This window comes from Sulfitobacter sediminis (genome assembly GCF_040811725.1).
Taxonomy (GTDB): domain Bacteria; phylum Pseudomonadota; class Alphaproteobacteria; order Rhodobacterales; family Rhodobacteraceae; genus Sulfitobacter; species Sulfitobacter sediminis.
This window is the reverse complement of sequence record NZ_JBFNXX010000008.1, coordinates 1-115,343: the sequence shown is the minus strand read 5'-3', so window position 1 is coordinate 115,343 and position 115,343 is coordinate 1. Positions and strand designations below refer to the sequence as shown.

Below are 115,343 nucleotides of genomic sequence, written 5' to 3'. Positions count from 1 at the left end.
ACAGCGTCAGCCCATTCTCCGTCCGCGCCAGCACCAGCAACCGGTCCGCCAGCGCGCCATCAACCACGAACTGCTTACTACCATTCAGCCGAAATCCATTCCCCTCGGCCTTGGCCTCCATCTGCGTGGCCTCCGGATCGAACTTGATCCCCTCGTCCACCGCCAGTGCATAGATCGCCTCGCCGCTCGCGATCCGCCCCAAAGCCTCCTTCGCCCTCGCATCACTAACCTGCCGCAAGGTCGTCGCCGCGATCACCGCCGTCGAGATGAAGGGCGAGACAGCCAGCGTCTTCCCCATCTCCTCCGCGATCACATTGGCAGCGGCAAACCCCATGTCCGATCCGCCAGCCTCCTCCGGCACCAGCACCCCGGCCCAGCCCATATCCGCCATCTCGCGCCACAGCGCGGGATCATGGGTCACCTCGTCATCCCGCATCTGCCGCAGCTTACCGACCGGGGCCGCCCCATCCAGGAAACCCCGCGCCATATCGGCGAGCATGACTTCTTCTTCCGTCTTCACCAGTTTCGCCATGTCCCTTACCCCGGCAGCCCAAGCACACGCCGCGAGACGATGCTCAGCATCACCTCGCTCGTACCGCCCTCGATCGAATTCGCCTTGGTGCGCAGCCAGTCGCCCGCGCGGTTGCCCAGAGGTCCATCCCATTCCAAGGCATCCGAGCCACCGGCAGACATCATCAACTCATGCCGCTGCTTGTTCAGCTCGGTCCCCATGTACTTCAGCATGGCGCTGGCATCGCCAGCCCCCTGCCCCGCTTCCGCCTGATCCTTGTAGCGCTCCAGCGTCAGCCCAATTGCTAGCGTGTCGATCTCGCAGCGCATCGCATCCGCGCGCAGCGTGGCGTCCATCTCTTCCATGGTCTCCTTCAGCACGGCGCCCAAAGCACGCCCCGTCCCGGTCAGACCACCCGCGCCGCCCGAGATCATCTCGCGCTCGTGGGTCAGCAGATACTTGGCGACATCCCAGCCCTTGTTCTCTTCCCCCACGATCTGGTGCTTGGGCACCTTCACGTCGGTAAAGAACGTCTCGCAGAACGGCGAAATCCCCGAGATCATCTTGATCGGCCGCGTCTCGACGCCGGGGTCCTCCATGTCAATCAGCAAAAAGGAAATCCCCTTGTGCTTCGGCGCCTCCCGGTCCGTCCGCACCAGCGCAAAAATCCAGTCGGCCTTGTCCGCGTAAGAGGTCCAGATCTTCTGCCCGTTGACCAGCCAGTGATCGCCCTTGTCCTCGCCCCTGGTCTGCACGCTCGCCAAATCGGACCCGGCACCCGGTTCCGAATACCCCTGGCACCAGCGAATCTCACCGCGTGCAATCGGCGGCAGGTAATGCAGTTTCTGCTCATGGCTGCCGAAATGCAGCAGCGCTGGCCCCAGCATCCAGATACCGAAACTCTCCAGCGGCGAGCGCGCATTGATTCGGTTCATCTCTTCCTTGAAGATCTTTTCCTGATCGCGGTTCAGCCCCGCCCCGCCGTATTCCACCGGCCAGCGCGGCACCGTGTAGCCCTTGGCGGCGCAGCGATCGAGCCACAGCTTCTGCGCCTCGGATGTGAACACCCAGTTCTTGCCGCCCCAGCAGATACCATCCTCAGTCCGCTTGCCGTCGCGCATCTCTTCGGGACAGTTTTCCTCAAGCCACGCGCGCAGCTCCGCGCGAAAGCCCTCAAGGCTCGCCTTAGTCATCTCGGTCATCCTCCCTTGGGACGTCACGTCATTTGCGGACATCCATTCCGCTGTGCAGAATGACGGCCCGAATTGCGATTGACAAGACGCGACGCCACGTCTCAGCTTTGCGAAAGGTCAAATTCGGGGAGGACACCATGAAAGCGATGCTCAGCAAGGAAGTCGGCGGGCCGGAAACACTCGTGCTAGAGGACCTGCCGGACCCGCAACCCGGCAAGAAACAGCTCCGCATCCGCGTCCACGCGGCAGGCGTGAACTTTCCCGACACGCTGATTATCCGCGACATGTACCAGATGAAGCCCCCCCGCCCCTTCGCCCCTGGCGGCGAGATCGCGGGCGTGGTCGATGCCGTCGGCGAAGGCGTCGAAGGCTTCGAGGAAGGCGACCGCGTCCTCGGAATGTGCGGCTTCGGCGGTTTTGCGACCCATGTCGTCATCGACGCAATGAAGGTCATCAAAATCCCCGACGCCATGCCCTTCGACGAGGCGGCCTGCTTGGTGCTGACCTACGGCACCTCCCACCACGCGCTTAAGAACCGCGCCGAAATCAAGGCGGGGGAATCGCTCTTCATCCTCGGCGCCGCAGGCGGCGTCGGTGCCGCCGCCATCGAGCTTGGCAAGGCCGCCGGGGCACGCGTAATCGCAGGCGTCTCCTCCGAAGAAAAGGCTCAGTTCTGCCACGACCTCGGCGCGGACGAAGCGCTGATTTACGCCCGCGACATGTCCGACCGCGCAGTGCAAAAGGAGTTCTCCGCCCAGATCAAGAAGCTTTCAGGCGGCGAAGGCGTTGACGTGGTCTATGACGCCGTCGGCGGCGACTACGCCGAACCCGCCGTTCGCGCACTCGCATGGAAGGGCCGCTTCCTCGTCGTCGGCTTCCCGGCCGGCATCCCAAAAATTCCCCTGAACCTGACTCTCCTCAAAGGCTGCCAGATCGTTGGCGTCTTTTGGGGTGCGCATACAATGCGCGAACCGCAAAGCCACATAGAGAACATGGGCGATCTCTTTGCCATGTACGCCGAGGGCAAGATCAAGCCGCGTATCTCGGCCAGCTACCCGCTGGAGAAAGCCGGCGAAGCGCTGCAACTGCTGTCAGACCGCAAGGTGCTGGGCAAGGTCGTCGTCACAGTTGACTGACCTCGACGCCCCGGACTTGATCCGGGGCCTCAAGGCGGGCCGGGAGACCCCGGATCAAGTCCGGGGCGCGGCCCTTTGAGGATAGCTACAAATGCGACACATCATTGAACCCGCGCACGATCATCTGCTCCCCGTGCACGACCATCCGCGAAATCGATCCGTTCGCCGCCCCGTTGAAGGCAAACCCCCGCGCCCCCGTCGCCAGCGCCAGCGCCGCCCCCACGACGCCGCCATGCACCACCACCGCGACCAACTCATCCGCATGCGCCCGCGCGATCCGCATCAGCCCCGCGCGCACCCGCACCTGCAGGGCCGCCGTGGTCTCGGCGCCGGGAATATGCCCCCACTCATGCTCATCCCGCGCCCGCAGGAAGGCCGGATCGTTCCCCGCCGCCCGGAACCGGTACTCGCCCCCGTCCCACTCGCCCAAGGACACCTCGCGCAGGTCACGCTCCACCCGCGGCTCCAGCCCCAGATGCGCGGCCAAGGGGGCCGCCGTCTGATGCGTCCGCCGCATGGTCGTCACGTAAATCGCCCGGATAGGCTCTGTTTTCAGCCGCTCCGCCACCCTCAAAGCCTGCTCTTCACCCTCCGGCCGCAGGCTCGGGTCCCCCTGTCCCTCGACCATGGGAAAGCTCTCACCGCGCACCGCCGCCTGCGTCTCGCCGTGCCGGATCAGCAGCAAATCCGCCGCCCCCGGTGGGGGGCTGAACCGATGCTGTCGCGCCTCTTTCATCACCATCTCCTTCTCACGCAAACGCAATAGGACATATCCCATGCCAAACCGCCAGATCACCATCGCCGAATTGCCCACTGACACGCTCGAGCCCCGGCATTTCCAGTTGACTGAGACCGATATGCCCAAACCCGGCGAGGGCGAGGTGCTGCTGCGCGTGATCCTGATGTCCATCGACGCCGCCAACCGCTCGTGGATGCGGGGGGCGACCTACCGCGACGCGGTCAAGGCCGGGGACGGCATGCCCACCTATGCCATCTGCGAAGTGATGGAATCGAACAGCCCCCGCATCGCCAAGGGCGACATCGTCGCGGCCGAGGCCACCTGGGCCGACTACACCGTGACCAAGGCGCATAAAGTACAGAAAATGCCCAAGGTAGAGCCGCTTTCCCACCTCATGTCCGTCTACGGCATCGCGGGCAAGACGGCCTTCCACGGGCTGATGTCCATCGGCAACCCGCTGCCCGGCGAAACCGTCCTCGTCTCTGCCGCAGCAGGCTCCGTCGGCGGCTATGTCGGCCAGATCGCCAAGGCCCTCGGCTGCCGCGTCGTGGGCATCGCGGGCGGGGCCGAGAAATGCAAATGGGTCGAGGATGAACTGGGCTTCGACGCCTGCGTCGATTATCGCGAGGGCAACCTGTCGAAGAAGCTGGCAGCCGCCTGCCCCAATGGCGTCGATATCTACTTCGACAACGTCGGCGGTAAGATCCTCGAATCCGCCCTCAACTTTATGAACGAACGCGGCCGCGTCGTCTGCTGCGGTGCCATCAGCCAGTATGACACCGACACCCCCACAGGCCCCCGCAACCTGCCCGGCGTGGTGGTGGTCAAACGGCTGCGCATGGAAGGCTTCATCGTCATGGATTTCGCCCACGACGACGCCAAATGCGTCCGCGCGATGCAGCATTGGGTCAGCACTGGCCAGATCAAGGTCTTCGAGGACATCGTCGACGGGCTCGAGAACGCGCCCAAGGCGCTCATCGGCCTTCTGGCCGGGGACAACAAAGGCAAGCGACTTGTCCGCGTCGGCGCGGACCCGAAATAATTCGCAGCGGCGTCAGCCTCGACCCCAAGTACCACAACACCCCAGTCAAAAGGAAAATTCCATGTCAGCCCTAGAAGCCGCCATCGCCCACCACACCCCGCTCATTGGCACCGAAGTCGGCGTGTCAAACTGGATCACCATCGACCAAAAGATGATCGACGATTTCGCGAAAACCACTCACGATGAGCAATGGATTCACGTCGACCCAGAACGCGCCGCCCGCGAGACCCCCTTTGGCGGTGCCATCGCCCACGGTTTCCTGACCCTCTCACTCGCCAGCCGCTTTGCTTATGATTGCTTCAACCTGATGCCGGGTCAGGTCATGGGCATCAACTACGGCATGAACAAGATGCGCTTCCTCATGCCCGTCCGTGCCGGGTCCAAGGTGCGTGGCCGCTTCACCCTGCTCGACGCCAAGGCCCGCGATGCCACCAGCATGCTGCGCACCAACAATCTGACGATCGAGATTGAGGGCGAGGAAACCCCTGCCCTTGTCGCAGAATGGCTGGGCCTCGCCATCTTCAAGGACTGATGCGCCCCGGACTTGATCCGGCGTCTCTCTATCGCCGAGAGTATCACCGCCACCACCACAAAAGGACGCCCCATGCAAACCGACTACCTGATCTCCGGCGCTGGGGCGACTGCCCTTTCTTTCCTCGACGTGCTGCTTACCCAAACCGATGCCTCAGCCGTAATCGTCGACCGCCGCGATGCCCCAGGCGGCCACTGGAACGACGCCTACCCTTTCGTGCGCCTCCACCAATCGGCCAGCTTCTACGGTGTGGCCTCCCGCCCGCTCGGCAAGCCGCGCGAGGAGGGCCAGGACATTCTCGCCCCCACCTACGAGCTCTCGACCAAGTCCGAAATCCTGCACTACTTCCACGACCTGATGGAGAACACCTACCTGCCCACGGGCCGCGTAACCTACCTGCGCAACTCAGAACATCTGGGCGATGGCCGCATCCGCCACCTGATCACCGGCGAAGAAACGCAGATCACTGCAGGCAAGATCGTCAACGCCGGCAACTGGGGGGACATGGGCTCGATCCCCGCCACCCACACACCGACCTTCGACATCGCGCCCGGCGTCACCTGCGTCCCCATTAACGACATGCCCAGCCGCGCCAAAGATCATCCTCATTTCTGCGTCATCGGCGCTGGCAAGACCGGCATGGATGCCGCCGTCTGGCTGCTTGAACAAGGCGTCGCCCCCAAGCGTATCACATGGGTCCGACCCAACGACTACTGGCTCTTTAACCGCGAGGCCATCCTTAACCACCCTGCCCGCTTCACCACCACAGTCGGTTCTTTCCTCAAGGAGCTTGAGGCCCTCGGATCAGTCTCTAACGTGGCTGAATTCTGCGCTGAGATGGAGGAACTCGGCGTCTGGCACCGCATCGACCCCACGGTCACGCCCACCAAGTTTCACGCTGCCGTCTGCTCGCCGCGCGAGGTCGCGTTGCTCGCACAAATCACCAACGTCATCCGCATGGGCCATATCACCGCCCTGACCCCCGGCCACATGCAACTGGCCGACGGCATCGCCGAGATGCCCCCCGGCACGCTCTACATCGACTGCACCGCCTCCGCAGGCGTCCGCGCAGGCCCCGACGCGCCCCCGGTTTTTGACGGCAATCAGATCAACTTCAGCATGATCCGCCCCTTTCAGCCGCTCTTCAGCGCAGCGCTCATTGCCTTTCTGGAGGCCCGCGTGCCCGACGCAGCGGTGCGCGCCGCATGCACCAATCTCGTGGATTTCCACGACACCCCCCGCCAGTACATTGCCGAGATGTTGCCCGCGATCATGAATCAGGGCGCGTGGTCCAAGGTGCCCCTGGTCAAGGACTGGATCGACCGCACGCGCCTTCAGGCGATGACCCACCTTATGGTCGGTTTCGACCCCTCCGACTCCGAAAAAATGGAACTGATGGGCAAATTTGGCGCCGCCAGCAAGGCCGCCGTCCAAAACATCCCAAAAATCCTGGCAAATCCGTAGGGCGGGGTTCACCTCGCAGCCCCTTCAACCGTACCGCTTTGCAAACCGCCGCAGGATCTCCCCCGGCACCGTCACCTCCGCAGCGTGGCAAAGGTCGATTAAGCGGTCCGCATCCTCAGGCGGAAAATACCCATGGTTTCGGTAAATCCGGATCCGCCGCTCAAAATCATGCGCATCCGCCTCCGGATGAAACTGCGTGGCGTAGACGTTCTGCCCGTAGCGGATCATCTGCACGGGGCATCTTTCCGAACTTAGCAGGTGCACCGCCCCCTCCGGCAGATGCTGAACCGCTTCCTTGTGGCCCACGAACACCTCGAACTGGGCGTCCAATCCTTTCAGCAGCGGATCGCGCGCCGCATCCGGCATCGCTTCGCAAACCGTCGGCCCCACCGGCTCGCTATAGCGTGCCTTGCTGACCTCTGCGCCAAGGTGGTGCGCAAGAATACCTAGCCCATAACAACACCCCATGAACGGATGGTCACGCGCCGTGATCTGCGGCATCAGTGCCAGTATCTCCCGCTCGATCCGCGCCTCCTGCGGGCTCTTGTCCTCCGGTGCATCGCTCACACAACCCGGCCCGCCGCCAACGATGACCCCGGCGTAATCCGTGATATCTAGATCTTCAGGAATACCCTCCTGATCGACCCGGATCCGCCGCGTCTGCTCGGGCCGCAACCCACATTTTTCCAAAATCGCGCAGTACTCATCGTCCGACGCATCGGTTTCGGGCCGCAGTTGCAAGATCAGGAAAGGCTTCATGCCACTGGGCTAGCGCTAGCCCCCGGAAAACGCAAGAATGCCTATACCCGCCGAAAGGAGACCCAATGATCATCGCCCTCGTCCAAATCCCCCTCGACGGCCCCAAGCGCGACCACGACTTGGTAACCCGGCAATCGGTCGAAGCCACGAAGATCTTCCACGATGTCAAAGGACTAAAACGCAAGTACTTCCTCAACAGCGACGCAGGCGGCGGCGGCATCTACGAATTCGCGACCCTTGAAGACGCCAAGGCCTGGTTCGACGATGACTGGTCCGACTGGATGAAGGGCCGCTTCGGTGTGCGACCCACGCTGATGCTCTTCGACAACCCTGTCATCCTCGACAACGAGAAGGACGAAGTGCGCGTCGACGGCAACCCCATCGCGCCCCCGTGGCGCAGTGAAAGCTAAGCTTCCTCGAACGCCTCCGGCTCCAGCTCTTCCCAGAAAGCGCGGATCGCACCGGTGTTCAGCGCCGACATCCACCCATGCCGCTCGAAATCCGCCCGCGCATCCGCGTCCTCGATCATCGACAGGAACAGCCGCCTATCCGCATCCCGCTGTGTCGGCGTCCGCGCGGCAACCAGATCGCGCACCCGCTCCAGCACCTTCGCCCGTTCAGAGGAGACCGCAGGTGCCGCCGCCTCCCGCGTGTAATCGTCCCGCAAGGCGACCGACAGATACCCCACCGGGTTCTTCACCCCGCGCTGCGCCCCTACGTAGGCCATTTTCTCCGCAACGTGGTCTTCACCATGCTCCGCGATCCACTGCCGCGCCAGCCGGTCGCTCACCCCCAGCGCCCGCAGTCGCTCATAGACCTCAGACCGCCGCACTCCGGCCCCGTCGTCGATATTGAGGATCGCCAACTGCGGGTTCTCCTTGATCTTGAACCGGATGTCCGTGACTGCCCTGCCCTGCTTCCTGATCTCCGGCTCCACCACGATGTTCGAAGTCTTGTTCACCTCCTTCACCGCCGGTTTGATGATCTTCGCATTCAGGTGCTTGTAGACGGCGTAATACTCGCTTTCATCCACTCCCATTAGCCGCCGGAACAGATCGAGCGACCACCACCCGGTGCTGCCCGTCCGCACAAAGCGATAACAGTTCTCATAAAGCGCAAGCGCATGACCCGAGGTGAACCGTCGCTGGATGTTGAGATTGATCAGCGCAAAAACCTTCGGATCGTTCAGCTTCGCCGCCAGCGCCGGGGAATAGGCGTATTCACACACCCCTCCCTTCAGCCGCGCATAGCTCAAGAGGCTCGACACGCCCCATTCCTGCTGGCCCTGATCATCTAGCATATCCCATTCCGCGACCGTCTCCGCCAGCCCGCGCAACGACGCCTTGAGCGTATCCGTATCGTTCGAATTATACCCAATCATCAGGCACAACGTCCGCGCGTCGATCGTATGAACCTGATTGGTTATCAGCGTGTCATAAGCGTTCAGCAGCAGCACGTTACTCAGCTTGCGCTGCAACAGCGTCAGCTTGCCTGACACATGGATCGCGGCCACATGCTTTTTCACCGATCCACGACGCAGCGCGCCTGTTAGTTGATCCTTAGGGATGTCATCCATGCGCCTTCCCATGTCGCTGCCCATGCCGAAGTGTGCTTCGGTCTGTTGCCTGCGATCATGGGCGAAAAGGCACCCGCAAGCAAGAACGGCGTGGGTGCCTTTCATCTTTTCGGTTCGGAGCCGCCAAAGGTACCAATCTACGGGATGGCCCAAACACATGTTCCGGCCCATCAGGCTCTAAATTGGACAAATCAGTGTCTAATCTAGCCCCTCCCGGATTCGGGTCCCCAATTTCCCGCGAATCGGTACGTTTAATCCCGTATCCAGGTCCTTTTTCTCCTGTATTAGGGTGCCCTTCCACCCGTATACGGGCGCCAATGCCCATTTAAATGTCTGTTATTAATAAATATTTAAGCCACAAACATCCTAAAGATTCTGCAAGACTCTACACTATGTGTTGCCACTTTCCGATATTCTCAAACAAGAGATCACCCAGACACCTTACTGATTCACAAGTAGAACGCGATGTGCGATAAATTCGCGAACACAAGCACAATTCGCGCACATGCCCGAGGTTTCATGGTTTCCACACCCAAAGCACCCCCGCCCCCTTACTTCAACATCGACCCAGCCAAGGCCGCCGCAAAGTTATCCGACCCTATCGACACCGCACGATTCGCAAAAGCTGCCACTTTCGCTGCGAAAGGCCGTGACGACCTGGCCAAGCGCGGCTACGCCCCTGACGGTCAGAAACGCCTACGCCGGTTCTCAACTTGGGAGGTCTGCCGTTACTTGATCGACGTTGCCCCGGCTCACCTGCGCCGGGTGCTCAAGGCACACCCCGACCTGCCTCAGGGTACCGGCGAGTCGGGCTCTAAATGGTTCACGCTGGAGGAAGTGCTGGTGTTGCGAGAGCACTTCGCCACCGAAGGCTCCTCGAACAAACAATACAAATCCTGGCGCCCCGAAGGACTGCCTGCCAAAGTCATTTCGGTCGCCAACTTCAAGGGCGGTGTAGGCAAAACCTCGACCTGTGCGCATCTGGCGATGTCTGCCGCCCTCGATGGGTACCGGGTGCTGGTCGTCGACCTCGACAGTCAGGGCTCGCTGACCTCCATTATGGGCGGCAATATCCCCGACGAATGGTCTACCGCCTTCCCCCTGCTGGCCAAGGATTTTGCCCGCCACTTGCAATCCGAAAACGCAGTACGCCGCGCCCGCGGGACGAGCGAACTTCCGTTTGATGAAACCTTGACCGAGAGCCTCGAGGTTTCGCCGCGAAACCTTATCCAGAAAACCCACTGGCCTAACATCGACCTGATCGGCGCGCAGCTGAACCTCTACTGGGCTGAATTCCAGGTCCCCGTTTGGCGTATGCAGGTCCGTTCCTGGCCGCTCTGGGACGCGCTGACGAACGCGTTGGAAAGTGAAGGGATCCTTGATGACTATGACATCATCCTGCTCGATACGCCCCCTGCCCTCGGCTATCTGACTATAAACGCGCTCGCGGCCGCCGACATCCTGCTCGTTCCCCTCGGCGCGTCTTTCCTTGAATTCGACTCCACAGGTCGCTTCTTCGACATGCTTTATTCGACCTTCGCCAGCATCGAGGAAGGCGAAAACCGCATCCGCCGCCAGGATGGCCTGCCCGAGATGAAGTTCGAATGGGACGCAGTGCGTGCGCTAATCACCCGTTTCGACGCGGGCCAGCAGACGGACCTCGCTAACGTGATCCAGGCCTACTTCGGCGATTTCATGACCACCTACAGGCAAGAGGTCACCGCCATGGTCGGCCAGGCCGGCGAACAGGTGAACGGAATCTATGAGGCTGATTACCGCGAGTTCAACCGCGATACCTACGTTCGTGGGCGCGAGACCTTTGACCGAACCTGGGCCGAGGTGAAAGAGGTGCTCTTGGGCACTTGGTGGCGTGATATGCAGATGATGCAGGCAGAGGAGAGAGCAAATGGCGAAGAGACGTAAACTGGAGGCCCCCTCGGCCGAGGACCTTGGCCGCATTGAAGAGGAGTTTCGCCGCGAAACCCCCACGCGCGGTCGCGCCGCCCCCATCGCCGCTGTTGCCGCCGATGCCGCAGGCGCCTTGGAGCCCGGCACCCCCGAACAGCGACGGGACGAGGCACAGGCCGCAGCCTTCCGTGACGCCGAGGCCGAGGGCCGGGTGATCAGTCTGATCGCGCTGGATCAGATAGAGCCCATCTCCATACCCCGCGACCGCACCATACTGGACAAGGAGGCGCTCGCCGAGCTCGAGCACTCCATCAGCATCCACGGCATCCGCTTGCCCATTGAGGTCTATGAGATGCAGAAACCCGCGGGCGGCAAACGCTTCGGGCTTATCTCCGGTTACCGCCGCCTGATAGCCCAGGGCAACTTGCACCAGCGGACGGGCGCTGACAAATTCGCTCAAATCAAGGCGGTTGTTCGCGACCCCGACCAGATGGGTGGTGCTTTTGTCGCCATGGTAGAGGAAAACGAAATCCGGCAAGACCTCAGCCACTACGAACGCGGTCGCATCGCCGCTATAGCGGCTCAGCAGGGGGCGTTTATGGATACCGAGGAAGCAGTGAGCCAGATGTTCGCCGCCGCCTCGAAGGCCAAGCGCAGCAAGATCCGCTCCTTCGCCATGATCTTCGAGGAATTGGGCGACATGCTCCGGTTCCCAGAGGGCATGCGCGAACGGGACGGCCTGCGGCTTGCCCAAGCGCTGCGCCATGGCGCCGAGGCACGCATTCGCGAGGTGTTGGGCTCGGGGCAGGGGCGCGATCCCCGCTCAGAATGGGCGGCGATCGAGGCCGTGTTGGCCGAGCAGAGCGAACCAACCCCGGACCCAAAGCGCGGCGGTCGGCCCAAGCTAACCGCGCCCAAGGCGGGATGGGATGGAGTGGATACGCTGCACACCTCCACCGGTGTCACCATGCGCTACGAGGAGGAGCCGAACGGCTACGTCTTGCGGTTCAGCGGCAAGGGTATCTCGGCCGAGCTGGTGGAAATGCTGATGCAGGACATCAAGGAAAAGCTTGAGAAAGGGTAGGACGCTTGCCACCTGACGTCCCTTGAGGTTTCGCCGCGAAACCTTTCCCAACTGTCACCTTGCATTTTCTACCATCGCAAAGCATCAAACCACACCTCGGATTAAGTCCGGAGCGTCTCTGTGTTTTGCCGAAGTATTTAGCCATACTATGCCTTCAGTAGAGGTTTCGCGGCGAAACCTTACGATCCTTCCTGCTATGGCAACGCTGAAGCGAATGGCGAAACTCGATCCTTTCACCCCGCCAAGATTCTGTCGCTCAACCCAGCCCACCTAGAATCGTCACGCCCCGTTTCGATTGGGTGATCCAAGCGGCTTTCCGGGAGGCTGTGGCAAAGGGGCGCAACGCTTTCGCTCCTCGGAGTAGGCAGTACTAGAACCAGAGGAGTTTCCCAGCAACCGATGCTTTGGCCCAAAACCAAGTTCGGTGCGAAGCGGCCTTCTCCGATTGGCGTTAACATTAGCGAAAACAACAGAGGGGAGGTTTCGCCGCGAAACCTCCCTTCAAATCTTCAGTTGTAACTTTTCATTCCGGTGGAGGATTGAAGTCGGATTACGTTGCAATCGCCCGTGACCCCCATAGATGCCACCCTGACTTAATCGGGCGCTGCGAAACCGGTACGAAGGCGCCTTGATAGGCCTCAGGAAGGATGGGCTTCTTTCCCGTGCAGTCTGTCCCATCACCAGTCCAGAGGTTTCGCGGCGAAACCTCCCTATGTCAAAAAGCGCGCCCGTGTAGGTCCGCCAATCAGCATTCAAGCGGAGCACTTGATCACCAAATCGGCCCCCAAGCAGGTTTCGCGGCGAAACCTCCCGGCTCAATTAACCTAGCATCACTGTGACAAGGCAGGGTGGCTCTCCCCGTCGGTCATCGCTAGTCTTCGCCCGAAACACTATTACCCAAGACCCAAGAAAAGGCCCAGCAATGCACCTGGACACCGCCATGCGCGAACGCCGCTCCATCCGTGGTTTTCAGAACAAACCCGTTCCTCGCGCCCTACTCAAAGAAATCATAGCGCTGGCCAACCGCGCACCCTCTTCTATGAACACCCAGCCCTGGCACTTCCACGTGCTGACAGGAGAGCCTCTGGAGAAAGTGCGCGAGGGGAACTCGACGAGGATGCTCTCCGGCATCCCACCCGTCCGTGAGATCGTCGATCATGGTGCCTACGAGGGCCCCCACCGCGAACGGCAGGTCGAGATTGCCAAGCAGCTTTTCGCCGCGATGGGCATCGCCCGCGAGGACAAGGAGATGCGGCAAGACTGGGTGATGCGCGGCTTTCGTCAGTTCGACGCGCCGGTCTCGATCGTGGTGACCTTCGACAAGACGCTCGAGGGCGGCACGATCGCCCATTTCGACCTTGGCGCCGTGACATACGGGCTGGTTCTCGCCGCTTGGTCAAGGGGCCTCGGAGCGGTGATCAACGGGCAGGGGATCATGCAGTCCCCAGTCGTGCGGGAGCATGCCCAGATACCCGAGGACGAGGTTATTATGACCTGTGTTGCCCTTGGCTGGCCGGATGAAAGTTTCGCAGCGAACTCCGTCGTATCAAATCGCCGTCCGGTTGAGGAGGTCGCGCGGTTCGTCGGCTTTGACGAGTGAATGAGAACCAGAATCACCATAAGTATCTGTAAAATAAGTATAAAATATATACCTCTCGACTCTCCGGACGCCGTTGGGCAAATAGCGCCTGTAATTGCCGTAACGGCACGCTAATTCCCCGGCAGATACCGAAGGAGAGGTCATGCGCGATTTCCATCAGCCCAAACGTTCCCCGATCTACGCCGCCAACGGGGCACTTGCCACGTCGCATCCCATGGCGACCGAGGCCGGCCTCGCCGTGCTCAAGCGCGGCGGCAACGCGGTCGATGCGGCTGTAACCGCCGCAGCAGTTCTTGCCGTGGTGGAGCCTGCGATGACCGCTATCGGCGGGGACGGTTTTGCTCTGATCCACCAACCGGGCAGCCCGCTTTACGGGCTCAACTCCTCTGGTCGTGCGGCGGCCGCGCTTAGCACCGAGATGCTGGTGGGGCAGGGGTGGACAGAGATGGACGACCTTAGCCCCCATTCCGTGACCGTACCGGGCGTTGTGAAGTGCTGGGAGAGCCTTCTCGCCTCCCATGGCACCATCGGCATGGAAGAGGCGCTTCAGCCCGCCATAGCGGCCGCTGAGAGCGGATTTGTGGTCTATCCGAGGGTTTGGTCCGACTGGAACGATTGCGCCTCCAAGCTGGCCTCTCAGGGCCCCGGAGGGCAGCACTACCTACTGGACGGTGCAGCCCCCCGGATGGGGACCATCCATAAGCTGCCCGCGTTGGCGGCAACTCTGAAGAAGATCGCCAAGGAAGGTGCGCGCGGTTTCTACGAAGGGGAGGTGGCCGCCGACATTGTCGCCGAGCTGCAAAGGCGCGGCGGCGTGATGACCGAGGAAGACCTCGCTGGTGTCTCCGCGGACCCTTGCACCCCTATCACCTCGGGTTATCGCGACATCGACCTCGCAGAGTTGCCACCCAATGGCACGGGGATCATCGCGCAGGTGATCCTCAACTTGATGGAGCGGTTCGACCTGAAGTCTCTCGATCCACGCAGCGCCGACCGTTACCACCTCGAGATCGAGGCCGCGCGCATCGGTTATGCCATCCGGGACGCCCATATCGGTGATCCCTCCACTATGGGTGTTGCTGCCGAGGCGTTGATCGACAAGGCCTGGGCCAAAGGCCTTGCAGCGACGATTGATCCCGCCAAGCGCAATGGGGACCTTCCGTCGACCGATCCAAATTTCACCAGCGACACGATATATCTGTCCTGCGTGGACCGCGACGGTATGGCGGTCTCGCTGATCAATTCAGTTTTCAAAGGGTTTGGCTCCGGGATCGTGACCGAAAAGACCGGTATTATCCTGCAAAACCGTGGTGCCGGGTTCCGCGTGCTGCCCGGCCACCCGAACACCATTGAAGGCGGGAAGCGGCCCCTCCACACGATCATCCCGGCCATGGCTATGCAGGGTGACAAAGCCCGTTATTGCTTTGGCGTCATGGGCGGCCAGTATCAGCCAACAGGTCATACTCATGTGATCACCAATATGGTCGACTTCGGTATGGACCCGCAGGAAGCGCTCGATTCACCTCGGGCGTTCTGGCGGCCCGACGGCACGATCGAGATAGAGCCACCGCTGGGGCAGGGGGTCTTTGATGGGCTCAAGGCCAAAGGTCATCCACTGGATTGGACCAAGTCCCCCCACGGCGGCGGGCAAATCATCGAGATCGACCACGACGCAGGCGTTTTGATTGCCGGATCGGATCCGCGCAAGGACGGCTGTGCGATGGGATACTGAGCGCTACCAGATATGCAAGTTGGCCAAGAATGATGAGATTTCTGATCGAGGGTCTGGCGAGCGATGCGGGTAATCATTACTCTGGGCAGTGATTGCGCAAGTAAGCGTATAGCTTAAGCGCCAAAGTTACGGGTGGTTGTGAGCGGAGCAATCTCGCTTCGGTAGCCTAAAGACCTGCTGCCTTGGTCAAATTGATGCGGAACCGATCACGGCGTCGCTGATACCGGCGGGTCATTTCGACCGAGGCGTGCCCGAGTTGCTTCTGGACATAGCGCTCGTCGACTTCTGTCGAACTAGCTAAACCGGCACGTAGGGAATGGCCGGAAAATAGCCTCAGGCGTTCCTTCTCTGGAAGGTCCGACCGAATGCCCGCGTCGAGGACTGTTCGCTTGATCAGGCGTGCGATGTGTTTGTCATTCAGACGCGACTCGAGGGCGCGCTTCCCGTCCCGGGAGGTGCGCACAAAGACGGGTCCGAAGTCGATCTTTGCGAAGTGCAGCCACTGTTCGAGGGCGTGCACCGGGCAGGTGTTGTCAGTTGATCCTCGGCCGACCTCTACTTCACGCCATCCGGTCTTGGCATTGAGTGTCAGGACGGCGCCATTGTCCAAGACCTCGATCCAACCGCCGGCATCTGGGGTGTCGTCCTTCCCGACATCTAGGCTGACGATTTCGGAGCGGCGTAGCCCGCCAGCAAAGCCCAAGAACAGGATTGCCCTGTCCCGTAGACCTCTCAAGTCAAAGGGCAGGGTAGCGATCATGGCGAGGATATCTTCGGGGAGAATTGCTTCCTTTTGAAAGGGCGGACGTGCGTGCTTGCGTTTGATGCCCGCAAGGACAGTCGCAATATGCTGGTTCTTGCGGTCGAGAGTGAAACCGCGTTGTGCGTAGTTCCACGCGAGACCAGACAGGCGTCTTTCGATGGTAGCTGTCGACAGGGCCGGAGAGGAGTCAGTGGGAGCAGCAAGGTCGGCCAAATAGAGCCCGACCAACTCAGGCGATGGAGGTAGGGTGTCCGTGCCCTTCAGTCGGCACCAGCGCGCATAGTGCTTCCAATCTGCGGCATAGGCTCTGTTTGTGTTCTCGGCTGTCGAGGCTTTGGCGTAGTCGCGGGCGGTGTCGATCAACTGGTCGAGCGTGCCGGAGCCGACGACGTGGGAGGGTAGGGCGATTGCATTGTCATCAGAATGGACCCGCTCGCCGTGATCATGCTCATTCGCTGTATCAAAGTGCGTTGAGGTCGATTTCTCGGTTTCGGAGGGCGGGTATTGGGCTATTTTGCTCATGTATCCGAGCTTATCTCATATATGTCCGATAATGTAAACTTATTGGACATGAAATAAGCCGACACAGTGGGGCGGTTAGTGTACAATTTTCTGGCTAAAAGCGCCGCGCTTGATTAGGATTCATGCATGACATTTGCCGGACCGGATCACTCCAGCGACCTAGCGACACTACCCCGGATGCCCGCCTGGGTCACCTCCGCACGGCCAGAGAGCCCTGAAGATGTTGCGTTTTTGTCGGGGGCGGCGCTGAACCACCTGCATGTTGTGATGGTGCGTGCAGAGGTCCCCCACGCCTTGTTGCGAGACCGGCTGGCGCTGCGGGCAGCGGAGGCTTGCGTGGCGTTTTCAGGACGTCTCGAGAGGACAGGGGAGCTGCGCGACGCGGTGCATCTCTTGCGCCCCGGCGACCTGCCTGGACCGGCCGGCGAAACTTACCTGGCCTGGCGGCGCGCGGTGGAGCGACCGGTGTCGATCAAGGCGCTGTGCCGGGCCCTCCCAGATCTTCAGGCAGAGCGGATCGCGACCTGGCTCGACATGGGGCAGGGTGCGCCAGTGACCCATGCCGCAATGGTGCTGGAGGCGGTGTTGACGGAAGCACCGCGGGCCGACGTGTCGGCGCTCTTTCTCGCGGACGCGGCCCTCGCTCAGGCACTCGGCTGGGAACACCTTATGCCGCTGCTGGCCCCGGGCCTGAAACGCGCCGACTTGCGCAAGCGAGGCGATGAGCTTCGCCTGGCCTGTCATCGCGCGCTCGTCTCATCGGCAGTCGAGGCTGTGCGTCTCTCCGGAGATCTCGTGCGTCGGGCGGCGCACCTTATGGCCGTTGCGCCCAAGCTTCGGGCAAAGGGGGCGGGTGACGCCGTCGAGATGTTTCTGACCCGCGATGCTGTCGCTCCCTCTGCCTTGCCATTGCCGGCTCGCGCTGCGCGGCGGCTCTGCGACAGGCTCGTCGAACTCGGCGCGGTCCGTGAACTGACTGGCCGAGATACCTTCCGGCTCTACGGGGTGTAGCGATGGCCAAAGATCGCCCTGAGCCAGAGCTCGATCGTGAGTTGACCGACCTGCCGCCTGAGCTGCGCTGGTGCGAATGGATGCGCCGGATCGAGGCGGTGCTCTTTGCCTCGGCCAAGCCGGTGCCGCGCGAAGACCTGGCGCGCGTGGTGGGGCAGGGGGCCTCGGTCGACCTGCTGGTCGAGGATCTGGCCGCCGATCTGGACGGGCGGGCCTTCGAGATCGCCCAGGTCGCCGGTGGGTGGCTGTTCCGGACGCGGGCTACCTATGCACCTGCGATCCGCGCCGCGGCGGATATCGGGGATCAATTGCTGGATCTGAGCCAGTTCGACGTCGCGGTCCTGGCCGCCATCGCCTACCATCAGCCGATCACCCGCGACGGGCTGAAGGACATCTTCGGCAAAGAGATCAGCCGAGACCTGATCGGGCGGCTGCATGCGCGCGGTCTCATTGGGACCGGGCCAAGGTCCCCTCGACGCGGCGCGCCCTATACCTTCGTCACCACCGATCAGTTCCTTGTCGCCTTCGGATTGGAGAGCCTCCGCGATCTTCCCGATCGGGAGCAGCTGGTTGATGCGGGGGTTGTGGGCGAAGCACCACAAGTCGATTTCGGCTAACCAGTCGCCGATATTGTAGGGCCCCAAGGCTCTGTGAGAGCACTGTTTCCCCCCCATGGGTTCGAATCTTGCCGGTCTCGGTTGCCGATGATGAGCGTAAACTCCGCGCCTCCGGTTATCGTTTCACCTGCAGTGAAACGATTCATCTGGAGGCCAAGAGATATTCACAATTTCAATGTGATAATCGTTTCGTCCTTTTGACGAAGTCCGCTTTCGCGTCCTAGCGCCTTTAGGGGTCAGAAACCGCCATCAGGCTATTCCTGGAACAGGACGCACTCTTCCCTGCCAATCTCACCTGCAATGACCCTTGGCTGAACATGGTGCGGTTCCAGGGCATCGCAGTGCTGTCGGCAAGTTTTGAGTGACCACTGAACGCCGGTTGCGGACGCCTAGGAAAAACGTCCATTGGACTGGATCGAGCCCGAAGCACTCTTTCAGTACGTTACGGCTCGCACCCTCAATCGTATTCCCGGATCACGAAGTGCTTGCTCGTCGTTTCGATCACGTTCCAGTAGCCCCGAAAACCATTGGGGATCAGAAAAGCGTCTCCGGTGCGGAAATCCTGCACTTCGCCCTCAGAAGAGATCAGCTGGCAATGGCCCGAGATGATGTAGCAAAATTCGTCACGGTTGGTGAAAGCGCGCCACTTGCCGGGTGTGCTGGTCCAAGTGCCTGCCAGCAGACCATCGTTGAAATGAACGGTGGTCTCATGCTGCGGGTCGCCTTCGACCACGCGGCCGGGCATGTCTGCCAGTCGGCGCGCGCTCCGCGCGCCGTTGTTGGTGGCAAAATTGATGACAGATTTGGACATCATAGGATCTCGTCCTTCAAATAGTACCACGGGTAGAGGATCCGCTGGCCCATTCTGCGGAAAGGCGTGAGCAACCCGTGACTGGGCAGAGCGGAGGTGAAGATCGGAAGGTCGGGGATCTTCTGCCCCGCCACGATCTGTGCCAGACGCTTACCCGCCTGCGCGGAATACATTACCCCGTTACCACCGTAGCCCATCGCGTAATAGACCGTCCGGTCGGGGTCCGGCTGGAAGATGCGCGGCATCATGTCATGGCTCACATCGACCCAGCCCCACCAGGAATAATCTAGGTCGATGTCGGTGAGTGCCGGGAATTTGCGGTGAAGCCCCTTGCGTAGGAGTGCCAGATGCTTGGGATTTTCCGCGTCTCTGCCGGTGATGGCCGACCGGCTGCCGATCTGGACCCGGTTGTCGGGCAGCAGGCGATAGTAATGCCGCAAGGTCCGGGTGTCGGTGAGGGGTGATTTGGTTTGGAAGCCGCAAGCTTCGAGTTCATCATCCTCTAGCGGTCGGGTAACGATCGAGTTCGACAGGATGGGCATCAGCCGGTGTTTGGTCCGATAGTTTAGGCCCGGTGGCGTGTAACCCGCCGTGGCCAGCGCCACAGCGCGGGCACGCACGGTGCCGCCCGGTGTGGTTAAGTGATGCACGCCCTCTACAACCTTCCAGCCCATAACCGGAGAGGCGGTATGGATCTGCGCCCCCAGCTTACGGGCCAGGCGCACGTAGGAGAAGGCGAGCTTTGCCGCGTGTATCGACGTCCCGTCGGGCTCCCACATGGCGCCGTGGGCCTCCATATCCCGCGCACAGCGTTCATGTACTTCCTCGCGGTTCAGCATTTTGGCGCCATAGCCGAAAGTTTCGTTTAGCAGGGCGCATTCCTTCTCCAGCCGGGGCATGACCTTGGCGCGGTGGGCAATGTAGTAGTGACCGCCGGTCTTAGGGTCGCAGTCGATGTCGTCCGAACCAATCATTTCGTTGAACATCTCGAAGGCTTCGCAGACCTCGGCATGCATGCGCTTGGCCACGTCCACACCCCAGCGTTCGATCCACTGGGACCGCTTGAGCCGTCCTGAAGATATCTGTGCCTGTCCGCCATTGCGCGTCGAGCAGCCCCAGGCGACGGTGTTCGCTTCGAGCACAGTGGCCTTGATCCCATGCTCCTTGGCAAGGTGGATCGCGGTCGACAGGCCCGTGTAACCCGAGCCGACGACCACCACATCCACGTCCATGTCGCGCGACACGGGCCCGTCATCCTCAGGTGGCGTGCCCGCGGTGCCGACCCAGTACGTTGGCGCGTGATCCCGGTTGTGGCCGGGGCCCGCATCGACCAGCGGGTCATACTTGGGGTCATAAGAGGCGCGGGGCCAGTGGCGGGGACGAAGGGTGTTAGACATCGATTGATCCTCTGATCAGATGATGGCGAAAAGGTGGGGGGTCAGGCCTTGAAGGCCGGGCGCTGTTTGCGCAGCGCCTGTTTCACGACGATCAGGCCGTCGCGCAGGGTGAAAAGGTCAGCGCCTTCGGCCTCGATGCGCATCCCCGTATCGTCTGTGCCGGAAAAGGTCCATTCACTAACGGCGCGATCGCCATATACGAAGTGGCTGTGGTGATCCCAGTGGGCGTCCTTCATCCCAGCCCAGACGGCGGAGAACGCATCTGCGATGGCCTTAGCGCCCTCTATGCGGCTGCCGTAGACCTCGGGGCCGCCGACGGTATAGAAAACGCAATCATCGGCGAAATGTGTCATCACGCCCTCGACGTCGTGACGGTTGAACGCGTCGAAAGTGTCGGCAAGATCTTGTGCAGTCAGAGTTTTGGTCACGGGGCGGGCTCCATCAGAAAAGGGCGCCGAGGCAGCGTAATTCCGGCGCAACTGGATTAGGCGTTCATGGGGTGCATCATTTCTGATCCACTTGGGGAACAAAAGTTTGCGAGGCTGCAATAGGGCCAAAAAGGCAGGGTCGAATAGGGCCAGAATAGAGCCTGATTTAGCGCCAGTCGGTGAAGTCAGAAGGGTGGTGCCAGAGAAATCAGGACTTGAGCCGGGCAGGGAGCTTTCCTAGCGTTGGGCTCTGCTCCAACACAGCCTTTTCGCTCCTTCGTGGGTGGAAACCATTCTTGTTCTGGAGCCACATGAGATACCGGGCCGGTTCAGACCTCGTTCGCCCCCGGAGAACAACCGCTGAAATCAAACCATGTTGATCGGTTATGTGAGAGCCCTGAAAGCTGACATCGGTGCGTTCGCGACGAGGTTCTGAAAAGTCCGCGATCAAAACTCTTTATCTGACGGATAGACGTCAAAAACAGTCAGAGGAAATCAATCAATATGGATCGGATATTTCTGCAGTGATTTGAGCACTTTAGACGCTATTTTGTGGTGTTCAAATCTATCGCCCAATATCTTGCGCAACCGCGAAAGACGACCCAACAGAAAGCATCCAGGTAGCAGATACGCTGATTACGCGCCTTCTGTACTATGTTGACGGAGCGCTCAACGGAAGCCACACTACTCCAGAAAGCATCAGCGCCAGTTATTTCTCCTCAGGTTTTTGTGAGCAATTTGATCAGCCGCGAAATCCCCGGCTGAGTTCGAGATGTGTCCCGATATGGGGTACCAGAGAGGACAGGTTGGGTACTGTCGCTCGGCTGGAGCCAATGCTGCGGCTTTAACTCGATGTTTCTTCGGACCACTGTTCGGTTCGAGAAGGCGTTTTCTACGATTTCGCGTTTTTCCATGGGCGTGGCGCAGATATGAAGCGTGGTAAGGTTTTTCATCAGTTCGAGGAAATCCATGCGGTCTTGCTGAATTTGTCTTGGATCAGGTAACGCGGCGAGGTTCTCGCGGTGAGATTTGATCGACAACGCCAAAGCCTGCTTCTTTTGTTGGAATGTCTCCTGATCGATGGCACCGTCGATGAGTAAATCTGTCAATCGCTGAAAACGTGATTCCTCACTGGCAAGCTGCAGGGAAATTGTTTCACGTCGTGCGGCCTGTTCCTGCTCACAATGATCCTCAGCCCATGCGGACTTCAGTGCATCCGCTTGCTTGGGCGTGAGTTGTAGCCGAGCCAAAGCAGACAGAATTTTTGCTTCAAGGCGATCTTCGCGCACGGTCTTTGTCTCACATGGCGGGGTTTGGCAACGATAGTAGACGTTCCCTTTCTGAAGTTCGGGCGACATCGGCGCCCCACAAAGGCCACAGCGAAACAGGCCGCTGTAGAGATGGTTGTGTCGGGTAACTTTCTTTCCGCAGCGGCCAGCTTTGAGGTCTTGAACCCGTTGGAAGAGGGATGCGGGGACGATGGGTTCGTGGATGCCATCATAGCTCTGGCCGGTGCGTGAAATCACAATCAGACCAGTATAGAAGGGATTGCTCAGGATAGTTTCGACCCCACAGAGGCTAAGCGGTCGACCCGCCAGATTGCGGAGGCCCCGTCGGTTCATCTCGGCGCGCAGGGACCGCAGGGAGTACTGGCCTGTCGCATAGAGCTCAAACATCTGTCGAATGTACGGTGCCTTTTCCGGGTCCGGTGTCTTGGGCTGCCCCTTACCATTGTCGAGATACCCAATTGGCGCTCGAAACGGGTAGAGCCCTTGTTTGAGACGCCCGTTAAGCCCTTTGATCGTTTCCTCGCGTAGATTGCGGATGTAGTCGGCCGCTATCACTGCCTGAATGTCAGCGGTGAGGCGGCCGCCCCGAGAGGTAAAGTCGAGGCTTTCTGTCGCAACATACACGTCGATCCCCAGATCTGGGAGTTCGCTGAACATTGCCCAATCGCGCAAGTTGCGGGCAGACCGGTCGATCTTGTGGATGATCACACCTTGTGCCCTGCCGCGTCTGAGTTGGCCGAGCATCTGGTTGAAGATCGGTCGGCCACCCTTGGCGGCGGTCTGCTTTTCCTCAAACCATTTGATCACCGAAAGGCCTTGCCGGTCTGCATAGGCCGTGATCGCGTCTTTCTGGGCAACAAGCGAGACACCCTCACCTTGTTTCTGGGTGCTCACTCGGATGTAGCCGAAGCAGGTTTTCATATGTCATTGGGGGTTACTCTCGGAGTCTACCATATCCTCGGGTTCTGGCGACTCCGGCGCTTCAGGCCAGGGCCAGGTGCCATCGGCCAGCATGCGCAGATACATGCGGCGGCAGAGTTCGAGATGGCGCTGCAGGTGGGGATCAAGATTGTCAGGTGTCGGGGTCATAGGATGAGGCTACCAGCGGACCCGCCCACCGCGTAGACGGGGTCATTCTTGGGTGTAAGGATTGACCGGTGGCAATGTGGTCATCGTGAATGCCCGGAAGGGGGCGCCGTTGATCATCATGCGGATGAAGGCCCGGTGATTGGGTTGATGGATCAGGTCGCGTGTCTCAACGCCACCAAGCTGAGCTGACAGCCTTGGTGCATCCGCAGCCCCAATCCGGAACACGATCATTGTGCCGACATTGCCAAAGACCGCATTCAAGACGTCTGATGCGGTTTGGGTGGTGTGCTGTTGTGCCAGGACGACACCAAGGCCATATTTGCGGGTTTCTGACAGGAGATCCGCGAGCGCGTCCGTGGTGAAGTTATGGAACTCATCGACATAGAGAAAGAAGGGCAGGCGGTCTGCGCTGGGGAGATCGGTTCGGGTGAAGGCCGCATGGATCAGGTTCGAGACCAGGAGGCCGCCCAGGACATTGGCGATATCTGAGCCAAGGCGTCCGCGGGCCAGATTGATAAGCATTGGCTCACCCTGATCCATGATCCGCCGCAGACGGAGGGGCTCAGTCGGGTCGCAGACTGCCTGTCGCACCACCGGATGCGATAGGAACGCCCCCAACTTGTTGGCAATTGGGGCAATACCGTCGGCGGCGGTCTTGTAGTTCATGGCCGGAAACTCTTTCTGCCAGAACTGCAACAGATGGGGGTCTGTGACCCGGGAAAGCGCTTCCGCCCGAAAGCCCCGGTCCAGAAACAGGGTGAGAATGTCGCCGAGGTCAGCCTTTGGTTGGTCCAGCAGCACCAGTAGCGCCTGGCGGAGCAGGTGTTCCATCCGCACCCCCCAGGCCTCTGCCCATTGTTTTTTGAAAGTGTCGATCAGGCCGGATGCTACGAGGGGCCGCAGGGCTGGTTTGGTGCGAGTCAACGGATTGTAGCCATAGGGACTGCTGGGGTCCGCGACGTCCCAATAGAGGGCTCGGTCTTCCAGGTCAGCGGCCAGTTCACCGGCGAGATCGCCGTGTGGATCGATCAGGCAAAACCCTGTGCCCTGATGCGCATCCTGTCGGGCCATGTTGGCCAGCAGGGTCGATTTGCCGGTGCCAGTCTGGCCGAGGATGTAGGTATGCATCAGTCGGTCCGGCGCTCTAAGGCCAAAGCGGAAATCGCCATAGCGATTATGGGCCAGGCCAAGGGTCGTGATGTGTTTTGGATTGGGCATCTTCCTATGAGTGTCGCCGGTCACTTGGAATGCAGCTACGCCCTGCGGCCCATCCGTGGGAAACGCGCCTGACTGGGCGTAGTGACATGTAATCGACACAGGCAGACTTAGGTCGGCGTGTTCCCGTCTCCTTTCGAGGGGTGCGTCCGAAATGTTTCGGGCGGCCACCCTGCGGAAGGAGACAGAGATGTCAGAGAATATTGAGACGTATGAGATGGTTGGGGCCTTCCCCACTTGCGGGAACTGTGGCTCGACCCAGGTCGTCCGGGATGCCTGGGCAGAATGGAGTATGACCTCACGGGAGTGGATCCTGAAGACGGTGTTCGATGAGTTCATCTGTGAAAGATGCGGTGAGGCCAATGTTCCGACCTGGAAGCTTGATGAGGCGTTTCGCACGAGGCGGATCGCGCGCCTGAATGACGCAATGCGTCAGGGCGCGCGGGGCCAGGCAACGGTTGTGGTGACCATTGGGGTCCAGGCTTGCGGCGAGGCATTTGTCCGCAAAGCCGCCGCAGCTGTGATGGCGTTCGATGACTTCACCACGGACAACGATCCACATGGAGAGCATGATTTTGGCAGTATCGAGCTCGAGGGGCGGAAGCTTTTCTGGAAGATCGACCCGTTTGATTTGAAGCTTGAACGCCACTCACCGGATGCAGCCAATCCCGCTCTCACTCACCGCGTCCTGACCATCATGCTGGCCAGTGAATACTGATCCAATGGCCCGCCCTTTGTGGCGGGTCTTTTCTTGTCGCAAGCACTTCCCGGCATTGTGCCCAGCTTCGAGCAGATGTTTTCCGTCCTCTGCGGAAGCCGCGGTGTTGCCTTTGGAACAGATGTCGAGATTGGCATTGTTCAAGCCGTCCCGATCGGGCTTATCCCCAGGTCCTGCGGCTTCTAGCAAAGGAGCCATGCTAGAATAAGATCAGCTCTTCCCTGAATATTCTGGAGATATTCTGGTGCCCTGCATGCTTCATGTTGGCGCTAAGGCCATCGACGACGGCGTCCTGCGCCGGAGTGGCGCATTTGGTGCGTCCTTCGCGGCGAGCTTTTTGTATACCGGGGCAGGGCGGCCGTGAGAGGGTTCACCAGGTCTGGCACGGAGCCGTGAATTCGGAGATCATAAGGCCCGTATGGGATTGAAAACGGGTTTTGCCGACCTGTCACTTCGGGGATCGGGACCTCGGGAGAAGCGAAACGGGCTTTGCCATTTCGCTCCCCAAGGCTTCGCGCGGGGTCCTGTCCCGGTGCCTCCGGCAAAACCCGTTTTCAGGAAATCCAGATCGCTGGTGGTACGGCGAAGATGCCCCGTCCGGTACTCTGGGGCCATTATCCAATAAGCCAGACTACCATGTTTGATGAGTTTACTTTTGACCTCAAGGTCGCCCGCAAACGCGCTGGCCTGACCCAGGTCGATTGCGGTCACCTGCTCGGTGCCAGCGACAATGTTATTAGCCAGCTTGAGCGCGGTCAGCGACTGCCGACTTTGCGCGAGCTTTGTTCCTTGTCGCTGATTTATGGGCGCAGCTTTGAATGTCTGTATGCCGACCTCTTGCGCGACGTGCGCAAGGTGCTGACAGAGCAGCTCGGCAGCATGCCGGAAGCACCAAAAGGCTGGCCAGCCGAGCAGGCACGTCAACGCACCCTGGAACGGTTGGCACGGCGATTACGCGAGGAATCTGACGCAAGCCATGGCGCATAGGAACCAGCGGTCGCTGGCTGTGACAGCGCGGAGCGGGCGCCTTGGGTGCATCGTTGTTGATGATGGCGATCTGGTGATTTGGGACACGTCCGAGAAGGGCGCAGGGTCCGCAGAGGAGGCCGGGTTGAAGCTCAAAGACTGGATCGCTGAGTTTGCGCCAGATGTGTTGGTCACAGAAAACCCTGATGCGCCGGGCCGGAAACGCGGTCTGCAGATTGATATCCTGAAGCGTTTCGATGCCATCGGCCAGGAGCTTCCCATCATCAATCTCTTGGTGCGACGGCGACAATCATTCCGGAACGCCTACGAGGAAGCTGCCGACCTGGCCCGACAGTTCCCCGACCTTGCGATGATGGTGCCTGCTAAGCCCCCGATCTGGGGCAACGAGCCCTACAATCTTATTCTGTTCGAAGCGCTTGTCTTGATGCGGGAGGCTGGACTCTTGAAGGCACTTGGTGAAGGAAATGGGATACAGGACTTTTGATCCCAACCCGACCAGCATGTCGGCAAAGATGGTTTTCTCGCTCCACTGCTTCTAGTGTTTGTAACGTGTCTTTTGCGGCCCTGACTCCCCGGGCGCATCACGCCAACGCAACCCATTGCGATTAATTAGGGTTAGCCCGCTAAGAACACGCCTGCAATCAACAAGTGGCTTGCCGTGGGACTTCGGAAAGAAAGGCTTCAGCTTGGCCATCTGCAAATCGCTCAGCCAGTAAAGATCGCTCATGTCACCGCTCCGTTTTCGAAGCCGTGAATCACGCAGCGCACCGGAAATCAATGCATCCTGACCCTAAAGAATTTCGGTTTTAACCTGCGGCATATCCGGCAGCCCTGAAGTAGTTCCGGCACTCTGCGGGTTCGTAGAGATCGCAGATCGCTCCGATTGCCTGAAAGACGTCGGTGAGGCGCGGCTCCAGCGTGCCCAGTTCGCCGTATCGCAAGGCTCCATCGCGCGCCCGTCGCCGGTGAGAGCTTCAGGCGCAACGCCGCCGCGCGCCCACTTAACCCTTCTTCAACCAACTTCTGAAACCGCGCCCGCAGCGCATCCGGCAATGGTGCTGACATGATCCATCCTCCCAAATGGGATGAACCACAGATCAACGCTTATGGGAATCCCAAACGATTCAGGTTTCGCGTCGGACGCTCTAGAGTTGGCCCGGCGGAAACGATGATTTCCCTTTGGCAGGAGATAGCGCTCGGGCGCGCTGTCACGCGCTGCTTTGCTGGACCCATTCCCACGTTTCCCGCAGGCCGTCACGGAACCCGGTCGCGGGCTTCCAGCCCAGCACTTTGCTTGCGCGAGTGATGTCGAGCACCGAATAAGGTACGTCGATCTTGCGACCTGGCTTGAAATTGGGCGCGATGCGCTGGCCCGATACGTCCGAGAGCGCCTCAATCAGCTCCAGCAGCGAGCGCCCTTGCCCTGAACCTACATTAACCGCGCCGCAGAAGTCGCTTTGCGCTGCCTTCACGCAAAGCGCAGCAAGGTCGGCCACGTGAAGGAAATCCCGCACCACGCACCCGTCCCCCCAGATCTCGATCGGCTGACCGTCGCGCACTTTGCGCATAAAGGTGGCTACCACCCCCTGAACCCCGGTATGGCGCTGGCGCGGGCCGAACGGGTTGGCGGCGCGGATGGCGATCGGCTGCAGCCCGTGGTTGACCCGGAACATCTCAAGGTAGTGTTCGATGGCCACCTTGACGATCCCATAGGAATTGATTGGGTTCAGCGGGTAGTCTTCAGGGATGGGGTGGCTCGGCGCAGTGCCGTAGACCGTGCCGCCCGATGACAAGTAGACTAGCCGCCCGATCCCCAGCGAGGTCATCGTCTCGATCATAGACAGCGTACCAATCAGGTTGCTGGTGACATCGGCCTTGGGGTCGAGGTTGGCGGTGCCGGGAAAGGTTGTGCTGACCAGGTGGAACACCACATCCTTGCCGTTCAGAGCTTCGGCCAGCGCCATTTTGTCCGCGAAATCGCCCAGCATGTAATCCACCCCCGGCAGAGGATCACGATAGCGCTCCATCGCCCGATCGAAGACGGTCACCTTGTGCCCATTGGCCAGCAGCGCATCGACTACGTGGGATCCAATGAATCCGTTGCCTCCTAGCACGACCGCACGCATGTCGGTTTTCTCCTCTCCGCTTTGCTACAGGTGGTGGGGCTCTTGTGCCGCTAGTGCGTCTGTCCAGTGACTCAGGTGACTGCGGTGCGGTCCCTTTGCCGTACTGGGGCAATGCCGAATGGTACGCTCCTGCCGGTTGGTTCGATTTGATTGTTAGTGCAACATTGTCCATTGGTCCATCATAACGATACTTTCTGCCCTTAAAGACGGGTACTGGAGCCGGGCACCGTCGTCATCCTGGACAATCTCGCCACAAACAAGAATGCCGCTGCCGCCAAAGCGATGCGCGAAGCCAGATGCTGTTTCTTGTTCTTGCCGCCATACAGCCCCGACTTGAACCCGATCGAGATGGTCTTCTCCAAGCTTAAAGCGCACCTGCGCAGGATAGACGCGAGAACATTTAGCGACATGTTCAACGCGCTCGCGAAAATCTGCGACCTCTTCTCTCCGGAGCAGTGCTGGAACAACTTCAAGGCTGCCGGATATGCGTCACGTTAAAAGTCAGATTCTTTAAGCCAAAGAAAGCGCCAGCACAATTGCGCCGAATCCGATCCATTTCATTTTCTTACCTTTTCCCGCAACACCAACTTGCAATCAGGGATCTTGTGCATCAATCCATTTATGCAGTGTATAGAAACTCCGCTGCAGCCGGAAACCGCGTCTGCCCCAGCTGCGTTGGACTGCGATGTTATTGATCTGTGTCGAAATCGTTACCTTCTGATAACCTTTAGCCGCCATGATCTGCAGTGCGCCATCAAGAAGCGCTCCATAAATACCCCGCCCCTGCATCGGGGGCGATATGGCATTTAAGGTAATATTGGCGCAGGTCCCCTCACACTGACGCGCGGCCAGGAAGCCGACAATCTTTCCTGAGGTCTGGGCAACAAGCACCGGGAGCCCTCGGGTTTGCATCATGACGCAATTTTTTGCCCAGTCCACGTAGATCGCATCACAGGCATCTTGAGACAGCCGGGTGTCGGCGTGGTAATGACCGAAGAAGCCTGAAAAGGCCGCTGCAGCGACCTTGCCAACACAGTCGGCGTTCTGTGGCGCGGCCGCCCGGATCTCGATGTCGTCTTGCGCCCGTGGCTCGATAGGTTGCGTGGACAGGGGCGCGTCATAGTAGACAAGCGTATCCATCAACCGATAGCCGTCCTCTTCCAGGGCCTGCACAATTGCAATGTCGTCGGTTGCCACGCGCACGGACAAAAAGGCTATCTCCTGGGACTGTGCCGCCGCGTTGATCTCTGTAAGTGGGGCCCGGGGATCTTCGACACGTGCACATCGGATCCCAAAGCGCCGGGTTTCCATTTCATTGAATGCAATCGGCATCCCGTGACCCTCAGTGCCCAAACCGCAAGACGCGCAATCCAACGTAGATCACCACAGCCGTCAAGCCGATATTGATCACTTGCGCGATCTCGGGCCGTAGAAACAGAGTCAGCACCGAGATGAAAATAAGCGTGGCAACCAACCCCACGCCATAAGCAAGCAAGAAGCGCAGCAGGTCCGAGCGGTGGCTGGCCGTGCTCTCAAATGACCAGCGCCGGTTGGCAAAATAGCTGATGGTAAGCCCGAGCCCGTAGCATATCGCAGCGGCCTGTACCGGGGACATCGCTCCCCGGATCAGAGAGACGAAAACGGCGTAGACTACCAGGTTCGACAGGATGCCCACAAGGCCGTAGCGATAGAAACTTTTCGAGATCAAATCATCAGAATCCTTGTGCGCTTGATAGTTCGCTCTTTTCAGGGTCTGTTGTCTCTTGGATCAGGATGCTCGCGCGCCCCTGCACCTCCCGAAACACACGCCCCAGACAAAATCCATGTTTCTCCAGAGTGGCCAGGATCAGCCCGGAGAAGAACCAGATCGACAGGATTGTACCCGTCCAGCCCTGAACCGTGAACGTCCCAGCTAGCCACATGATAAACAACACAAGTGAGATTGCGGCGGCCATGCTGCTAATCGCGTCGCCAATAAGCAAGATGAGTTTCAGTGGCCAATCCGAGAAGCGGATCACGATTGCAATCGCCAGACGCAAGAGCCGCAGGAAATATTTGAGCTCGCGCCTTCGTGACGCCCATCCCAATCGATTTGAAGTTTCTTCGTCGGATCGCCTGTGAGGCTGACCATGATCGGCAGAAAGATTTCTTGCTCTGTAAAGAGCAGCGACGTGTTGACCATCCGGCGGCTATAGTTGCCGAAGTTGCCGATATTTTTGTTTTTGACCCGGGACAGCCATTTAATGAGCGCCTAGAACGACCTGGAGGCCATGCGCCGGAACCTTGAATCCATCCACGTTCCCTTGGGGACGATGACAGCGTCGACAGGTCCACAAGCGCCTCGTGATAAAGGTTCGGAATGAAGCTGGGATCATCCTGCAGGTGGCAGTTGATTACTGCGATGAAATCCCCGCGAGTAGCCTCAAGTCCAGCCCAGATCGCTAGATGCTGCCTGTGGTTTCGCGCCAGTCGGATGGCACGAATACGAGGACTCCGTGTTGGGTGCTCTTTTATCACAGGCCAAGGTTGATCCGGGCCGCGATAATCAACGAGGACCAGCTCCCATTCGATTCCTTCATGCTGGAAAGTCTCTTCCACGCATTTTGCCAGCGCGGTCAGCGCGCTACGACTCCCATGTACTGTAGATACGACGCTGATTATCGGTATCCTTGCATCCCTGTCCGCTTGAAAGGTGGTTGTCATTTGTTCTTGAGCGCCTCGGTCGCGATCTCGATTACCGTTTCCACATCGCCACCAAGATCAAAGAACATCGGCAAACGCACCAGAGTAGCAGATATCCTGTCCGTGACGCTTAAGTCTCCGGATTTGCGTCCGAACCTCTGCCCCGCGGGCGAGCTATGAAGGGGTACATAGTGGAACGGGGTTATCACGCCACGCTGCTTCATGAATTTGATGAACTCGGTCCGAGTGCCTAGCGAGTCCATCAAGAGGTAGAACATATGCCCATTGCCCACACAATTCGGGGGCGTTTTGGGAATGGTGATCTGCCTTTCCTCCGCTAGTATTTCAAAAGCCTCGAAATAGGTATCAAATACAGACAGCCTGCGCTTCCGGATAGCATCCTGTGTCTCGATCTGAGCGAGCAAGAAGGCCGCGATCAACTCACCCGGCAGGTAGGATGAGCCCGCGTCCACCCATGTGTATTTATCGACCGCGCCGCGAAAGAATTGTGATCGGTTGGTGCCTTTTTCGCGAATGATCTCGGCACGCTCCACCCACTCGGGCCGGTTAATGACCAGTGCGCCCCCTTCGCCACTAATGACGTTCTTGGTCTCGTGAAAACTGAACGTCGCAGCGTCGCCGAAGGTTCCTGCCTGCTTGCCTTGATAGGTTGATCCTAGAGCTTGAGCCGCGTCTTCGATCAAGAACAAATCGTTGGTCTTAGCAAGCGCCGCGAGACGCTTAATATCTGCAGGAAACCCCGCATAGTGGACGGCAAAGATAGCCCGCGTATTTGCTGTGATGGCCGCCGCAGCCGCGTCTGGGTCCATGCAAAGTGTCGAAGCATCAATATCTACAAAAACTGGTGTGGCTCCCCGCAGGACAACCGCATTTGCCGTCGAGACGAAGGTGAAGGACGGCATAATGACCTCGTCCCCCGGCCCGAGGTCACAAAGCATTGCCGCCATTTCAAGAGCCGCGGTGCATGAATGTGTCAGCAGAACGCTAGGGGCCTCAAGCTGCGCTTTGAGAAGATTGCAGCAGCGCTCGGTGTAGGTGCCATCCCCGGCCAACTGCCCGCGCCGTACCGCATCGCGCATGTATTTAATCTCGTTTCCGACAAGGCTTGGCTTGTTAAATGGAACTTGCAAGCTCGACATATTTACCATTCCTCCAGCCCTACGCCAATTCACAACTACTCGATATATGTAGAAGAAAAAATAAAAAACGGGCTGTTCAGGTTGTTGCGTATCATCAGCGGTCTGCCCATAGAAGAGCAGTCCTTAGCCATCAAGGACGATACATAGAAGGCGCAATCCCCAGAGTTTACTCTGCCACAACCTGCATCAGATCAAGGGCTTCGCGCTTCAGGCTAGTGACTTCGCTGAATGTGGTCTGTCAACTGTATCACCAGTCAGGGCTCTGTTGATGGCGTGAATGCCCCCTCCTGACGGCATCCAGGATCTGACAGATACATTTGCTAATAGGCCGTGACGGGTCACATTTGGCCCCATGGGCGTTGATGTTAGACGGTTCAACATGGATAAAAGTCAATCTTTGCTGGATCAATGACAGTGACAACAAGGACACTTTTTCCGAATCTGCAGACATCATCGCGAAAAAACTCTTCTAATGATGTCCACTCGGCAGAAGGCTCATAATCCGAAAGGCCATACCTTCCTCGTATAGCCTCGATGCCATGCAAGAGAGGGATACCAATAATAGCAGAAGTAACTAGACCGTACGAAAAGCTTAGTTTGCTATCTGGATCAAACAAACGCCGAAATTCTCCAGTGTACACTTCACGAGGGATAAATAGTAAAACATCGCTTTCAGTTAGGTTGTTAAAAGCCAACACCTCTCGTACCGAACGCCTTAGATGACTGAATGGTTGATCAGAATGGAAATCAAAAACGCTATGTTCACTGAAACGGTTCACTGAAAGAATTGATGTCTCCTTGTAACCAAGATTCGCGGGTAGAACTGCTTCATTTGGATGGAGAAGAGCCAGCCGGGCAACAAAATTTAGGTTTGGGTTCCACAGGTTGACGCGAGGTAAGATCAAAGCGCCTGCCAGCAAGAAAACGCAAATAAACGCAATGAATTTTGTTCCAATTTCTTTCGTATCAGGTATTGAGACCTTGTCCAGGAAAAGCGAACAAACGCTCTGAATCACCAGCAACAAGAAAAACAAATTAAACCCGCGCAAGAATGCGTTTAAATCAGGCCGCAAAAGCTTATCGTGTATCAGGAAAACAATGATCAAGATCAGCAAAGACAAAATTCCGGATGCGAAGACGATTTGGTTCTTGCGTCTGCCAGAGAGATAACTAATTAAAAATGATATCATTATGAGCGAGAATGCTGTTTTGGAGAACCCATCAGCGCCAGCAAGTATATACTTTACTAACCATAAAGTAGATTGTGACCTTGTCTCTGCAACTGCGAAAAAGCTTGAATAAGTGACGAAGAATAATGCCCAGGAGAAAATTACAAAATAAATTGAAGCTGATTTCGGCTTTATCAATATAAGTGATATTGATAAGATAAGCGCCACGCAGAATCCAGCACTTACCTTGGCCATCGCTATGAGAGGAATTGCGATCAAAAGCAGTCCCAAGTTGATTGGCGAAATCGGAATTCGATCTGAAATAATGCCGAAAATAACAGGAGAGATTGCAATTGTCAGTACTGTGGCAAACCATTCTCCTTGTGAGCCAATCAAGTGCCAACTCCCGATGACCGCTGGCAGAAATAAGATCACCAAGGAAAAAAGCAGCAAAGGCTTCAGATTCTCGGCAGCCACAGCGAAGAAAACCAGAAGTAACGATAAAACCAGGGTCTCTTTTAGGTGGAACAGTAAGCCGTAGCTATCCCAAGGCTCCAAACTAGTTAATCCAAGCATCGTTGCATCAATATAGTGGCTCAGGACATGATAAATGATTAGTGGGTCTTCATGCTGTGATATACTTGGGAACCCTGTTCTCAGGATGCTTTGGATAATTGAAACATGGTATGCTGAGTCTTGATGCCATCCACGCCCAATGTCAGCTTGCAGCATTGGAAAGGTGGGATAGTATTTAAGGAATTGATCGCTTGTTGAATTCGCCAAGAGAACCAGCAGAAGCGTCAGAAAAATAGCCGGAGCTATATGATTGCCCTTTTCTTTTGAGACGGACACTTTCGGTTGGCTGATTATCATCAAGATTGTTAACGAAGTGAGGAGTAAAAGGAAAATCGAAGAGATAAATAATACGTCCAAAATGCGAAACTGTTGAAAAACTAGAACAGCATATGAAATCTGGATACTGAAAAAAAATACCACTGCGAAAAAGCAAGAGGTCTGCGTTGAGGTAAGTTTATCTAACATTTCTAATTACCAGATTCGGGACGGTAGTATGGTGGCTTATTGAAAGTTCCAAATTGAACTTGCTCTGGTTCTTCACGACTTGCAAGAGCACTGTCGAAAGAGTTTGGCTTGAGCCAGAGCAGAGCGTTCCCGCATAGCTTTGATGATGTAACCGCCCCCGACGGCATCGATATGCCAAGGTGGGTCTGGGATGATCCACAAATGAGGACGGTCACATCATCAAAGCCTCCCAGGCTGGTGAAGTACGATCTTGCCAGCTTGGTTCATGTTCGTCCTAATCGTCGTGACGCTTGGCATGCATGGAACCTATGTCGGGCGTGTTTTCTTGCAAGTGAAGATGTGACCACGCATTATCGTAGAGGCGAAGCAATTGTAGAGGAGAAGCTATGCGATCCAGGGTCTCAGAGACTGTCCGCAACTATATTCGCGGGATACCGAAAGGGGATACTTATCTCGAAGAGGCTCAATTTGGCTTGCGGCGAATACTACCGCTGCTCGACAACTTGCCAGAGGGTGGGCGAGTACTGGAAGTGGGCTCAGGTCCCTGCATTGTGTTGGCAGAGATCACCGCTCGTTTCCCAAAGCTCACGATTAAGGGAATCGAGCCGATGAGCGACGGCTTTGCTTTCTTCGACGACTTCGTGAGCAAGATGCAGTCTGAGCAGGCCGAGATGGATATTTATCTCGGTGGCTATGAGAGCTTCCCCACTAAGCGAGAGTGGGATTTGATCTTTCTGGTCAACGTTTTCGAGCACTTACCAGACTGGCGGGATTTCTTGAGTTTCGTTGCTCGTTCTCTCGCACCTGGCGGAAGTTGTGTGGTCCTATGTCCAAACTACGGCTTTCCATACGAATCGCACTTTAAATTGCCGGTTGTTGTGAATAAGCGGATCACCGGTGCACTATTCCGAAAGCGGATTGCGCGTTTTGAGAGCGAGAACGAAAGTACAGGTCTTTATCGAAGCCTTAATTTTGTGACTCTTGCCCAAGTCCGTAGTGCTGCGCCATCGGTGGGACTTAATTTGAAAGTAAACCCCGAAATCATCCACGAGATGATCGAGCGGTTAGATACCGATCCGGCATTTCGGCAGCGGCAGAAATGGCTGGTTTTCCCGGCGCGGGCACTCTCGCGAACAGGATTGCTCAATTTTCTTTTGAGGCTCCGCTTCGTACAGAACCATCTTCCTTATATGCAGTTTACGCTTAGCAGGGCGGCGGAGTTATGAGAGGCGCAGTAATGCAAATCCGCATTATGCGCTATATTACTGTGGGGCTGGTAGCAAATTTGGTGGGATATGGTCTGTTTCTGATACTTCTTAATATTGGCATGCCGCCGGTGCCAGCCTCGGGCACCTCATTTGTCGTTGTGGTTTCGGCCACCTATCTTGCGAACCGTAGTTCCGTAGTTGGACCTTCGGCAACCAGTGTCACCACGGTCAGGATTTGCCGCGATACCTGCTGGTTTATGGTTCAGGTCTTTGGGTTGCTTTGCTTTCGATGTACGTGCTTTCTGTATTTCTGCATCCCTCGCTTGCCGAGATTGTCGTGACCGGCTTGGCGGCTGTTGTGATCTATTCGAGTCCCGAACTCCTGCGGTTTGGGGGGTTGTTGTACAAATCGGCTGGAGGATTCACTGCATGAATCCAGTATGATAGCTGGGAGGTATGAGCAGTTGGGTCCCTACGAAGTACAAGACCACGAACTGGTCGGCTTACAATGAAGCGTTGAAACGTCGCGGATCGCTTTCGATCTGGTTTGATCCAGGAATGACATGGCGACCACCCCGGCTGGCAAGCGTGGCCGACAACCGAGTTTCAGCGAAACGGCGATCCAGACCTGTCTAACGATGAAGGCGCTCTTTGGCATGCCGTTGAGGCAAACGACGGGGTCCTTGCAAAGCCTGCTGAAGCTTGTCGGCTTAGACTGGATAGTGCCGAACATCAGTCCTTTGTGTTGCCGTCAACGAACGCTGAACGTCAGCATCCCCTATCGCGGCAGCAAGGGTCCACTGAACCTGCTCATCCCCTCTCGTGACATCGCTTCGCGATGCACTGCCGGGCAGCGGACAGTACAGGCATCAAGGCCAAAGGCGAAGGTGAATGGAACGCCCGCGAGCATAGTGGCGCGAAACGCAGTATCTGGCGCAAAATACACATCGGCATCGACGAGGAAACACTGGAAGTTCGGGCGGTCGAGATCACGAGTAGCAACATTGGTGAAGCGCCCATGTTGTCAGAGTTATTGGACCAGATTCCGCCTGATCAGGAGATCTGTAGCGTCACCGCTGACGGCGCCTACGACACACGAAAGTGCCACGAAGCCATCGCAGCTCGAAACGCCGCCGCTGTCATCCCGCCCTGCAAGAACGCCAAACCCTGGAAGCCTACGAGCCCGGACGCGCTGACTAGGAACGAGACCCTGCGCGCCGTCAGATACCTCGGCCGCGCCCTCTGGCGACTATGGTCTGGCTACCACCGCCGGAGCCGCGCTGAGAGCAAGATGAATTGCATCACGCTGGTTGGCCACTCCGTGATGGCACGCGACTTCGATTGCCAGGTCGCCGAGTTGCAGGTCCGCATCGCCATGCTGAACGGCTACACCGCCCTTGGCAAACCTATCACAGAGCACGTAGGCTCGGTCCGTCCGGGAAAAGGGGAAGTCCGGCCCTCAGCCGATTTGTGCAACAAGGCCGCGGTTTGGTGAAAAGGAAAGCGGACATTCTGATTGAACGTAACGTTTTGGAAACGTTCCGGTTTGGAATCCTCGCTGCCTGTGTAACCGAGGATAGTGCAAGCCCAGATGAGATCGATTATGCCGCAGTGGCCTAAAGTTTGAGATATGACAACGCTGATGATCCTTGGTGCGCGAATGGCGCAGCTACCCCTGATCCGCACCGCGCTGGAAGACGGTTTTACGGTTGTGTCAGTTGATCCGGACCCACAGTCACCCGGTCATACTTTGGCCCATGCAGCCCACACATGTGATCTTGCGGATGCTGATGCCTGTATTGAGCTTGCAAAGCAACATCGGATCAGTGGCGTCGTCACCTTGGGAGCAGACTACCCAATGTCTGTACTGGCGCAGATCTGCGACGGTCTCGGACTGCCCGGTCCGCAACCTGATTCTGTCTACTGCACCATCGATAAGGCTGCTATGCGCCGAGCCATTGGAGGACACCTGCACTACGAAATTAGCACGACGGCAGATGCGATTAGAGCGTTTCGGGAAATTGAAGCAGGCGTAGTGATCAAACCGTCAGTCAGTTCCGGGGGTCGGGGGATTACGATATTCCCAAATCAAACGGCGGGCGATCTGGTCCAACGGGCCTTTGCCAGAGCGGCGGGTTTATCCAGAAATGGGCGCGCCATTCTGGAAGCGTACATCGAGGGTCCTGAATTCTCCGTTGAAACCATCACCGCAGGAGGTGAAACAACGGTTCTGGCGGTGACCGAGAAGGAAACCTCAGGCCCGCCTTATTGCGTAGAATTGGCTCATTGCCAGCCCAGCAAAATTTCGCCTGCCGACTATTCTGCCTTGGCAGATGAAGCGGTACGCGGACTCCGGCTATTGGGAGTGGATGATGCTCCAGGTCATACCGAGATCCGTTTGACTGCCTCGGGCCCGATGATCATAGAAGCAGCCGCTCGCATGGGCGGTGGATTTATTGCCTCGCACCTTACGCCATTATCCACTGGAATAGATATGATGCGCGCTGCCATCGCTATTGCATTAGGGCAGGTACCTGATCTGCGCCCGCGATTTGCAAGGGGCGCTGCCAGTCGGTTTATCTGTCCGCCCGCTGGCTATGTTCGCAACGCCACGGGTTTGGAGAAAGTGCTGACTGATCCTGACTGCATCGAAGCGGATTTGTATGTAACAAAAGGAGATCAAATTAGGCCGCTAAGAGATGCAACAGATCGAGTAGGTCATGTAATTACAAGCGGACCCACCGGTAGCGCAGCAGAAAAAGCTGCGCGGCGCCTTGCCAATGAAATACAGCTTGAAGTCACACCAATGATTGTTTGAGTATGACCTCGTGGAATATTTTGACTCCCTTGTTCACGCAACATCCGACGGGCTTTGGCTTGGCGGTGACAGATATGATGCCAGTATCAAACGGCTCCTGCAGGAAATGGACAAAGCAGAGGTCAGACGCGCTTGCCTAGTGGCAATCGCCGATTTCGCTGAGAGCGCCGACGTCTATCAGTTTTGGCAGGGCTATCCCGACCGCTTTGTGCCCATTGGGTCAATGAATCCTGGCAGAGCTGAGGATCCTCAAGCAGCTACTAGAGCGGTCTATGCTTTAGCTGAGCAAGGCTTTCAGGGGCTAAAGTTGCATTCGCGACTAAATGAATATCATCCACTTGACCCGCGGGCACTGGCGGCCATTCAAGCAGCGGGCGCAGTAGGAATGGTGGTTTTTCTCGACACACTCTTCAGGCAGCGGCGACATGCAACGGCGCCAGCGGCGGACATTATCGACCGGATTGCACTCGCGTGTCCGGGGACGCAGGTAGTCTTGCTCCACGGAGGCGCCTCAGAAATGTTGCAGGTCTTTGAAATTGTACGGATGCATGCCCATTTGATTCTTGATCTTTCATTTACCCTCTTGCGTTACGGAGGCAGCTCGCTGGAAAAGGATATGCGCTTTGTCTGTGAGAATCTCGACCAGCGCGTAACAGTTGGTTCGGACTTTCCCGAATATACTCAGCAAGAGATGATCGAAATGTTTGAAAGTATTACTGACGGCCTGCCAGAAGATAAGCTTAACCGTATTCGCCATGATAATCTTGCAGAACTTTTCTCATGAACACGACTGCTTCCTCTGTTGATATTTCCGTCGTTGTTCCTGTCTACAACTCCGAAGCCACGCTGGAGCCATTAACTGAACGCATTCTGGCGGTTTTGGCGCAGATGGGTAAAAGCGGAGAGATTATTTTTGTCGATGACGGCAGTTCAGATGGTTCGTGGGAAGTTCTTGAGAACCTTGCCATCCACCATCCTGCGAATGTCGTGGCGGTGCAGTTGAGGCGCAATTTCGGTCAGCACAATGCCATAATGTGTGGCTTTGGCGAAGTGCGTGGTAGCATCGTCGTGACGATGGATGATGACTTGCAAAATCCACCTGAAGAGATCACCAAGCTGGTCGGCGCGTTGGAGAATAGCCAGTATGACGTGATCTATGCCCAATACGGCAAGAGATATCACGCAGGTTGGCGCAATTTTGGCTCACGCACAGTTCAGGCTTTCTATCGCTATATTTTCCAGACTGATATTTCACCCAATTCTTTCCGGGCATTACGGTCAGAATTATTGCCGGAGCTTTTGAATTATCAGCTTAACTATACCTATATCGATGGGCTGCTGAACTGGTGTACAACACGCATCGGCGCGGTTCGGGTCAAGCATGCGGCGCGGGAGGTCGGTCGCTCAGGGTATAGCGTAAAGACCTTACTCTTACTTGCACTCAACGTGTTTACTAATTTCTCGATCATGCCGCTGCAGCTTGTCTCGGTGATGGGGGTGCTTATTGCGCTCCTCGGATTAATGGGAGCAGTTTTCTATTTGGTGCAATATGCCGTTGCTCAGATCGTCGTGCCTGGATTTGCCACGATCGTGATAGTTATCCTAGTTGTGGGTGGAGCGCAGATGCTTGCGTTGGGTATCATTGGAGAATACCTTGGTCGGCTACATCTGAATATGAACCGCAAGCCGCAGTACATCGTCCGTCAACGCAGAGGCCGTCCTGTCGCCCGGACATTTGTTGCAGCGCAGAAAATTCAGGAGCCGGATATTGACGCATAGGCCGAGTGCCCTGGAATCTCTTAGGGTAGGACTGTTAAGGCTTCGTGGCACCTTCTTCTCAAACAAGGCGCTGTGCGCGCATTGGTCACGGACAACACCGCCAAGTACTTGCGCTGACGTCGGGCGCCTTTTAGGCACACCTTGCTTTGTAATTGTCGAATCAGCCGTCACATGAAGCGCGCGTCGTCCAGCCGCCAATACTCGTCGGTGCCTTTCAGCTTGTCGTTGTGCTAAGCGTGGTCAAAGGCCTTCTGTCCGCCCTTATCACGCAATGAGCCGTCAGCCCCGGCATCGAGCAGAACCATCACGCTTTCAGGCGTTCCAAATGCTGCCGTCAAGAACAGCGGCGTAGCGTCCTCCTCGTCCCGCGCACCAACGTCTGCAGAAGCAATAGCCACCTCCATCTCAGCCTATGTCGCGGTTTACACCAGTCCTCATTGCATAAGTCACCGCAAGTCTGCGTCTGCGCCATCGTGCAAGACAGTATCATGACAAGGGCTGCGATAGAGGCTCGTATCATCTGGGTGTCTTCCTTCTGCTAAAGAGAACCTACTGGGCAAAGCGTTTTTGGGAGGGTAACTGCGGCGGGTGATGATGCGCGGGACGGACGAGGCGAGCGTCAGCTATGTCGATCTGGAAGATCGCATCCCGCCGCGAAATCCGCTACGGAAGATCGGACAGGTGGTGAATGATGTGCTTACCAGTCTCGATGCCGAGATTGAGGCGCTTAATACCGATTTGGCCGTCCCTCGTTCCCGCCGGAACGGCTGATCCGGGCGAGCCTGCTGCAAATTCTGTTCTTTGTCCGCTCAGAACGGCAGTTGATGGAGCAGATGGATTACAACCTGATGTTCCGCTGGTTTGTCAGCCTAGGGATCGAGGAACCGGTCTGGGTTCCCACCGTGTTCACGAAGAACCGCGACCGGCTGCTGACGACTGAGATGTCGCGCAAGGTGATGTTGGCGATCTTTGCGCATCGTTCGGTCGCACCGCTGCTGTCGGACGAGCACTTCTCGGTCGATGGCACGCTGGTAAAGGCCTGGGCCTCGATGAAGAGTTTCCAGCTGAGGGCGGGAAGCGCGTCGCCTGACGACCACCCGGGCAACCTGCCAGAGCCGCAATGCAGAAGTCGACTTCCGATGCGAGATACGCTCGAACGCCACCCATGCCTCGACCGCCGACCAGGATGCGCGCCTTTACAAGAAGTCCCCCGGCACAGGAGCCATGATGCGCTTCATGGGGCATGCGCTGATGGAGAACCGTTCCGGCCTGATCGTGCAGGGCGACCTGGCAACTGACGCTGGGCGCAGACAGGGTTTTGACGCCGCCGAGTTCGTTATTGACCTGCGCCAGGCCTGCGTCCCCCCCCCCCACACACACATGTCGCCCGGAAATCGAGATATTCAGCGATCGACGGCCGCACCACCCGACACGACGGCCACGCTAGGTCACAACGGAACCGCAAACGGATCGAGGAGGCTTTTGGCTGGACCAAAACCGTTGTAGCATGCAACATACCGTCTATCGCGGCCTCGAACGGGTGCGCTCTCGCTTCATCCTGACGATGATCGCCAACAACCTCGCGCGGTTGCCCAGGCTGCTGACCGCATGACGAAGGGAAGCCGCCTCAGATACACACATCTTCTACACCGCAGGACCAGACGCCGGCCCCAGACAGTCGTCGAGAACGAAAATCATTCCAACAAGCGGACTTCTTCAGCAGCCTGTTGGAAACGAGGCCGACCGAGCAAGCATTCCTTTGGAGCCAAGCCTCCGCATATGGGGGCGCCACAGCCAATACAGTCACCCTTTCCCTAAGGCGCGCTCTGCTCGAATTGTGTAAAGAAGAGGCAAGGGTACCGGCTTCTAGCGGTTTACAATTCAGTTGCACTGCAAGCCCTGCAAGGGCCAGTTTGCACTGGGTTTGAGAAGGCACGTGGGCCGATATGGTGCACAATCCCGAGATTTCCCAGATTTCGCCTTAACTTGCACATAGCATCATTGGTAGCCATATAACCTTGAACTGAGATTGATGACCTGAACCTCGTTCGGGCCAAGTGAGTGAAGCATGGGTACTGCCCTTTACAATGAGCATTTTGGCTTCCGCGAGCGACCGTTCTCCTTGTCGCCCGACCCGGAGTTCTTGTTCTGGTCCAAGGTACACACCCGCGCCCTTTCAGTCCTAGAGTACGGTCTTATGACCCGGGCCCCGCTCACAGTTGTCACTGGTGAGGTTGGCACGGGTAAGACCACGCTCATCCAGGAACTGTTGCGTACCATTGATGATGATCAAATTGTCGGCCTGATTTCGAACGCGCGCGGAGACCGAGGCGACTTGTTACGTTGGGTCTTGGGTGCATTTGATGTCGCTGCGCCTGCGAGCGCGGACTATGTGACCTTGTTTCAACGCTTCCAGGATTTTGTATTGGCCGAATACGCTGCGGGCGGACATGTGGTATTGATCGTGGACGAAGCACAGAACCTCGGGGTCGAAACGCTAGATGAGTTGCGCATGCTTACCAACATCAATTCTGGTAAAGACGAGCTTCTGCAGATTGTTCTCGTTGGCCAACCTGAGTTGCGCGATCTAATCCGCCGACCGGAACTGCGTCAGGTCGCTCAGCGCGTCACGTCGACATATCACCTTGAACCAATGGATTTGGGCTCAACGCTCAATTATGTCCATCATCGACTAAAACATGCGGGCGGTACAGGCAAGGAATTTACCCATGCAGCCATCTGCCACATTCACGAGGAAGCAGAGGGTATCCCGCGCATGATAAATAAGCTGTGCGACCTCGCCCTTGTTTATGCGTCCAGCGCAGGAGAAACGACCGTGGAGATCGGCATCATAAAGGAATTGATACGAGACGGGCTCATCCTGAAGCCTTATCGCGAACCGCACGTCCTGACCAACCCGATCGACGGTTCCGGAGAGGCTGCAGAATGAATTTCGACCTCGTCTTCTACAGGGCCTTGGTCCTGCGCCGCCTCCCGGTGATGATTCTATTTGTGCTGTTGTTTTCAGGGCTTGGCCTTGTCACCGCTCTGAATTTGCCTGATACTTTTTCGACCTCCGCGCGCCTTTTGCACGAGGCGCCGCAGATTCCCAGCAGCATGATTCCAACAACCGTTCAAACTGGCGCGGAGGAACAGCTCGCGGTCATCGAGCAGAGGTTGTTAACCCGTGCAAACTTGATCGACATCGCCAACCGTTTCGACGTGTTCGAGAACATTCGTGAGATGGAACCCGATAGGGTGTATGAGCGCATGCGCGAGGCAACAACAATTCGCCGCAGGAGCGGAGGGCGTAGCGGTGCCACGATGATGACGATCGAATTCAAGGGGCGGGCTCCACGGATCGTTGCGAATGTGGTCAATGAGTATGTCACACTGGTCTTAGATGAAAATGCAAGGTTTCGGGTCTCGCGGGCCGAGAACACGTTAGACTTTTTTCAGCAAGAGGTCGATCGGTTGGACGAAGAGCTGACACGTCAGACTGTGGAAATAACGCGTTTCAAGACTGAGAATGCCGACGCTCTGCCCCAAGACAGAAATTTCCGTTTGCAGCGTGCGAGTCTTTTGCAGGAACGCCGGGAGCGTTTGGCACGCGAGCTTGCTTTGGCCCGCCAGCAACGTGGGAATATCGAGGCGCGGTTTGCGGTGAGCCGACGGCCATCAGTGACACCGAGCAGCGCGACCGAACAGGAACTCCTGGTCATCAAAGCAGAGCTTGATCGCCTGACGGAGACCTATAGCGAGAGTAACCCCCGGGTTATTCGACTAAAGGACCGGATCGAACAACTGGAGGCCATCGTTGCAGCGCAGACTTCTGAACGCGATCAAATTGCGGGTGTGGAAGTGGGCGCCGAAGAACAAATCTTGTTAGAGTTGGCTATTGAAGAGGCCGACAACAGAATTGATGCGCTGCAAAGCCAGATTGACGAGACAGCGGCGGAACTCGAAGAGCTTCAAACAAGCATATCCCAAAGTACGGCAAATTCGTTCCAGCTAGCTGAATTAGAACGTGATCTCGCGATCACCCAATCGCGGTACGACAATGCGGTGGCCAACCTGAATTCCGCACGGATGAGCGAACGGATAGAAGCTACGGCTCAGGGAGAGCGGATCAGTGTTGTTGAGAACGCGAGTGTGCCGCAGATACCTAGTGGGCCGAACCGGCTTGCGATCGCTGCCGTTGGCATTATTTCTGGCATCGGATTGGCTGTAGGGTACTTTGTTCTGCTAGAGTTCATGAACCGGAGTATCCGAAGGCCTTCTGAACTTGTTGATCGGTATAATGTGGTGCCTATTGTCACGATACCCTACATGGAATCCCCTTTTGCGCGATTGATACGTCGCAGTGCACTCATTATGGCAACGCTGGCTGTTCTTGTTGGCGTGCCGCTTGCGCTCTGGTACGTCGATTCTTATTATCAGCCGCTTGAGTTGATCGTGCAAAGGGGGCTGTCCAAGCTCGGTCTTGGCTAGAGACTTTTGGAGTATTGAAAGCCGAATGGAAAAACTGCAAGCCGCGCTTGAACAAGCCCGAAAGGCCCGTAGTGAGCGCGCCATCTCCTCAGAGACAGAGGCGGTAGCGCCAAGTATCGATGAAAAAGCGCCGGACAGTCTCTCCGAGCGCTGGCAAGCGCTGAGCCCCTTTGAGGTTCAGGACAAGATACTGGTCAAACACCGCGTCGTGACACAATCAGCTCGGAAGGAGGCTACGCCGTTCGATATCCTACGCACCAAGGTCGTTCTGCAAATGCGGCAGAAGGGGTGGACGCGGCTGGCAATAACTTCGCCCATGCCGAGCTCCGGCAAGACGACGATGGCCTGTAACCTTGCTTTGGGGCTTGGCCGACAGCGCGATCTCCGTTCAATGCTCTTTGATTTTGATTTGCGCGATCCGTCGGTGCAAGACTTTTTCGAAACTCGGCCAGCATACGGGATAAGCGAGATGTTGGCTGGCGCCGTCCGTTTCGACGAGCAGGCCTTCCGCTTCGGAGATAACGTTGCCGTATCGATGGCGCAACATTCTGAGCCTGATCCGACCCGTATACTGCTGGCAGAGGAAACCGCCGAGCGGTTGGATGGGATCCAAGCTGCCTACGAGCCCAATGTGATGATATTCGACCTTCCGTCGGTGCTGGTAAATGATGACACCCGGGCGTTTCTCAAGAACGCAGACTGTGCTTTGATCGTCGTGCGTGCGGATACAACGCATTATGGGCAATTCGAGACCTGTCAAAGAGAGGTTGCTGAGCATACCAATGTGCTTGGCGTGGTCTTGAACGCGTATCGTCACGACAAACGGGCGTTTCAGACGGCATAGGTCGTTGGTGTGTAGAAAACACTCGGATACGCTTTTTCAGCTCTTCAGGCCTCAGCTTCGCATAGTACTGACGAAGTTGGATGGACGTTCGAGCGCAGATTGGTGAAGCGGTTTACGCTGGCCTGCCAGATGAGGCGCCCAGATTTGTACGGGTATCGGCACTCTTTGCTACGGAGAGAGGAATACCCATTCGCCAGGGCTCGATCAGTCGGGCGTGGATATGGAATTAATATCGGCATGCACCACGGTTGGCGCTGCTTACGGCATGCCTGCCACCGACTGCTCCTATGAGTTTGTCATGTGGCAAGACTGATCGGCACTTGAGAGGACGCGTTCAGCAACACCCACGACCTCGCTAGAGACGGCTTGAAAAGCGCTACAGGGTATCAGACAGAGATTCGTTTGGCAGACCGGCGGGAAGTGTTCGTTGTCTTAGCTCCAAAAGATTGTACGCCGCCTTATTGTTCACTGTGCAGAAACAATGGAGCTCAAAACGGCGACCTTTTAACGCACAATAGAAATTTTACTTGAATTCCTTAGCGTTAGTTGATCTGCTTGCCTTAATAATGACAAAAAAAAGTCTTGGAGATGATCCACGTTTCCGGGCATGAGGTAGCGTCAGAGCGGCCCTGTAAGTCGGCTTCCTGAGGTCAAGATTTTGAAACATGAAACACTTGTGACCTACGGCGGACCTTTTGCCGCAGTAAGGCCTGATCGCATTCAGACTTCAGTTTCCCCAAATGGCGGAATCGTTTTTTTGATAGCCAAGCGCATGATTGACGTCGTCTTTGCCGTCCTCGCTTTGCCGATCTTGCTCTTAGTTTCTCTCTTGATATTTTTTGCTAACCAAATCTGGAACCCCGGTCCCCTCTTTTATCGTCAGATGAGGATGGGGCGGGCAGGTGAACCGTTCAAGATGTGGAAATTCCGCACGATGATCGAAAACGGTGGGACTGTACGTGCTGCGAACGCACCGCTCGAGGAACACCGTATTACGCGGCTTGGTCGCCTGCTACGCCGAACGAAGATCGACGAGCTGCCGAATATCCTGAACATTTTCACGGGCGACATGAGCCTTGTTGGCCCTCGTCCTGACGCCTATGCGCATGCAACGGAATACATCGGGCGCATTCCTCGTTATCGGATGCGTTACGCCGTGCGACCAGGCATCACTGGGCTGGCCCAGGTGCGTGGTGGCTATGCGGATACCTCTGGTGGGGTAAAGCGAAAGGCACATTATGATAGTTTCTATATCAGACACCGCAGTATCAAACTGGAGTTGTATATCATCGTTTCGACAATCAGAGTCGTTTTCTCTGGATTTGGGCAACGTTGATCCATGTCTCTGACCGTTTCATTCATCCCATGATTAATGTTTGACGTACCCACATGTATTGCCTCAGCGACCATTTAAGAGGCGCAATCTAACAGTCGAAGTTTCTTATCTCCTGGGCACACGAGCGCTTTGCCATGGCTAAAGGGTCAGATCAATGGGTGCGAAGCGTTTGCGAAACATGGCCATAAGTTCAGGTGTGATTTGAAAACACCGTAACGTGAAACTTTAGTATTTTCGAAGGAAAGTAACGATGTGTGGCATTGTCGGAATATTGGGTCAAAGTGACGTTGCGAACCGCCTACTCGAAGGGCTCGCGCGGCTTGAATATCGTGGCTATGATAGTGCTGGCATTGGCGTTATGGAGCGGTCGCGTGTGAAGGTATTGCGCGCGGCTGGAAAGCTCGACAACCTGCGGGGTGAGGTGCATCAGGGGAAACCGAAAGGACGTGTTGGGATCGGTCATACGCGGTGGGCGACACATGGCGCTGCGACGCAAGGAAACGCGCACCCCCACCGGGCCGGTGATGTCACGCTGGTTCATAACGGTATCATTGAAAACTACATTGAGCTGCGTCAGGCTTTAGAAGCTGAAGGTGTGGCCTTCACCTCAGAGACAGATACCGAAGTCCTCGCGCATGTTCTTGACCGTCTGGTTCGCTCATCTGACGATCTCCACGCCGCTTGCCAGGCGCTGCTAAAGCGGATCCGAGGCAGTTACGCAATTGCCGTTCTGTTTGATGGCCACCCCGACCTCATGTTCGTTGCGCGCAATGGCAGTCCTCTGGCCATTGGTTACGGCAAATTGGCCAACGATGGTACTGCAGAGATGTACGTCGGTTCCGACGCGCTGGCGATGACCGACTGGACGACGCATGTCAGCTATCTGGAAGATGGCGATTGGGCGTTCCTCCGCCCGGATCGGGTGCAAATTTTTGATCGATCCGGTGTGGAGGTGTCGCGGGACATCGTCACTGTTCCTAAGGATGAATGGCTCGTCGACAAGGGTCCACATGAGCATTTTATGCTCAAGGAAATCTACGAACAGCCAGACAGTCTTGGGCGGTTGCTCCGTCATCTGTTTGATCTCGACGGTGGCAAGGTTAAGGATGACATTGCCGCGAACGTCGATTTTTCTGCAGCTCAGCGGATTGTGATTGTGGCCTGCGGAACGGCGCACTACGCGAGCCATGTCGCGAGGTACTGGATTGAGGACTTTGCCAAGGTCCCGGTTGAGATCGAAATTGCCAGTGAATATCGGTATCGGCCACGCGTGCATGGCGCGAACGAAATCGCCATTGTTGTTAGCCAATCAGGCGAGACTGCGGATACGTTGGCTGCGCTCAAAGATGTGAGAGAGCATGTCTCAGCGACGCTGGCGGTTGTAAACGTGCCAACGAGTACAATTGCGCGCGAGGCTGATACGGTTCTCACCATCGAGGCCGGACCTGAAATTGGTGTAGCTTCAACCAAGGCCTTCACGGGGCAGGTGTTGGCCTTACTGGCATTGGCCTTAAAGGCGGGCTGTGATCGCGGGGTTATTTCGTCGGAGGACCTTGCCGCTCGAATTGGCGAGCTTGTCACCTTACCGCGATTGATATCGGAGACCCTGGCGGTGCGCGATGACATCGAACGAGTCGCGCGTCACCTGATCCAAAGTGCGCATGTGCTCTTTCTTGGACGTGGCATTCAATACCCTATCGCCCTTGAAGCCGCGTTGAAGTTCAAGGAGATCACCTATGTGCACGCGGATGGCTATGCCGCAGGGGAACTGAAGCATGGCCCGATTGCGCTTGTGGATCAAAAAATGCCGGTGGTCGTGTTTGATGGGGCGGGCGCTCTTTCTGAGAAGACGGCGTCAAACGCGGCCGAGGTTGTGGCGCGCGGTGCGTGCGTCATTAGGATCGGGACAGGTGTGGAGTCGGCGGATCAGGGCATTCGAACGCCCCAATGCTCGGACCTTGTTGAGCCCTTCGTCAATGCGGTTGTTTTGCAACTGCTGGCCTATGAGGCCGCACGCGCCAAAGGCACGGATGTGGATCAGCCACGCAACCTTGCGAAGTCTGTGACGGTTGAGTGAGTTGGAATAGTAGGTCTTCAAATCGGACTTGTGATCCGCATTTGAGACGTGAAACAGACAGTTTCGAAATTCAAGCCAATGAGTGGTGCAATTATCTGGAAATGTTGGACGAATCGTGTTCTGTGTTCAGTTATGAACTCAGATGTCTGCGACATATTGAGTGTCCCTGAACCAAACCTTCGAACTGGCACCCTCGCGAGCTTCGGTGCGGTAGCCGTGGTTTGATACGCTTTCTCGACGATGCCTTCACAGAGAGATAAGTTGCAACAAGATGCGCGCTTTCGCATTTTGCGCATGCTTGAGAGCAATCCTCAGATGAGCCAGCGTACTTTATCACGCGAGCTTGGGATCAGTCTCGGCGCGGTTAACTTCTGCCTCAACGCGCTTATTGAAAAGGGCCACCTCAAGATCAAGAATTTCCGCGTCTCTAACAAGAAGTCGGGCTACGCTTATGTCCTGACACCTAAAGGGGTGGCGGCGAAGGCGGCGCTCACAGGACAGTTTCTCCAGCGCAAAATGGACGAGTATGACGCATTGAAAGCCGAGATCGTAAGTCTGCAGGAGGAATTGGAGTTGGGGGCAGACATGGGGTTGGTCCCTGATGTGAGGAATAGGACTCGGTCTCGCAAGTGACGCTAACACCTCAAATGTGGATTTGGTCAGGGGTTCATCTATTCTGCGGATTGGTCAGATCGGAAGATGGAATGAGACCTGGTCCGACTGATATCATCCTGGGGGACCGGTCCACGTGAGGGTCCTTATCTCGGTCAATGCGGCCTGGAATATCTGGAACTTTCGACGGCCCCTTATCGACGCTCTGATCGCTGATGGCCATGCCGTCACGGTCCTTGCACCAAAAGATGATACGGTGCCCAAGCTTGAAGCTCTGGGGTGCTCTGTCCGGCATCTTGAGATGAACGTGAAGGGTCTCAATCCGCTGCAGGACTCCAACTTGCTCATGCGCTTGCGCAAACACTTTCGTGATCTGCAGCCGGACGTGATCCTGAGTTTCACGATTAAGAACAACATCTTTGGCGCGATTGCTGCGAAATCTGTTGGAATACCCTTTGTCCCCAATGTCACGGGGTTGGGCACGGCCTTTCTTTCGGGCGGTATGCTGGAGACGGTGGCGGTGACGCTCTACAAGATGGCTTTTCGCAAATTGCCTATCGTTTTTTTCCAAAATGCGGATGACCGAGACCTATTCGTCGAGCGCGGCCTGGTGACGGCGCCTCAAGCGCGTCTATTGCCGGGCTCTGGCATTGATCTGGACCACTTTGCCGCTGCCGCCTATCCCCAAAAAGAAGGTGTGCCCGTCTTCTTGATGGTCGCCCGCCTTTTGCGCGACAAGGGTGTGCTGGAATATGTCGATGCCGCGCGCCTTGTGAAATCACGTCATCCGGCGGCCCGCTTCCAGCTTCTTGGTGCGACGGATGCCGAGAACCGGACCGCGATCGACGGGGAAACTGTGCAAGATTGGGAACGCGAGGGCGTTATCGAGTACCTTGGAACGGTGGAAGACGTGCGGCCGAGTGTTGAAGCGGCACAATGCGTCGTGCTGCCCTCTTACCGTGAAGGCGCGCCGCGCACGCTCATCGAGGCGGCTGCGATGGCACGACCGCTGATCGCGACAAATGTTCCTGGTTGCCGGGCCGTGGTGGACGCCGGCAGGACAGGCTTTCTTTGTGAAGTTCAGAGCGGCGAGAGCTTGGCTTCTGCCTGCGAGGCGTTTTTGGCTCTGCCTCCGGAAGAGCGCGCCGCTATGGGACGTGCCGGACGTTCCAAGATGGAGCGGGAATACGGCCATAGTATCGTCGTGGACGCCTACCGCACGGTTCTGCGCGAACTTGCTCCTAGTAGGAAACAGGTGGTCGCATGATACGACCCAGCAGCAATTGGATTAAGACCTGATGACCCGCGTATTCATTACTGGTACAGCTGGGTTCATCGGCTTTCACCTTGCCAAGCTCTTGCTGGCTGAGGGTTTCCGTGTCCACGGCTATGACGGCATGACGGATTATTATGACGTCACGCTCAAGCAGAAGCGCCACGCAATGCTTCTGCAGAACGAGGGCTTTTCCGCAACGGAAGGCCTGTTGGAAGACGAAGAGCGTCTCTGGTCCGTGGCCAAGGACTTTTCCCCCGACGTGATCGTGCATCTCGCCGCTCAAGCGGGCGTGCGGTACAGTCTGGAAAACCCGCGCGCCTATATCGACAGCAACGTCATCGGGACGTTCAACGTCATGGAGGCGGCCCGAACCCTTGGCGTGAGGCATTTGCTCATGGCCTCGACTTCGTCGGTCTACGGGGCAAACACGGACATGCCCTTCGTCGAGACCGAAAAGGCTGACACGCAGCTGACGATTTATGCCGCCACCAAGAAAGCGAATGAGAGCATGGCGCATTCCTATGCGCATCTTCACGATTTGCCGACGACCATGTTTCGGTTTTTTACCGTCTATGGACCCTGGGGTCGGCCGGATCTTGCGCTCTTCAAGTTTGTCGATGCCATCCTCGAGGACCGCCCAATCGACATCTACAATCACGGAGATATGCATCGCGACTTCACCTATGTCGACGACCTCGTGCGTGGCATCCGGCTGTTGATCGATACCCCGCCGGAACGCCCAACCAGGCATACTGACATCGAAGAGGGCGACAGCCTGTCGCCGGTTGCGCCTTTTCGTGTCGTCAATATCGGAAATTCGAACAAGGTACGTCTTCTCGACTTCGTCGATGCGATCGAGGCGGAACTCGGGATGGCGGCCAAGCGCAATTACATGGAAATGCAGCCCGGGGATGTGCCGGCCACCTGGGCCAATGCGGACCTCTTGCAGAGGCTGACAGGCTACCGGCCGAGAACGGACATTAAGGACGGCATTCGGGAATTCGTGAGCTGGTTTAGGGAATATTATGACAAATGAGATGACAGCTGCGGACGATACGAGGATTGCGGTCATCGGGTTAGGATACGTCGGACTGCCATTGGCGGTTGAGTTTGGCAAGACCTTTCCCACCGTTGGCTTCGACATCAAACCGGAGCGCTTGCAGGAAATCCGGGAGGGCCGGGACAGCACGCGTGAAGTATCGGTCGGTGAGTTCAGCGAAGCGGTCCATTTGAGTGTCACGTCTGAACTGAAGGACCTGGCGGAATGCAATGTTTATGTCGTGACGGTACCGACGCCGATCGATAGAGCGAAGCGCCCCGACCTCAGACCACTTGAACGCGCCTCGGACACCGTCGGACAGGTGCTGAAACCCGGAGATCTGGTGATCTATGAATCAACAGTCTATCCTGGTGCTACAGAAGAGATTTGTGTTCCAATTCTCGAAAGGGTCTCGGGCCTACAGTTCAACGAAGACTTCTTCGTGGGCTATTCGCCGGAACGCATCAACCCGGGCGACACCGAACGGCGCCTACCCAACATTGTCAAGGTTACTTCTGGTTCAACGCCAGAGGCGGCAGATCGTATCGACGCGCTCTATCAGGCCATCATTCCGGCTGGCACGCATAAGGCGGAAAGCATCCGCGTGGCCGAGGCGGCGAAGGTGATCGAGAACACGCAGCGTGACCTCAATATTGGGCTTATGAATGAGCTGGCTATCATCTTCAATAAGCTGGGTATTGATACGGAAGCGGTGCTGAAAGCGGCTGGGACGAAGTGGAACTTCCTGCCCTTCCGACCCGGTCTTGTGGGGGGGCACTGTATCGGTGTTGATCCCTATTACCTCACCTTCAAAGCGGAACAAGTTGGTCATCACCCGCAGATCATTCTTTCGGGGCGCCGGATCAATGATGGCATGGGAGCTTATGTAGCAGGGCAGCTCGTTAAGGCGATGATCAAGCGTCGGATCCATGTCGAGGGGGCGCGGGTTTTGGTGATGGGTCTGACATTCAAGGAAAACTGCCCTGATTTACGAAACACACGCGTCATAGATGTGATTCGGGAGTTAGAGGACTTTGGAATGGTGGTGGATGTTCATGATCCCTGGGTCGATCCTGGAGAGGGATTGGCAGAGTTTGGGATTGAGATGACCGCTAAGCCAAGTGAAGGCGCATATGACGCAATTGTGTTGGCTGTGGCGCACGCCGAATTCCGGAACGCGGGAGCAAAGCAGCTGCGCCAGTATGGTCGCTCTGGCCACACACTCTATGACCTTAAGCATGTACTGTCGGCGGAGGAAAGTGACCTTAGGCTTTAAGGTCGCTTGCTTAGGGTTCTGTTGAATTCATCCATGAATGATTGATATTCCTACATGGAAAAAGGCATGGGCGCTTCTAAACGCAAGCGAGAAGCGCCATGCTTGGATTGTGCTGGCTATCGTTATCGTCGGAGCGCTTTCTTCGGCCTTGATGGTTGGCTCAGTTTTACCGTTTCTTTCTGTACTGTCCGATCCGGGCCGTATTGAGCGAGTGGGGGCCTTGGCCTGGGCGTACGAGAAATTCGGCTTCACTTCCGATTATGGCTTTCTTATCGGGTTAGGGGGCGCATCGCTTGGGGTGATTGTGCTGACAAGCCTGATTCAGATCATGAAAACTTGGGCGGTCGCAAGGTTTGCCATGATGCGGGTACACTCGCTCAGCCACCGTCTGATAGCGGCCTATCTGCGGCAACCCTACGAGTTTTTTCTAAACCGCCACTCCGGTGAGATGGGAACACGCATTCTTGCGGAAAGCGCCCAGGTCGTGGGCCAGTTTTTTAGACCAGCCGCGGACCTGGTAGCCGCCGCGCTGACCATCATCGCCATTGTGGGCCTGCTCCTCTGGCTCGATCCAATTGTGACGCTCATTGCCTTCACGGTTCTGGGGGGGATTTATGGCGGGATATATGCGCTGAGCCGCCGTAAGCTCAATCGGCTCGGGCGCGTGCGGGTCGCGACCAACAGAGAGAGATTCCGTATTGCCAACGAGGCTCTGGGCGGCATCAAGGACATCAAACTGTTGGGGCGGGAAGGTTCTTACGTGGCACGATACGCGGTACCCTCGCAGCGGATGGCTCGGACACAGGTCACGGTTCAGGTTATCTCACAGGTGCCGCAATTCGTAATACAGGCAGTGGTGTTTGGGGGTATCATCCTGCTCTGTCTCCTATTGCTCGATGAGGAGGCGCTTGCATCCGGGGCGGCACTTGGGGGTATTCTACCGATCCTTGGTCTGTTTGCCTTCGCTGGGCAGCGGCTTACGCCGGAACTCTCGAAGCTGTACCGATCTCTGGCGCAAATCCAGGCTGGCGCCGCTGCCGTCGATTCAATCCACGAAGACCTGATCGGTTGCGCTGGTGGGGGTGTGCTGCCCCACTCCATACCAAATGGATTGGGGCTGCGGGACCGTCTCATCTTGGAAAATGTCTCCTACCATTACCCTAATGCCGCCCATGCCGGGGTCAGGGACGTTGCGCTCGATATCCGCGCAGGCGAAAAAATCGGGATCGTTGGCGGGACCGGTTCGGGCAAGACGACGCTCGCCGATCTGATCCTCGGGCTGTTGACGCCCAAGGAGGGGCGCCTTGTTGTTGATGGTAAGCTCTTGAACGAAAGTAACCTGCGCGCTTGGCAACAGAGCGTGGGCTACGTGCCACAGGACATTTTCCTGACGGATGCGAGCGTGACCGAGAACGTCGCGCTCGGCGTAGCGGCAGATAAGATCGATCAAACCCGCGTGGAAGAAGCCACGAGGATCGCACGACTCGACCAGTTCATACGCAATGAACTCCCGGACGGCTACGCGACAACCATCGGCGAGCGTGGTGTCCGGCTTTCGGGGGGGCAGCGCCAGCGTATTGGGATTGCCCGGGCGCTCTATCATGATGCCGACCTTATCGTGTTCGACGAGGCGACGAGTGCGCTGGACAATCTGACCGAGAGCGAGGTCATGGCCGCCATCGATGCGCTGCCAGAAGAAAAGACCGTCGTGATGATCGCCCATCGCCTCAGCACCGTTCAGCGCTGCGATCGAATAGTGGTCATGGAGCACGGCCGCGTCGTGGGGTGTGATAGTTGGACAGCGCTGATGGCCGACAATCTGGCGTTTCAGCGTATCGCGCGGAATCATGAAGCTGCCTGAGGCGCTTTCTGTGCAAATCCGTTCGTAGGGACATTAGATAAGTACTTGTAGAAATGGGATCCGAATGAAACATTTTGCCCTGATTGGTGCCGCGGGTTATGTCGCGCCTCGTCACATGAAAGCGATTTCTGCGACTGGTAATATGCTGGTTGCAGCTCTTGACCCGAGTGACTCGGTTGGAATCTTGGATAGCTACGCGCCAGAAGCGCATTTTTTTACAGAATTTGAAAGGTTTGATCGCCACCTCGACAAATTACGTCGAAAAAATGCGTCTCAAAAGATTGACTTTGTATCGATCTGTTCGCCGAACTATCTTCATGATAGCCACATGCGCTTTGCACTCCGAGCGGACGCTGATGCGATTTGTGAGAAGCCTCTGGTTTTGAATCCCTGGAATATTGATGGCTTGGCCGAAATTGAACGAGAAACTGGTCATCGTATACACACGATCCTTCAACTTCGCCTACACCCAGCAATCATATCGCTTCGTGAAAAAATAAGGAATGGCAACCATGACCGAAAATACGATGTCGATCTGACCTACATCACATCCCGGGGGCGATGGTATCTGCAATCCTGGAAAGCAATGGAGGAAAAGTCCGGAGGGATAGCCACAAACATTGGGGTGCATTTCTACGATATGCTTCATTACCTTTTTGGGAATCTGCAGGAAAATCACGTTCATATGCGTGATGACATGAAAGCTTCGGGATATCTTGAATACGAACATGCACGCGTGCGTTGGTTCCTTTCTATTGACGCAATGGACCTACCGGAGAATATCCTGTCTGATGGAGGAAGAACTTTCAGATCCATCACGGTTAATGGTGAAGAGATCGAATTCTCCGGTGGGTTCACTGATCTTCACACACGGTCGTATGAAGAGATCATGGCAGGGAATGGGTTTGGGCTTGAAGAAAACCGGGTTGCGATCGAGACGGTAGCTGCGATCAGAACCAAGGCACTTTTGCAAAACCCTTCTGAAACGCATCCCTTCATGTCAAGAAAATAGAGCAAAACCCGTGGGTAATCGAATTCTAACCATTGTTGGCGCGCGTCCCCAATTCATTAAAGCAAGTGTTGTTAACCTTGCCATAAAGAAAGATGGCAAGGTGGAAGAAATTCTGCTTCATACTGGGCAGCACTATGACGCAAACATGTCCGACATTTTCTTTAAGGACCTTGGGGTTCCTGAACCTGACATCAACTTAGAAATACATGGCGGCTCCCATGGTCAAATGACTGGCCGTATGCTGGAGAAAATTGAAGGTGTCTTGATTACAGAGAAACCTGACAGAGTTTTGATTTATGGAGATACGAACAGTACACTTGCTGGTGCACTCGCAGCCGTGAAGTTGCATATTCCTGTTGCTCATGTCGAAGCCGGTTTGAGAAGCTTTGATCGCCGCATGCCGGAAGAAATTAATCGGATTTTGTCCGATCAAATATCCAACGTACTTTTTTCCCCTACTTTGAAGGCCGTTAAGAATTTGGAATCTGAGGGTATCCGACACGGCAAGGACAAGCAGGTTTACAACGTTGGTGATGTAATGCAGGACGCCGCCCGCGTTTATTCCGCTCAAGCTCACCCACCTGATGTTAGCGGAACACTCCCAGCCGATTTCATATTAGCAACATTTCACCGGGCTGAGAATACTGATGATATCGATCGCCTCAATTCCATTGTTTCTGCGTTGAACAGGATACATGGAGAAATTAAAGTCATTTTGCCATTGCATCCTCGCACTAGGGCCGCAATTGCGAAAGCGGGTTTGGAAATTAGAGCTCATGTCATCGAGCCTACAGGATATCTTGAAATGCTTTGGCTATTACAGCATTGCAGCCTTGTCGCTACCGACTCTGGAGGCCTGCAAAAAGAATCATATTTCCATGGAAAACCCTGCGTAACGCTTCGTCAATCGACTGAATGGAGCGAGCTGCTTGACGTAAACGCAAATGTTCTCGTTGGTGCTGACGAGAACAGGATCGTTGACGTGATCAGGTCACGCTTGGGTCAAGAGATATCTAATGATCAGAAGCTTTATGGCGATGGCCACGCTGCAGGACGGATAGCAGAAATCTTAGGAAGTAGAAGAAATGATTAGTGTGCATGATAGCGCTATCGTCGACGAAGGAGCCAGGATTGGCTCTGACACCCGGATTTGGCATTGGGTTCACGTTTGTTCTGGAGCGCAGATCGGTGAGCGCTGTTCACTTGGGCAGAATGTATTCGTGGGAAACCGAGTGGTGATCGGTGATGATGTCAAGATCCAGAACAATGTATCGATCTACGATAATGTAACACTGGAGGACGGCGTTTTTTGTGGCCCCTCAATGGTGTTTACAAATGTTTACAACCCCCGCGCATATGTTGAGAGGAAAACACAATACCGAGATACCCTGGTACGTACCGGTGCTACTCTTGGTGCGAATTCTACGATCATATGCGGTGTGACCATCGGCACATTCGCGTTTATCGCAGCCGGCGCAGTTGTAAGAAGTGACGTACCGGACTTTGCGCTCATGGTAGGTGTGCCGGCCCGCCAGGTGGGTTGGATGAGCGCCTTTGGGGAGCGACTTCCCCTTCCCGTATCCGGTAACGGGCAAGCTGAATGCCCGCACACTGGGGAACACTATGTGCTTGAGGACAGTTCAGTGCGGAGGGAGAAGCAGACATGATTCCCTTTATTGACTTAGCGGCGCAACAAGACCGTATTCGAGATGATTTGAACAGACGTATGAGTCAGGTTCTATCGCATGGAAGCTATATTCTTGGGCCGGAAGTTGATGAATTGGAGGAAAAGCTCGCCAATTTCGTTGGTGTAAAGCATTGCGTGACCTGCGCAAATGGTACTGACGCATTACAAATTGCTCTTATGGCTCTGAATGTTGGGCCTGGTGATGAAGTGATCACGCCTTCATTCAGCTACATCGCTACGGCTGAGACTGTTGCTGTTCTTGGTGCGTCGCCTGTGTTTGCCGATGTTGACCCCAACACCTGCCTTGTCGACACAAATGATATAGAGGGCAGGATAACTGAGCATACGAAAGCAATCATACCGGTATCGCTTTACGGACAGTGCGCCGAGATGGCTAAGATCAACGCTATCGCGGAAAGGCACGGACTTACGGTCATCGAGGATGCAGCGCAAAGCTTTGGCGCGACCCAGAACGGCCGAAGATCCTGTGCGCTATCAAAAATAGCTTGTACCAGCTTCTTCCCGTCCAAGCCGCTTGGCTGTTATGGCGACGGCGGAGCGATATTCACTGACGATGATGACCTTGCGGTGGTCTTGCGCCAGATCGCGCGACATGGCCAGGAGCGGCGTTATCACCACGTCCGTATCGGTGTGAATAGCAGGCTGGACACACTTCAGGCGGCGGTATTGCTAGCGAAACTTGAGATATTCCAAGACGAGTTGGTCCAGCGAGATGCAGCGGCACGGACCTATAATGAATATCTCGCGGGCCAGGATTTGCAGCTTCCGGTCGTTCTGCCCGGCAATACCAGCGTCTGGGCGCAATACACGGTGCAATGTGCTGATCGAGATGTTCTGGCTGCTGGCCTCAGAGAATTTGGGATACCGACCGCGGTGCATTATCCGCTACCTCTTCATCAGCAGCCGGCGATTGCCGCCGAGGCGGTGTATCCCGTGAGTGAGAGGCTGGCACGTCGTGTGCTTAGCTTGCCTATGCATGCCAGTATTGAACGATCCGTTATCGCAAGCGTTGCCACCGCAACCAATGCGGCGTTGGAAAGTCTCCATGCTTGACCAAGTTGCGAGGAAGCGTGCCCTGCTCATGTGTTTGGGGGACGCGAGCTGGAGCCCGCGGACGATACGCTTTGCGCGGCATTTGCGAGAGTGTGGTTATCACATCACGGTCGCGTCAAAGCCCTTCACGCGGGAATTCGAATGCGACAGTCACATTGCGCTTTGTCCAGCACCAAGACCAAAGAACCTATTGACGCGGCGACTGCCAGGCTATGCATACTTCGGTGCGTTTTTGCCTTCGGATGCTCTCAAAGATGCGATCAATACTTATCGCCATGGACTGCGCGGATTGGGCGCTACTTTGGCGGCCCGCACGTTTGACTTAATCCTGGTCCAAGACCTTGCATTGCTCCCAGTGGCTTTGCGCCAGAAAAAAGACGCGCGCGTCATCTTCGATGCCCGCGAGTATTATCCAGCACAGAACGAGGAAGACCGGCGCTTCCGCGTCTTCGAGAAGCCAGAACGAAACCGCCTGTGCGCACGTGATTTACCACGTTGCGACCACGTCATCACGGTCTCACGAGGCCTCGCTGACGCGTATGCACAAAACTTCGGGGTTTCACCCACTGTCATCCACAGCGCGTCTGCTTTCCATGACGTGAAGCCTAGTCCCGTTGCCCCCAGCAAGATACGCCTTGTCTATCATGGGGTTGCCAACCGTAATCGCGGGCTCGCCAATCTCTTCAAGCTGATGGAGCGCTTGCGCCCCGAATTCACACTCGATCTTTATCTGGTGACGAAAGACAAGGAGCGCTTGGATGAAATTCAAGCGATGGCAAAGCCTGATGACCGAATTACCCTGCATCCCCCCGTCCCGTACGATCGCATCGTAGAGGAAATGAACCAGTATGACATAGGAGTGATCTATTACGAGCCAACGAGTTTCAACCTCAAACACTGCATGCCGAACAAGCTTTTCGAGTATATCCAAGCACGCCTCGCGGTCGCAGTCGGTCCGTCGCCCGACATGGCGACATTCTTGCTTGAAAAGGGATGCGGAGTAATTTCAGACCAGTTTTCCATCGAAAGTTTAGCTGAAGCACTGAATACGTTACGACCGGAGGACTTGGCAGCACTCAAAAGACACAGTGCCAATGCCGCATTGACTGCTTCGCTAGAAAAGGAACTAGAGCTGTTTGACTCACTTCTAACTTAATAATTTTGCGCTGAACGTTGATTCCGAAATTGGATGCGGAGATTTTTGGACTCAAGTTTTAGAAGATAAATCATTCGAGAATAGATCATGAGAAACATATCCAGTGATTTTTTGATATCCCAACAACCGGATCAGCGCTTTGAAACGAGCATCCATTTATCTGCAAACATATATATTTCCATTGGTAAAAATGTGCCTTTTCGGGAACTCAGAAACATAAACGGAGAGCGGTCTATTCTAATTGGTCATGCAGTCGTGGCATCAGATAGCGGAGAGCCGAAGAGAATTGGTGAGATTGTTAAGCCCGACATTTTGGCACATTCTCAGAATTGGGCAGGAAGATGGCTCCTTATTAGCCCAAAAATGATTATCCCAGACGGCGTCGCTTCTCTTTCTTGTTTCTACCCAATCAACAAGAATGGCGTCATAGGAGCTTCGCACCCATCGCTTGCTTGCCCCACTTCTAAGCTCATAGATGAAGCCGCAGTAGCAACAGGTGCAGTAATTCCACCTGGGACTGGCTATGAGGGTGTTAAGAAGCTACTTCCAACTCAAATAATGCTGATCACGGATGGCAGAATAAAGAAGCGGCCAGTAAATTTCAATACGGATTGCAAACTCACCTATGAGCAACTTCTCGAGAGCCTTGCAGCAAAATATCAATCGATTATTCGAGGAATTGCAGCAGAGGCGAATGAGCTATGGTTGCCATTAACGGCAGGATTGGACTCGCGGCTTCTCCTCGCTATCGCTGCAAGTTCGAATATTGAATTCCAGGCATTCACTTTCCAAAAAGGTTATTTGAACATGCCAATTGCTGATCGGGTTACCCCTCCAAAGCTTAGCCGTATTGTCAAGATTAATCACAAGAAGATCTACGGAAAAGCTGCAAATAAGGACATAGTTGATGAAATGACCTTACATTTCGGGCGGCTATCTGAAGATCCAGGAACGCCATTATATTTCGCAAAGCATGGCTACTATGATAGCTTCAACTCGCGAGCGACCTTGCTATCTGGTTTGTTCGGAGAACTTGGCCGCGCATATTTTCACCGCAAGATATCAACTAATAATATTTCCGCTGATGATATTGCGACGACAGCGGTTCGAACAGTTCCTAATTATCAGGCGGCGCAAGAACTTGTCGACTGGTGGCATACGTATCCACTGAGTGGCGTAGATCCAATTGAGCGGGCCCATTGGGAGGCCCGCCTTTCAGGAAAGACTTGCAATGCATTAAATTTGAGTGATTATATGTTTCAGAACAAAATTTCTGGCATATTTCCTGCATTCAATTGCCTAGATGTATTCTGCGATCTATTTTCTTTTGAACGAGAAATACGAATCGGTGGGCAACATATGTTGGATCTTGTGAAAATGCTATGCCCTGAAATTTTGACACTACCAATCAATTCTAAAGGTAACGTAATTGAGAGGCGATTCAGAGCGTTGTTGAGAAAATTTGTATGATCTCAAACGCTGATTACTTCGTTTGTCAAGTAAGTCATAGCTGAAGCAGCGGATGGGATGGGGTATGGCAGAGAGATATTCTATTTCATGCGTGAGAAAATGAGCGGTGATCCCGAACATCTTTTCCCACCAGACTTTAACGGAAGCAATCAAGAGTAAGATCCAATGAATGCGCTGCTTCTAAGAAGCCCTAATAGCCATGGTCCGAATTATTCATGAGGGTGGGGCAAAGCAAGGTAGACGCACGAGCGCCGGCGGACGATGGACGCTGAGACATGTCCTGTTACAGGCGGTACGCGCAACCTCCTGCCATAATCCGGTCCTCAAGCTAGTTACAAAGCGATTCAAAGATCGTGGAAAACCACGTAAGCTCATAATCTTCGTTGGCGCGATCATCAAAATCTGAAAATCTTGCAAAGCGAAGCTCGTAGCTTGTACGCAGTTATTAATCATCTGAACAGAAGAGAAAAAATGATAGAAGCATTTAATCGGGTCCTGATACTAGCTCCACATACCGATGACGGCGAGTTCGGGTGCGGCGGGCTGATTGCTAGACTAATTGAACAGGGAAAGGAAGTGTACTATGCGGCATTTTCACTTGCAGAAGAATCCGTGCCTGAAGGAATGCCCAAAGACATATTGTTAACAGAAGTGAAGAAGGCGACGAACGTTTTAAACATTTCGCCTAACAAACTGCTAATTTATCGTTATCCAGTGCGTAAATTCTCCTACCACCGACAAGAAATTTTGGAAGATTTAGTCGCGCTTAATCGAAAAATTTCACCTGACCTGGTCCTACTACCCTCGAAGTATGATTTGCATCAGGATCACTATACGATCGCTATGGAAGGGTTACGTGCTTTCAAATTTACAACAATTCTGGGTTATGAACTTCCATGGAACAACATATCTTTTGAGACAACTTGCTTTGTTCATTTAGAAAAGCGGCATGTGGATAAAAAATTGGAAGCACTAAAATGCTATCGTTCCCAACTTGGACGTCGTTACTCAGATGAGAGCTATATTGCAGGCCTTGCAATGACCCGCGGCGTTCAGGTTGGTGTGGACTATGCCGAAGTATTCAATGTTATTCGCTGGATAATGAAATAGAAAATGATAAGTTTTGAAGAACTCAATGAACGACGTACAGATGCATTCCGAAAATCAGAAAAAGATGAAGATTTTCTTTTCAATCTTAACGCTAGTCTTACAGATCTAGAAGCCGAACTCCAACGATCCACGCCTAAACAAGAGGCAAATGTACTCATTTTTGTAACAGGTCTACCTCGTTCTGGGACAACCTTCACTGCTCAATTGATTGCTGAAAGCCTTGAAATCGGGCGGATCACTAATCTCGCGGCACGCTTCTATAGAGCGCCTCTGGTTGGGCTTTCCCTTTCACGGATGGTTCTGGGCTGTTACCCGAAAGCAAATGTGAAATCAGAGTATGCATTAACTGAAGGGGCAAGTGGTTTGCATGAGTTTGGATACTTCTGGCGTGATCAATTGAAAATTTCAAAGCTAAGTGACCTATTGACATCCAAAAGTTTCTTAAGTGCAGACGGTTGGGAAAGACTAAGAGGTCTCTTGTGTCAGATGGCTACGATCTCTGGTGGCGCACTAGTCATGAAAAACTTGTACGGTACCTACGATGCCCAAGCTTTTCAACGACACAATATTCCCTGTGTTTTTGTGAACATACAAAGAGATAGCAGGGCTGTATTTTCATCCATCCTATCTGCGAGGCGTAAGTTTTTCGGGGAAGATTTAGACTCTTGGTGGAGTTTACCATGTCATGATTTCGAAAAGTTCTCTCATCTTACTATTGAACAGCAAGTTGCACGTCAAGTCGTAGGACTCGAGCGAATATTTGAAAATGAGTTAGGATCATTACCAGATAACATGGTGGTTCATTGGCAATATGAGCGTCTTTGTGAAGATCCAGAATGCCATATCGAGGCGCTACAAGATAGAATCAGCGAAAAATATGGCATTATGCTCCCCGTCCGATCAGATCTTCAATGGACAGATTTTGTAATAAAACGGGTTAACAATGTTCCCCATACCCGAGCCGACGAACAATTAAGAGAAGCCAGGGTACTTTTTCAATGACAGTTTGCGCGATACACCAGCCGAATTTCGTTCCGTGGTTGGGCTATTTTCTGAAAATTGCTCTATGTGACAAATTTGTTTATCTCGATAATGTTCAGTTTTCTAAAGGCAGCTATACAAACCGCGTTAGAATAATAGATGGGCACGGTAGGATTGTTTGGCTTACTGTCCCTGTCGAGAAGCGGGGCTTGAGCGCGGCTTTGATCAAGGACGTGCGAATTGCGAAAAAATCAATATTTTTCGATCACTTAATGGAGAAGATTTCCGAGTATTACCGTAAGGCGAAACATAAAAACCAGCTATTCGATCTTCTTGAGGAATCATATGGTCGGGGGGCCAGTGGTATTTCAGATCTTAACATCAGTATAATTGAAAACATTTGTACAAGACTTGGACTGGGGACGACGCGTTTGAAGGCGAGTGAGTTTAGTGGCTTGCCAAACGACAGCACTAAGCGATTGACCCAAATCTGTGCCAACATAGGTTGTGATAGTTACATAACAGGTTCAGGGGGAGCGTCGTACCTACGAAGGGAAGAATTTGAGTTGGCTGGAATATCACTAATGGAATGTAGATTTTCTGAGCCAATTTTTACGCGAGAGGATTCAAATGTCGATGGAGGCCTTTCCGTGATCGAGCGAATTGCTAATACGGGATTTGAAGGTTTAAGAGAGGCACTTGATGAAGCTATAGAAAGCTCAAGAATGCTCCCGCTGAAGTGATGTAATTTCTCCAACGTGTCAAATATGTAGAAAGTTCTGGGTCTCAGGGGTAAGTCGTTGAGAATACTATTGTTTACATCTACTTTCCCACCTCGCGGTGGATCTAGTGTTCAGCGAGTGGCCAAGTTTTGCAAATACGCGAAAAGGATCGGAGCTGAGCCGGTAGTGATTACTGCGAAGTTTGAGGGCGGTTTGCAGGATGAGACACTAATTGATGACCTGCCTCAAGACCTTGAAGTGCATCGGGTCGCGTGGTCTGTTCTAGGAAAAAGAAATTTGTTCTCTAGACTTTGGAGGCTGGTGGCAAGGGCCATATTGCCGGACCCGCATGGAGCCTGGGGAAGGGCCGCTTACAGGAAAGCTATTGAATTGTCGAGGGATCGGAATTTTGATGCGGTTCTTGTGAGCTATGGCGCTCCGTCAGCATTAAGAAGCGGTGTTAAAGTTGGCAAGAAGCTGGCACTTCCGGTAATTGTTGATATTCGTGACTTCAAGCAGAAGAATATTATTAATGGACGAAGGCTTCAGTCTTTCGGACGCATACGCCAAAGGTTGCTAAACCATCTAGAGAACTCGATATTCTCAAAGGCACTCTATATTTCAACAGTTTCGGAAACTTATAGGGAAATTCTACATTCTCATTACCACATAGATTATAGAAATATTTCGGTGATTTATAACGGCTATGATCCAGAAGACTTTGCAGATAAGGATACTTTGGCTCCTACTGATCAGCAAATTCTTAGATATATCGGCTATATCAATAATTTTGAGAGCCTAAGCAATTTCGCTAATGCGCTTGGCAATATCAATATTAAGCGGGGACATTTAGGGAAATCGCCGGTTCTATTCGAAATAATTGGTGCGAATGAAAGTCGAATTATTCGCCGTATTTTTGAGGAAAACGGCGCTTTGGAGTGGTATAAGGTTGTTGGTTATGTTCCGCATAAAGAAGCTGTGGAATTAGCTTGCAGGGCAGCAGGCTTAGTGCTGATGCCTACCTCGGAAAAAGGCGTTGTGCCTGGTAAGTTTTGTGAATACCTCGGAGCAAAAAGACCTATCCTAATGCTTAATAATCAAAATGATGAACTTAGAAGGTTGATATCTGAAAACAGAATTGGCGAAATAGCGGAGTACGATAATGTGTACGAAATAGAGCATGGAATTGAGAAGGTATTGGACTGTCAAGGGTATAGAAAATCATTTAGCGAAGAAATGTTTCGACGGGATTTTCAAGCAATGGAGTTTATTAGATTAGTGGAGCGAGCGGTATTTGCATATAAGGAAAAGAAATAGACGAATGTAGTCCTAACCTTCAGCATTATTCTTAAATGGTTTTAGGTCAAAAAGGATTACTATCGCCATCGGGTCTGGCAGGTTATGTATGAATGCCTTTAAATCCGTGTTGGGTTGCCAGATTTGCCTTTCAAGGCTTTTTCTTGATGATTGTGCTTGTTATAGTGACTAAACTTCCCACGATTGCGATGGTTACCCGTCTGAGTGGCTTTCCTCGACCTTTGAGATGTTAATAGACTGGATTGGGGACTGGACTATGACGGGGGCTGCCTGTGTCTCTTGGAGTAGGACATTTTGAAGAGATCGTTGTCCTGCGACAATAGTAGACCGCCTTTATGTCGTCCCGTTGTCATGCGGACCTGTTTCCATAACGGGTATGGTTGTGACCGCATCAAGCAGCAATAAGCACGGGCGTAAACAAGGGGAAATATCGGCTTCTGTTGGGTTGGACCTACGTCGGAAAGAATACCGAAATGCTCGCCATTTGCAACTGGCAGGGCCGATGGGTCAACGTCTTCATGATTGCCGGGTCTGAATAGAAGAGTTGATGATATGAAATATGTAGCTAATGCAATTTTTCAGTTAATCCGTTCGGCACCTGAATTTCGGGGTAGAAATCGTATACTTAAGAATCTACTCCCTTTTGTTAACGAAGTCGAAAGCTTTTATGGCCCCAAATTAGCGGTTCGTGCTGGCGATACCACTTTTGAGGCAAGCTTCTTTGCACGCTACGGAAATGAGCTCGTAGAGATTATTGAAAATTTACCTGAAGATGGGGTGTTCATCGAATTTGGCGCTAATACTGGAGTCTTCTCTTTGGTGGCTGCACGTCATTTGTCCAATGGACATGTGATTTCTATTGAGCCCAACCCGTATGTTTTTCGTGACCTTGTAAAGAGTAAGTCAATAAATCATGCCAATAATATGACTACGTTCAATTTTTCGATAGGTGAAGAAAGCACCATTGTGCCATTCACCTTTGACGAAACCCACACCGGTAAGGGGCACATAGAAAACACTAAGGAGTACGCAGACTGTTCGATCGTTTTGATTAATGCTGACGAGTTTGCCAAGCTGGTTCCAAACGTTTCTGAGAGAGAAGTACTTTGTAAGGTTGACACAGAGGGCTCAGAGCTCACCATATTGAAAGCCTTGAAGTCATGCGGACTAATTGATTGCATATATAAGTTTTACATAGAAATTGACGATCGCTACCTCTCGGCGCACGGGCACACGGTTGACGATGTCTACAGATTTATGTCCGGCTGTAATTTCAAGCCAGAAACCACCCGGCGCGGAATGCGGCACTATGATGAGATTTTCGTGAGGACAAGACATGCCGAACAAGCTGATTAATGTCCTTTTTGTCGAAGCACCTCCAGAACTCTATGGATCGAGCAGGAGCTTGCAGACACTTATTATGAATCTCGATCGCTCTGAAATACGGCCAGTATTGGCTTGTAATGAACACAATGAGTTGCTGAATTGGGCGAATTTGAATGGAATAAGATCTTATCCTCTGTCTTTACCAGGGTTACCGCCGGAAGTTCCGGGTAAAAGAAGAATGAGTTATGCTGTTAGTAATGCGCCTTTTGAACCAGGTCTGTCGGAGTGGCTCTTCTTGCCCGTACGTGAATTTCGGGATCGTTTAAAGTTCCGTGGCGTTAGGGACGAATTGTCAAAGATAATGTCGACAGAGAAAATCGATATCTTGCATTTGAACAATCAAGTTTCGAGTAATCGATTTGCTTACAATATCGATGGCAGTGTCGAGATTGTGCAGCACGTGAGAGACGCTCCTCTTAGTAGATCCTTGCATGCATCAAAGTTGGCGTCCCGCGCCAATCGGATCATTGCAATCTCGCGCTATGTCCGCGACGAAGCTACAGTCGCATATAATAGATCTATAAGTGATGTGGTCTTTAATCCTCTTGATCGAGAATTTCGTTATTCGCAGCGGAAACGGAATGATTGGAGAACAAGATGGCGTATAGAAGAAGACAAGCTGGTGTTTGGTCAGGCAGGACGCTTTGTAGACTGGAAAGGCGTTGATACAGCGATAAAAGCATACACGAAACTATGTGCCGATACTTCTTTCATGGAAACAACGCGCTTAGTACTAGTTGGTGCGCCAGCAGATGAAACAGACTATTTAGCCCAGTGTAAGTGTCTTGCTGAAGGGCTTCCGTCTGGACAAGTTCGCATAGAGCCGTTTTCTGATGATGTTATGGGGATTTTTAGTGCGTTCGATGTAACATTGCACCCGATTAAGAAGCCTGAAGCATTTGGGCGTGTAATAATTGAGTCAATGGCATGTAGAGCTGTCCCTATTGCTCGAAACCTCGGGGCTATCAAAGAATTGATCAAGCACAAACAGAACGGCTTGCTGATCGACGACTTCGAAGAACTTTGTGAAGGTATGCTGGAACTTTGGAGAGATCGTGATGCGGTGAGAAAGCTCGCTGAATGTGGAGCTTCTAGTCTTGACGTTTTTGATGCCAGTTTTGTTGCACGCCAAGTTGAAAACATTTACCGTGAAGTTCTCTACATATGACTGGAAAAGTAAATTTTTTCATTGTAGGCGCGCCAAAATGTGGCACAACCACATTGCACCACTTTCTTATTGGTCATCCTTCGGTTGATTTTGGTGCAAGGAAAGAACCACACTTGTTTGCTACTGACCTTCAAATGAAGGGTACCATAACTGATAGTGAATATCGTTCAGGCTATGATTTTGAAAATAGTGAAACACGCGTCTTTGGAGACGCGTCTGTTATGCATCTTTACTCTGAGCGTGCCGCTGAGAATATTTTTGACTATAACCCGTTTGCAAAAATTCTCATAATGCTTCGTCCGCCAGTCGATTTCTTGGTGTCTTACCACCATGAGCAATATTACAACCAAGTTGAGGATCGTCCTTCGCTTAGAGAAGGCTGGACGCTAGTGGGGCAACGTCGTGCTGGATCTAAAATACCCTCAAGTTGCCCAGATTGGAGATTTTTGGATTATGGAGAAATTGCACGTTTTGATGTTCAACTGTTACGTTATATTTCTCGGTTTCCTAGCGAAAATGTTAGAGTCGGTTTTTTGGACGATATGAAACAGCGTCCTGAGGAGTTCATAGCCGCACTTTATTCCTTTCTCGACCTGTCAACCGATGGCCGTCAAGAGCTTGGGCATTTTGCATCAGCTAAAACATATAGACGAGGTTGGCAAAAGTGGCTTGTTAGGCAAGCGAGTAATTCGACGGTTCAAACGCTATGGCGGTCATTTAAGTCTAATCTTGGCATTACCAGGAGATTTAAATTTGTTCATAGATTTCGTGTTGCCAATACAATTTCTGGTGAAAAAGAAAGAATTGAGAAGGATTTTGCGAGAGAAATCGAAGAGCATTATTCGAAAAGTTGGGAGAGTGCACAACAATTGTCGGCTAGTTTTCGTCTGTTAGCGAATTGAGCGTCGAGCCCTATTTGTCTCTGGTTATTCAACACTGGAGGGCGTTGATTTTGTGGATTTTGTAATTTTATGAAAGTTTTGCATTTCATAGAATCGTTAGGACGCGGCGGTGCCGAACAGCTTCTCGTGACGCTTCTTCCTGAGCTTCAAAGACAGAATGTAAGTGCGGTAGTTGTTGTGCGAGCTGGGAACATGGATTTGGTATCAGAACTACAATCTAGAGGGATTTTTGTGCACTGCCTTAAGCAGCGCCATAGGTGGAATCTTGTAGGATCAGCGCGAGAATTGTCGGGTATCGTGAGAAACGAGAGTGCTGATATCATTCATGGGCATCTCTATTTTCCGGCTGTCACAATCGCTCTAATGAAAATATTGCGGTTCTGTAGAGCGCCTTCATGCGTAACGTTCCACAACCTTGCTTACGCTGGTGCAAATCGCGCCGGAATCAAACTTACAGGTCGCCGCCTGCTTGCGCGGGTCCTCTATCGCGCGGGCATTGATAGCTTTTTCGGTGTGTCGGACGCGGTTGCGCGGCACTACGAAAAAAAGTTGGGGCTCGCAACGGTTAAAGTCATCCCTAACCCGGTTGACTTTTCTGTGATCAAAGAAAGTGGAGCCGCGGATATGGCCACGACTGCAGACCTTGTGCTCGCAGGCCGTATTGTACCTGAAAAAGGTCACTCTGATCTCTTAGAGGCATTATGGAAGCTTGCAAGTGAGGGCTCTCATCCTTCACTCGTCATCGCGGGAGAGGGCCCATTGCGTGGTGCTATCGAAGCTCTGGCTGAAGACCTCGGCCTGCGCCAGCAGATCACGTTTACCGGGGCTCTCGCGCACATGGATCTCTTGCGCGCTTTAGGAAGCGCGAAAGTTGCGATTATTCCTTCCCGCTTCGAAGGGTTTGGGCTTGTCGCGCTTGAGGCGATGGCGCTTGGGCGCTCCACCATCGTAAGTGACGCCGGTGGTTTGCCAGAAGTTGTTGGAGACACAGCTGTTGTCGTCCCGGTCGGGGATACATCGTCTATGGCCGGGGCGATTTCCGCTCTTTTGGCTGATCCCGAGCGTCAAGCCGAGATGGGAAAACGGGCAGCGATGCGTGCTATGAATTTCGACCTCCCGTACGTGGCTGAAAAACAAATCATGGCTTACCGCGAGTTATTAGGCGACCATCTCAGACAAGGTGACTGACGTTAATGGCCAATGTTCTTTACATTTCCTACACCGGCCTGCTTGATCCTCTTGGCCAAAGCCAAGTGCTTCAATACGTATTGGGCTTGGCGCGAGATCATCGCATTACATTGCTGAGCTTCGAGAAACCACATTTGGTTGCCAATAAACCGGAACTCAACGCTCTTACTGAAAGGTGCCGATCGGTCGGCGTGGATTGGCATCGGCTGACCTATCATAATCGGCCGGGCATTCCGGCGACGATCTATGACATTGTAGTTGGGATGCGAAAAGCCACTGCTCTGGCACGAGCACACCGAATCCAGACGGTCCATTGCCGTTCGTATATTGCGGGAATTATTGGGCTCACTGTCAAACGAAACACGGGTGCCTGCTTCATTTTTGACATGCGGGGGTTTTGGCCGGATGAGCGAGTAGACGGTGGAGTTTGGAAACGCGAATGGATGCGGTATCGTGCCTTCAAATGGATTGAACGCCGCTTGTTCCTTGGAGCTGATCATGTCGTTTCCCTTACGCAGGCTGGCAAGAGGGAGATCGAGGCATTTGACTATCTAAAGGAACATCTGCCGCCGATTTCGGTGATTCCAACTTGTACGAATATCCAGCTTTTTCGTCCGGTTACGCCTGACCCGCAGCCGACGGGAGCCTTTACGCTGGGCTATCTTGGTTCGGCGGGCAGTTGGTACATGTTTGAGGAGATAGCAAAGACCGTTTCCTTACTTTTCAGGTTGCGGCCAAGTTCACGCTTTCTTGTCATCAACAAGGACGAACATGTGGCGATTCGGAAAAAATTGGTTGATGCTGGCGTTGATCTCAATCGCGTTGAGATCATTTCGGCTCCTTTCGTTGAGGTTTCGAAGCATATAGCTCGAATGAATGCAGGCATATTTTTCTATAGACCTACGTGGTCAAAAACCGCAACAAGCCCTACTCGGTTGGGAGAGTTCCTCGCTTGTGGAAAACCTGTTCTAGCGAATACTGGCGTTGGAGATGTTGAGAGAACACTTCGAGAAACGAGTACTGGTATAGGGATTGATGACTTCGAAAAGGACACATTGCTTTCAGGCTTGAAGAGCTTGATAGAAATATCGGAGGAACCAGACATCGTAGATCGTTGCGTCAGCGCTGCAGAAAGGCGCTTCTCACTTGATCATGGCGTCGCAGAGTACAGCCGGATCTACCGACGCCTTTCTGGATCCGACTCTGAGAGTGCAAAAGGAATCCCGGCTTGACGTCAAGCCAAGTCAAAGTGCTGTTCCTCACGCGCTATCCACATGAGGGCGCTAGCAGCCGGTATCGCGTGTTCCAATATGTCCCACACCTGGAGCGACTTGGGGTGGTCTGTGCGGTCCAGAGTTTCATGGACAGCCCTATGTACGACCTCAGTTTTTCGCCTGGCCGGACGGCGGCGAAATCTGCAGCGGCGCTAAGAGCCACGTTCCGCCGCATCTGGGCGCTCCGCACCTTCAGGCAGTACGATATCATTTACTTGCAGCGTGAGCTGTTGCCTTTTGGCCCGCCGGTTTTCGAACGACTGATGAAAGCGTTGGGAGCATGCCTCATCTTTGACTACGATGACGCTTTGTTCATCAAGAAGCCCAGCCGCTACAGCCGCTTGGCAACTATGTTTCGGTCGCCTCAAAAAGCGCTGAAACTCTTTCGGATTTGCGACTGCGTTGTTGCAGGCAATGATTGGCTGCGTGACAAGGCTATCGAAGCGGGCGGCAAGTCGATGACAGTGGAGGTGGCCGAAGATACGGATCGGTTTCGAATGCGGCCTTCTCACACCAATGCTGACGAAGTGGTCATCGGGTGGCTTGGATCGAAATCGACGGTCAAGTACCTGCGCTTGATCGAGCCCGTTCTGGCCAGAATTTCCGAGCGTTATCCAGATGTTCGATTTGAGATCGTTGGTGGCGGTGAGTTTGAGTTGCCAGGTTTACCGGTGACGCATACCGATTGGTCGCTCGATGGCGAAGTGGATGCCCTTCATCGATTTTCAATCGGATTGATGCCCTTGCCGCTCGAAGAGTGGTCTCGAGGCAAGTCAGGCGGCAAGGCCAGAACATACATGGCTGCCGGTGTCCCGGCTGTCTGCACGGCGGTCGGCTATAATCTCGAGCTCATCAAGCACGGTGAGACTGGGTTTCTTTGCACTTCAGACCGAGAGTGGGAGGAGGCATTGTCGAAGCTCTTAGAAGACCCGAAGCTTCGTCAGCGCGTGGCGGAAGCGGCGCGACGGGATGTCGAAGTAAGGTTTTCGCCAGCTAAACAGGCTGGTTTGCTTCGGGAGGTTTTCGACAACGTCCTTAGCTCGCGTGAGGGTGGACGATGAAGTCTGAGAACGGCTTTCCATCTGCTTTCGTTCTTGGCCTTTCACCGACGGGGCTCTACGCCATTAGAGAGCTGGGGGCTGAAGGTATTCCGGTCATCGGGGTAGGGACAGAGGCGCAGTCCGGTGCTGCATCGCGATACCTTCAGGATTTGATCCTTGAGCCGGACGAGGAGCGTCGCTTGGCAGAGCTCATCAAGCGCGCTGGTCATGAGAGAAGCAAACCTGTGCTCATTCCAACCTCAGATCAGGACCTAGAGTTCATCATCCGCCATCGGGAAGCATTGGCTGACGCATTTGTCTTTCAGGAGTCTTATGGGGATGGCTTAGCAGCACAGATCCTGACCAAGGCCGACTTCTATCGGCTCTGCGACGAATACGGTGTCGAGTACCCGAGCCTGCACGAAGTCGAGAAGCCCGATATGCCCGGGCTGGCACACTCGATTGACTTCCCCGTTTTGATCAAGCCCAGTCGGATCCATGATATCAAGTCAGAAATGGCTGGGCAGAAAGGCTGGGTTGCCAGGGATGCGACAGACTATGCGCAGGTGACTCACTCGATCCCCGAACATGCGGGGACTTTGCTGGTGCAGGAGATTGTACCCGGCCCCGAATCCGAGATCACCCTGTTTACGGCGTATTTCGACCGGGAGGGGCGTGCCCATCAGTCCTTTACCTGCCGGAAACTTCGGCAGTATCCTCCAGGGTTTGGTTCTGCCTCTCTGGTCATCAGCGAGGATGAACCTGAAACCCGCGAAATTGCTGAACGTTTCCTTCAAGATATCGGTTTTCGGGGCATTGCGGCGGCCGAGTTTAAGAGGGACCCCAAGACCGGCAAAAGAAAGATCATCGAAATCAATCCACGACCCTCTCTTTGGTTTTCTGCCTCGACAGCCGCGGGAAAGACCGTTGCCTTGGCATCGTACCGAGATCTCACCGGCGCCGGGCCCCTGCCGGACGAACGTCCACAACAGGATGGTGTGGCCTGGCGGTATGTGCTCAAGGACGTATATTCGGCGTTGTTCTATCGTTTCAAGAAAGACTTTGTCCTTCCGCCGCCGGATATCGCTGCGGCCAAATGGGCCATCAAATGGGTTTCGGCGGTCGGGGTTCCGGGTGACAGGGCGCCTGTCTGGGCGGAGTTGAAGCTATATCTGCGTAAAGCGCTTCTGCGGTTTTTTCCGGGAATGAAAAGCGATTGAGAGCCGAGGGCAAAGAGTGACTGGCAGGTTTATCGTTTCTTTGGACTTTGAGCTCATGTGGGGCGTTCGTTACCATATGAGCACCAAGAGCTACGGAGATGCTGTACTTGGCGGACGAGAAGCGATTCCGGAAATGCTGAAGCTCTTCTCACGGTATGGAGTGCGTGCGACCTGGGCAACCGTGGGATTGCTTTTTGCGCGAACGCGCAAGGAGATGCTTGGCTACATACCGGATGTTCTGCCCCAATACTCAAACACGTCCCTTTCAAACTATAAAGCCATCCGGGACGAAATCGGCGAAAATGAGAAAGAGGACCCCTATCATTTTGGGCGCTCCCTTCTCGATCTTGTGGCTGAAACTCCCGGACAAGAGATCGCAACACATACATTCGCGCACTATTATTGCCTCGAGGACGGGCAGACACTCGATGCGTTCAGGGCCGATATCCAGTCGGCACAGGCCATAGCGAAGAGTGCGGGCCATCACCTCAGAAGCATCGTCTTTCCACGCAACCAGTACAGTACCAGCCATGTGGGCATATGCGTGGAGGAGGGCATCACTGCTTTTCGGGGCCAACCGGATGCGTTCGCCTATCGTTCCATGGCAAACCGCAAGGTCACACCAATTGTTCGCGGGCTGCGTTTGTTGGACAGCATCATTCCGGTCGTTTCCCGAAAAGACCTTGTCAAACCTGAATACTGTGTTGGCGCTCGAGACGTAAGAGCTTCACGGTTCCTTCGGCCCTATCGAAGCTCCTGGCCAGCGTATTCAAGGTTGCACCTGAATCGCGTTCGCTCCGAGATGAGAGTGGCCGCAAAGCAGGGGCAACAATATCATTTATGGTGGCACCCTCATAACTTTGGTCGAAATACTCGTGAAAGCCTCGTGCAACTCGAGAGCATATTGGCTGAGTATGCTCGGCTGAATACATCCCTCGGGATGGAAAGTGTGACCATGTTGCAAGCTGCACATGAAAGACCGTCCGCGGGTGGCGAATTTTGCTAGTTTACATCGGCGTATATTTCCTTCTGTCCTGGGCCGCGCTAACTGTTAAAGAACAAAGTCAGAGGTTCTGGCTCATTTTCTTTTCGATATTTCTTCTTTGGTTTATGGGCGCACGAAATGAGGTAGGTTGTGATTGGTCGGGATACTACCACCGTTTTCTGATAACACCTTTGTATCAGTCACTAGGTGACTTGTTCTCTGATTTTGATGAGCCTGGGTTTTGGCTTCTAACGAAATTCGTTCGCGAGAACGATCTCTCTTACATGTGGCTCAATATGTTCGCCACGATTATCATCGTCTCCTGCTTATTAAGGTTCTGTCGTGCGCATCGGGATGGCCTTTTGATCCTCGCGCTGCTCTTCCCTGTGGTGATTGTCCAACTTTCGATGTCCGGAATCCGGCAAGGCCTTGCAGTTGGTTTTATTACGGTGGCTTCTGTCTCTTGGATGCGGGGTTCCAAACTCTGGACAGCTATTTGGATCCTAGTAGCGGCGCAATTCCACACAAGTGCCTTGATGTTCCTTCCGATTGCCCCCTTGGCTGGCAGGAAGGTAACTGGAATTGCGCTCTTTGGATCAGCATTGATACTGGGACCTGTGGCCGTAATGCTTCTCGGAGACCGATTTGAGACCTATAGTGATAGGTACCTTGAAAGTGATGATATCACTTCTGGCGGCGCTCTCATTCGGTACGTTTTAGTTCTTATGCCGGCATTGTTTTTCTTGAAGTATCGTGAGAAACTGGGGAATTCATTTTCGGACTCGTTTCAGCTCATGCGCTTGACGACTGCCCTGACGTTTTCACTGATCCCTGTTGCTTTCTTTTCATCTATTCTTTTGCATAGGGTGATCTATTATGTGATGCCTTTGAGTATTGTGACATTTGCCGCGCTCGGGCGCGTGGCGTTTCCAAGGCTGAACCGTGGCATTGTCCTTTTTCTTCCAGTTCTTCTTTATGGTTCATACACGACAATTTGGTTTCTCACGTCCCGTCATGCCGATATCTGCTATCTCCCTTACAAGAACTTCTGGGGGTTATCCTCGATGCTCGGTTTGTGAGCAGATACACTGTCAGAGGGGGTTCTCGCCGGTTCCCAGAAGTGCAGCTATGATCTTCAGTTAGCATGCAAGTTCGTCGTAATCGCCTACAGGCTTCGCAAGTCGGGACAAGGAATAGTCTATTCGGACCGCATAAGAAATACAGGAGTTGCCAACTTCTATATTGAGTCGATACCTAGATTGAATAGTGACGAGTTTCATACGACCTAAGATGCCAAAAGATGCCATGCTCGGAAAAGCAGTTGAGACCAGTGAACCTAACCGAGCTGCTTACCGCGACCGGAGCAGCAGGCCTCGCTCCCTTCCTAACGGTTCTCAAGTGACTTGGCGTGCAAGAGAGTCGGTTTTCTTTCCCGATGGAGGGATATACGTTGGCTCTGGACTTTCCAGTGAATACAAAAACCTTGGCGCTGATAGACCCGCTCAATCGTATTGTCCTTCAGCATGATGGGCGTTCTAATCTCGCTAAAGATGCCTGCATGTCGCGTGACATTTTTTCGAAATCTGAGCACCGCACTAATGGATACTCGAGATATCGGAGAGCCGAGGGGGCATCAGCCGCCTACCGTTCAGCGCAGTCGGAGCGGCTTAGGTTATGAAAAAAGGCGCTGTCCTCGTTCTTGGTGCGCGGAGTGATATCGTGATGACGGTGGCGCATCGATTAGCGAAAGAAGGATATGATATCCAGTTGGCTGCGCGAAATGCTGAAAGCTTGACTGCTGATAGATCTGACATCGCATTGCGCTATCATGTCGAGGTGAGTCTGCATGAATTCGATGCTTTGGACTTTGGATCTCATGCAGCGTTCGTGGATGCTCTTCCTGAATTGCCGAGGATCGCGGTCTGTGCTGCCGGTTATATGGGCAATCAGGAAGAGAGTGAACGGGACGCACATGCCGCTACAATGGTCTAGCACACAAACTTTCAGGGACCTGCGAGCATATTCGCTGAACTATCACGTTGCTTTGAACAACTCGGCTTTGGCATTCTTGTCGGCATAAGCTCTGTGTCTGGCGAAAGGGGTAGGGCGACCAACTATGTCAATGGTTCCGCCAAGGCAGGTTTGACCGCTTTTCTGTCAGGTTTGCATAATCGCATGGCCAAGCGAGGCGTGCACGTAATCACTTTCCTGCCTGGCTATGTCTTAACGAAAATGACAGGTGGCATGGACTTACCAGCCAACCTGTCAGCACAGCCTTCTGAAGCGGCGAATGCAGTTTTCAGTGCCGCTCAGCGACGGCGTAACATCATTTAAGTGAAGCCGATATGGCGGATCATCATGATGGTCATTCGGAGCATCCCAGAGCTAATCTTCAAGAGAATGAAAATATGACTACACTAAAAGGCACCCAGTCTCCCATCTCGACCGTGGTGATCTTCTTCTTAGCCGCATGCTTTTCACTTCTTGTTCTTAACAGGTGGCTTTTTACCGACTTGGGGGTTCTGTCTTACGGAAGGATCTGGCAGCTCTACATTTCATACACTGACTTTGGGTTTTTCCGTCGGGGGTTTGTTGGCACCATTCTTTCAGAGACAAAAGTCAACATGCTGTTTTCCAATGAATACTATTTTGCTTTCTTTATTCACAGCATTGCCATATTAGTTTTTTCGATACTCATAGCTTACTATTGCATAAAGGAAGGCCTTAACGACCTTTTGTTTGTATTTGGAATCGCATTCTCACCTGCACTCATAATTCATTCGGGATATACAACGGGTGCGCTGGATGTTTTTGTCTTTATTCTTGCTGTCATCAATATTCTGTACATGCCAAACTCACGATTATTTGCCGTGTTTCTGATTATTGGCGTCCTTATCCATGAGCTGTTTCTCGTTACTGTACCGGCACAGTTCTGGGCATATTATGTCTGTCAAAAGAGCGAAACTGAAGATTTCCGAAATCGGAAAAGCTATTTTTCTTGCGCTGTTTTGCTCATTACAGTCTTTGTCGTATTCTATTTTGGCAAGATTGAAATATCAGAGCCAGCTTTCACTGAGGTGATGCAGGAACAGCTTCCCAATGCATCCGAGAAGCACCCGCTCTGGAGTGGATTTTTTGAACTGAGCTCCTCTGTTGAAGAGAATTTTGATCTGACTAGAGGTCTCCTAATCGCGTTCATGAATGGAAAGATATTTTTCTTGGCCCCGCTTCTGTTATATGTCTTCTTTCTGATCTTGAGAGCTATGCAATTTGTCGCGAGTACTGCAGAAGCGGTATTGGTTGTTGGTGCTATTTTTGCGCCAATTCTTATTTCTCTTGTAGCAGCAGATTTGCACAGATGGTTCGCCATGAGCGCTAGTATGGCGCTTTTAATTACGCTCCGTTTGGTTTCCCGTGAGGGGTCTACGATGTCATTATGGAACTGGCCGATAGCGCTCTTCTGTTTCTTAGGTCCTTTTGGAGGCGCTGAATTGGAAAGGCCTTTTCCCCTTCATCAGTTCTGGATGGAGAGAGTTCTTGAGTTGTGATCCCCATGCGATGCAAATCTGTCGCATCGTGACTGGAAAGACATTGCCTAAACGTCTTTTTGCCTTGTGTTGATTGGAGACGGAATAAGGGAGAACCGGAACGATCTGACATAGGATCAGATCGTTTTGTGCGCAGTGAGTGTTGGTAAAAGGTGAAAAAACTTCGTCAGGTCGGTAACTTCAAATAGCTGGCGTCGGAACTACGTGGTGTCTTGGACAGACCTGTATGCGACACCGCGCATGCAAGGCGTTGAGTATGCACGACTCGCGCGGACCTTTGTCGCCCAGAAACGACATGACCTTTAAGCGAAAACTCTTTGGGGAGCCTGGTAAAATCCATTGAACAGCGCTGAGCTTCGAGTGCACTGCTCCGTGAGATAAACTTGGGCATGCCATGGGCCTGATGTATCGTATGACCGGTAAAATGATGTGGCAGGAAGAAATATATGAAAGTGTTGGTGCTCAAGTATGAGCGCGAAGAAATGGAACCGAACCAGCTTATTTTCTCGGTAGGCATCTTCCTGACGCTACTGTGAATATCAAGAAAAGCGATTTGCTGGTAATAAGCTCGCATGACATATTGAGCTCAAACTCTCTTTGGATCCTTTGAGGGGATTTGTTTTATGACTTCAATGGCAAATCGAAATTCTTTTTTGAGCAAGTTCACAAGTGGTCTTCTGACCTGGGGTCTGTTCTGGCTTGTACTGATCACGCTTGCGGCCGGACTACTGTTTGCCCACGGCTTTGCCATCTTGCTCGAGGCATGGAGTAAACCGGAATACAGCCATGGACCGCTGATCCCAGTGCTTTCTGCATTGATGTTTTTGCGTGAACTCAAGGAGTATCCACCTCAGCCCGGACCGAAGAGGGATCGATGGCAAGGTGTGGTTCTCATTCTGTTGTCAATTGTGGTGGCGTTTTCTGGCAAGATTTTACAAATAGACTCGCTTGAGGCCTATGCCATTATCATTTGGGTGGCGGGGATCCTTCTGATCAGTTTTGGCTGGGAAACTGGCAAAAACTTTTGGCCGCCCGTGGTGCATCTCGCATTCATGCTGCCGTTGCCGGGAATGCTGTATTACGAGGTCTCAACTTCCCTACAGCTGATTTCCTCTGAATTGGGTGTCTGGTTTCTGCGTCTCGCCAGCGTTCCTGTCTATCTGGACGGAAATATCATTGACCTCGGGGTCCTGAGGCTGCACGTGGCGGAGGCTTGCTCGGGCCTTCGGTATCTGTTCCCGATCCTCAGTTTTTCCTATATCTTCGCAGTTCTTTATCAGGGTCCGAAGTGGCACAAACTTCTTCTTTTGTTTGCCGCGGCCCCCATTGCTGTGTTCATGAACTCGGTACGGATCGCAATGGCTGGAATCCTGATGCAGCATTTTGGAGCAGAGTGGCTTGAAGGGTTCACGCATTTCTTCGAGGGTTGGGTCATCTTTATGTCCAGCGTGCTGATCCTCTTCCTGTTTGCTTGGGTTCTGCTGAAACTGAACCCTCGAAAGATGCGTCTCGTAGATGCGCTCGATCTCGATACGCATGGGCTGTTGCCTCAGGCTGCGCGGTTGAAGCTCGTGCAGCCGTCAGCGGCGCTGATCGCCGCGACGGTAATGATGATCGCGTTCGTGAGCGTTTGGCCGTTCGTTCCAGATCGCGCGGCCGTTGCACCAGAACGGTTCGCATTTGCGCAGTTTCCTCAGCAATTTGGCGACTGGCGACAGATTGGAAAGGAGCGAAGGTTCTCGCCTGCAGTGGAAAGGGTGCTATCTGCGGATGATTATATCGCGGTTCAGTTTGGTAGGTCGCCAGACGAACCCAGCCTAGACTTCTTTTCAGCTTGGTATGAGGATCTGGCGGCGGATGGTGTAATGCATAACCCGGAAATTTGCCTCCCTGGAGCGGGTTGGGAAATTGCCAAAGTGGAATTGGTGGATATTGCCAGCGAACTGAACTTGGAAGCCCCTTTCAACATCAATCGCGTGATCGTCCAGAGAGGAGAGGAGCGGATGTTGGTGTACTATTGGTTCACTCATATGGGGCGGGCGATACCTCGGAATGCTACTGCGAAATTCTCCGTGCTGACACGGGGGGTGGTGGCCGGACGTTTTGACGGAGCCATCATCAGGTTGATTAGTCCAATCAAAAAGGATCAGCCAGAAGTCGAAGCCGACGCTCAGTTGAACGACCTTTTGACAAAGCTGCTGCCCCAACTGCCGCGGTTTATCCCTGGTGCTTGAACAAGTTGTTGGCGACCGCCGATACGTAAATCTACGCTCTGGACTTGAGTATCTGCGCTTAGGAGCAAACCCTCCGATTTTCAGTCGGAAGCGCTTCAGCACGAGGATACGATCATGCAGTATGATACCGGCAAGCACTCCGTGTTCTACCATCGATACGGTAATCCCCCCATTTTTAGAGGGGCGCTTCAGTAGAACCTAAGCTGCTTTCAGTTTCTGTATTGGGGTCATTCCTCCGATCCCCATGTTCGGCCTTTCATTGTTGTAGGTCCAGAGCCATCGGGTAGCGTGGTCCTGTACCTCTTCGATGCTCTGGAAGTGATATCGCCCCAGCCATTCCGTGCGGACAGTCCGGTTGTATCGTTCTACATAGGCATTCTGCTGAGGCTTGCCTGGCTGGATATAGATCAAGCCGATCCCAGCCTTCACTGCCCAGTTCTGGAGCCTGGCACTGATGTATTCAGGGCCATTGTCGACCCTGATCGCCAGAGGCTTCCCTCGCCACGCAATGATCTGGTCCAATGTCCGAACCACGCGTTCTGACGGCAGCGAGAAGTCGACCTCAATGGCCAGACCTTCGCGATTGAAGTCATCCAGCACGTTCAATGTCCTGAACGAACGACCATCCGCCAACTGGTCGGCCATGAAGTCCATCGACCAGACTTCGTTCGGCGCTTCAGGCACCCTCAGCGGCTCGGGCTTTTCGCGCTGCAAGCGCTTCCTGGGCTTGATCCGCATGTTCAGCTCCAACTCGCGATAGATGCGATAGACGCGCTTGTGGTTCCATTTGAACCCTTTCACGTTCCGCAGATGCAGGAAGCAAAGGCCGAAGCCCCAGGTCTTCTTGGCATTCGTCAACGCGACCAGCCAATCAGCGATCAACTCGTTCTCATCGCTGAGCTTTGGTTGATACCGATAGCAAGTTTCACTGATGCTAAACGCCCTGCAAGCCAAAGCGATGCTGGCGGATCGATAGCGCACCGCCCATTCGGCCATCTCGCGCCTTTGAGACGGTCTCACCACTTTTTTCCAAGAGCTTCCTTCAGAAGATCGTTTTGTATGCTCTTCTCAGCATACATCTTCTTAAGCCGTTTATTCTCCTCATCGAGCTCCTTCATCCGGGCCATCAGGCTGGCGTCCATGCCGCCATACTTGGATCGCCATTTGTAGAAGCTCGCGCTGCTCATACCATGCTCGCGGCAAAGATCGGCAACCGGCACACCGCCTTCCGCCTGCTTCAGGATGCTCATGATCTGAGCGTCGCTGTACTTCGATTTCTTCATCAGAATCTCCTCTTTCATCTTCGAGAAAATTCTACTTTCGCACACCCCTAAATTTCGGGGGGATTACCATACCACTTGGTCTGATCCACTAAGTACCGGTTGAAGGTTTTGACCGGTCAGGTGCGTCTGCGCGTGCGTAACATCTGTCGTCAGGTGTGCCGCGAGAACGATGTTGATAACTTGGGCAGGGTGCTTTCCAGCGATCACGTGTATAAGTTCGTGTCGGCGCCGCCGAAGCTGGCGGCAAGCGATCTGGTCCGGCTGATGAAAGGTCGGTCTTTCCACAAGGTGCAGCGGGAATTCCCGCACCTGAAGAAACGCTACTGGGGCAGGCGGTTTTGGGGCCGAGGCTATTTTTCAACCACCAACGGCGCCATTACGGAAGGCATCGCACTCCAGTACCTCGAACAGCATATCGCAAATCCCAACGGCGCCAGCCGGTCGGTAGTCCAGTTGCGAAGGAAATGCGGGGAAGCCCTTGCATCATGAAACGGGCGCTCTGAGCCAATGTTTCATCAGGCAACGAAATAGCCGACGGATCGCCCCGATCCTTTTCCTGAAGTCGGGGCGATCCGTCGGCTTTCTTGTCAGTTGCTTGTGCTTACACGTTCCACGGCGGCAGCTGTCGCAGTCGTATTGCGAATGATGTCGAGGCTCTTCCGCCACTGCACAGCAGGTGCTTCAGTCACGTAAATCGTATCGCCATCGCGAATGTCGAAGTCTCGTGCCAAGGGGAGCCCGTTGGGCTTGGTTAGGTCGAGCACATAAATAACGCTGACTTCTTCCGATACCTCATTGCGGCCAAGCACCCTATTAGTCAGATCGGCATCTTGCCTGCGGACCACGAACAGGCCGGTTGGGTCGGCATCCCTCGTCCTCAATCCTCCGACTTGCGCGACGGCTTCAAGAGCTGATGGCTGTCTCGATCCAAAAAGTTCATTTGTCTGCTTTCCCGTTGCTCCGAAGATCGTGAAACCACGGGGATCACGCTGAACGAGAATACGGTCTCCTGCTCGTAGAGCTATGTCGTATTCCGGGTGATCATAAACATCTTCAAACCACAGCTCACCTTTGGATTGGTTCCGCAAGACGGTGATTCGCACCACTTCGGCTGGCGCCGTGACCCCTCCCGCAGTTGCGAGCATTTCCATCAACCTGCGGCTCGACCTTTCAATTGGATAGACACCTTGCGACCTAATGCCATCTCCAAGGATTGATACTGTCGCGTCGTCGCCAGCAGCACGTTGAACCAGTACCTGAGGCTCAGGAGTCAGTGTGGCCAGCTTTTCGGTGATGATTTGTCGAAGCCGCTCAGGCGAATTCCCGGCAGCCCGAATGCGACCGGCATATGGAATAAAGACGAACCCGCCCTCATCGACTTGCAGTTCCTGAAGCCTAGAAGCCCCACTTTTTCCGCGTGAGAGCACTCCGTCAGCAACGTTTTCGTATACCGTGAACGATAGTGTGTCTCCTGGGCGGATGCGATCAGGTGCCGCAGCGCCAGCCTTACGGAAACTGGCAGGCAAGCTTGAGGATGGGGAAACCGCAACGATGCGGTTAATCCGCTCATCGACTTCTACGATCTGCGTCCCGCTAGATTCTTCGAATTCGGCATTAAGAATTTCGCCTTTGGTTGGGCCGGGCCGCGGCAAGGCGCAGGCCCCAAGTGCCGTCAAGAGGACAGCAACAGCAATAGGTCGTGTAATGCGAGCAAACACTGGTTTCATGATATGGCCTTCGCCCCACATTTTCTTCTGCGCCGGTAGGACTGGGTCCAGTAGCCGACTGTTCAGGCGACAAAAGGACAGATTTGGGAGGATTAGGCAATCGTCTGCAGAGCGTTTCCTTGACATGTTGCATATAGGATCCACACCGCAGGCGCTGTGCGCGGACTAGGCAATGGGCTAGGAGGATCGTTCAGTCGGCTTATCGACGTTACCTTGGCTTGACTATTTTGAGGGTCACCGACGATCTACATGCGAACAGAGAGCCGATTAGCCCTAAGTGGATATTTCTCTTCTTTTTTGAGACTTAGACGGCTTTGCTGATGGCATGGATGCTCTCTCCTTCTGTGATGTCTTCAACAAACATCACCTTGGCACATTGTGATGCCGTCAGGAGGGGGCATCCATGCCATCAATAAAGCCGACTTAGACCCAGTTTCAGCCTGCTACGAAAGCGCACCGTGAGAAGTGAATTGTCCCGTATTTTTTAGCGAGATCACCAACTTTTTGGTGTGCTCTACAGCGGCTGTCGATGGATAGTATCAATTCTCAATTTTGTCTGTGTCCTGAAGGCTTTGAACCAAACTCCTTGCCTCTTCGATCTGCGGCCGCACATCTGTTGGTCCGGCAATATCGACTGCTTTGCGGAATTGCTCGAGCGCATCTTCGGGACGATTCAGGGCGACAAGGACCTGGCCCAGATGGTACTGAACAATTGGGTCCCCTGGCAGGCCTTGAGCAGCGGACTCGAGATAGGACAAGGCCTCGGCGCTCTGACCACGGCGGTGGAGGATCCAGCCATAGGTATCTTGTAGAGCAGGGGCCTCAGCTTCGCGAAAGCGACGGGCGATGACCCAGGCACGGTCTAGGCTGGCATCGTCGTCGCGATAAGTCGCAAGCAAGCTTGCCAGATTGTTGGCTACGACCACGGGATTGGAGTCCTTTTCGTAGAGCTTCTCGTAGATCTCGATGGCAGTATCGATATTCCCGTCTCGCTCCTCGTAGGAAGCCTTGGCCCAGAGAAGATCAGGGTTGTCCGGGTTCTGGCCTAAGCTCTCGTCGATGATGGATTTGGCCGCCTCTCGATCGCCCTTCATGAGTTCCAATCGGGACAAAGACAGCCAAATCCGTGGCAAGACTGGGTTTTCGGCCAAGAGACTTCGGTAAATGGTTTCGGCTGCGTCCAGATTGCCGTTTGAAGTCTGGACCTCGGCCAAAACAACCTCCAGCTCTCGGTTGGCGGGGTCCTCCTCTTTCAGCACTTTTGCAAGAGCCAAAGCTCCCGCTTTATCGCCTGTGCTAAGTCTGGCACGAAGCAGGGCGATCTTAGTGCCGAGGTTCGCTTCGGCACTATTCGCGAGCTCTTCAAGGAAAGACATTGCCGTATCTGTGCCTTGCTGTCTGTTTAGACGCTCGGCCTCAAGCTCATTGGCGGCTTGGATCGCCGTGTTATCGCCAGTGCGGCGCAAGGCATCCACGACGCTTCGAGCTCGGTCGAAATCTTCGAGACGAAGATAGAGCTGACCTAGAGTGATGAGTATCTCGGTATTGGATGGAGCGAGGCGTAGTGCCGACAGCAAGATGTCCTCTGCCGGCAAATAGCTTTCTTCGTTCATTAAGATCTGGGCATAACGCAGCGTTTCAGCGGGAGCGTTGCCGGATGCTTGCACCGCTTGAGCGAGATAATCTCTGGCCAATTCCGATTGTCCGGCGCGTGCGTATGCATTTGCAATGAGGGTCATCGCCTCAGCGTCCTGCGGTTGCTGATCAAGCGCGATCCGGAGAGCACCGATTGCGGCATCGGTGTCATCAGCCTCGACTTGCCAGTGGGCCTGCATCTTGAGCGCCTCGGGATGGTTCGCGTTTTCCGCCAGCACCTGCTCGACATTCGTGCGAGCGCCGACCTCGTTACCCGTCACCAGAAGCATTTTGGCCAAAGTTATCCTGGTATCTTGTGATTGTTCCGATGATTCGGTCTCCGTCAGCACTTCCTGGAGCGTCGCAATCGCTTCAGTTCGGTTTCCCACGGAAAACTCGAAACTTGCTTCGATGGTCTGGAAAGGTACCGGATCGGCGCGCTCTGCAATGGCCCTCGCGATCTCGGCCCGAACGGTCTCGGAGTCTCGGTAGGCCACGAGGAACCTGATGAGATCAATTGTCGGGTCCGGATCGTCATCGGCGGAAGCACTTGCCATTTGGCGGAGGACATCTTCTGCCGCATCCAGGTTGCTGCGCGAGACATAGAACCGGACCAACGTCTCTTTGTGTGCCGCTTCATTTGGGAAGACTTCGATCATCTCGCGAAGCTGCGCCTCAATCCCCCTATTGTCGCCGAGCATTGCCAAGACCCGGAGCCGCTCCTGATAATAGAGGCTTTTCTTGGGCTCGTTTGCGATCATCCAGTCGATTTCAGAAAGTGCCCGGGTGAAATCTTGCTCACGTATGGAATTGTCCATGATCACATTGCGCAAGAGCAGGCTCTCTGGTTTTTCTGCGAGCATCAGATCAGCCTGCCGAGCTAGGTCTCGGCGCTCTGTGGGGCTATCCTCTTCAATGGCCGCTCGATATTGGCGCAGAAGTGAAATGATCTTTATCCGTGGATCATCTGTATCAGGGGACAATTCGATGGCCTGCGCACCGTGGCGTTCCAGCTCTTCCCAGTTTCCGTCGGAAAAGGCCATCTCAGCGAGTATGATCCGACTTTCAAGATCTTCGGGAAATGCCTCTGCCAAGTATAAATATTGACGATATGCTCCACGGAGGTTGCCCCTTTCCATCTGCAACTCGGCCATGGCACGCCGTGCTCCTACGTGCTTGCCTTGCAGGTCGAAAACATTGCGCAACTCGACCATTGCTCGGTCAAGGTCACCGTCCGAAATCAGCGAAAGCGCGTTTTGGTAATGCTTCTCGGCTCGCTCCTCAACGGAGTCACATGCGGCGAGGAAAAATACGCAGCTCAATAGAAGAATTGTGGATCGGAGGTGGGTTAGAACTCGCAAAACTAAGTTCCTCATAGGGTGAAATTTGTAGACTTGGTCGCAGAGTAGGTATCACCGGGCTTTCTCGCCGAGCGAACGTGAGTCGGCAAGGCCATTGGACCGCATCGCACTTGAGTACTCAAGTTTGGCCTCTCGAATATTGTTGATGTGTGGATAACCTTTGAAATTCGAGAGAATTGTTGAGCATCGTGGGACAGTCGCCCTTTATGTAGGTGTTTCAAGCTTCCCAGCGCAACTGTGGGTATTGAGCTATCTCAGGGCCCTAGAAAACCGCGTCAGCGCTTACACTGAAGGATAGGCTGGCTGTATCCGGGCAGTCTTGTTTATGCATTGCCTTTCCCTGCAATCTTTGGAGTGGCCCGCATGACACGTCACTGTTTTTCTGTTGAAATGCCGCCATAAGTGAGGGTTGCTTGACGATAATCTCATGTGCTCCCTCAATCGTCCGACCTCAGTCTTCGGAGCATATAGTCAACTCACTTGCCGGCCATAACGACCTAGGCAACAGCGTGATTATCCATGTCCCAACAAACTTTGTGAATTCGTCCAGATCGAGTTGCGACTTGTCGTATACTTTTGACTGGTCTGAAATAACCCGCACGATATCCACTGGACCGATAGCGTGCTGAAGCGCCACAGATGCCCGCGCCATATGTCGCCGCGACGTAATCAGGGCCACCGCGTCTGTGTCGGGCTTGGTGTCCAGCCAGCAGGCCGTTTCCAGAGCATTTTCGATGGTCGAATGTGCGTCCGGGGCGAGAACGATATGCCTACTCTCGATCTGTCTGGTCTGTTGAGAGCTTGGATCGAAAAGCTGTGGGAAGCGAGTTGGGATCAAGCCTGAAGTACGATTTGCGCCTGTTATCAGTAGGTGATCCAGGCGGTTGGATGCAAGAAGTTCGAGGCCGAGGTCGATACGATCATATGCGCCTGTAAACACGACTGCTGTGCGCGGAAGGTCGTCAACTCCTTCAAGTTGGCCTGTATCAGCTGTTCGAGACATGAAGTCGAACAGGAGCAAGAATACGATCGTAGAGCCAAGTCCCACGATGGAGAGTATACGGAAGACCATTTTGAAGAGGTCAAGTACTAATCGCAAAAGCATTCGTCCTCTGGAACCGAATCTGACTTGCTTGTGTCTCACGCTTTTGAGCCTATGACCACAAACTGAAAGAGCGTCGATGCTTTGCCCATAAAACGGGCTTCTCAAAATGACGGAAGCCACCCTGAGTGTCGATCAGTTGGGGCAGCAGCTAAGTAGAGTGTGCAAAACCTCGCCCTTTGATTGGCTTGGGATAGACTTGGCGGGATCATAAGGCCGGTTCCCGATGCCCAAGCAGCCTGCCTTTCCCGGCCTACGGGACGCGATGAAGAAGAAGCAGACACGGCCAGAGAAGTTCCTCGCCGAGATGAACCAGGTGGTGCCGTGGACACGGCTGCTTGTGCTGATCGATCCACACTATCCCAAGGCGGGGCCGAATGGCAGGCGTCCGCCGATGCCACTGGAGACGATGCTGCGGGTGCACTTCCTCCAGAGGGGCAACGACTGGTATTTCCGGATGAGAGCGCATGTGGGCGTTGATGCCGAAATCGGCATCGTGCGCAGTTTGGAGACCACGACGGCCAAGGTCCACGACAGCCAGGTCTGGGACGACCTTCTGCACAGCAAAGAGACATCGGTCTGGGCGGACAAGGGTTATGTCAGCGCCACGCGGGGAGCCGCGTTCTCCGACCCCGGCAAATTCTGGGGAGCCATGAGAAAGGCGCCGAAGGGTGGCGCGCTGCACCCCATCGGCGAAGACATAAAGCGGATCATCGCCAGGGTCTGGGCTCGGGTCGAGCATCCCTTCCGGGTGCTCAAGCGCCAGTTCGGGTATCTCAAGACCCGCTACCGCGGCCTCGCAAAGAACCGCGCGCAGCTCTTCACGCTGTTCGCCATCGGCAACCTGTTTCTCGTCTGACGCAGGCTGATGACATGAGGCGGAGTCTGCCCAAAATGCACCAAATCGTCCGGAAGGCGGCGCCGACGGCACGAAATCAGTCACCAACGACAGCGAACCAGTCCCCCGAAGCGTTCAACCCAAAATCTCCCCAGAGCCGAAGGCGTTGATCAGACGTTCCCTAAGTTGGGTCAAGGCCTATGCCGTTTGCTGTACAGAAATCACTTCGTTTTGAACTTCGTTGGCACCAGCTCACCTACTCGTAATCTGCTATCAAGAGGTTCCGTCCCCTCAATATGACATTTCGCTGTACAACGAACAGGTTCGACTAACGGTAATACTCCGTGAGTTGTGATCTTAAGCGGTCCTTTGCGGCTTGGGGCGGATGCGGAACGCCAGGAGCCAGCCTGTGAGGAAGCCTCCCAAATGGGCTTGCCATGCAAGCTGGCCGTCCATTGCCCACCAAAGCACGAGGTTCAATGCTAAAAGAACAAGTATGACCATGGCGACGCGCCAGCGCCCTTCGTCATCTGCATGGTTTGCCACATATTCCCAAGCGAGTACTGCTCCCAGCAGACCGAACAAGGCTCCCGAAGCGCCCACCATTGGGCGAAGAGTAGGGGCCAATAAGGCAAAAACAGCCGCGGCCCCGAGGGTTGCAGCGAAGTATATGACAATGAAGCTGACCTGGCCGACGCGGTCCAGCACCGCGCGGCCGAGTGACCAAAGGGTGATCATGTTCACGGTTAGGTGCACCAGACCTCCATGGAGAAAACTGAAGGTTATAAACATGGTATATGGCTGGGCCGCGTAGTTAGGCTTCCAGTCGTGGAGCAAGCCAGGCCAGAAGGCCCCATTGAAGTACATGATTTGTCGCATGTGCGCTGGACCAAAGATGCCCAAGTCGCTGAGTGTAAGCGAGGCTTCGATCACGCAACAGGACGCGACTAGACCATAAAAAAAGAGACGCTTCGGTTCCAGGACTTCCTCCAATGCTTAAAGGGATAGCGCTTTCACAGGTCCCTGCTGCTTCGCTCGGCTAGGGCACGATTCTGAAAATTTGCTTTATTTAACAATCAAGAGGTTTCCAATCTTGAAACAATCCAGGGTCTTGTTGTGCCATTGTTGCCGAGTCGAAGGCCGTCGTCTATTATGAACCGCAAATTTGCCAATTAAATGCCATACATCGGGAGTGTGTTGTTGACTCGGATCGAGGGCCGATGCTACCTGTAGATAGATATTTTTTTTGCAGTAGGATGACTGCGAGACAGTAGTGGGGAAGGTCATGAAAAAGTTTACGACTTTAGCGTTCATCGGGGGGTTCTCGATGGTTGCAGGGGCGGCGATGTCTGCGTCAGTTACGATAGACGACTTCACTGCGGGCGGGCAGATCGCTTCTGCAGCCACGAATGTGGGGGACCCTACGCCTCAGAAAGATGGCAACACCATTCTAGTGGGTAATGTGCTTGGTGGATCTCGGGGGTTGGCGGTGATAACCAATCCTGCGCGTGTAACGGGGACGCCTACCGACATAAATAATGCTTCACTTGAAGTTGACCCAACATCCTCTGCAACGGATATTGTGACTGGCAATACGGTTACCGGTATTATCAGCTTCAACAACAACTCTAATCAGACTAGCACGGGTGTACTTGTTTACAGCGGTGCGGGAGCTAGTGTTGTGGAGCCGGATATCCAGGACACTACGCCTGCCGACAACCTTGCTGATTTTACGGTCGACACAACTGCACCGTTTTCTCCGACACCGACTGCAGCGGAGCTTGGTATCACGACATTTGGACTTAATGCTGATATCACTGGCGGGAATTCAGCGAATAACAGATTTTTCTTTGACGTCCTCTCAGCTGATCTGAATGTTAACATCGGTATCTACGGTTACGATACAGCTGGTAACCTTGCTGCTGCGTATGGTGAAGATCTGATCGGGGGATTTAGTGAATATGCTGCTTTTAATGAGTTCACGTACTTTGGGGGTTATAACACTAACTTCTGGTCTAGCACGGCGCTGGGAGCACTAGCGTTCGTTGTTCAGAACGACCCTCTTTCACCGGTTGATGCGGTGCTCGGATCTATTTCAGTGGTACCCTTGCCTGCTTCGGCGTTGCTGCTTCTCGGCGGCTTGGGTGGCTTAGGCTTTATGTCGGGTGCAAAGCGGCGGCGGCGTAAGGTAGCTTGATATTCATGCTGACCATTAGTTGATGGTCAGCTATGATGAAATAGAGGATTGCCCGTGACGATAGTGTGTCGTCGCGGGCTTTCATATTTTGAGATCAGAGACAGTAAGTCTGGATTTGGTCGCGGCCAATCATCAACCTGGAGGGCTGAGCCAAAGAGGGGCTTGTGACAGCTGCTTCAACAAGCCGCAGAAGGTTAGGCCCATATTCGATAGCATCTTACGCGGCTTTCCGCCCGAACATTAGCATACCCCTTGTTTCTTCAGTAATGTGAAGTTATCGACGATCCAACGGGCAGGAAAACAAACAAACGGGCAGACGTGGTGGGATCAGGCAGGCTGCTTTCATGTAAATCGAAAACTCTTATTGCTTCAGTCGAGCCTGTCGTGTGTTTGGGCCAGACAGTTACGTCTGTTCGGAAAGTGTTATCCTACGTCACCGACGCCCTTCTGAGTACACCAGCAAAACGCCTAACGGAAAATCCCAGACAACCTGAGATCTTGACCAAAATTTGCAACTTCCAACTGTTGCAGTCTTTTAAAAATACTGTTTCTGCCAGATTATTGCCCGACTACAGGGTGAGAATACTCCATAACGCCTTTCCACGGCATGGGAAGTGAATGGAGAGCAGAATGACCGCACTTAACCCGACGCGTGCGCACCTCCTCGAGACCTTTGGGTTGGATCTCGAGCTGACACAGGGTGTTGGCTGTCGGCTTGTCGACAAAGATGGCCGCGAATATCTTGATTTTCTTGCACAGTATGGGGCTTTGCCCTTTGGCCACAACCCATCAGACATTTGGGATGCGCTGCGGGAACAGCAGGTCCTTTCAAGCCCGGCGATGGTGCAACCGCTGCGCCCCCTTGAAGCTGAGCGTCTGGCCGAGACCTTGGCGCGCATCACACCGCATGATCTGAGCGTTGTGACGTTGGCAAACTCGGGTGCAGAAGCGGTTGAGGCCGCGATTAAACTCGCGCGGGCACGAACGGGTCGTGACATCATTCTCTCAACCCAAAACGGCTTCCATGGAAAGACCATGGGGGCTTTGTCGGCGACCGGCAAACCCATGTATCAAAAGGACTTTGGCGGACCTGCCCGCGGATTCGAGTACATCGCGTTTGGTGAGCTCGATGCACTTGAGGCGAAGCTTCTGGCCAATCGAGGCAACATTGCTGCTTTTGTTGTTGAGCCGATCCAAGGTGAAGGCGGCGTAGTCTGCCCTGCTGATGAGGGTTACCTCGATGGCGTTATCGCTCTCTGCCGCAAATATGGCGTGCTGAGTATTGTCGATGAGATTCAAACTGGGCTCGGCCGCACCGGTCGGCTGTTCGCCTGCGAAGAAGCCGAGCAGGCGCCGGACATGCTACTACTCGGCAAAGCTCTGGGCGGTGGTTTGATGCCGATCTCGGCGGTCGTCGTACGTCCGGAGATTTGGGATGATCGCTTCGGTTTCCTGCACAGTTCGACTTTCGCCAATAACAACCTTGCCAGCGCGGCAGCCAATGCATCGCTCGATCTGCTCCTGAAGGACGACCGCGCGCTGATCAAAGAGGTTGAGGAAAACGGCCGCTATTTCCAAGCCCAGCTGGAAGCGCTGAAACAGCGTTATCCCGAGGTTCTGAGCGGGGTCCGCGGTCGTGGCTATATGCGCGGTCTTGAGTTCCGGAAGCCATTCGAGAGAGGCGACTCCGCGTCCATGGCATTCTGTGGCCTGAACGGCGGGTTCATCGGTCTCTTGAGCTCCTATCTCCTCAATGTCCAAGGTGTCCTCACGGCGCCCGTCTTTAACAATGCCAATGTCATGCGCTTACAGCCGCCTTTGATCGCGGGGACGTCTGAGATCGACCAGTGCGTCGCGGCCCTGGACGCCCTGTGTGATGTGCTTGATCGCGGGGACTACCGAGCGCTGATGCAGCATCTGGTGACACCGGATCGGCAGGCGCAATTAGCTGAGACAATGCCTTACGTGCCCCAGCAGGGCCCTGCCAGATCCTTGCCCGGACCAACGGCAGGTCGGTTCTGTTTCCTCATCCACTACACAGAGGAAGAGGATCTTTTGCGGTCTGATCCTTCCTTTAGCCAATTCACTTCCGAGGAACGTGCAAATTGGATGGAGTGGGTAAAGCGTATCGGCCCAGGGTTCGCGTGGCCCGTTTCGGGGGGCGCGTCCCGCACCGGAGCGACGGCGGAAGGTATGATTATGTCTGTACCGCTCCTGCCGAGGGATATGGTTGGTAAAGGTCGTAAAGCAGCTCGGACTATGATCCAGTCTTCGGTTGATATGGCGGCCGAGTTTGGAGCCAGTCGGCTCGGCCTTGGCGCGTTCACCTCGATCGTGACGAACGGTGGTGCCGCGGTCGCTGGCCGCGGTGTACCGATCACCAGCGGCAATACACTCACGACGGTTTCTGGCGTGACCGCCCTCGAACGGGCGGCCCGCAGGGTCGGTATTGATCCGACCAGCGCGCATATCGTTGTGGTTGGTGCCACCGGTGCGATCGGGCGGCTTGCAAGCATGATGCTCGCCCGCCGGGCAAAACGTCTCACCCTGGTTGGCAATGCCAAGAACAGCCAGGCGCAAAAGTTCTTAGACAAAGTGGCGGATGAGGTCGTGTTTACTTTGACCAAAGAGCGCCCAACGCCCCGAGCTGGCGAACTCAGTGCCACGGTGCGGGAGCTCCTGCGTGCAAAAGGCTCAGACTTGTCCAAAGGAATGGCGGATAAGTTTGCCCGCGCCTGTGCGGAATATGGACGAGAAGTCCCAATCGCAGCGACGACCGATTTGGAGGGCGCGCTGGAAACAGCGGATCTGGTCTTGGTGGCCACCAGTGCTGAGGTGACATTCCTTGACCCTTCACAGCTTCGTCCGGGGACCGTCGTATGTGACGTGGCGCGGCCGCCAAATGTGGCTCAAGTGGATCTCTCTGATAAGGGCGTGCTGGTTTTCGACGGCGGCTTGGTCAGACCTCCATTTCCAGTGAATCTTGGACCTTTCCAGACCCTTCCGGAAGACCTGTGCTGGGGCTGTCTCGGCGAGACGATGCTCCTAGCGCTTGAGGGAGAGACTGATGATTACAGTCTGGGGCGGGACCTGAACCTGGCGGATGCGGACCGGATATCCGAAATGGCGCGCCGACATGGCTTCGAGCCTGCCGAGCCACAGTGGTATGGGCAGTCTTTGGAGGATGCCGATTTTGAACGCGTCGCTGCGGCTGTTTTGATGCGGCAAGCAGCGGAGGTTCCGGCAAAGGTAGCTGCGACGATCTGGGCGGCGGAATGACCCACCTCATCGAGTAGACAAGAGTCCGCTCCCCTTCCAGTTCTTAGCGCCGAAGGGTTCCAGGTGGTTGGTCCTGGCCCAACCGGCCGGAGAGCTGTTTAGCCCGTGATGAGAATGTTGTCGTTTCTTCCGACTTCATTGGGTCATGCGAGCGGCTCATCCTGCCATCAGCCTGAGGACTGGCACTCTCGCGAACTGCGCAAGACGTGCATCGTGCCGTGCGCTACGGTGCAAAGGAGCCTCCCGTCGTGGCATCTGAGAAACAAAGGAGGCCCTTTTTATCCATGTTGTCAGCGTATTTTGTCGGTCGAATTGCGCAGGCAGGGGTTAGAATTAACCAGAGATGAAACAGCCTCAAGTTCGATGCTGAAAGACAATGCGACAATGCGCAGGAAGACCGGCAGGTCCTGACGAGCGCCACGAGAGGTGTATTCGCAGCCGTTGGTTCGTTGGACTGGAGGCCGGGTCCCTTGGTTGAACAGATAGTCGCCTGCTCCAAAGCCGCTTTGCCCTGGGCATCATTCTCCAACACGTTGCCAGGAAAGGTCTTGCTCCGGCAAACAGTATCAAGAGATTAGATTTCTTACCCTCAGAGCGCGCCTCCGTGTCCTCTTACGCGTCCACCTCATATTTCATTGAGATGAATGAATGGAGAATCCCGACCGTTGACCAGTGGGGTGTCAGTTTCTCCATGTTATTCAAGCTTATATTGAGCTACCCAGGGTCATCCTGAGGGACAATGCCGAATGTCATTCAGAGCGGAGTGACCTCTCGAAATAGGTTTTACTCCCCTGTGTAGCGGAGGATCGGTACGGGCGCATTGCTGCGGTCGATTTCATATCGCGGTGTTTGGCTCTCAGGTTCAGCCGGGACAAAATCCACGGACACGTCGTCTGAATGCTGCCTGTCCCACCCAGTCAGTGTACCATTTTTGTGGTAGCGCGCTGTATCTGTCCATCCGGCTGACCAAAAGAGGAGCGGGTCGAAATAGGCATCGCGCCCTGATGCATTGTAGTCGATGGAATGGAGGCGTTTCTCACCGTAAGGTCCGATCTCATATTGGCGTACTTGGTGTTCAGGGAAGTCGATGGAGATCATGGCTGGAGCGCTGTCATGAACGCCATTGCTTGCGAAAACACCAATATCGACCCGCGAATACCGCCGCTCTGCGGGCTTCTTACTTTGGGGGATTGGTGCGGTCCACGGGTCGTGCCAGGCAATGCGAATCCGTGCTATACGGCGATCTATCCCTTGCGGTTTGATCGTTACGCGCTGAGGGTCGCCATTCAGCAAGCGCCATTCGAAGGTTAAGGGCTGGTCATTTGGGGCGGACGTATCTTCGGCACTCACCACCAGCTCACGTTCCCAAGCGAAATCGCGCCAAAGACGGCCGATCGCGGAGGGTGTGTCTATGAGGCGTTCGTTCAGGTTTGCAAGGCCAGCCGCCTCGGCGAAATCCCCTTCGATGACACGCAACTGTACCAGCGGCGGAATGTCTTCGGGACGTAGTTTTGATGCCATTTCAACCATACGGCCAACGCGGATCAAACGACCATCGAATGCAGATGGATGTGCGAGCCCTGACAGGTAGTCCGCCCGTGTCGAGACTGTTTTGAGGTTACGGCGTAGGATCATTTGTACGGTCGGCGCAACAAGACGCTGCTCACGCAGAAACTCAAATGTATCTTGGGGCAGGGCCGCGAGCGTCATCGCAATCGCGTTGAGAAACAGCCTATCTGACCCTGACGACCCTTGGCTTATGATCATGTAAGGCCAGTTTGCCGGGAAGCGATCCTCGGCATCATGATCGCGGTGTTCGGGATAAACGTAGATATGGTTGTTTGCGTATAAGGCTGATGAGATAGAGTCCCACGGGGCATTCGTCATTGCAAGGCGTGGCAGGCTACGCGGCGCCGGACCGCCCTTCATAGCGGTTGAAGAATTTCCAAAAACCACGGCCGGGAAGAAAATCTGACCCGCGAGACCAAAGTCGAGTTTATTGGCAACGAGATCGGAGCTGTACTTGATGTGCGTGAGACTAGGATAGAGTTCTGGTTCCAGCAGTGAATGGCCACGGTCTCGATTGTCGTAGAGGACACCTCTGAAGCCGTTGATGGTATTTTGACCGCTTACGACCCGCAGGAGCTTTGCCCCATTTTGAGTATTGTTGGCCCCTACGATAGGGAGACCCGGGTTGGCCTCGGGCAACTTCAACCCCATGGCTGCCCAAATTCCTGGCTGGACCTGGACGAGATCGTCCTTCGTTAGGAGCGCGTCGCCGGCCCGGGCTGGCAGGTTCAGCAAACCAAAGCAAAGCGTGCAGCACAGAACATTGATGAAAATACGCATATGCATTTTCTGGCAAAGCCGGTCGCTCAAGTCTATTGGTTTATCTCAGATTTGGACACCCATTTTACCTTCTAGCATCGCTCTGAACTTGCTCTACCGACCTTTTTAGGAAACCATGATCAACGTCGGGGGTAACTGAAATCTCTATTTGGCAGTCACGCTCGAACGATATCAATCAAGTGGTGAACGGCAGGAAGGAAGAGGTGGGAGAGCTCAACAAGCCGTAGATTTACTGTAGCAGAGAAGTGCATGCGCGCTGCAGCACGCGAGTTCGTGACGCGAAATGACGTGTACTGGAACGACGATATCGCGAAAGACGATTGAGTGATTTTTGAAACCCATCTTTTCAGCGTTGCGGGACAAAAATGGACCAGCCTCGGACGTTCTCTATCGCCAATGACCGATAGTCCCATCATCGTGCAAGATGGCCTTTAGCGAGTCATCGCGTCACTCTGGCCACCTCATCGGTAGCGCTCAAAAGATACCTTTTTGACTCTATCCGCAGAATTGCCGAGGCCAAAGTTGGCTGGCGCGTTATGGGGCTTGTTGCTATGTGGAAAACTGACCAGTCTTGGTATCTTGAAGCAAGCCCGTAGCGAGGAGCGGAGTATCGTTGTCTTTGAAGCCGCGTGAAATCCTTGTTGTCGATCTGGACGGCACACTCCTGCGCAGCGACATGCTCTTTGAGAGTTTTTGGTCGGCCTTCGGGCGTGACTGGCGTAGTCCTTTCCTTTCAGTGGCAGCCCTCAACGGTGGTCGGGCTTCGCTGAAGCGCCATCTCGCGGAGGTTTCAGCCGTCGAGGCTGCTACGCTCCCTTACGATCCGAAAGTGATTGCCTTCGTTCAAGAGTGGCGCGAGTCCGGCGGTAGAACAGCGCTTGTGACGGCCAGCGATCATAATCTTGCCGAAGCAATCGCTGCTTACCTGGGCCTCTTCGATGAGGTCCATGGCTCCGATGGCAAACTGAACCTGAAGGGCGACTGCAAGGGACAATTTCTGGAGGAGCGGTACGGGTCGAGGGGCTTTGTCTACATGGGCGATGCCAAGGCCGATCTGCCGATCTGGAAGAAGGCAAACAAGGCCATCACTGTCAACGCCCCTGCTGCACTGCGCCGGGAAGTTGAGCGCGTCTGCAACAGTGTCGAGCATCTCGTAACAGATGCACAGTCAGTTAGACCGTACATAAAAGCTTTGCGACCACATCAGTGGCTGAAAAATGTATTGGTTTTCTTGCCCATGCTGGCGGCGCATCAGCTCGACGGCCAGACAGTCCTTCTATCGTGGCTGGCCTTCGTTTGCTTCAGCCTCGTGGCGTCGAGCGTCTACGTGCTGAACGACCTTCTCGATCTCTCCGCCGATCGTGCGCACCCACGTAAGAAACTACGGCCCTTTGCTTCTGGCAGTATTCCGATTTCTCACGGCGCATGGATGGCAGCAGGGCTGCTTATCCTGGGTGGCCTGCTCGCGATCAGCATCAGCCCGCCATTCCTACTGGCAATGGTGACGTATTACCTCCTGACTACCGCCTATTCCCTGCATCTCAAGCGCCGGATCATCGTCGACATCTGTGTGCTGGCCGGGCTCTATACGGCCCGGATCATCGCAGGCGGTGTCGCCACCGACATTCCGCTGTCAGTGTGGCTGCTCGCGTTCTCAGTGTTCTTTTTCTTGGCGTTGGCTGCGGTAAAACGCCAAGCCGAGTTGATCGACAGCGCCAAACGCGGCACCCTCAAGGCCAGCGGACGTGGCTACCACGTGGATGACCTGCCGATCATCTCGATGATCGCAATCGGCGCCGGCTATGTTTCGGTGTTGGTCATGACGCTCTACGTCAACTCGCCTGCCGTAGTCGAACTCTATTCTCATCCAGAGGCCCTGTGGGGCGTCTGCGCCGTCTTGCTCTACTGGATCAGTCGCACTGTCATGGTGGCCCATCGGGGCCACATGCATGACGATCCAGTCGTTTATGCCGCGAAGGACCGGATCAGCCAGATGTGCCTGCTGATCATTCTCGGCTTTGTTCTTGGGGGTACGCTGGCATGACCCTCCAGACGCTTATCCTGCGATACGCCGGCTTTGCCCTGTTGGCGACCATCGCCAACCTCGCCATCCAACGGTTTGTCCTGCAGTTCGGGGAAACAGCCTACCATTTCGCAGGTGCTGTCGGCGCAGGTACCATTGTCGGCTTGGTGATCAAGTACGTGCTCGACAAGCGTTGGATCTTCTACGACGTTGAGACCGGCGTGAAGAACCACAGCCGGAAGTTTTCGCTTTACACGGCCATGGGGCTGGTCACGACGGCGATCTTCTGGGGCATAGAAACAGCGTTCTGGCTGATCTGGCAAACCGACATGATGCGTGAGCTCGGAGCAATCCTGGGTCTCTCGGTCGGCTATGTTGTGAAGTACAACCTCGATCGGCGCTTTGTGTTTACTGACCAGCAATTGGCGGCGTCTACATGAAGTTGGCGGGATGGGGGCGATATCCGGTGCTGGAGGCGCGGGTGCATCGGCCGCGCAGCGTGGACGCAGTGCGGCAACTGGTCGTCGCCGAGCCGAGTTTAATCGCCCGAGGCAATGGGCGTGCCTATGGCGACAGCGCCATCAACACCTCCGCTACCATAGAGATGTGCCACCTCAACCGGATGATGAGTTTCGAGCCTGCTTCCGGTCAGCTTGTTGCCGAAGCCGGGGTCTTACTTGGCGACATAATTGCCGCATTTCTCCCGCGCGGCTGGTTCCCGATGGTCACCCCGGGGACCAAGTTTGTCACGCTGGGCGGCGCGATCGCGGCTGACGTCCACGGCAAAAACCACCATCGGGATGGAAGCTTCCGCACTTGCGTCGACTGGCTTGATGTCATGGGGCCCGATGGGCAAACCCGCCGCTGCTCCCCACAAGACGATGCAAGCCTGTTCGACCACACGCTGGGCGGCATGGGCCTGACTGGTATCATCCTGCGCGCGGCTATCCGTCTGCGGCCGGTGGAGACCGCCTGGATCCGCCAGACAACCACTGTGGCCCCGAACTTGAAGGCTGCTATGGCTGCGTTCGAGGCCGCGCAGGACGCCACATATTCGGTGGCCTGGATTGATTGCCTCGGCACAGGCGGCAATCTCGGCCGCTCCCTTGTGATGCTCGGGGAGCATGCGGTCCGCGCCGATCTGGCACCGCAGCAGGCGCAGGCGCCGCTCCAGATCAAGTCCAAGCGCAAGCTCAGGGTCCGGATGGACTTCCCCGCCTTCACGCTAAACAGCCTGACGGTGCGGGCCTTCAACGCTTTCTATTACTGGGCTGGAGCACGGAAGACCGGCACGCAACTGGTCGACTGGGACAGTTACTTCTATCCGCTCGATGCCATCCTGGCGTGGAACCGAATCTATGGGCGGAAGGGATTCGCGCAATTCCAGTGCGCTTTGCCATTAGACAAATCCGAGATCGGGCTTACCGCGCTGCTCTCCGAAATCGCCAGGGCCGGGTCCGGGTCCTTCCTTGGGGTGCTAAAGCGCTTCGGCACACAGGACGGCGCCTTTTCCTTCCCGATGGAAGGCTACACCCTGGCGTTGGACTTTCCCGTCACGTCCAAGTCCCTCGCGTTGCTGGAACGCCTCGACCAGATCACGATCGCACATGGTGGCCGTTTCTATCTTGCGAAGGACAGCCGCATGACAAGCGTGACGCTAAGCGCGTCAGATCCCCGAATGACAGATTTCCAAGCCTACCGCGATCGTGAAGGGTTCACCAACCGGTTCCGGTCGGCCCAATCAGAAAGGTTGGCTCTGTGACGAAACCCTCTGTTCTTATCATCGGCGCCCGATCAGACATTGGCAGAGCCGTAGCGCACAAGTTCGCGGGGCTCGGCTACTCTGTTCAGCTGGCTGCGCGCGATGTCTCCACCCTTGAAGCCGACAAGACCGACATGGAGTTGCGCTACGGGGTTTTGGTCAGCTTGGAGGAGTTCGATGCGTTAGCCACGGGCAAGCACGAAGCCTTTGTCGCAGCACTTCCTGCGCTCCCGCAGATCGTGGTATGTGCAGTCGGCCTAATGGGGCAACAAGCGGAGTCCGAATGCGACATTGAAGCCGCGGCCCGCGTCATGCGGAGTAACTACGAAGGTCCCGCCAGCATTCTCTCAATCCTAGCAAACCGTTTTGAAGAGCGCGGCAGTGGCACCATTGTCGGCATCAGCTCAGTCGCCGGAGACCGCGGCAGGGCCACGAACTATGTTTACGGCTCCGCCAAGGCAGGCTTCACAGCATTCCTCTCAGGCCTGCGAAACCGCCTTGCGAAACGCGGCGTTCATGTCGTGACAGTCCTTCCAGGCTTTGTTGTGACACAGATGACTGAAGGCATGGATCTTCCTGGGAGGCTCACTGCCGAACCGAGCGAGGTCGCGCAGGCCATCGCTCGCGCAGTAGAACGAAAGACGGACGTGATCTATGTACGCTCGATCTGGCGCTTGATTATGTTGGTCATCCGGAACATCCCGGAGCGGATTTTCAAGCGGATGAGCATATAATGAGCGACCAAAGCTGAGTTCCTCTGGTATTGGGATAATTCTGGCGGCATCGGAAGCTTTTGTCGAAAGCGAAAGAACTTCGTAGGATCGAACGCAGTCAACGATAGGTCCAAGCTTCAACTTTGGTTCAAGTTGAAAAGCGAATGAAGCGAGACAGCATCGGAACCTGTGGAGATGCGGCGACCGAACAAATAGTGAGGGACGTGTCGAGCGAAAATATCCGATTACTACAGATAGTATCGTTATTTCGGGGTGTGATCCGTACTTAAGTAATAGAATTTAAATGATATTATGAGATCATTTCTTCGGTACGAAATCCGATACAAAATACTATTCAAAATCGGAGGTTTTTTCAGATGGTGTCACGAGCGATGCGGAGCGCACCGACTGAGCAACATATGCTCGGGTTGTACTTTATTCACCGCTATCGGTTCCTCACTGTCAGACAGTTTGCTGCGGTCACGGGTTTGAAAGAGAAGAGCGCATCTGAAGTTCTTCTACGGTATGAACGGCGGGGGTTCCTCGATCATTTTGGCAATGTCGGGATCCGTGGGTACGGCAAGACCCCAAAGGTTTATTTCCTGAAGCGCGCTGGCTATGACCTCCTCGCTGAGGAAAGCGGTATCCCATATGAACTCCTCGGCGACTTCAAGAAGGCGAAAGTAAATACCCGATGGTCTCCACAGATGTACCATCGTCTGGCAACACTTGACGCGCTCATAGCGCTTGAAGTGGGCGTGATCGCAAGACCGCATATTCAGGTCGCGGAGACCTTCATTGAGTACAGGCAACGCAAAGTGAACCAGAGCTGGCGACCCGAAACATCTGACTATGTCGCCGACGCCCGCACACCGGAAAACAGGATCATTCCAGATGCGGGCTTCATTCTGGAGAATGTTGAAAGCGGCAAGCGTGCGCTGTTCTTCTTGGAGATCGATATGGGCACCGAGCGGATCACGTCCAAACTCGGGCATGGACAGCGGTTCAGCGTGCATCACAAGATACGTCAGTACGATCGGTATCTGCAAAGCGGCATGTTCCAAAGGACCTATGCGCCCTGGGGTGAGTTTACCTTCTTCACGCTGCTTTTTGTCACAACGACTGAGACGCGGCTGGACAACATGCGCAAGGCCCTGAGCAACTTGCCGCCGTCGTTGCACGGCTACTACCGATTCAATACGCTCGATGTGGTGCTTGCTGATTTCTTCAACGGTGCGTGGCGGGCGCGGGTGATTGAGGACGAAAACAGGTACCGTCTGATTAGGGAGGAATAATATGAAGGTCACAATCACAACCGGAGAGCGCGCAAGGGGGCTGCTTGGCGGCACCACCGAACGCTTCGTCAAGTGCCAGATCCAGCTGACGCCAGAAGAGGAAGTGGTTTTTCCATCGAGTGGCGTCCATAACTGCGTTTTGACAATGTCCTACCTGGATCGAGATGAGTTCGATAAGAATTTTGACGGGATACGCATTCAGGACGCGATCAGAAGTGGTGGTGCGGAGCATGTCGTCGGTAGCGTTGGCCAGATGTATGAAAAAGAACAAGAGTGCTTGGAGAATTGCCGTCAGGTTCAAGCCCATCTTGAAGTGCTGAAGAACTATGATGTTGAAAAGACAATTGTCCTCGATCTGGTGGAAGAACTGGCAAAGCGAGATTAAGACACCAGCGTGGTATGGTCCTTTCTAAAGAACGTTGCCGCTGGGCCCAGTCAGCCGCCTCTGAGACAATACGCCGTTTCCGTTAAGGAAAAGCTAGCTGAGACGAACAAGGATGATGGTGTAGAAGGCGTCAGTCTTCTATCGTTCGTGCTCGAATATGCGCGGGAAGAGCTCGACCGAACGATTGAGTTCGGACATGGTCTTTACCTTGCCAAGATGCTGACCATCCTTCGGATCTACAGCCCGGTTGCTACTGAGCGGTTTTCGAAGGCTATAGACGCTTTGATCTCAAAAATTGATCGTGGCATCCGAATAAACGCGGCGGCCGAGAGAGCAAAAGTTGCTGACTTTGAGCGACAGCACGATGCTTGGTTGGAAAGCACGCGCCCGCTTCTGAATGCACTTATTCCTTTACTGCCCACGCTCCAAGAAATCGACGGGAACCCGGACTTTGTGGGTGAGGTCTACGTCAGCGAGAAAACACTGCTTTCACGGGCTGCCAACCCGCATTTGAAAATCCACGAAATCTGTCGTGCGATGCTTGGCATACGGGGATCAGGGGTTACTCGCGATGCCATGCCGGACTTTGCAGACTTGAAGCAGGGTCGCGGAGATCCTGAGGCTCTTGTGCATAAGTATCTCGGGAAAACTGTTGTCGGGGACGTTCTGCTCGCAACGGTCGAGTCGAAGACATACGTGCCGCTGCCCGTCCGATTTGAGCACACACATGTCCTGGGAGGTACCGGCCACGGCAAGACGCAGTTTCTCCAGTCGCTCATCTTGAAGGATCTTCAGGCCGCGCAGGAAGGCAAAGGGTCCCTTGTGGTGATCGATGGGCAGGGGGATCTGATCAGGAAGATCACGCGTCTCAAGTACTTCGATCCTGATGCGGCCGACAGTCTTGCCGATAAGTTGGTCTTGATTGATGCAAACGACGTCGAGTTTCCCGTGGCGATCAACATGTTTGCGCTGAACGAGGAGCAGATGCAGGCGTACAGTGCGGTTAATCAGGAACGCATTTTCAACGCGACGATCAGCCTCTATGAGTATTTCTTTGGCGCCCTCCTTGGCGCAGATCTCACCCAACGGCAGGGCCTTATTTTCAAGTTCCTGGCGCGGTTGTTGTTCAAGATTCCGGACGCGACGATCCATACATTTCTCGACGTGATGGAAAACGGAGAGACCTACCGGCACTACATGGACCAGCTCGATCCGACCTCGCGTCGGTTCTTCGAGCAACAATTCTTCGACAAGTCATTTGATGACACCAAGCAACAGATCGCAACGCGGCTCTGGGGGGTGATCTCGAACAGTACGATCGACCGGCTGTTCTCGACGACTGAGACCAAGTTTGATTTCTTCGAGGCGATCAACAGCGGCAAGATCATTCTGATCAACACCGCAAAAGACCTTCTGCAGGCAGACGGCAACGCGATCTTGGGGCGGTTCTTCATAGCATTGTTGGCGCGTGCCATCCTCCAGCGCCAGGTCATCCCAGAAGACCGGCGACGCGCGACATTCGCCTATATTGACGAAGTTCAGGACTACATTCAGAACGACAACAAGATTGAAGACATTCTCAACCAGGCACGCAAATACAAGGCCGGACTGGTCTGCGCGCATCAAAATCTGGAACAGCTTTCTCGCGAGCAACGCGCGAGTTTTGCTGCGAGCACGACAACAAAATTCGTTGGCGGGATCTCGGCCAAGGATGCAAGGGCACTAGCCCATGACATGCGAACGACGGAGGCCTTCTTGCTAAGTGCGAAGAAGGAACAGCAGCACACAAATTTTGCATGCTTTGTTAAGAACATCACACCTGAAGCCATCATGGTCCCCGTGACGTTCGGTCAAATGGAAGAGATCGAGCAGCTCTCTGACGACCAGTATGAAAGGTTGATCGAACAAAACCGCGCGACATACTGTGTCGGCGCAAACGTCGCCAAGCCAGTTTCGGGGGAGGGGCCTCCGGGCAAACGGAGTGGTGGTGATTTTGAGCTTGGGGACCCTGAGTTGCTATAGCCGCGAAACGGCCGTCAGACCTCATTCAAATTGAGTTCGACATGAACAAACTCAGACAACGACTTGTCTGATTGTTGGCAGTCTCGCTTGGCTCTCATAATGTCCAGCATTCTCGTCCGATTGGACATCATTCGATATGATGTGATCGATGGTCTGAGAGCAGGCTGCACCAGGTCTGGGATAAAATTGCCAGAAAATCGACGTCATTCGCGAGATGACCTGTTGCGACAATTACTCCAAGACAGGTATGGCCAAAGAGTTCTGGTGGTACTTTGCCGGAGCACTGCGAGTGATTGGTGACTTCGTCGCCTCCAGCATTCGTGGGCTTCCACGGCTTGGCATTCTTTCCCGGGGGGAAGGCAGCATGAGCGTTGCGAGCGGCAATTGCGTTGTGGCATTTTCGGGTGTCGTAAGCCCCGTCGGCAGGGACTGATCCAACATCCTGACCAAGTGAAATTTGGTTGAGTAGCTCTGGCAGCATGGGTGCATCGCCGGCGTTGCTGGTGGTGACTTCTACAGCACGCACTTCCAACGTTTCTTCGTCGATCCCTATATGTATCTTGAGCCAAATGCGCCGCTTGGGGCCGCCATGCTTGCGTGCGTTCCATTCGTTTTCGCCCTCAAATTTGAGATGCCGGTGCTATCGATCAAAAGGTTCAGCGGGCCGGTACCGCCACGATACGGAAGGTTGACGTTCAGCCTTCTCTGGCGGCGGCATAGGGTGCTGAAATCCGGTGCCGCCCAGTCCAACCTGATTAACTTCAGCACGCTTTCGACAAAGCCTGTTGTCTGCCGGAGCGGCATCCCGAACAAAACCTTCAACTTCAGACAGGCTTGGATCGCGGCGTCACTGAATTTCTGCAGTCGACCACGGTTAACCGTCGGCGGAGGTGCCCAGGCCATCTCAGGATCGAACCAGAACGAGAGTGATCCACGACGCCTTAAGCTGTCATTGTAAGACGATCAGCTTGTGGTCTTGTACTACGTTTCGGTCCAGCTGCTCATGCCTTCCAGCTATCATGCTGGGTTCAAGAAGTGAATCCCCGTCCAGAATTATGCATCAAAGCCCGTTCAATGGAATCCCTGGTGGTTCAGGTTCAAACCGAATCGCTTAAGGTAAACTGATTCTTGAGCCTTTGTTTCGAAATCTTGAACAATTCTTCCAAGATGGCATAAGCGTCCATGGTTTCCATATAATGTTTCAAGGTTCGCGGATGCTTCAGGTTGAGAAAATCGGGTAGGTCCTCTCGCGAAAGTATTTTGGATTGATTGAAGCCTGGCCACACCCAGCATTTAAGATCGGTACTGTTTGGTCTCGTTCGAAATCGTGCATCGATCAAAAAAAGTTACCGGATTCAGTGTGTTACACTTAACGGGGGCTGGGTCTGAGACCTCAGACCAGAAAGAAAATTCAGCAATAAAATCTATTCTTGAAAGAATATTTGGCGGCCAAGGACAACTGAACAGCCAAAACAGCCTCAATTTCTATCCTTGGTTGAATCTGGCAAAAGTATGGAAATGATTGCGGTTACGGCGTGAAAATGCTCTACTTTTAAGGGACTAGGTGGAGAGTCTATAAATGTATGTTCGCGCTAAAGGACTTGTACTTGCTGCTCTTGCAATGGCCGGGTCGTTTCTATGTGCAAGTGTAGCAAGTGCTGCGACGCTTAGTTTCACGTTAGATGATCAACAGGGCGCCGTTTCAATGCGGACCGATGTGGTGATTACAGATATTGTCGGTGGCGTTAACATGGCGTTCGCTATCAACGATCCGAGTCGAACACCACCTAATGATGGTGACGTGATTGCAGTTTATTTCAATCTCCTTCCGCCCTTCACGTACTCTGACTTGACGATAGCCAATATTGGGCCTGTAACGGGTAGTGCGGGCAACACGAGTAACATCCAAGGCGGTAACATTGGCCAAACATTCAATGTCGGAGTGGCAATTGGAACCACTGGCGAAGGTAGTGGTGACGTTTACGCTGCCTTTGATTTCGACGTTTTGGGCTCCGCATCGGGCGTAGACCTGACCATTGCGGCTTTCTTCAACCAAACGTTTGCGGCGCGCGGGGGATCAATTGGATTAGGTGAAGATTCCGCCAAACAGTTTGGAACAGCGGGTTCTGGCGGGGACGGCCAGACACCTATTCCGCTGCCTGCGGCTGGATGGATGTTGATATCCGGACTTGCCGGACTTTTTGCCTTGCGTCGTCGTAGGAAGGCCGCCTGATCTCATCTTTGGTGAGCAGATGCAGTGACGAATTGGGCAGCGTTGTGCTGCCCTTTTCATTTCTCTAATAGAAACCTGCCTCGACCCGTACAGATCTCATCAGCTGCTCTTATTCTCCGAGGGCAGCTCACTCGTATTCTGAACAGCGGGCTGATGCATTTTTCGGTAGTATAGCGGGAGTGGTTTGCCCGACGAACCGCTAGATCGCGTAGGATGAAGGTCCGATCTGCCCGCTCAGCAAAACGCGCGGTTACAATTTTGATGTCTGATATGGGTTGGCGATCGCAGAACATGATGCGATCGCCACGGTTCTTGCTGTGAGAGCCGATGCTCTAACTAGTAAGGCGGGAAGGACCTATCTAAACGCTTCAGATCCAAGCGATAAGATCATCCACGGCCACGCCACCAAGTGCGGTGATCGAGACTGCGTCAACCGCATCAAACGCCGGATCGGAGAGTGTAACGGCCTCTTCTTTACCTGCCCGCAGGCTGATGGTTTCTGTCGCGACAGCCGCGCCATCAACAAAGGCCGTAAAGGTGGCATCCACGCGACCTTTGCCGCCCACCGTGACTACACCGCCGCCGAAATCGAAGGTCCCATCGTTGTTGACTTGGAGGATCAGACTGTCTCCAACACTCTGGGCATACTGATCGCCGGAGCCTGCGCCCATGAGGGTCGCCTCCGTTACGGTGAAACCATCTTCGACCAGGCCAGTCTCGAAATCGAGAACAACCTCAGTGGGTGCGGCCCCGATGCCTTGAATGGTGACGGTCGCCGTCGCGGTGTCGACGCCACCGTTGCCGTCCGTGATCTCATAGACAAAGCTGTCTGTTGCGGTTTGTCCATCGAACAAAGCGTCGAAGACGCCGTTTTGATCGTAGGCAAATGTCCCATCGGCGTTAAAGGTGACAATTGCGCCTGACACCAGAGCAACGGGTCCTGATGTCAACCCCGCAACGGAGCTCAACGTCAAGGCGCCGCCATCGGCAACGTTCTCTGTGCCGCTGCGATCATTCGCAATCAGGTTCCCACTGAGCGTTGCGCTTTCTTCGATCGTGAATGTGTCGTCTACCGCTTCAGGCGGTGGGGTGCTCCCAGGCCCAATGGGGCTGCGGGTTACAAACGAGATGTCATCGAAAGAGAAGCTGCCGTCACCGGAAAAAACAACCCAATCGACGCTGTCGAACGTTGTATCAAATGTCACGTCGCTGGGGCGACGTGCGCCGGCATTCAACTGTGTGGAAGCCACAAGGACACCATCATCATAGGCTTGCACTTGGATCTTGGTGCGGCCCGATGCGCCAATGACCTGAAGGGCATTGAGGTCAAAATTCTCGCCCGTCGTGGAAATGGTGACTTGCCCGGTGCTGCTTTCGCCTGCTTGGGCACCGCTCATTTGAGACGTCGTGACGACCTCAAGACCATAAAAATCTAGCCCTGCGATTCCGGAGAATGTACCGGCGGTCAGGCCCTCAAAATCGACCAGAACAGATTGCGTGATGGTTGGGGGTGACACGCCATCGATGGAAATCGACACGTTGGCGGTATCACTGCCGCCCTGTCCATCTGCGATCGCGTAGCTGAAGGCATCGGTTGCGGTTTCACCATCTTCCAGCGTGTCAAAGGCGCCATTCTGGTTGTAGCTAAATGTCCCGTTGGCATTCAGTGTCAGCAAAGCGCCGGAGGTGAGACTGATCTGCGTGCCAACGTTTCCGCTTACCCCGTTCACTTCGGTCACGGTCAGCGTGGCACCCGCGTCGGGGTCACTGTCGTTGCTCAGGACATTTCCGTCCAGTGCCGTGTTTTCTGTCACAGTGTATGTATCGTCCAAGGCGATTGGTACCGTGTTGTCAAAGACACCATTTACCGTGACGGTCACGTCCGCATCGCTGGTCTTGTTGCCGTCGGAGATGGTGTAGCTGAAGACTTCGGTGCCGATTTCCCCTTCGCCCAGGCTGTCGAAGGCGCCGTTCTGCGCGTATTCGAGGAGACCGCCTGCGAGGAGCGTGACGCTTGCGCCGGAGGCAAGCGTCACCGTCTCGCCCGTCGCAACAGCGGTGCCCGCGATTGCGGTGATGGTCAGCGCGTCCCCATCGGGGTCTGTGTCATTCAAGAGAACGTCCATCCCGGTCAGGAGCGCGTCTTCCTGAACGGTGAAGGCATCGTCAGCGGCCACCGGGGGCTGGCTGTCGGTGACACCATCGATGGAGATTGTGACGGTCGCCTCGTTTGATGTGTCTTTGCCATCCGTGGCGACATAGCTGAAGGTGTCAGTGGCTTTCTCGCCTGCGTTGAGGGCATCGAATGCCCCATTCTGCTGATACTCGAAGGTGCCGTCTGCATAGACGGTTAGGGAGGCGCCCGAGGCGAGCAAAACCTCGGTGCCTGCCGGATCGTCCGTCACGGTGACGCCATTGACACTGGCAACGCTAAGCGCGCTATTTTCCGCATCTGTGTCGTTGATCAGCATGTCGTTTGCGCTGAACGCTTCATCTTCGATGGCAACATAGGCATCATCGTTTGCGACTGGTGCCGTATTGGGCGCACCGATTGTGTCTGCTACGGCTTGCCAGCTCAGGGTTTGATCTGAGAAGGTCAGCCACTCGACCGTATCTGCGACCCAGTCGATTGCGGCATTGATCACCTGCAAAATGCCGCCGACGATATCGATGGTATAGGTGGCAAAGTTCGCCCCGAAGATCACTTCGTCCGTGCCGGCATCACCGAAGTATCGATCGCTTCCGACGCTGTCATGGAAGGTATCGTTGCCACCGTTGCCGGTCAGAATATTGTCGGCCGCGTTGCCAAAGAAGACTTCCGATCCCGCGCCACCGATGGCGTTTTCAATGATGGTGCCTTCGGCAATGGCGAGGTTCCCGATGCGTCCTCCCACATTGGAAAGCGACGGGCTGGTGGCACCTCGATCAGAGGGGGCGAGGTTAATGAGTGTGTTGTTTGAATAGCCAGAGAGATCGAGCGTATCGATGCCGTCCCCATCGACAATGGTCGAGGCGGTACGGTGGGCGTAAGAGGACCAGTTTGCCCAGATATCGCTGACCTCAGAGGTCACTGTGGTGTTGAACCCCCAGGTGGTGTCCTCGGTGAAGGCATTGGAGACACCGTAGCCTTGCCGCCCGTAGAGATCGTCGAGGGCCATCCAGTCGACTGCCATGGGCGTCTGGAGGAATTCGTAGCTTCCCGTGACGGAGGTGTTCTCGGTCTGGCTGAAGTACGACATCATCGAGCCTTGCCAGCTGTCGTTCTCAAAGGTGTTATCCACACCGTAGGTGGCGCTGCCGTTGTAGGACCCCTGATGTCCTAGTCCGATGGCATGACCGATTTCGTGCAGGATCGTCTGCAGCGTGTAGTCGTCATATGTGGATGTGCCACCCGACCACGATTGAGCGACGTTGATCTGTGCATAGTGGATCGAGCTGCCCCAGGCGCCGCTGTTGTAGTAGCTGTGGCTTGCATAGGCGCCGCTGTCATTGTCGCGGAAAAAGAAGTCGACAAGATTCGTGTCGGTGGATGTTGTTTCCACAAACTGAATGCCAAGGGTAGCTTCAAAGAGCTTGAAGGCTTCACGCACCAGAGTGGCACGGGCGGCTGTAATGCCGTCAGCATCTGCGTTGAAGCCGCTCAGATTGTAATGCAGAACGCCGTTGTTGGCATCGGTCCCGGAGGATGTGACATTGTGAGAGCGGGTGCCGTCGCCATAGCCGGTGTTCCAATACCCCGTCTGCAAGAACTCCGCGAGATCGCCAAGGACCGAAGGCGCGGAGGCGGATGACGTTCCCTCTGTTGTGTCAGAGCTGGCCGCTGCCTGTGTCAGCTCTTCAAGCTTCATGGAGCATCCGCTGCAGCCACAGGCGCCTTCGTGTACGGTATGCTCGTAGAGAACCAGATCGGCAACCCAGTTGATGGAGGTGTCTTCCTCGGGAGCGGCGTATTTAACCTGGTTCAGAGAGACATTGGACGCCGCACCTTGATCTGCGCTGAAAAGGGTCGCGCCGCTCGCGTGGACGGCAGCAATACCGGACGCGTCACTCTCCTGAGCCACCGACGATGCGGGCGTTTCAGATGTACTGCCCTGCAGTTCCAGATCGACAGACGACGCGTTCGCGTCCGACGTTGAGGGGGCCGTCGGGTCATCGACGGTTTCATCTTCGAGAAGACTCCCCGCAGAGGGGTCCGATGTTTGTGCCATCGCGGCGGGCGAGGACACGATTCCCAATACTGAGGCGACCTCAGCTGCATTCGCGCGCTTGCTTGAATTTTCGTCTTCCAAAGAAACGTCGAATAGGGTTGACCGTCTGGGCATCACGTTTTCTCTCTGTCAGTTCTCTGCAAGCCGCCGCACCGCCTCTGGGGCCATTGCGAATCGTATTGCGTTCTTCGCTTGCAGCTCTGCATGCAAAGTGGGCTCAAACTATGACCGGAAAGCGCCGAGAAGTTGCCACAGGACCTTTGAAATCCTCGACCGCCCAGGGCTCCAGGGTCGTGATTTCAGAATGCGTGGCGGGAATGGCCCTGCGGCGGTCGAAGTTTTGGTTGCATGGGCGGGGCCGAGAAGACTTGGGCTATCACCCTCGGCAGAAGAGAGAATTCCCACTCCATGGCGCGTCTACCCATCGCTGATTGCGTCGGAGGACTGCTGCGAGAGCGAGGCTCATCTTGTGACGCGCGAGCGTCCACACAAGGCCTTGACGGTTCAGGCGACCGCGAGTGGAAAATTGCTGCCTTGCATCAGGCAGAATGGCTCCCTCAAACGTATTCGAGAGAGTTCTATTTCCGCACCCCGCTCAATTTCGGGGTGGAATTCCTCTGGATCACTTCGCGATTTTCTTTAGGACTTTGAGTCTGTTTGAACGCAGCAACATGGGATGACGGACCAGAGCCTGTGCGAGCGGCTGTTGAAAAGGTTTCGCGCAGTGTTTGAGCTGGTCGGCCACGTCTTTCACCTTGGCATTGATCTCATTTCGAGCTGCGGGTGGGTCCATGACGGCCATGCGGCCGACATCCGCGGCAACCGCAATCAGTCCCCCGCTGATGAGCCCATATGCGCCAAGTATTTCACATTTGCTCATCAGGTATTTCACCACGTAGCCGGGATGGGTGTGTGCAAATTTCACCAGGTATCCCGACTGCCGAACAATATCCCGGGCGTCTTTGTCCGCCGTATCTTGCCCCTGTCTCGATGCCACGTCATCGAGCTTGCCGGGCAAAGCGGGATCAATCGCTCTCAATTCGCTGTCGAAGGTGGTTCTCGGCGGCGCGGGCATGCGCCCAGCGGCATTGTCGGCGGCGGCCATCCGTCGTTTCCAACCCGCGACATCCCTGTCCAGATCGTCCCCCGATAGGATCTCACCTTTGACCACAAATTTCACGGTGTCCTTCAAGTCATCCCAATTATCAAGGATTTCGCGTACCTCGCACATGGTGATGACTTCGCTGTGGGGATCTCCCAACGTCGCCCCACCTTGGGCTAGGAACTCCGCGATGGCCTGGTTTTTGACGCGCTTGTAGTTGACGACATCGTCCATGTTGATGCCATCAAGGCAGTAATAGACCGGCGTTCCCTGGTTCTTTGCCAGCCATAGGCCTGCCTTGCAGGCGATGCCACCCATGAACTTGCCCGGATCGATGCCTGCAATCTGGGACAGCATGATGTCCTGGTCCCCAAATTGTCCGTGGGCGTCATCGTGCTTGCGCACGAACGTGCCTTCTGGGATTTGCTGGGCCAACTCCGTCAGCATCGCCGTTGCATCGGCCCGGAACCGGTCGAGGTAGGCGTCCTTGTCCCGCCGAACCGGATCGTACTTGTCCTTGAATTGCTTCTCGGTCTTGGTCCAATTCGCTTCGATTGTCTCGACGCCTTCCTTGACCAGCTTCCGGATGGTTTTTTTCGGCTTTTCCAGCAGCAGGGCGTAGTTTTCCGGCGTCAGCGCGGGCTCGATCGCCTCCCACAATTCCATCATCCGCACCGGACGCACGCCTTCGTCGGTCTGGTGCGCGGCCAGAACGTAGGGACCGCGCATGCTTTCAAAGCCCCAGATGGTGCCCGGATTTTCCTGAAACGCTTCTAGCAATTCCGAATCCTTGATGTCTTGCCAACTCGTGAGGGTGACGGCTGCATCTTCGGCTTCAAGCCTTTCGAATATCTTCTTCACACCTTCCGCACGTGCTTTGCGGACAGCAGACAGATCGTCTTCCTCGTCGGTGTCCAGCTTGGCAGTATCGGGCAGGTACTCCTGCAGGATATGCTGCAGCGGTCGCACAAAGCCGCTGTAGGCACCCGCCTCGCTCTTGTCGCTCAGCGCCGGACGCGTGGTATCGACACCAAGCTCGATCAAGGCACAGATTTCGTCGTATCCCTTCTTGTCGAAAAGCTGTGCACAAACGCGGGCGCCAAGCCCCCTTGGCTTACTGCCCAGGGCCATGTTGGTATCGTTCCAGGTGCTGACGGGTATCGCCTCGGATAGGAATTCGAAGAGCTCTGGGTCGCGCGGGTCACGGGAATCGCGTTCCGCGAGATTGAGGATCGCGTTGGCCACCGCATCCGTCCGCGTTGTGCCCAGTGAGCCCAGAAATTCCTGGTAATCGTCATCCGTCGGATCCCCGGCGGCAAGAAACAACCCGGCAAGATCGGGGTCCGCTTCCAGCAGGCGGCGCCCGTCGTCATTCTTGAGCATGCCCTTGGTCAGCTCCCGGATCTTCTTTTTATCGCGGGGGGCCACGGTGTTGAGCGTCAGGATGATCTTCAGGCTCTCCCAATCGGCTTCCGCGGGCGACTTGGCAGCAGCCTCGAATATATCATCCAGGTTATGTGTGATGGGTGCGGCCGCCTGCGCGACGAAAGCCTGCAAAAAGGTATTCACATCCTCAATCGAGGGTTCGCGGTCGTCTTCACCTTGCCCGGACGTAGAAGCGCTGCCAACGTTTAGCGAGGCGTCGGTCATGATGCTTTCCTTCCCATGCGGTTGACGTCATTCTGCAGTTTCCTCAGAACCCCGCCTAAGGTGGCCGACACGGTCACTGGCACGCCCCAGGGATTGGCATCAATTGCTTTGACGCGCGGATCGGAAGCAAGCCATGCCTCCGCCTCAGATAGGGCGGTCAGCGCGGCATCTCTGTTTTTCGCATCCGTTGGCGCTTGCTGAAACCCCATCAGCGCGGTGATCATCTTCGTGCGCAGCGGTGACAGCAATGTTTCCACTTCATCCGCAACCCCCTGCACCTCGGGTATGGCGCTCTTGCGCAGACGGTCTGACAGCAGCCGCAACTCATCGTCCACAGCGTCTTTGGCCGCTTGCCAGTCAGCCAGCACCGTGATCTCTGCCGTTGGAGGCGGAGTGGGCGCTGCAAGCTTTTTCAGCGCCGTCTCGACCGTGGTCAGGGCTTTTTCGGCGGCGGGTGGGTTGGCGTCCCCCACGGCTTTCTCCACCATTCCCATCGCCGCCTGCAGTTTGGCGCGTTTGGCGTCATCAGAAATCTGATCAATCTGTGTTTGCGCCTCTTCCATGCGCTGCCGGAGCGGCTCCAAGTCTTGTCGGGCCTGGGCGGCCAGTTTTGCAAGAGCGGCTTCTATGCGCCCAATGGTCGCCTCGGCCGTCTCAAGATCGCCCGACCGGATCGCTTTGACTGCAGATGCCGCAGCGGCCGTCAGCTTTTCCGCGGCTGCCGTCGGAAGTGTTTTCAGCTGTTGCTGGATCGCTTTCAGTTTTTGGGCCATGGCCGCGGGGTCGGGCGTGTTCTGGGCGGCCTTCGACGCTTCTGCTGTCTGCGCGTCCGAAGTTGCGGCTTCCTCCTCCGCCTCAAGCGAGGGATCGTCCGGCAACTCCTCGATGTCCTGCTCCAGCACTGTGCCGTCTTCGTCCATCACCACGACATTCAGAGGGACTTTGTGCAGTTTGAGAAACCGCTTCACCTTCTTGGCAAGGCCGGGCAGCGTCCGCTCACAGCGCAGGTTGAGAACCTTGCCCTCGACTTCGCAAGTTCCAAAGGCAACCTTCGCGCCCTCTCCATCCGCTTTGACTGATTTCCCGATGATGGAAGGCGCCTTGAGCCGATGCATGCCCAGCAGCGTGTTCTTGTCCTCCTTGCCGGGATTGACGCCAAATGAAACAGGCTGCTTGCGGGCGAAGCGGATCATCTGCTTCAGTTCGGCGCCTTCGACGGCAAATTCAGACATTTGGTCCTCCACCAAGACGACATGTTTTTGTCTGACGTCTTTTGTATTGCAACGGAGGCCAAGTGCCTTCGGTACGCAAATAAGCGCCGGTGCGCGGAACACGGACTGTTACCGTTCAGACCTGAAGACCATCGGCATCGATAGTCCCCGATTGGCCCTTCGCTGAAGGGTATGCTGACCTTGATCTTTTCATTGCGCAACCTTTATCGGGTCTTCGGCGGGGAGATGCGGTGTATTGAAGCCAGCTTTGGATAGGATGGTGTGACACTAGCTTTGGTGTCTATGTCCTTGTCTTTGAAGTCGCTCTGCGAGGGCCGATTGGGGTCTTCTTGGTTTCGGCAACTGACGTGCCCAAACCGCTGGCCTCCGCCCTAGGATTGCCATTCCACCCGCGACTTGAGAAGAGTGGTTCCACCGATGAAGAGCTCTTCGAGCAGCGTCTCTCAACAAAACCAGGACTGAGCGTAGGAGACTTTCTTTGATTTTCCATCTATTGGAGATAAACCACCGGCTTCCAGCCGGTCCGCTTCAGCGTCTTCGTTGATGATCTCTCCT

General features: G+C 54.8%; 91 protein-coding genes and 7 pseudogenes (1 of these 98 running past the window's edge). 67 read left to right on the top strand and 31 right to left on the bottom strand.

The genetic code is table 11. The features are described from left to right. Together AB2B41_RS12335 and AB2B41_RS12330 are read right to left on the bottom strand one after the other, a co-directional pair. Positions 1 to 532, bottom strand: the start of a protein-coding gene (locus AB2B41_RS12335; protein ID WP_367878098.1) for an acyl-CoA dehydrogenase family protein. Its footprint begins 584 nt before the window's first position; the window shows 532 of its 1,116 coding nt (coding positions 1-532); the start codon lies at positions 530 to 532; its stop codon lies off the left edge, out of view. 5 nt (positions 533 to 537) lie between these two features. Continuing rightward, a complete protein-coding gene (locus AB2B41_RS12330; protein WP_367878097.1) occupies positions 538 to 1,713 on the bottom strand; it encodes an acyl-CoA dehydrogenase family protein in 1,176 nt (391 codons plus the stop codon). Between the two features lie 128 nt (positions 1,714 to 1,841). Between AB2B41_RS12330 and AB2B41_RS12325 the strand changes: the two genes are divergently transcribed. After that, the gene (locus AB2B41_RS12325; RefSeq protein WP_367878096.1) at positions 1,842 to 2,840 is read left to right on the top strand and encodes an NADPH:quinone oxidoreductase family protein; all 999 of its coding nucleotides are present in this window, start codon (positions 1,842 to 1,844) and stop codon (positions 2,838 to 2,840) included. 85 nt (positions 2,841 to 2,925) lie between these two features. Here the strand turns inward: AB2B41_RS12325 and AB2B41_RS12320 are convergent, their stop codons facing one another. Continuing rightward, the gene (locus AB2B41_RS12320) at positions 2,926 to 3,576 is read right to left on the bottom strand and encodes a histidine phosphatase family protein (RefSeq protein WP_367878095.1); all 651 of its coding nucleotides are present in this window, start codon (positions 3,574 to 3,576) and stop codon (positions 2,926 to 2,928) included. Between the two features lie 40 nt (positions 3,577 to 3,616). Between AB2B41_RS12320 and AB2B41_RS12315 the strand changes: the two genes are divergently transcribed. The 3 genes from AB2B41_RS12315 to AB2B41_RS12305 all read left to right on the top strand — a co-directional run bounded on the left by AB2B41_RS12315 (position 3,617) and on the right by AB2B41_RS12305 (position 6,617). Next, the gene (locus tag AB2B41_RS12315; RefSeq protein WP_367878094.1) at positions 3,617 to 4,621 is read left to right on the top strand and encodes an NADP-dependent oxidoreductase; all 1,005 of its coding nucleotides are present in this window, start codon (positions 3,617 to 3,619) and stop codon (positions 4,619 to 4,621) included. 61 nt (positions 4,622 to 4,682) lie between these two features. Further along, positions 4,683 to 5,153 carry a MaoC family dehydratase gene (locus tag AB2B41_RS12310; protein ID WP_367878093.1) on the top strand — a complete coding sequence of 157 codons (471 nt, stop codon included), beginning with the start codon at positions 4,683 to 4,685 and terminating at the stop codon, positions 5,151 to 5,153. A gap of 72 nt (positions 5,154 to 5,225) precedes the next feature. Then, positions 5,226 to 6,617, top strand: a complete 1,392-nt coding sequence (locus tag AB2B41_RS12305) for an NAD(P)/FAD-dependent oxidoreductase (RefSeq protein WP_367878092.1) — start codon at positions 5,226 to 5,228, stop codon at positions 6,615 to 6,617. A 24-nt stretch (positions 6,618 to 6,641) separates the two neighbouring features. On the opposite strand, the gene AB2B41_RS12300 is transcribed toward AB2B41_RS12305, so the two are convergent. Then, positions 6,642 to 7,376 carry a glutamine amidotransferase gene (locus AB2B41_RS12300; RefSeq protein WP_367878091.1) on the bottom strand — a complete coding sequence of 245 codons (735 nt, stop codon included), beginning with the start codon at positions 7,374 to 7,376 and terminating at the stop codon, positions 6,642 to 6,644. A gap of 65 nt (positions 7,377 to 7,441) precedes the next feature. On the opposite strand from AB2B41_RS12300, the gene AB2B41_RS12295 reads away from it, so the two are divergent. Then, entirely contained in the window at positions 7,442 to 7,786 is a 345-nt protein-coding gene (locus tag AB2B41_RS12295; RefSeq protein ID WP_367878090.1) for a YciI family protein, read from the top strand. On the opposite strand, the gene AB2B41_RS12290 is transcribed toward AB2B41_RS12295, so the two are convergent. Next, on the bottom strand, positions 7,783 to 8,952 hold the full coding sequence (locus tag AB2B41_RS12290) for a replication initiation protein (protein WP_367878089.1): 1,170 nt from the start codon (positions 8,950 to 8,952) through the stop codon (positions 7,783 to 7,785). The genes AB2B41_RS12295 and AB2B41_RS12290 overlap by 4 nt on opposite strands. A gap of 519 nt (positions 8,953 to 9,471) precedes the next feature. On the opposite strand from AB2B41_RS12290, the gene AB2B41_RS12285 reads away from it, so the two are divergent. The 4 genes from AB2B41_RS12285 to ggt all read left to right on the top strand — a co-directional run bounded on the left by AB2B41_RS12285 (position 9,472) and on the right by ggt (position 15,276). Continuing rightward, positions 9,472 to 10,875 (top strand): AAA family ATPase, encoded by a 1,404-nt coding sequence (locus AB2B41_RS12285; protein ID WP_367878088.1) that lies wholly within the window; start codon positions 9,472 to 9,474, stop codon positions 10,873 to 10,875. Next, positions 10,859 to 11,944 carry a ParB/RepB/Spo0J family partition protein gene (locus tag AB2B41_RS12280; protein ID WP_367878087.1) on the top strand — a complete coding sequence of 362 codons (1,086 nt, stop codon included), beginning with the start codon at positions 10,859 to 10,861 and terminating at the stop codon, positions 11,942 to 11,944. Before AB2B41_RS12285 ends, AB2B41_RS12280 begins: the two co-directional genes overlap by 17 nt. A gap of 922 nt (positions 11,945 to 12,866) precedes the next feature. Continuing rightward, entirely contained in the window at positions 12,867 to 13,544 is a 678-nt protein-coding gene (locus AB2B41_RS12275) for a nitroreductase (protein ID WP_367878086.1), read from the top strand. A 142-nt stretch (positions 13,545 to 13,686) separates the two neighbouring features. Next, entirely contained in the window at positions 13,687 to 15,276 is a 1,590-nt protein-coding gene (gene ggt, locus AB2B41_RS12270; protein ID WP_367878085.1) for a gamma-glutamyltransferase, read from the top strand. A 166-nt stretch (positions 15,277 to 15,442) separates the two neighbouring features. Here ggt and AB2B41_RS12265 read toward each other — a convergent pair whose 3' ends face one another. Next, the gene (locus tag AB2B41_RS12265; protein WP_367878084.1) at positions 15,443 to 16,561 is read right to left on the bottom strand and encodes a tyrosine-type recombinase/integrase; all 1,119 of its coding nucleotides are present in this window, start codon (positions 16,559 to 16,561) and stop codon (positions 15,443 to 15,445) included. 126 nt (positions 16,562 to 16,687) lie between these two features. On the opposite strand from AB2B41_RS12265, the gene AB2B41_RS12260 reads away from it, so the two are divergent. Both AB2B41_RS12260 and scpB read left to right on the top strand, forming a co-directional pair. Beyond that, complete coding sequence (locus AB2B41_RS12260) at positions 16,688 to 17,572, top strand: DUF1403 family protein (protein ID WP_367878083.1); 885 nt, start codon at positions 16,688 to 16,690, stop codon at positions 17,570 to 17,572. Positions 17,573 to 17,574: 2 nt separating this feature from the next. After that, the gene (gene scpB / locus AB2B41_RS12255; RefSeq protein WP_367878082.1) at positions 17,575 to 18,189 is read left to right on the top strand and encodes an SMC-Scp complex subunit ScpB; all 615 of its coding nucleotides are present in this window, start codon (positions 17,575 to 17,577) and stop codon (positions 18,187 to 18,189) included. A 457-nt stretch (positions 18,190 to 18,646) separates the two neighbouring features. On the opposite strand, the gene AB2B41_RS12250 is transcribed toward scpB, so the two are convergent. The 5 genes from AB2B41_RS12250 to AB2B41_RS12230 all read right to left on the bottom strand — a co-directional run bounded on the left by AB2B41_RS12250 (position 18,647) and on the right by AB2B41_RS12230 (position 24,331). Further along, a complete protein-coding gene (locus AB2B41_RS12250; protein ID WP_367878081.1) occupies positions 18,647 to 19,000 on the bottom strand; it encodes a cupin domain-containing protein in 354 nt (117 codons plus the stop codon). Beyond that, positions 19,000 to 20,397: an NAD(P)/FAD-dependent oxidoreductase gene (locus AB2B41_RS12245; RefSeq protein WP_367878080.1), complete on the bottom strand. Its 1,398-nt coding sequence runs from the start codon at positions 20,395 to 20,397 to the stop codon at positions 19,000 to 19,002. Before AB2B41_RS12245 ends, AB2B41_RS12250 begins: the two co-directional genes overlap by 1 nt. A gap of 41 nt (positions 20,398 to 20,438) precedes the next feature. Beyond that, positions 20,439 to 20,825 (bottom strand): nuclear transport factor 2 family protein, encoded by a 387-nt coding sequence (locus tag AB2B41_RS12240; RefSeq protein WP_367878079.1) that lies wholly within the window; start codon positions 20,823 to 20,825, stop codon positions 20,439 to 20,441. Between the two features lie 719 nt (positions 20,826 to 21,544). After that, entirely contained in the window at positions 21,545 to 23,035 is a 1,491-nt protein-coding gene (locus AB2B41_RS12235; protein WP_367878078.1) for a recombinase family protein, read from the bottom strand. Positions 23,036 to 23,245: 210 nt separating this feature from the next. Continuing rightward, the gene (locus tag AB2B41_RS12230; protein WP_367878077.1) at positions 23,246 to 24,331 is read right to left on the bottom strand and encodes a type IV secretory system conjugative DNA transfer family protein; all 1,086 of its coding nucleotides are present in this window, start codon (positions 24,329 to 24,331) and stop codon (positions 23,246 to 23,248) included. A gap of 277 nt (positions 24,332 to 24,608) precedes the next feature. Between AB2B41_RS12230 and AB2B41_RS12225 the strand changes: the two genes are divergently transcribed. The 3 genes from AB2B41_RS12225 to AB2B41_RS12215 all read left to right on the top strand — a co-directional run bounded on the left by AB2B41_RS12225 (position 24,609) and on the right by AB2B41_RS12215 (position 26,607). Continuing rightward, positions 24,609 to 25,136, top strand: coding sequence for a DUF3768 domain-containing protein (locus AB2B41_RS12225; RefSeq protein WP_367878076.1), 528 nt, complete (start codon positions 24,609 to 24,611; stop codon positions 25,134 to 25,136). Between the two features lie 636 nt (positions 25,137 to 25,772). Beyond that, positions 25,773 to 26,123 carry a helix-turn-helix transcriptional regulator gene (locus AB2B41_RS12220; protein ID WP_367878075.1) on the top strand — a complete coding sequence of 117 codons (351 nt, stop codon included), beginning with the start codon at positions 25,773 to 25,775 and terminating at the stop codon, positions 26,121 to 26,123. A gap of 124 nt (positions 26,124 to 26,247) precedes the next feature. Further along, positions 26,248 to 26,607 carry a hypothetical protein gene (locus AB2B41_RS12215; RefSeq protein WP_367878074.1) on the top strand — a complete coding sequence of 120 codons (360 nt, stop codon included), beginning with the start codon at positions 26,248 to 26,250 and terminating at the stop codon, positions 26,605 to 26,607. 54 nt (positions 26,608 to 26,661) lie between these two features. On the opposite strand, the pseudogene AB2B41_RS12210 reads toward AB2B41_RS12215, so the two are convergent. The 3 genes and pseudogenes from AB2B41_RS12210 to AB2B41_RS12200 all read right to left on the bottom strand — a co-directional run. Then, positions 26,662 to 26,850 (bottom strand): annotated as a pseudogene (locus AB2B41_RS12210) (transposase); the annotation flags it as partial. Positions 26,851 to 26,929: 79 nt separating this feature from the next. Then, entirely contained in the window at positions 26,930 to 27,064 is a 135-nt protein-coding gene (locus tag AB2B41_RS12205) for a hypothetical protein (RefSeq protein WP_367878073.1), read from the bottom strand. Positions 27,065 to 27,331: 267 nt separating this feature from the next. After that, positions 27,332 to 28,249 carry an NAD-dependent epimerase/dehydratase family protein gene (locus tag AB2B41_RS12200; protein ID WP_367878072.1) on the bottom strand — a complete coding sequence of 306 codons (918 nt, stop codon included), beginning with the start codon at positions 28,247 to 28,249 and terminating at the stop codon, positions 27,332 to 27,334. 213 nt (positions 28,250 to 28,462) lie between these two features. On the opposite strand from AB2B41_RS12200, the gene AB2B41_RS12195 reads away from it, so the two are divergent. Continuing rightward, entirely contained in the window at positions 28,463 to 28,747 is a 285-nt protein-coding gene (locus tag AB2B41_RS12195; protein ID WP_367878179.1) for a transposase, read from the top strand. Positions 28,748 to 28,843: 96 nt separating this feature from the next. Here AB2B41_RS12195 and AB2B41_RS12190 read toward each other — a convergent pair whose 3' ends face one another. The 7 genes and pseudogenes from AB2B41_RS12190 to AB2B41_RS12160 form a co-directional block, all read right to left on the bottom strand. After that, positions 28,844 to 29,581, bottom strand: coding sequence for a GNAT family N-acetyltransferase (locus tag AB2B41_RS12190; RefSeq protein ID WP_367878071.1), 738 nt, complete (start codon positions 29,579 to 29,581; stop codon positions 28,844 to 28,846). A gap of 10 nt (positions 29,582 to 29,591) precedes the next feature. Then, the gene (locus tag AB2B41_RS12185; RefSeq protein ID WP_367878070.1) at positions 29,592 to 29,957 is read right to left on the bottom strand and encodes a GtrA family protein; all 366 of its coding nucleotides are present in this window, start codon (positions 29,955 to 29,957) and stop codon (positions 29,592 to 29,594) included. A 4-nt stretch (positions 29,958 to 29,961) separates the two neighbouring features. Then, positions 29,962 to 30,267, bottom strand: a complete 306-nt coding sequence (locus AB2B41_RS12180) for a hypothetical protein (RefSeq protein WP_367878183.1) — start codon at positions 30,265 to 30,267, stop codon at positions 29,962 to 29,964. Continuing rightward, positions 30,264 to 30,431: a hypothetical protein gene (locus AB2B41_RS12175; RefSeq protein ID WP_367878182.1), complete on the bottom strand. Its 168-nt coding sequence runs from the start codon at positions 30,429 to 30,431 to the stop codon at positions 30,264 to 30,266. Before AB2B41_RS12175 ends, AB2B41_RS12180 begins: the two co-directional genes overlap by 4 nt. A 167-nt stretch (positions 30,432 to 30,598) precedes the next feature. After that, positions 30,599 to 30,952, bottom strand: a pseudogene (locus tag AB2B41_RS12170) (glycosyltransferase); the annotation flags it as partial. Beyond that, positions 30,949 to 32,091, bottom strand: coding sequence for a dTDP-4-amino-4,6-dideoxygalactose transaminase (rffA, locus tag AB2B41_RS12165; protein WP_367878069.1), 1,143 nt, complete (start codon positions 32,089 to 32,091; stop codon positions 30,949 to 30,951). The pseudogene AB2B41_RS12170 and the gene rffA, both read right to left, overlap by 4 nt. Before the next feature lie 374 nt (positions 32,092 to 32,465). Beyond that, positions 32,466 to 34,301, bottom strand: coding sequence for a hypothetical protein (locus AB2B41_RS12160; protein WP_367878068.1), 1,836 nt, complete (start codon positions 34,299 to 34,301; stop codon positions 32,466 to 32,468). Between the two features lie 386 nt (positions 34,302 to 34,687). Between AB2B41_RS12160 and AB2B41_RS12155 the strand changes: the two genes are divergently transcribed. The 40 genes and pseudogenes from AB2B41_RS12155 (at position 34,688) to xrtD (ending at position 80,392) form a co-directional block, all read left to right on the top strand. Further along, positions 34,688 to 35,527 (top strand): class I SAM-dependent methyltransferase, encoded by an 840-nt coding sequence (locus tag AB2B41_RS12155; protein WP_367878067.1) that lies wholly within the window; start codon positions 34,688 to 34,690, stop codon positions 35,525 to 35,527. After that, positions 35,524 to 35,850: a GtrA family protein gene (locus tag AB2B41_RS12150; RefSeq protein ID WP_367878066.1), complete on the top strand. Its 327-nt coding sequence runs from the start codon at positions 35,524 to 35,526 to the stop codon at positions 35,848 to 35,850. The genes AB2B41_RS12155 and AB2B41_RS12150 overlap by 4 nt, the downstream gene beginning before the upstream one ends. Positions 35,851 to 35,965: 115 nt before the next feature. Then, positions 35,966 to 37,004: pseudogene (locus AB2B41_RS12145) on the top strand (IS5 family transposase). A gap of 135 nt (positions 37,005 to 37,139) precedes the next feature. Beyond that, the gene (locus tag AB2B41_RS12140; protein WP_367878065.1) at positions 37,140 to 38,327 is read left to right on the top strand and encodes an ATP-grasp domain-containing protein; all 1,188 of its coding nucleotides are present in this window, start codon (positions 37,140 to 37,142) and stop codon (positions 38,325 to 38,327) included. Next, a complete protein-coding gene (locus AB2B41_RS12135; RefSeq protein ID WP_367878064.1) occupies positions 38,320 to 39,111 on the top strand; it encodes an amidohydrolase family protein in 792 nt (263 codons plus the stop codon). Before AB2B41_RS12140 ends, AB2B41_RS12135 begins: the two co-directional genes overlap by 8 nt. Next, entirely contained in the window at positions 39,108 to 40,106 is a 999-nt protein-coding gene (locus AB2B41_RS12130) for a glycosyltransferase family 2 protein (RefSeq protein ID WP_367878063.1), read from the top strand. The genes AB2B41_RS12135 and AB2B41_RS12130 overlap by 4 nt, the downstream gene beginning before the upstream one ends. Positions 40,107 to 40,700: 594 nt before the next feature. Continuing rightward, positions 40,701 to 41,718, top strand: a pseudogene (locus AB2B41_RS12125) (IS5 family transposase). A gap of 456 nt (positions 41,719 to 42,174) precedes the next feature. Next, positions 42,175 to 43,056: an ExeA family protein gene (locus tag AB2B41_RS12120; RefSeq protein ID WP_367878062.1), complete on the top strand. Its 882-nt coding sequence runs from the start codon at positions 42,175 to 42,177 to the stop codon at positions 43,054 to 43,056. Then, entirely contained in the window at positions 43,053 to 44,597 is a 1,545-nt protein-coding gene (locus AB2B41_RS12115; protein ID WP_367878061.1) for a GumC family protein, read from the top strand. The genes AB2B41_RS12120 and AB2B41_RS12115 overlap by 4 nt, the downstream gene beginning before the upstream one ends. 25 nt (positions 44,598 to 44,622) lie before the next feature. Beyond that, positions 44,623 to 45,441: a CpsD/CapB family tyrosine-protein kinase gene (locus tag AB2B41_RS12110; protein ID WP_367878060.1), complete on the top strand. Its 819-nt coding sequence runs from the start codon at positions 44,623 to 44,625 to the stop codon at positions 45,439 to 45,441. Positions 45,442 to 46,099: 658 nt separating this feature from the next. Further along, positions 46,100 to 46,777, top strand: coding sequence for a sugar transferase (locus AB2B41_RS12105; protein ID WP_367878059.1), 678 nt, complete (start codon positions 46,100 to 46,102; stop codon positions 46,775 to 46,777). 250 nt (positions 46,778 to 47,027) lie between these two features. Further along, positions 47,028 to 48,854: a glutamine--fructose-6-phosphate transaminase (isomerizing) gene (gene glmS, locus AB2B41_RS12100; protein WP_367878058.1), complete on the top strand. Its 1,827-nt coding sequence runs from the start codon at positions 47,028 to 47,030 to the stop codon at positions 48,852 to 48,854. 240 nt (positions 48,855 to 49,094) lie between these two features. Beyond that, positions 49,095 to 49,487 (top strand): MarR family EPS-associated transcriptional regulator, encoded by a 393-nt coding sequence (locus AB2B41_RS12095; RefSeq protein ID WP_367878057.1) that lies wholly within the window; start codon positions 49,095 to 49,097, stop codon positions 49,485 to 49,487. Between the two features lie 115 nt (positions 49,488 to 49,602). After that, a complete protein-coding gene (locus tag AB2B41_RS12090; RefSeq protein ID WP_367878056.1) occupies positions 49,603 to 50,733 on the top strand; it encodes a glycosyltransferase family 4 protein in 1,131 nt (376 codons plus the stop codon). Between the two features lie 31 nt (positions 50,734 to 50,764). Continuing rightward, positions 50,765 to 51,778 carry an NAD-dependent epimerase/dehydratase family protein gene (locus AB2B41_RS12085; protein ID WP_367878055.1) on the top strand — a complete coding sequence of 338 codons (1,014 nt, stop codon included), beginning with the start codon at positions 50,765 to 50,767 and terminating at the stop codon, positions 51,776 to 51,778. Then, complete coding sequence (gene tviB, locus AB2B41_RS12080) at positions 51,768 to 53,057, top strand: Vi polysaccharide biosynthesis UDP-N-acetylglucosamine C-6 dehydrogenase TviB (RefSeq protein ID WP_367878054.1); 1,290 nt, start codon at positions 51,768 to 51,770, stop codon at positions 53,055 to 53,057. Before AB2B41_RS12085 ends, tviB begins: the two co-directional genes overlap by 11 nt. A gap of 37 nt (positions 53,058 to 53,094) precedes the next feature. Continuing rightward, positions 53,095 to 54,918 (top strand): ABC transporter ATP-binding protein, encoded by a 1,824-nt coding sequence (locus AB2B41_RS12075; protein WP_367878053.1) that lies wholly within the window; start codon positions 53,095 to 53,097, stop codon positions 54,916 to 54,918. A 64-nt stretch (positions 54,919 to 54,982) separates the two neighbouring features. Next, on the top strand, positions 54,983 to 55,930 hold the full coding sequence (locus AB2B41_RS12070; protein WP_367878052.1) for a Gfo/Idh/MocA family protein: 948 nt from the start codon (positions 54,983 to 54,985) through the stop codon (positions 55,928 to 55,930). 10 nt (positions 55,931 to 55,940) lie between these two features. Further along, a complete protein-coding gene (gene wecB / locus AB2B41_RS12065) occupies positions 55,941 to 57,023 on the top strand; it encodes a non-hydrolyzing UDP-N-acetylglucosamine 2-epimerase (RefSeq protein ID WP_367878051.1) in 1,083 nt (360 codons plus the stop codon). Next, on the top strand, positions 57,016 to 57,597 hold the full coding sequence (locus tag AB2B41_RS12060) for an acyltransferase (protein WP_367878050.1): 582 nt from the start codon (positions 57,016 to 57,018) through the stop codon (positions 57,595 to 57,597). The genes wecB and AB2B41_RS12060 overlap by 8 nt, the downstream gene beginning before the upstream one ends. Beyond that, entirely contained in the window at positions 57,594 to 58,691 is a 1,098-nt protein-coding gene (locus AB2B41_RS12055; protein WP_367878049.1) for a DegT/DnrJ/EryC1/StrS family aminotransferase, read from the top strand. The genes AB2B41_RS12060 and AB2B41_RS12055 overlap by 4 nt, the downstream gene beginning before the upstream one ends. After that, complete coding sequence (locus AB2B41_RS12050; RefSeq protein ID WP_367878048.1) at positions 58,615 to 59,847, top strand: glycosyltransferase; 1,233 nt, start codon at positions 58,615 to 58,617, stop codon at positions 59,845 to 59,847. The genes AB2B41_RS12055 and AB2B41_RS12050 overlap by 77 nt, the downstream gene beginning before the upstream one ends. A gap of 87 nt (positions 59,848 to 59,934) precedes the next feature. Beyond that, positions 59,935 to 61,317, top strand: coding sequence for an asparagine synthetase B family protein (locus AB2B41_RS12045; protein ID WP_367878047.1), 1,383 nt, complete (start codon positions 59,935 to 59,937; stop codon positions 61,315 to 61,317). A 471-nt stretch (positions 61,318 to 61,788) separates the two neighbouring features. Further along, positions 61,789 to 62,427 carry a PIG-L deacetylase family protein gene (locus AB2B41_RS12040; RefSeq protein WP_367878046.1) on the top strand — a complete coding sequence of 213 codons (639 nt, stop codon included), beginning with the start codon at positions 61,789 to 61,791 and terminating at the stop codon, positions 62,425 to 62,427. Between the two features lie 3 nt (positions 62,428 to 62,430). Continuing rightward, positions 62,431 to 63,429: a hypothetical protein gene (locus tag AB2B41_RS12035; protein WP_367878045.1), complete on the top strand. Its 999-nt coding sequence runs from the start codon at positions 62,431 to 62,433 to the stop codon at positions 63,427 to 63,429. Continuing rightward, the gene (locus AB2B41_RS12030; protein ID WP_367878044.1) at positions 63,426 to 64,151 is read left to right on the top strand and encodes a WbqC family protein; all 726 of its coding nucleotides are present in this window, start codon (positions 63,426 to 63,428) and stop codon (positions 64,149 to 64,151) included. The genes AB2B41_RS12035 and AB2B41_RS12030 overlap by 4 nt, the downstream gene beginning before the upstream one ends. Before the next feature lie 117 nt (positions 64,152 to 64,268). Then, positions 64,269 to 65,447: a glycosyltransferase gene (locus tag AB2B41_RS12025; RefSeq protein WP_367878043.1), complete on the top strand. Its 1,179-nt coding sequence runs from the start codon at positions 64,269 to 64,271 to the stop codon at positions 65,445 to 65,447. A gap of 552 nt (positions 65,448 to 65,999) precedes the next feature. Then, a complete protein-coding gene (locus AB2B41_RS12020; RefSeq protein ID WP_367878042.1) occupies positions 66,000 to 66,803 on the top strand; it encodes an FkbM family methyltransferase in 804 nt (267 codons plus the stop codon). After that, entirely contained in the window at positions 66,784 to 68,001 is a 1,218-nt protein-coding gene (locus tag AB2B41_RS12015; RefSeq protein WP_367878041.1) for a glycosyltransferase family 4 protein, read from the top strand. The genes AB2B41_RS12020 and AB2B41_RS12015 overlap by 20 nt, the downstream gene beginning before the upstream one ends. Beyond that, a complete protein-coding gene (locus AB2B41_RS12010; protein ID WP_367878040.1) occupies positions 67,998 to 68,903 on the top strand; it encodes a sulfotransferase domain-containing protein in 906 nt (301 codons plus the stop codon). Before AB2B41_RS12015 ends, AB2B41_RS12010 begins: the two co-directional genes overlap by 4 nt. A gap of 69 nt (positions 68,904 to 68,972) precedes the next feature. After that, positions 68,973 to 70,091: a glycosyltransferase family 4 protein gene (locus tag AB2B41_RS12005; protein ID WP_367878039.1), complete on the top strand. Its 1,119-nt coding sequence runs from the start codon at positions 68,973 to 68,975 to the stop codon at positions 70,089 to 70,091. 5 nt (positions 70,092 to 70,096) lie between these two features. After that, the gene (locus AB2B41_RS12000) at positions 70,097 to 71,323 is read left to right on the top strand and encodes a glycosyltransferase (RefSeq protein ID WP_367878038.1); all 1,227 of its coding nucleotides are present in this window, start codon (positions 70,097 to 70,099) and stop codon (positions 71,321 to 71,323) included. Between the two features lie 140 nt (positions 71,324 to 71,463). Further along, complete coding sequence (locus tag AB2B41_RS11995; protein ID WP_367878037.1) at positions 71,464 to 72,426, top strand: glycosyltransferase family 4 protein; 963 nt, start codon at positions 71,464 to 71,466, stop codon at positions 72,424 to 72,426. Then, positions 72,423 to 73,625 (top strand): carboxylate--amine ligase, encoded by a 1,203-nt coding sequence (locus AB2B41_RS11990; RefSeq protein WP_367878036.1) that lies wholly within the window; start codon positions 72,423 to 72,425, stop codon positions 73,623 to 73,625. Before AB2B41_RS11995 ends, AB2B41_RS11990 begins: the two co-directional genes overlap by 4 nt. A 76-nt stretch (positions 73,626 to 73,701) precedes the next feature. Next, complete coding sequence (locus AB2B41_RS11985) at positions 73,702 to 74,631, top strand: polysaccharide deacetylase family protein (RefSeq protein WP_367878035.1); 930 nt, start codon at positions 73,702 to 73,704, stop codon at positions 74,629 to 74,631. After that, positions 74,625 to 75,689, top strand: a complete 1,065-nt coding sequence (locus AB2B41_RS11980; RefSeq protein WP_367878034.1) for an EpsG family protein — start codon at positions 74,625 to 74,627, stop codon at positions 75,687 to 75,689. The genes AB2B41_RS11985 and AB2B41_RS11980 overlap by 7 nt, the downstream gene beginning before the upstream one ends. Before the next feature lie 595 nt (positions 75,690 to 76,284). Next, complete coding sequence (locus AB2B41_RS11975; RefSeq protein WP_367878033.1) at positions 76,285 to 76,602, top strand: SDR family oxidoreductase; 318 nt, start codon at positions 76,285 to 76,287, stop codon at positions 76,600 to 76,602. 12 nt (positions 76,603 to 76,614) lie between these two features. Beyond that, positions 76,615 to 76,944 (top strand): annotated as a pseudogene (locus tag AB2B41_RS11970) (SDR family NAD(P)-dependent oxidoreductase); the annotation flags it as partial. Between the two features lie 11 nt (positions 76,945 to 76,955). Further along, positions 76,956 to 78,158, top strand: a complete 1,203-nt coding sequence (locus AB2B41_RS11965) for a hypothetical protein (RefSeq protein WP_367878032.1) — start codon at positions 76,956 to 76,958, stop codon at positions 78,156 to 78,158. Between the two features lie 632 nt (positions 78,159 to 78,790). Then, complete coding sequence (gene xrtD, locus AB2B41_RS11960; RefSeq protein ID WP_367878031.1) at positions 78,791 to 80,392, top strand: VPLPA-CTERM-specific exosortase XrtD; 1,602 nt, start codon at positions 78,791 to 78,793, stop codon at positions 80,390 to 80,392. A gap of 198 nt (positions 80,393 to 80,590) precedes the next feature. On the opposite strand, the gene AB2B41_RS11955 is transcribed toward xrtD, so the two are convergent. After that, positions 80,591 to 81,675 (bottom strand): IS3 family transposase gene (locus tag AB2B41_RS11955; protein ID WP_367878030.1). Its coding sequence is split into 2 segments (ribosomal slippage): positions 80,591 to 81,423 and positions 81,423 to 81,675, totalling 1,086 coding nucleotides; the frame shifts between segments, so codons are not numbered across the junction. 87 nt (positions 81,676 to 81,762) lie between these two features. Between AB2B41_RS11955 and tnpA the strand changes: the two are divergent. Further along, positions 81,763 to 82,164, top strand: a pseudogene (gene tnpA, locus AB2B41_RS11950) (IS200/IS605 family transposase); the annotation flags it as partial. A 98-nt stretch (positions 82,165 to 82,262) separates the two neighbouring features. Here tnpA and AB2B41_RS11945 read toward each other — a convergent pair. From AB2B41_RS11945 to AB2B41_RS11935, 3 genes are all read right to left on the bottom strand, one after another. Beyond that, positions 82,263 to 83,402, bottom strand: coding sequence for a polysaccharide biosynthesis/export family protein (locus AB2B41_RS11945; protein WP_367878029.1), 1,140 nt, complete (start codon positions 83,400 to 83,402; stop codon positions 82,263 to 82,265). A gap of 539 nt (positions 83,403 to 83,941) precedes the next feature. Continuing rightward, complete coding sequence (locus AB2B41_RS11940) at positions 83,942 to 86,251, bottom strand: tetratricopeptide repeat protein (RefSeq protein WP_367878028.1); 2,310 nt, start codon at positions 86,249 to 86,251, stop codon at positions 83,942 to 83,944. Positions 86,252 to 86,849: 598 nt separating this feature from the next. After that, positions 86,850 to 87,419, bottom strand: coding sequence for a YdcF family protein (locus AB2B41_RS11935; protein WP_367878027.1), 570 nt, complete (start codon positions 87,417 to 87,419; stop codon positions 86,850 to 86,852). Positions 87,420 to 87,726: 307 nt separating this feature from the next. Here AB2B41_RS11935 and AB2B41_RS11930 point away from each other — a divergent pair, with 307 nt between their 5' ends. Further along, on the top strand, positions 87,727 to 88,359 hold the full coding sequence (locus AB2B41_RS11930) for a transposase (RefSeq protein ID WP_367878026.1): 633 nt from the start codon (positions 87,727 to 87,729) through the stop codon (positions 88,357 to 88,359). A 336-nt stretch (positions 88,360 to 88,695) separates the two neighbouring features. Here AB2B41_RS11930 and AB2B41_RS11925 read toward each other — a convergent pair whose 3' ends face one another. Then, positions 88,696 to 89,331, bottom strand: a complete 636-nt coding sequence (locus AB2B41_RS11925) for a rhomboid family intramembrane serine protease (protein ID WP_367878025.1) — start codon at positions 89,329 to 89,331, stop codon at positions 88,696 to 88,698. 292 nt (positions 89,332 to 89,623) lie between these two features. Between AB2B41_RS11925 and AB2B41_RS11920 the strand changes: the two genes are divergently transcribed. Both AB2B41_RS11920 and AB2B41_RS11915 read left to right on the top strand, forming a co-directional pair. Next, complete coding sequence (locus AB2B41_RS11920) at positions 89,624 to 90,535, top strand: hypothetical protein (RefSeq protein ID WP_367878024.1); 912 nt, start codon at positions 89,624 to 89,626, stop codon at positions 90,533 to 90,535. 630 nt (positions 90,536 to 91,165) lie between these two features. Then, on the top strand, positions 91,166 to 93,814 hold the full coding sequence (locus AB2B41_RS11915) for an aminotransferase class III-fold pyridoxal phosphate-dependent enzyme (protein ID WP_367878023.1): 2,649 nt from the start codon (positions 91,166 to 91,168) through the stop codon (positions 93,812 to 93,814). 783 nt (positions 93,815 to 94,597) lie between these two features. Here AB2B41_RS11915 and AB2B41_RS11910 read toward each other — a convergent pair. After that, entirely contained in the window at positions 94,598 to 96,193 is a 1,596-nt protein-coding gene (locus AB2B41_RS11910; RefSeq protein WP_367878022.1) for a hypothetical protein, read from the bottom strand. Positions 96,194 to 96,776: 583 nt separating this feature from the next. Between AB2B41_RS11910 and AB2B41_RS11905 the strand changes: the two genes are divergently transcribed. From AB2B41_RS11905 to AB2B41_RS11875, 7 genes are all read left to right on the top strand, one after another. Next, complete coding sequence (locus AB2B41_RS11905; RefSeq protein ID WP_367878021.1) at positions 96,777 to 98,207, top strand: UbiA family prenyltransferase; 1,431 nt, start codon at positions 96,777 to 96,779, stop codon at positions 98,205 to 98,207. Next, positions 98,204 to 98,626, top strand: a complete 423-nt coding sequence (locus AB2B41_RS11900) for a GtrA family protein (RefSeq protein ID WP_367878020.1) — start codon at positions 98,204 to 98,206, stop codon at positions 98,624 to 98,626. Before AB2B41_RS11905 ends, AB2B41_RS11900 begins: the two co-directional genes overlap by 4 nt. Then, positions 98,623 to 99,948 (top strand): FAD-binding oxidoreductase, encoded by a 1,326-nt coding sequence (locus tag AB2B41_RS11895; protein ID WP_367878019.1) that lies wholly within the window; start codon positions 98,623 to 98,625, stop codon positions 99,946 to 99,948. The genes AB2B41_RS11900 and AB2B41_RS11895 overlap by 4 nt, the downstream gene beginning before the upstream one ends. Next, positions 99,945 to 100,682 (top strand): SDR family oxidoreductase, encoded by a 738-nt coding sequence (locus AB2B41_RS11890; RefSeq protein WP_367878018.1) that lies wholly within the window; start codon positions 99,945 to 99,947, stop codon positions 100,680 to 100,682. The genes AB2B41_RS11895 and AB2B41_RS11890 overlap by 4 nt, the downstream gene beginning before the upstream one ends. A 356-nt stretch (positions 100,683 to 101,038) precedes the next feature. Next, a complete protein-coding gene (locus tag AB2B41_RS11885) occupies positions 101,039 to 101,956 on the top strand; it encodes a replication-relaxation family protein (RefSeq protein WP_367878017.1) in 918 nt (305 codons plus the stop codon). Between the two features lies 1 nt (position 101,957). Continuing rightward, positions 101,958 to 102,341 (top strand): hypothetical protein, encoded by a 384-nt coding sequence (locus AB2B41_RS11880; RefSeq protein ID WP_367878016.1) that lies wholly within the window; start codon positions 101,958 to 101,960, stop codon positions 102,339 to 102,341. 9 nt (positions 102,342 to 102,350) lie between these two features. Continuing rightward, a complete protein-coding gene (locus tag AB2B41_RS11875; RefSeq protein WP_367878015.1) occupies positions 102,351 to 104,363 on the top strand; it encodes a type IV secretory system conjugative DNA transfer family protein in 2,013 nt (670 codons plus the stop codon). A 310-nt stretch (positions 104,364 to 104,673) separates the two neighbouring features. Here the strand turns inward: AB2B41_RS11875 and AB2B41_RS11870 are convergent. Beyond that, positions 104,674 to 105,368 (bottom strand): annotated as a pseudogene (locus tag AB2B41_RS11870) (IS5 family transposase); the annotation flags it as partial. Between the two features lie 574 nt (positions 105,369 to 105,942). Between AB2B41_RS11870 and AB2B41_RS11865 the strand changes: the two are divergent. After that, positions 105,943 to 106,596 carry a VPLPA-CTERM sorting domain-containing protein gene (locus tag AB2B41_RS11865; protein ID WP_367878014.1) on the top strand — a complete coding sequence of 218 codons (654 nt, stop codon included), beginning with the start codon at positions 105,943 to 105,945 and terminating at the stop codon, positions 106,594 to 106,596. 368 nt (positions 106,597 to 106,964) lie between these two features. Here the strand turns inward: AB2B41_RS11865 and AB2B41_RS11860 are convergent, their stop codons facing one another. The 3 genes from AB2B41_RS11860 to AB2B41_RS11850 all read right to left on the bottom strand — a co-directional run bounded on the left by AB2B41_RS11860 (position 106,965) and on the right by AB2B41_RS11850 (position 114,803). Further along, on the bottom strand, positions 106,965 to 110,918 hold the full coding sequence (locus AB2B41_RS11860; RefSeq protein ID WP_367878013.1) for an Ig-like domain-containing protein: 3,954 nt from the start codon (positions 110,916 to 110,918) through the stop codon (positions 106,965 to 106,967). Positions 110,919 to 111,426: 508 nt separating this feature from the next. After that, complete coding sequence (locus AB2B41_RS11855; RefSeq protein WP_367878012.1) at positions 111,427 to 113,556, bottom strand: hypothetical protein; 2,130 nt, start codon at positions 113,554 to 113,556, stop codon at positions 111,427 to 111,429. Then, entirely contained in the window at positions 113,553 to 114,803 is a 1,251-nt protein-coding gene (locus AB2B41_RS11850) for a hypothetical protein (protein ID WP_367878011.1), read from the bottom strand. Before AB2B41_RS11850 ends, AB2B41_RS11855 begins: the two co-directional genes overlap by 4 nt. Between the last annotated feature and the right edge of the window lie 540 nt (positions 114,804 to 115,343).

Coding starts and splice junctions, on each gene's coding strand:
- AB2B41_RS12330 (WP_367878097.1), bottom strand. CDS start 1,713: ATGACCGAGATGACTAAGGCGAGCCTTGAGGGCTTTCGCGCGGAGCTG.
- AB2B41_RS12325 (WP_367878096.1), top strand. CDS start 1,842: ATGAAAGCGATGCTCAGCAAGGAAGTCGGCGGGCCGGAAACACTCGTG.
- AB2B41_RS12320 (WP_367878095.1), bottom strand. CDS start 3,576: ATGAAAGAGGCGCGACAGCATCGGTTCAGCCCCCCACCGGGGGCGGCG.
- AB2B41_RS12315 (WP_367878094.1), top strand. CDS start 3,617: ATGCCAAACCGCCAGATCACCATCGCCGAATTGCCCACTGACACGCTC.
- AB2B41_RS12310 (WP_367878093.1), top strand. CDS start 4,683: ATGTCAGCCCTAGAAGCCGCCATCGCCCACCACACCCCGCTCATTGGC.
- AB2B41_RS12305 (WP_367878092.1), top strand. CDS start 5,226: ATGCAAACCGACTACCTGATCTCCGGCGCTGGGGCGACTGCCCTTTCT.
- AB2B41_RS12300 (WP_367878091.1), bottom strand. CDS start 7,376: ATGAAGCCTTTCCTGATCTTGCAACTGCGGCCCGAAACCGATGCGTCG.
- AB2B41_RS12295 (WP_367878090.1), top strand. CDS start 7,442: ATGATCATCGCCCTCGTCCAAATCCCCCTCGACGGCCCCAAGCGCGAC.
- AB2B41_RS12290 (WP_367878089.1), bottom strand. CDS start 8,952: ATGGATGACATCCCTAAGGATCAACTAACAGGCGCGCTGCGTCGTGGA.
- AB2B41_RS12285 (WP_367878088.1), top strand. CDS start 9,472: ATGGTTTCCACACCCAAAGCACCCCCGCCCCCTTACTTCAACATCGAC.
- AB2B41_RS12280 (WP_367878087.1), top strand. CDS start 10,859: ATGGCGAAGAGACGTAAACTGGAGGCCCCCTCGGCCGAGGACCTTGGC.
- AB2B41_RS12275 (WP_367878086.1), top strand. CDS start 12,867: ATGCACCTGGACACCGCCATGCGCGAACGCCGCTCCATCCGTGGTTTT.
- ggt (WP_367878085.1), top strand. CDS start 13,687: ATGCGCGATTTCCATCAGCCCAAACGTTCCCCGATCTACGCCGCCAAC.
- AB2B41_RS12265 (WP_367878084.1), bottom strand. CDS start 16,561: ATGAGCAAAATAGCCCAATACCCGCCCTCCGAAACCGAGAAATCGACC.
- AB2B41_RS12260 (WP_367878083.1), top strand. CDS start 16,688: ATGACATTTGCCGGACCGGATCACTCCAGCGACCTAGCGACACTACCC.
- scpB (WP_367878082.1), top strand. CDS start 17,575: ATGGCCAAAGATCGCCCTGAGCCAGAGCTCGATCGTGAGTTGACCGAC.
- AB2B41_RS12250 (WP_367878081.1), bottom strand. CDS start 19,000: ATGTCCAAATCTGTCATCAATTTTGCCACCAACAACGGCGCGCGGAGC.
- AB2B41_RS12245 (WP_367878080.1), bottom strand. CDS start 20,397: ATGTCTAACACCCTTCGTCCCCGCCACTGGCCCCGCGCCTCTTATGAC.
- AB2B41_RS12235 (WP_367878078.1), bottom strand. CDS start 23,035: ATGAAAACCTGCTTCGGCTACATCCGAGTGAGCACCCAGAAACAAGGT.
- AB2B41_RS12230 (WP_367878077.1), bottom strand. CDS start 24,331: ATGCATACCTACATCCTCGGCCAGACTGGCACCGGCAAATCGACCCTG.
- AB2B41_RS12225 (WP_367878076.1), top strand. CDS start 24,609: ATGTCAGAGAATATTGAGACGTATGAGATGGTTGGGGCCTTCCCCACT.
- AB2B41_RS12220 (WP_367878075.1), top strand. CDS start 25,773: ATGTTTGATGAGTTTACTTTTGACCTCAAGGTCGCCCGCAAACGCGCT.
- AB2B41_RS12200 (WP_367878072.1), bottom strand. CDS start 28,249: ATGCGTGCGGTCGTGCTAGGAGGCAACGGATTCATTGGATCCCACGTA.
- AB2B41_RS12190 (WP_367878071.1), bottom strand. CDS start 29,581: ATGCCGATTGCATTCAATGAAATGGAAACCCGGCGCTTTGGGATCCGA.
- AB2B41_RS12175 (WP_367878182.1), bottom strand. CDS start 30,431: ATGGTCAACACGTCGCTGCTCTTTACAGAGCAAGAAATCTTTCTGCCG.
- rffA (WP_367878069.1), bottom strand. CDS start 32,091: ATGTCGAGCTTGCAAGTTCCATTTAACAAGCCAAGCCTTGTCGGAAAC.
- AB2B41_RS12160 (WP_367878068.1), bottom strand. CDS start 34,301: ATGTTAGATAAACTTACCTCAACGCAGACCTCTTGCTTTTTCGCAGTG.
- AB2B41_RS12155 (WP_367878067.1), top strand. CDS start 34,688: ATGCGATCCAGGGTCTCAGAGACTGTCCGCAACTATATTCGCGGGATA.
- AB2B41_RS12150 (WP_367878066.1), top strand. CDS start 35,524: ATGAGAGGCGCAGTAATGCAAATCCGCATTATGCGCTATATTACTGTG.
- AB2B41_RS12140 (WP_367878065.1), top strand. CDS start 37,140: ATGACAACGCTGATGATCCTTGGTGCGCGAATGGCGCAGCTACCCCTG.
- AB2B41_RS12130 (WP_367878063.1), top strand. CDS start 39,108: ATGAACACGACTGCTTCCTCTGTTGATATTTCCGTCGTTGTTCCTGTC.
- AB2B41_RS12120 (WP_367878062.1), top strand. CDS start 42,175: ATGGGTACTGCCCTTTACAATGAGCATTTTGGCTTCCGCGAGCGACCG.
- AB2B41_RS12115 (WP_367878061.1), top strand. CDS start 43,053: ATGAATTTCGACCTCGTCTTCTACAGGGCCTTGGTCCTGCGCCGCCTC.
- AB2B41_RS12110 (WP_367878060.1), top strand. CDS start 44,623: ATGGAAAAACTGCAAGCCGCGCTTGAACAAGCCCGAAAGGCCCGTAGT.
- glmS (WP_367878058.1), top strand. CDS start 47,028: ATGTGTGGCATTGTCGGAATATTGGGTCAAAGTGACGTTGCGAACCGC.
- AB2B41_RS12095 (WP_367878057.1), top strand. CDS start 49,095: ATGCCTTCACAGAGAGATAAGTTGCAACAAGATGCGCGCTTTCGCATT.
- AB2B41_RS12085 (WP_367878055.1), top strand. CDS start 50,765: ATGACCCGCGTATTCATTACTGGTACAGCTGGGTTCATCGGCTTTCAC.
- tviB (WP_367878054.1), top strand. CDS start 51,768: ATGACAAATGAGATGACAGCTGCGGACGATACGAGGATTGCGGTCATC.
- AB2B41_RS12075 (WP_367878053.1), top strand. CDS start 53,095: ATGATTGATATTCCTACATGGAAAAAGGCATGGGCGCTTCTAAACGCA.
- AB2B41_RS12070 (WP_367878052.1), top strand. CDS start 54,983: ATGAAACATTTTGCCCTGATTGGTGCCGCGGGTTATGTCGCGCCTCGT.
- AB2B41_RS12060 (WP_367878050.1), top strand. CDS start 57,016: ATGATTAGTGTGCATGATAGCGCTATCGTCGACGAAGGAGCCAGGATT.
- AB2B41_RS12055 (WP_367878049.1), top strand. CDS start 57,594: ATGATTCCCTTTATTGACTTAGCGGCGCAACAAGACCGTATTCGAGAT.
- AB2B41_RS12050 (WP_367878048.1), top strand. CDS start 58,615: ATGCCAGTATTGAACGATCCGTTATCGCAAGCGTTGCCACCGCAACCA.
- AB2B41_RS12045 (WP_367878047.1), top strand. CDS start 59,935: ATGAGAAACATATCCAGTGATTTTTTGATATCCCAACAACCGGATCAG.
- AB2B41_RS12040 (WP_367878046.1), top strand. CDS start 61,789: ATGATAGAAGCATTTAATCGGGTCCTGATACTAGCTCCACATACCGAT.
- AB2B41_RS12035 (WP_367878045.1), top strand. CDS start 62,431: ATGATAAGTTTTGAAGAACTCAATGAACGACGTACAGATGCATTCCGA.
- AB2B41_RS12030 (WP_367878044.1), top strand. CDS start 63,426: ATGACAGTTTGCGCGATACACCAGCCGAATTTCGTTCCGTGGTTGGGC.
- AB2B41_RS12020 (WP_367878042.1), top strand. CDS start 66,000: ATGAAATATGTAGCTAATGCAATTTTTCAGTTAATCCGTTCGGCACCT.
- AB2B41_RS12015 (WP_367878041.1), top strand. CDS start 66,784: ATGCCGAACAAGCTGATTAATGTCCTTTTTGTCGAAGCACCTCCAGAA.
- AB2B41_RS12010 (WP_367878040.1), top strand. CDS start 67,998: ATGACTGGAAAAGTAAATTTTTTCATTGTAGGCGCGCCAAAATGTGGC.
- AB2B41_RS12005 (WP_367878039.1), top strand. CDS start 68,973: ATGAAAGTTTTGCATTTCATAGAATCGTTAGGACGCGGCGGTGCCGAA.
- AB2B41_RS12000 (WP_367878038.1), top strand. CDS start 70,097: ATGGCCAATGTTCTTTACATTTCCTACACCGGCCTGCTTGATCCTCTT.
- AB2B41_RS11995 (WP_367878037.1), top strand. CDS start 71,464: ATGTACGACCTCAGTTTTTCGCCTGGCCGGACGGCGGCGAAATCTGCA.
- AB2B41_RS11990 (WP_367878036.1), top strand. CDS start 72,423: ATGAAGTCTGAGAACGGCTTTCCATCTGCTTTCGTTCTTGGCCTTTCA.
- AB2B41_RS11985 (WP_367878035.1), top strand. CDS start 73,702: ATGAGCACCAAGAGCTACGGAGATGCTGTACTTGGCGGACGAGAAGCG.
- AB2B41_RS11975 (WP_367878033.1), top strand. CDS start 76,285: ATGAAAAAAGGCGCTGTCCTCGTTCTTGGTGCGCGGAGTGATATCGTG.
- AB2B41_RS11965 (WP_367878032.1), top strand. CDS start 76,956: ATGGCGGATCATCATGATGGTCATTCGGAGCATCCCAGAGCTAATCTT.
- xrtD (WP_367878031.1), top strand. CDS start 78,791: ATGGCAAATCGAAATTCTTTTTTGAGCAAGTTCACAAGTGGTCTTCTG.
- AB2B41_RS11945 (WP_367878029.1), bottom strand. CDS start 83,402: ATGAAACCAGTGTTTGCTCGCATTACACGACCTATTGCTGTTGCTGTC.
- AB2B41_RS11940 (WP_367878028.1), bottom strand. CDS start 86,251: ATGGTCGAGTTGCGCAATGTTTTCGACCTGCAAGGCAAGCACGTAGGA.
- AB2B41_RS11930 (WP_367878026.1), top strand. CDS start 87,727: ATGCCCAAGCAGCCTGCCTTTCCCGGCCTACGGGACGCGATGAAGAAG.
- AB2B41_RS11920 (WP_367878024.1), top strand. CDS start 89,624: ATGAAAAAGTTTACGACTTTAGCGTTCATCGGGGGGTTCTCGATGGTT.
- AB2B41_RS11915 (WP_367878023.1), top strand. CDS start 91,166: ATGACCGCACTTAACCCGACGCGTGCGCACCTCCTCGAGACCTTTGGG.
- AB2B41_RS11900 (WP_367878020.1), top strand. CDS start 98,204: ATGACCCTCCAGACGCTTATCCTGCGATACGCCGGCTTTGCCCTGTTG.
- AB2B41_RS11895 (WP_367878019.1), top strand. CDS start 98,623: ATGAAGTTGGCGGGATGGGGGCGATATCCGGTGCTGGAGGCGCGGGTG.
- AB2B41_RS11885 (WP_367878017.1), top strand. CDS start 101,039: ATGGTGTCACGAGCGATGCGGAGCGCACCGACTGAGCAACATATGCTC.
- AB2B41_RS11880 (WP_367878016.1), top strand. CDS start 101,958: ATGAAGGTCACAATCACAACCGGAGAGCGCGCAAGGGGGCTGCTTGGC.
- AB2B41_RS11865 (WP_367878014.1), top strand. CDS start 105,943: ATGTATGTTCGCGCTAAAGGACTTGTACTTGCTGCTCTTGCAATGGCC.
- AB2B41_RS11860 (WP_367878013.1), bottom strand. CDS start 110,918: ATGCCCAGACGGTCAACCCTATTCGACGTTTCTTTGGAAGACGAAAAT.
- AB2B41_RS11855 (WP_367878012.1), bottom strand. CDS start 113,556: ATGACCGACGCCTCGCTAAACGTTGGCAGCGCTTCTACGTCCGGGCAA.